The following is a 115,343-nucleotide window of genomic DNA, read 5'->3' as shown; positions in this document are numbered from 1 at the left end:
CACGGTAGCCATTCCAGATTTCCATTTCACGATCACGTTCGCGGCAGAACAGACTATAGGTATAGCCTTCTTCTTCCGTATCAAAAGTTTCAATGACTGCAACTGCTTCAGGCTCAGCAAATCCGGTCAGGTAAAAGAAACTGCTGTCCGCACGATATTTATAATCTGCATCACGGTTACGCAGGGCAACCGGGCTGGTGGCAATAATCGCGATACTACGTAATCCCATTTCCCCTGCGAGGATGTCACGACGTTCCTGAAAATCGGCTTGAGTCAGTTTCTTCATTACACCTTACTTCTTATCAATTGCTACTGTTATTTAAAATTTGATTCTGAAAACGGGTCAGATCAATTTACTATCATCTTCATGAGAAGACTCAGCAAAAAATATGCCGGTTTCAGAACCGTTTTTAATTTGTGTTTAAAACCGCTTGAACTTAACTCGGACGTTTCGGCGAGAAAATTTCAACTACAGATTGCGCTTCAGTTGCAGAAGCTGGAGCTGGTGCTTTTTGCGTGAATTTCTGCAATAAAGGTGTTTCCTCAACCTCTACTTTCTTACGACCGACGGACAGGCTTACTGGAATCAGACGAACAAACTCATACAACTCCTGATAACTTTCTTCACCCTCGGCATCGTCATCAGAGTCTTCAAATTCAACTGCTGCAACATCTTGTAAATGTTCAATCAGTTCCATTTCATCATTGCGGATATGACCTGAAGCCAGACCAAAACCAAGCACTACGCCTGCACACCAGTCAGCCAGAGCCTGAACGCGTTCTGCCAAGCTATGCTCATCATCTGGTAGTAATGGCAGATAATCCAGCTCATCTTCAGACAGCGCATGAAAGATGTCTTCTGCCTCACCTGTTAACAATTCTAATGCTTCAGGATTCAGTTCAGGGACATCTAGCGTTTCTAAAATCTGTACCCATTCATCACTTGAAGGTGCCTGAGTGACACAGACAATTCCAGTAAGCAAACCATGCAGTTCGCTTGGGCTAGAAATTTCTTCAATTGAAGAAAAATTGCGGTACCATTCTGACCAACCTGAAATATCGTCTTGCATTCGTTTATCCAATCTCTATACTGCTTTATATATTACCTTTGTTTGCAACACTGTGCGACCTCGATATGTTAGAAGAATTACAGCGTCTACAAGTGCATATTGGCGTTTTAAAAACGCGACTTGCACAACTTGAAAGTGAGAATACCAGTTTACGTGAGAAGCAAGAGGCTTCAAGCGTGCAACATGAAACTCAAATTGAACAAAAAAATAGCTTTATTGCGCAAAAACAACAAGAAATCCAGAACCTCAATCAGCAACTGACAGAATCACGTAATCAGTTTCAGCATTTAAACCAAGATGCTACAGCACTGGCAGATCGTTATAGCCGTCTGGAAAAAAGTTGCACTGATCTAAAGAACCGTTTTCAGGAAATTCTGGCTGAACGCAATGAATTGCGTGTGCTGAAAGAAAAGTTATTGCTGGAACAGCGTCATGCTCAACAAGAAATTCAGCGCCTGAATCAGGAATCTGAACGTCTTACCCAAAAAAATGAAAATGCCAAAGCTAAAGTTGAAGCCATTATTCAACGTCTGGCGATTTTGGGAACAGCCCAAGACCAAAATGCACAGGAAATTCAGCAATTGGCCCATCCTACTGAAGTGACTGAGGAAGCTTCATCATGAGTGAACAAATCGCAATCGACTTAAAGGTATTGGGTCATAGTTTCCGTCTGGCCTCGACTGCGGATCAGCAGGATGAACTACAACGTGCAGCGCAATTACTCAATGAAAAATACGATGAATTTCGCCGTAAAGCCCCTCGTATGGAACCAAGTAAACTGATCATTATGGTGGCACTGGAACTGATGCAGGAAGTATTGACGATGAATAAATCCCTGCAACAATATGCGCACTGCGAACGTTTGTTACAAACTATTTTAGAAGAAGTTGAAGAACTAACTGAATAATCGAGTTTTTTGTTTAAACTTCGGTCGTTCGACTAAACTGTTTACAGTTCACGAACAGCATAGAGTTGCCACATCGGCATTATCGTTTATACTTAGTCTAACTCTGAGATGTTCGCCAGCGGGTCAGATTCCCCTGAGCCGATATTTAAATCTTAGGATTGAGTTCTGCATATTTAGAGTGTATGCCCATCCGGTATGGGAAACCCAGCAAGTATGCGTCTCGTCCACCTTGAACTTTAGGGTTCAAGGGTAATGACATGCAGCGGCATCTTCGGAGTGCTTCTATTTTTCTAAAAATATTTCATTATTTATCTTGTTTTATAAATCTCAAATTTATTACATTTTCCTGGTTTAGCGTCCTGTATCCGTATCTTTTTTCGTCTTTTAAAAAGTTACCTGGATCTAAGTACAGATCGATTAATTCATCATAAATGTTTCATTATTTTTAAAATTCAATCAAAAATTCATACAGATGCCTATAATACTCGCTATGTTGCTACCCTCTATTTAAGTTATGGCATTTTATTAATCTAATGCCCTAAAATCTTGAAGACCATATTTATGACGACGATGAATCTTTCCGAACTTCGCAAACAGCTACGTAAACAGCGCCGTCAACTCTCTCGATTTACCCAAAAACAGACTCAACAACGTATCCTGAATATGATTCGGACTTTGCCAGAATTTCATGCAAGCAAGTCTGTGGGGGTTTATCTGGATGCTTTCGGTGAGGTTCGCACTCAGGCGCTAATTGAATACTGCTTTAAGCATCATAAACGGGTTTATCTCCCAAATATTTGCAATATGAACCAGCGGCTCACGTGGGTAGAAATCAGTCAAAATCATTATCATTCCCAGCGTTTTGCTCATCATCGGTTGGGAATGCGTGAACCCATGGCTACACGGGGGCTGCATGTCTCAAAACTGGATCTTTTGGTTATGCCACTATTAGCTTGTGATCAATATGGTACCCGGATTGGTATGGGAGGTGGCTATTATGATCGTACGCTGGCAACAGCAGCGCGCCGTCCTTTTCGCCTTGGACTGGCGCATGACTTTCAGCGTGTGTCACAACCTTTAGTCCGAGAAGTTTGGGACCAGCCTCTAGATGCCCTGCTTACGCCTACACTTTTACAACGTTTTAAGCGTTAAATGATGTATTTCCAAATACACAAGTACTTTAAAATCAAATAATTAGTAATTTTTTATACAATTTAGTCGCTATAGCCCTTGTAATTTTTAAATTACCCATCACTATTAAAAACATGGCAACACCGTTGTCACTCATTAGGAGTGCCCATGTCTGAAATTATTATGAATCAAGAAACCTTAGAGCCTCAGGTTCCAAGTGTATTACCACTTTTGGCGCTACGTGATGTGGTGGTGTATCCACACATGCAAATTGCGCTATTTGTCGGTCGTGAAAAATCGATCAATGCAGTTGATGTGGCTCGTAACAGTGACAATCTAGTATTTGTAGTTGCGCAAAAAGATTCGCTTACAGAAGAAATTGATCACGACAACCTCTATCAATACGGTACTGTCGCGAAGATTGTGCAAGTTGTGAATCACGAAAATGATGAAAACTGTATTAAAGTCCTGATTGAAGGACTGTATCGTGCCAAGCTCAAAACCATCATTGATGAAAATGAGTATTTGACTGCTGAGCATGAACTTAGCCCAATGACTGTATCAGTCGATGAAACCACTCAAGCTACGCGCTTACAGGAGCTGCGTGCCCTGTTCGCTCAGTATGCTGAAGCAAAACTTCGTAATGCTCGTGAGCTGATTGCAGCGGCGAATAAAATCGAAGACTTACTGCAGCTGTTATTCTTCGTAGCGACCCGTGTTCCTCTGAATATCGAAGTGAAACAGAAATTCCTCGAATACGACGAGTTCGATGCACATTTAACTGAGTTGATGACATATTTATTGCAACAGTCTGAAGAACAGCAGATTGAACAGACTTTGCATGACTCGGTTAAACGTCAAATGGAAAAAAACCAGCGCGAATACTTCCTGAATGAAAAAATGAAAGTCATTCAGCGCGAGCTTTCCGATATGAATGGCGGTGCAGAAGATGACGTTGCGGAAATCGAAAAACGTCTGGCTGAAGCTGATCTGCCTGAGCATGTGCGTAAGAAAGCGGAATCTGAGTTCCGTAAACTCAAAGCAATGCAACCAGCCTCTAGCGAAGCTGCGGTAGTTCGTAACTATCTGGAAGTGATTCTAGATACGCCATGGAACAAAGCCAGCAAAGTTAGCATTAACCTGAACAAAGCTCAGGAAATCCTGGATGCCGATCACTATGGTCTGGACGATGTCAAAGACCGTATTGTGGAATATCTGGCGGTTCAGTCTCGCGTGAAAAAATTACGCGGTCCAATCCTGTGTCTAGTCGGTCCTCCAGGTGTAGGTAAAACTTCCTTGGGTGAATCGATTGCCAAAGCGACTGGCCGTGAGTTTGTCCGTATGGCCCTCGGTGGTGTACGTGACGAAGCAGAAATTCGTGGTCACCGTCGTACCTACATTGGTGCGATGCCAGGTAAGATCGTGCAGTCATTGACCAAAGTTGGCGTGAAAAACCCGCTGTTCCTGCTCGATGAGATCGACAAGATGGCTCAAGACTACCGTGGTGATCCAGCTTCTGCGATGCTTGAAGTACTTGATCCATCACAGAACAACAAGTTCAACGATCACTATCTTGATCTTGACCTTGACCTGTCAGAAGTGATGTTCATCTGTACTGCCAATAGCATGAATATTCCAGAGGCCCTGCTGGACCGTATGGAAGTGATCCGTCTGCCTGGTTATACCGAAGAAGAGAAAGTTAACATTGCTGACCGTTACCTTGTTCCTAAAGCAATTAAGAACAATGGTTTACGTGCTAAAGAGTTGACTGTGCATGAAGAAGCGATTCGTGACATCGTGCGTCGTTATACGCGTGAAGCTGGTGTTCGTAACCTTGAACGTGAAGTGTCTAAAATTGCACGTAAGGTAGTGAAAGAAGCGGTTAGCAAGAAAGCTAAAAATCTTCAGGTTGAAGTGAATGCAGGTAATCTTCCAGATTACTTGGGTCCACATAAATTTGACTACGGTATGGCGGAAGAAGAAGCTCAAATCGGCCGCGTAAACGGCTTGGCTTGGACTTCAGTGGGTGGCGAGTTACTGACTATTGAAGTTGCAGCAGTACCCGGTAAAGGTAAATTCATTACCACCGGTTCACTTGGTGATGTAATGAAAGAATCAATTACCGCTGCCATGACTGTCGTTCGTACCCGTGCGGCTGAATTAGGTATCGAAGCTTCCCGCTTTGAAGAAACTGATGTGCACGTGCATTTACCAGAAGGTGCGACTCCGAAAGATGGCCCATCTGCAGGTTTGGCACTGACGACTGCTCTAGTGTCTGCATTCACCGGTATTGCGATTCGTCCAGATATTGCGATGACAGGTGAAACCAGCTTGAGTGGCCGTGCAATGCGTATCGGTGGTTTGAAAGAGAAGCTGCTTGCTGCGCACCGTGGTGGCATTAAACTGGTGTTCATTCCACAGGAAAACGTTCGCGACCTTGCGGAAATTCCTGAGAATGTAAAAGAAGGCTTAGAAATCAAAGCTGTTAAATCGATTGATGAGATTTTACCTTTGGCTTTGATCGATATGCCGAAATCACTGGTCAAACCACCAATTGTGAAAGCGAGCGAAGAAGCTAAAGCTGCACGTCATTAAGACCTAAAGGCTTTGAAAAACACCCTGCTCTGGCAGGGTGTTTTTGTATCCAAACGAAGATAATTTTAAAGACGAATCACCATATCGACCAAACCATTCACGACCTGAGCCATCTTGGTCAGATCCAGTTTATCTAAGGTATCCTGCTCGGTATTGTAGTAAGGATTACGATAATACGCTGTATCTGTAATCAGCATAGTTGAATAGTTAAACTTGGCATAATTCAAATAGCCAGAAAAATTCATGTCCTGAGCAAATGCCGGACTAATAAAACGCTGACAGTCTAGCCGCTTGAAACGTTGCATGGACGTGCAGTAATCTCCTGTCAAACTGGCTGATGCCAAATGTCCAATCGCAGCAATGAAGTTCCCATGCCGTGGATAGATCCATTTCAAACCTGTCGGATAGGTCTGCACTAGATTTTCATCATAATAGCCAATAGAATCCAGAATAATGACACCTTTCACTTTTTGCTTCTGGATCTTTAGTACTTTGGCATGTAAATAACTTCCCATATGTTCAGTCTTGAAATATGGTGGCTCCTCCAGTGTATAGAAAGCAAACTCGATATTATGTTTGAGTTTTGACTTTTGTAAGGCCAGTAATCGAGCTGTTTCCAGTACCCCTGCTACACCAGAAGCATTGTTATCAGCTCCATACAAGTCACTAAAGACATCATAATGGGCGCCAATAACCAGTTTGGTTTTGGCTTTGGAATTCAGCTGACATACCACATTTCTATAGCTTAGGTTATTTACAATATAGTTTTGGAACTGACATGGAATGCCAAGCAGACGCATTTGTTCTTTGAGCCATGCGGATACTCGATTCAATTCACTTGTATTTTTAAAATTCCGGTATTCGTCCACACTGATAATCTGTTTGATAAACAGTTTCAGATGTTCTGGCTGAGCCTGTTTGGAGGAAAAATTTGCAGGCGCAGCAAAGCTCATGCCTGAACTGGTTAAACCAAGAATAATTAGTAGAAAAGTACAAGATCTTTTAATAATGAAACTGGTCCGCATTTCTTATTATCCATTCCTTTATTATCAAGCGGATACTTGAATCATGGATATTAAAGCAACATTAAATTCATGATTTCAATTTCAATTTGTTTCCCTAGCTCAACTTCGTGTTGTTTGATCGTTATAATGAAGTATCTAATTATTGATCCAGTTCTATGAAAATCCGTATCTTAACCATCGGCCAGAAAATGCCGGCTTGGGTGTTGACAGGCTTTGAAGACTATTTCAAACGTATCCAGCCTTTTGTACAGACTCAGGTGGTTGAATTGCCCATGGCGAAACGGGGCAAAAACGATTCTGAAGCCGATATTCTGAAATACCGGAATATTGAAGGTGACAGTATTTTAAATGCCTTAAAACAGAATGAAGTCCTGATTGCACTAGAAGTCGGTGGACGTGAGTTTAGTACGGAAAAACTGGCTGAAACTATGAAAGGCTGGATGCTGGAAGGTCATGATATTGCCTTGGCGATTGGCGGGCCAGATGGCCATTCTGAAGCAGTCCGAAAAGCAGCAGCCTGGCATTGGTCTCTGTCTAAACTTACCTTGCCACATCCGCTAGTCCGTGTAATGCTGATTGAACAACTGTATCGTGCCATGAGCATTAACCATAATCATCCTTATCACCGTGCAGGCTGATCTGTTGATGCGTTCTGATTATGCAACGTTTTGTTGAACAATCACCCCTGCCTTTGCTTTCCTTTTTATTGCATGATTAAAACATTGAATTAATGTGGTTTGACTTATGAACTTACAGACTTTGCCCGGCTTATTTATTTCTCATGGTTCTCCCATGCTCGCGCTCAATCCTGAGCAGGTTGGCCCGGCATTGCACCGTTTAAGCCTGAATCTGCCACGTCCAACTGCCATTATTGTTATGTCGGCACATTGGGAAAGTGAAGCTCTGGAAGTCAATACAGGTATTCGTCCTGAAACTTGGCATGACTTCCGTGGCTTTCCACATGAATTGTATGAGTTACGCTACCCAGCTCCCGGCAATCCAGAGCTGGCTGAGCAAGTCTTGGGCTTATTGGCCAATGCCGGTCTCTCTGCACATGCCAACAGCACCCGTCCGCGTGATCATGGCGTCTGGATGCCGCTCTTACATATGTATCCAGAAGCAGATATCCCAGTAGTTGAAATTTCTTTGCCGATGTCGATGAGTGCAGAAGAGATTTACAAGATTGGCCAGACTTTGTCGCCACTTCGTGAGCAGCAGGTTTTCCTGATCGGGTCAGGGAGCATTACCCATAATTTGCGTGAATTGTCCTGGCAGGGAAATAGCGATGAAGTTCCAGAATGGGCATCTACCTTCCGAAACTATGTGGCCAATAAATTAACCCATAGTGATTTTGATGCCGTTCTGGACTGGCAGTCTATTCCTCAGCTAAAACGTAATCACCCAACACTGGAACACTTTGCTCCACTGTTCTTTGCTATGGGTACCGGCAACCGTTTCAGCATCGTACACAGCAGTTTTACGATGGGCGCTTTGGGGATGGATATCTACCGTTTTGACTAACCGATAGCTCCGCTTATTTAAAATCTGACTTTTTAATTTGGATACATTTTGTTAGCAAAAGCTACGATTTGTATCCATATTTTTTGTTAATCTCTTGATTATAATCATGTTGAAACTTTAGTACATAGAATATAAACCAATGAAATTCAGTATTTTTGCGCTTGCCCTATTCCCTTTGGCTTTAACTGCATGTCAATCTTCTCATCTTCCTGTCACTTCAGGAGATCCGGCTATTTCTACTCTATCTACTACATTAAAAACGCCTACACAAATTTTGCCCGCTTATACCTGGGAACTTGATCGTGGGCTGCAACGCCCGATTGTTCTGAGCTTTGATCAGCAAGGCAGACTGAGTGTCGCTTCTGGCTGTAATGGCCTTGGCACGAGCTGGAATGTTAAAGATAATACCCTGAGTACGGGTGACATGATGGGCACCATGATGGCATGTGATGCACCATTAATGGAACAGGAACGTTTTATCAGCCAGCTTCTGCAAAAGCGTGATATTCCGTTTAGTCTGGATCTAAGTGATGCCAATCAGCCGAAACTGAGTATTACTGCAGCTGATAGTCAAAAATATGTCTTTACCGGAAAAATGACACCGGAAACCAAATACCAAGGTCAGGCAGAAACCATTTTGCTAGAAGTTTCACCGCAGACTAAAGCCTGTACGGGTGTAGCTCAACAAACCTGCTTGCAAGTAAAAGAAATCAAATATGATGAAAAAGGCTTAAAGACTCAGGTCGATAAAGACTGGACTTTATTCTATGATCAAATTGAAGGTTTTCAGCATACACCGAATGAGCTTCAGATTATTCGGGTCAAACGTTATGAAATTAAAAATCCGGCAGCTGACCAGTCTAAATATGCCTATGTATTCGACATGACCGTACAGCGTGAAGCAGTCAAAGGCACTCTATAACGATAAAATCGCAATATAAAAAAACCGAGGCATTCACCTCGGTTTTTTTTCAAGCTTAAACTCAGTCAGACTTAGAATACGCCTTGAGAAAGCATTGCATCAGCAACTTTTACGAAGCCAGCGATGTTTGCGCCATCTACATAGTTCACGGTACCGTCTTCTTTCGTACCGAATTTTACGCAGTTGCGGTGAATTTCTTTCATGATTGCGTGTAAGCGCTCGTCAACTTCTTCGAAAGTCCAGCCTAAACGCAATGCGTTTTGAGACATTTCCAGACCCGAAGTTGCTACACCACCGGCGTTAGATGCTTTACCTGGCGCATAAAGAATTTTCGCTTCAACGAATTTCTCAACCGCTTCAAGTGTAGAAGGCATGTTCGCACCTTCAGCAACACAGATTACGCCGTTTGCAAGAAGCGCTGCTGCATCATTCGCATCAAGTTCGTTTTGAGTCGCACATGGAAGCGCGATATCACATTTGATACCCCAAGGACGTTGACCTTCAAGGTATTCAAAACCGTGTTTAGATGCAAATTCAGAGATACGGCCACGTTTAACGTTTTTCAGTTCCATCACTTCAGCAAGAAGCTCTTCAGTGAAACCGTCTTTAACGTGAACAGTACCCGCAGAATCAGATAGAGAAACAACTTTAGCACCTAGGAACATTGCTTTTTCAGCAGCGTACTGCGCAACGTTACCAGAACCAGAGATTGTTACCACTTTATCTTTAAAGCTTTCGCCACGAGTTTTCAGCATTTCTTCAGCGAAATACACTGTACCGTAACCCGTTGCTTCTGGACGAGCCAGAGAACCACCGAAAGTCAGGCCTTTACCAGTGAATACACATGAAGTGTCATTGCTGAGTTTTTTCATCATACCAGCCATGTAGCCAACTTCGCGGCCACCCACACCGATATCACCCGCTGGGATATCTGTATTAGAACCAAGATGACGATAAAGCTCGATGATTAACGCTTGGCAGAAACGCATGATTTCGCCTTCTGATTTGCCTTTAGGGTCAAAATCAGAACCGCCTTTACCACCGCCCATAGGCAATGTAGTCAGGGCATTTTTGAAAGTTTGCTCGAAACCGAGGAATTTCAAAATAGAAAGGTTCACTGACGGGTGGAAACGCATACCACCTTTGAATGGACCAATCGCTGAGTTGTACTGTACGCGGAACGCACGGTTAACCTGTGTTTGACCTTGATCATCTACCCAAGCAACACGGAACTGGATCGCACGCTCAGGTTCAACTAGACGTTCTAGTAAACCATGTGCTGCGTATTGTGGATTCTTTTCAATGAATGGCCACAAACTGGTCATCACTTCTTCTACAGCTTGAAGAAATTCGGGTTGATGTGCATCACGTGATTTTACGTAATCTAGGAACTCATTAAGTGTGTTGTATTTCAACGCTTAATCCTCAGCAGAAAATGGATCAAAATTGGTCAAATTTACAATCAATGTTAAATTTTGGCGCAAAATATTAAATATCTTTTGTAACTAATCTACAATACTTTTTTGAAAAATAGTTTAAATTTAATTTGATAACAATTATTTATATTGATTATGAATATTTTTTCTGTGTGCTTAAATACCAACTGAATCAATGCTTAATTGTTAGTTTATGCCTGATAATAATGCACAAAGTGACCCTTAATCGTGCATAACTTAGTTCCTTAAAAACATGTTAAAATCATTAAATTGACATATTTTGTTTCATTCACTCTAAGGCTCAGCCCGAGCAGCCTAGGTTATTCATGAATTCGCAGATCTCTCTAGTCCAGTCTATTGATGCTTTATTGCCTCAAACCCAGTGCGGTTTATGTGGTCATCGTGATGGCTGCTTGCCCTATGCTCAGTCCATTGTTAAGGGCGAAGATGCCAATAAATGTGTACCGGGTGGACAGCCCGTCGCTGATGCTCTGGCAGCATTGTTAAATCGTTATAAACTGCCCGCTGAAGAAAGCGTCTGGCCAATTCAGGCGGATGGTCGTCCTCAGCGCATGAAAGCCATCATCCGTGAAGATGAATGCATTGGCTGTACCAAATGCATCAGTGCTTGCCCGGTCGATGCGATCATTGGCTCAGGCAAATTGATGCATACTGTGCTTACTGACTTGTGTACCGGCTGTGAACTCTGCATTCCGCCCTGCCCGGTAGACTGTATTGATCTGGTCGAAGATCTTCAGCCTTTGCCAACTGAAGCTCAGCGTATTGCTGAACAGGATGATTTGCGTAAACGTTACTATGCGCATATTCAACGTGAAGAAAAACGCCGAATTGACCGTAAAGGTCCAGTGGTTCGTGCAGAAATTAATACAGCCCTATTTGCCCAGTTCTCTGCTCAGGTCGATCAGGTTCCTGTCATTGAAATCGTGAAAAAACCAGCAGATGAAGTGGTTACACTTGATGCCAAAACCACGATTGAGCTTGCTAAATTACGCACACAAATCAAAAAGTTAGAAAAACAGCTTTCTGTTCGTGAGGATGCACGCAAACGCCTGCAACTTGAAGAACTGACGCAGCAATTACAGGCTTTACAGGGATAAGACATGATAACAGTAACAGCTAAGCCTGTAAAAAACATGACTAAAAAACAGATTCAGACTTTCTTTGAGCGCCTGCGTGAGCAGCGTCCGAATCCAAAAACTGAATTGAATTATTCAAGTCCATTTGAATTACTGGTTGCAGTGACCCTGTCTGCCCAGGCTACGGATGTGAGCGTGAATAAAGCCACCGATAAACTGTTTCCGGTCGCCAATACACCGGAAGCAATTTATGCACTTGGTGTAGATGGCCTCAAGGAATATATTAAAACGATTGGCCTGTATAACTCCAAAGCTGTGAACGTCATTAAAGCCTGTGAAATGTTAATCAAGAAGCATAACAGCGTGGTACCGGACAATCGTGCAGATCTAGAAGCTTTACCGGGTGTAGGGCGCAAAACAGCGAATGTTGTGCTGAATACTGCCTTTGGCCAGCCAACCATGGCTGTAGATACGCATATCTTTCGTGTTGGTAACCGTACCGGTTTGGCAGTGGGTAAAAACGTGCTTGAGGTCGAGCATCGTCTGGTCAAAGTGATTCCAAAAGAATTTATTATTGATTCACATCACTGGTTGATTTTACATGGTCGCTATTGCTGCATCGCACGTAAACCGAAGTGTCACGAGTGTGTGGTCGCTGATGTCTGTAACTGGCCCGACCGTTTTGAATTTGGTGCAGGTCACGCAATTCCGGTGAAAAATATTGAAGCTGAACTTTAGGTTCAGCTTTTTTAATTTAAGTACTCGAAATTTTTTTATTTTTTATTTTGCTCAGCCTGTTCTTGCTTGCGCTTTTGCTCAAGCTCGGCCTGTAATTTAGGATGCAGCTGACGCTCAGGTACCTTACCCGCATTTTCAGCACGTTCTTCCTGACGTACTTTTTTCAGCATCTTGAAGCTGACATAGAACAGCGCAAACAGTACTGCCAGAAATACAATCATCAATCCCAATACAGCAAATTTCACAGCAGATCCTTTTGAACAACGCAATAAAAAGAGCCCTAATATGACTTAGGGCTCTTTGAAAGTCAAAATGATCGGAAACTGATTATTTTGCTTGATCCAGAATCGCAAAAAGATCTTTTTGAACTTCTTCGATTGGACGTAGACCATTTAACTTGTCATAAGTCGGTGCATTTTCGCCTGAAGCTGCACGGCCTTGATAGAAGCCAACCAGCTGTTCAGTTTCAGTGTGGTATGAACCTAAACGGCGACGAATAGTTTCTTCCTGGTCATCTGGACGTTGTACCAGATCTTCACCAGTTTCATCATCTTTACCTTCCACTTTTGGCGGGTTGTAAACGATGTGATAAACGCGACCAGACGCCGGGTGTTGACGACGACCAGATAGACGTTGAACGATTTCTTCATCCGGCACATCAATTTCAATTACATGATCAATTGCAATGCCTTCTTTTTCCAGCGCTTCAGCTTGAGGAATCGTACGTGGGAAACCATCAAAGATGCAGCCATTTGCACAGTCAGGTTGTGCAATACGCTCTTTGACCAGACCAATGATCAATTCATCAGAAACCAAACCGCCATTGTCCATGACGCTTTTAGCTTGTAAACCTAATTCAGTTCCTTCACGAATTGCAGCACGGAGCATATCACCGGTTGAAATTTGTGGGATATTGTAGCGCTTACAGATCAACTGAGCTTGTGTACCTTTACCTGCTCCAGGTGGTCCGAGTAAGATAATGCGCATATATAAACATCCTCATTTTTTAACTATGTATAAGATACCCAGCTTCACACGACCAAAACGTGTGCTGCTCTTTGGCATCTAATTATAAGAAAGCCACAAACAAATGGATTAAACCCGCAACAAAACCGGTAACTCCCCCCAGGACAATCAAGATCCATTCATCTTCCTGAAAGGCAGGACGTAATAGATTCTGAAACTCGTTAGGCGTCAAATCACGTATGCGGTCTCTAAACATTTGGTAGATCTTCTGTGCACGGCTCGCATTAAACGCAGGGTCGCTTACAGGCACCATCGTAATTTCAATCGAGCGATCGATCAAGTCTGTCTTGAGTTTTGCATACTCTTTTGGCCCTAAAGACAGCTGTAAAGAGGTCCGAACCAGCGGTGTTTCCATAATTTCGTTAATATGACGTTTGACAATACGGCGGGTTTTATCTTTTTTACCACCATACATCATTTCTGTCATGATCGATTTTAGCGTAATCAGATCTTCTGTGACCACACTTGCAAATACGTCAGAGACTTCCTCCTGACGTTTCATAAATGCGCCTTGTATGTTAAAGGTGCCAATTCTTGGAATCACCGGTTTGATCCAAGGGAATCTATGATCAGCCGTACGCTTAACGAATTGCGGGTATTTAATATAATGCGGTTCTACCGGATTAAACACCATCCAGATCGCAATCCAGTTGGTCAGAAAGCCCCAGATAGCCGCCCAGAACGGTACGGTCCAGTGCCATGGCACCACAAACCAGACCACCATCTGAAACAGGCCAAAGAACATCCCGATCAGGGCACTGATATGCCAGATAAAGTTGATTTCTTTCTGCCCCACTTTCAGGAACATGCGCACCATTAAACGGCGATCGCCTTCCATTTGACTGACCACCATGTCGCGCATATCGACCAGTGACTCGACGTTCATGGTCAGTTCAGTCACTAATTCTTTTAATACCTGTGGCAGCTGTTTATGGGCTTGGGCATAAATACGGCGCTTGATTGAATAAGGCAAGTTTTCCCATAGCACCGCATTACGGTCCATCATGACTTCATCAATCAGATGTTCGAGTTCAAAACCGACCTGTTCCCCGATAATACGTGCCATATCATCCGGATCCATTGCCTGCAAGAACTCCTGGATGGAGCCCAATTTAGATAAGGTATTATCCGTGATAATTCCTGAGATTCTTCCAGCTTTACGCGGCACAATACCTTGCCAGCCAACAGGAACAGGCCCGACATGAAAACCCCAAAAATTAATTGGATAAAACACCATTTTTAGCGCCATCCACACGTGAGCCCATGTTACGAATGCGGTCACTGGGATAATGCTGAGCACTGCCCAAAAATCTGGGCGATTCAAGAAGGCTTGCCACAATTCATTGACGTACTCAAGCATGCATAAATTCCATATTTAATTTTTTGTTCACAGAATACAGGTATTAATAAAGTTGAATATTTTGTCTATAAACCGATACTTAAAGTATAGGAGAATTGTAGTCTGGGTTCAGTTTCGGCTACAACGCGACCATTACTGTCCTGTAATTTCTCCCCCGCCCCAATACCGATACTAAAACTGCTGATCCGTTCTGAACTAAGCAAAACATACGCCAGATCAATGCCCCCACCTAAACGGCTTTCGTATTTGCCATCAACCTGTTTGCTATCGATATGACCGGCATAAGCCCCTATATAATAACCATTTTTGTCCTTGCCGGTGAGGTGTACAGGATAACGAAAGCCAACTTGTGCTCCAACTGTACGATCATCGTTGAGAAAAGCACCACCTTTCACATAAGCAATCCCATAAGGATTCACCCATTCAGTGTTTAGATGGATAAGTTTCTGGGTAAAACCGACCCCAACATTAAATACTTTAGGCTCACGATCCTCAGTTCTGTTTGTCGTATTATTCACTTGATCATGTGCATATCCCCCATTTGCAAAGAATGCAAATGCCAACAAAGGGTAAACTTTGTTCATTCCTTCACCATCTTCCTTAATTATAGTTTTTGGTAGAGTCCTATTTTTATTTAATTTTGACTTTATCAGAATTATTAAAACTCTTGTATACAGCACTTTACAATTTTTATGTCTGCAAAGTCAAAGTTTAAACACAGGAATTGCTACAGCCAGTTTTTCATTATCAAATCCCGTACAGTTGCGCTAGAATACTCCACTTTGATTCCTTTCCCTCTGGTCTTAAGTCGATCGCGTATGAAGCAGCACTTTCCTTTAAAAAATGCACAACAAGAAAAGCGCATCTATAACAGTCGGGTCTGGATCTCTGTCGGTATTGTGGTTTTCTTTATGCTGCTGCTGGTCAGCCGCTATGCCTATTTGCAAATTTTTAATTTTGAAACCTTCTCTACGGCTTCTGACCAGAACCGTATTCGTCTGCAGCCCTTAGCGCCCGCACGTGGCTATATTTATGATCGTAACGGTATTTTACTTGCCGATAATTATCCTGTTTTCACAGCTACCTTAAGCCGCGCCGATGTGCAAGATATTGATGATACGCTGAAACGTCTTACACCGATTCTGGAATTGACTGAAGAAGATATTGAACGTTTTCAGGCACGAGTCAAGACGGCGCGTAAAACTGAGCGGGTATCGATCAAGCTGAATCTGAATGAAAATGATATTGCCCGTTTTAGTGAAGTAAAATATCTATTTCCGGGCGTCAATATTGAAACCCAGATGACTCGTTACTATCCGCATGGTGAACTCTTTGCGCATGTGATTGGTTATGTCGGCCGCATTAATGACAAAGAACTTAAAGAAATTGATAAGGATCTCTATGCCGGGTCTAACCTGATCGGGAAAATTGGGGTAGAAAAATACTATGAAGATCTCTTACATGGTGTGCCAGGGAATGAGTCAGTCGAAGCTGATGCTTTCGGTAATGTCCTGCGTCATTTAGGCCGTAAAGAGCCGGTACGCGGTAATGATCTGTATTTGTCACTAGATTATGGTCTACAAACCATTGCCACAGAGCAACTGGCCGGTCGTCGCGGTGCTATTGTCGCGATTGACCCACGTACAGGTGAAATTCTGGCGCTGGTTTCCAGTCCAAGTTTTAACCCTAATTTATTTGTCACCGGGATTAGTAGCAAAGACTATTCAGGCCTTCGTGACAGTTTGGATCAGCCACTTTATAACCGTGCGGTTCAAGGGGCTTATCCTCCAGGTTCAACGATCAAACCGATGTTTGGTATGGGCGGTCTGCATTATGGATTGGTCGACTGGAGTACAGCGATTTCTGACCCGGGCTACTTTACCTTGCCGGGCGATAGTCACCGCTTCCGTGACCATAAGAAAACTGGTCATGGTGCTGTGAACCTGCATAAGGCGCAAGTGGTGTCCTGCGACACCTATTTCTATGTCATGTCCTACCGCATGGGCATTGAAAAAATGAATAGCTGGATGCGCCAGTTCGGCTTTGGCGAAAAAACCGGTGTAGATTTACCAAGTGAAAGCTCAGGTCTTTACCCAAGTCCTGAATGGAAAATGCGTACCCGTAAATCCAAATGGTCACGTGGTGAAACCATTTCGGTGAGTATTGGCCAAGGCGCATTTACCGCAACACCTTTACAGCTTGCTATGGCAACTGCTATTACAGCGAATCAAGGCTCACATGTTACGCCTCACGTACTGCGTGAAAGTAAGGGTGCCAAACCTTTTACAGTACATAATGCCCCTAATGGTAAAATCGACTTTGACGGTCAACCAGACGACTGGATTAAAATGCGTGATGCCATGATTGATGTGGTTCAGTCAGGTACAGGTCGCGGAATCCGCACACCAATGTATCAAATTGCAGGTAAAACTGGTACGGCACAGGTGAAAAGTATTGCCCAGGGTAAACGCTATAATGAAGCCCTGCTGACTGAACGCCAGCTGGATCATGGTCTGTTTGTTGGTTTTGCTCCTGCTGAAACCCCTGAAATTGCAGTAGTCGTTGTCTGGGAAAATGGTCGACATGGGGGTTCTGCTGCTCAACTGGCTAAACCGTTATTTGACTACTGGTTACTGTCTCGCGATAAAAATCCGATTCATCCTGCAGGCCATCAAATTAGTGGCGGTCTCATGACAGCAGGTATTAAACCGGGTGAATTGCCAAGTGGACCGAATATGTTAAGTGCAGATCCGAATGCGAGCCCAACCCAAGAAGGCAGTCAGGCGACCCATGCACAGTCAAACAATCCGCAACCTGCAACTTCTCGCTCTGCTCCTGCAGCCAATGACGATCAGGAATAATTCATGAAAAATCAACTTAGAATTATTGGTGGTGACTGGAAACGCCGTCAATTGGCTTTTGCCAGTATTGAAGGATTACGTCCTACACCTGACCGTGTGCGTGAAACTTTGTTTAACTGGCTGATGTGGGATGTCCAGAATGCCTGTGTCTTGGATCTGTGTACCGGTTCAGGCGCTTTATCCTTTGAAGCATTATCACGTGGTGCAGCTTCAGTGGTGATGATTGAGCCGGATCGTACTCAGGCACAATTCCTCACCCAAAATCTGGAATTACTCAAAGTCACCAAAGCACGTGCGCAACTTAAAATTGCGACAGCACAACAAGCCTTAACCAGCCTGAAACAGCAATTTGATCTGGTCTTTCTAGACCCACCTTATAGTCTGGATTTATGGGAAACTCTGGCTACTCAGACTGATCCACTGATTAAAGAAGATGGTTTTATCTATGTAGAAGCCGATCGTGAACTGAGTACATTGAAGCTGCCAAGTTCATGGCATTTAATCAAAAATACCAAAGCCGGCACAGTACGCGCAGGGCTGTATCAGAAAAAAGCGGCTTAAGACTTACTTATATTAAATACTTAAATAAAAAAGGATTACTTCCTTTAAGGAATCCTTTTTTATAAATAGAAGATAATGGTTAACGATTACGACGCCAGTCCCGATCTCCTCTATCACGTTTCCAGTCACGATGATCTTTATGTTTTTTCCAGTCCTTATCACCACGATCCCGATCATAATGTCCATTACGATCATGATGACCGCGATAACCTTCATCCCAAGGATCAACCACACAGCCTGTTAGCGCTACTGCCAATACGGATGACAGTAATATCATTTTTTTCATGTTCATCACCTCTATACCGCCCTCAATTAGTATCAAGTGATTTCATGAAGAGTACGCGGAGCCATTGTTGCACTCTTGTATGATTTTGTTCATTTTCCATACTTAATTAAAGGATTTGTCTCGGATTTAATAAAAATCATTTATGCATATTTACACTTAGATTCGCATAAATACAGCTAAGGATCTGCTTGGTTTTTCTGACCATATTTTGAATACTACAAACTTTTCCAATACCCTGATTTTTATGACGACCTGGCTACTCTTTATTCTTGGTGCAATTATCGCGGGATTTGTACAGGAACTTACCGGCTTTGCTTTTGCATTAATTGCCATATCATTCTGGGTATGGGGATTGAGTCCTCAACTTGCTGCGCCTTTAGTGGTTTTTGCCTCGGTGTGGAGTCACCTCATTTCATTATCTAATGAGCCTAAACTTCCTCACCTGCACCGAGCCTTATATCTACCTTATTTAATTGCAGGTCTGATCGGTGTCCCACTCGGTACCTGGTTACTGAATATCGTTGAAGCGGGCACTTTTCGTATTTTTCTTGGTATATTTCTCGTGATCTGGTGTCCACTAATGCTGCTGAATCCACAGATTAAATTGATTCAACATTCAGGCAAAACTGCGGATGCAGGGATTGGTTTGGTTGGTGGCATTTTAGGAGGTTTAGGGGGATTCTGTGGTTCTGTACCATCTGCCTGGTTAATGCTGAAACAGCTGCCGAAAGAACAGCAGCGCTACATATTGCGTCATTTTAATTTTGCCATACAGGTGTTTACCTTAGCCGCCTATTTACTGCAAGGCAGCTTAAATCAGACTCACCTTCCCTATATGGCGGTACTCATTCTAGCTGTAAGTATTCCCGCTATTTTAGGCGCACGTCTGTTTCATCGAATATCAGAATTACGTTTTAAACAGATTGTCTTAGGCTTACTCTTCAGCTCGGGCTGCTTTCTCCTGATTAAGGAAGGCATTGACTCATTTGCGCGATAGAGCAGCTCTAAAACCTTACATCACTTTGCTTTCAGCCCTATTGCTGTTATGTTAGCCCGAATGATTCTCAGGCGGATATAAGCAATGCAAATTCGTGATCAAATTGCCCTTGTCACTGGTGGTGCACGTGGATTGGGTCTAGCCATTACCCAGCTCCTGATACAGGAAGGTGCACGTGTGGTAGTAAATTACCATAGCAGCAAAACCCAAGCTGAAGCTTTACAAAATCAGTATCCTGATCAGGTCTTTGCCTATCAGGCAGATGTAACACAAGCTGACCAAGTAAAAGCTTTATTTGCTGCCAGCAAGGCCCATTTCGGAGAAGCCGTCCATTCCGTTATTAATAATGCGCTGGTGCAGTTTGAGTTTAATGGTGATGAGCGACCTAAAGTTGAAGATCTGACCTGGGAAAGTATGTCCCGTCAGTTTAGTGGAGCAGTTCAGGCCTGTTTAAATACAACACAAGCTGCATTAGAAGATATGAAACAGGCACATTTTGGTCGTATCGTGAATATTGGGACTAACCTGGTTCAAAACCCTGTCGTTCCTTATCATGATTATACGACTGCGAAAGCGGCGCTATTGGCCTTTACCCGAACTACTGCGCAAGATCTTGGTCAGTATGGGATTAACGTGAACATGCTTTCAGGCGGATTACTGCAAACCACTGATGCAAGTAAAGCAACACCTGACTTTGTCTTTGACCTGATTGCTCAGTCCACTCCTCTGCGCCGCGTGATTACACCTGAGGAATTTGCGTCTGCTATTCTGATGTTCCTGTCACCTTATTCACGTGCAGTGACAGGTCAAAACCTGATTGTCGATGGCGGACTGGTTAAAGGTTAAAGATTGCCAAGGAAGAATGAGATTCTAAATTTTATTCTTCTATTTTTTGACCAGTTGTTGAATAAAACTACTTTTGCATAGCGCATTTGCTTCTACAATAGTGCGCTCCCCATCAAAGTTCATCTTTTTCTATGAAACTCCTAACGGCATTGCTCAGTAGCATATTACTGGCAGGTTGTATGTCCAATGATCTTAAAAAGTCAGAACAGCTTCTGCAAAACTTCAATTGTGCCAAGATTGATACAGCGCAAATGCCACACAGTAGTATGACGGATTATTATCAACACATGCTGTACAGCAGCAAAACCAAGGTCGAGTCTTATATTGAGCAATATCATCAAGGTAAAGAGCCTTTTGACCTGCCTTTATATGAAGTGGTAGAACAGCAATACAATCTTTATAAAGATGCCTGCCAGAATCTGGGGGGAATTTTATCTGAAGAGAATCAAAATTAAATTCAGTATTTATATATCGTACAGAAAAGCAGAGTCCATCCCTCTGCTTTTATTTTTCCTGAAATTAAAAATAGCGTTGATCAATACTGAATTTTTCAGGAAATTTGGGTTCAACATTGGCATAGAACGCCATGATCTCAGCCATATCCTGTTCATAATTTCCTGTTGGATAAATGATTTTACCTACGCCCGCTTCTTTTTTTGCATAATCCATATAAGCCAGCGCAATTGGCACACCCGCATTGATCGCCACATGATAAAAACCGGTTTTCCATTGTTCCTGACGGGCACGTGTGCCTTCCGGTGTAACCAACATGACTAGTTTAGAATGTTCTTTAAATAAATCCGTCATGGCCTGAACCATGCTTGGACGTGGCTCACCCGGTTGTTTGGGACGACGGTCAATACCAATTCCACCCATTGCACGTACAAAAGGCCCAAATGGAAATTTCATATAGCTGTCTTTAATGGTCAGGCGCACATTCACTTTTAATGCCTTTAAGGCCAAACGTGCATATAGTGCATCCCAGTTACTGGTATGTGGCGCTGCAATCATCACACATTGATCAAGGTCTTCGGGCCATTGGTCATCGGTTTTCCAGCCCATTAAATTTAAAGTTTTCTCAGCTAAATTTTCAAACACAGCTACATCACAATCATTGTCAAAATTTCGCCACAGTCTAACAATGCAGCAGAATATAGATAGTGCATACTGATCAATAAATCACCAATTAATATATATTTGTATTTTTAAATTTTAGGAAGAGTTTTCAATTTATTGTTATTTGAATCTTCCTTTTTTCACTTCCTATAGCAAGCTCATTCTTTTAAGCAAATAGTGAGTTCAATTTATTTTACTGATTTATATATTTTTCCATCCTAATTTTAGAATATGTTGATTTTAGCTTTCTTTCTATACTTCGCTGACATAATAAATTTTAGGAAGATTTTCATGAAAAAGACTTTAATTTGTCTTGCCTTAGCGGGGTTACTTACAGCATGTGGCGGTTCAGATAATGATCGTACAGAGGGTTCATCACCTGTTCCACCTACAGCTCCGGTCGGGACCGAAACTGGTGTACTGACAGATGGAATTATCTCAGGGGTAACATATATCACCAGTAGTGGTGCTGAAGGGGTTACTAATGAAAAAGGTGAATTTAAATTTAATGACGGAGAAAAGGTTAAATTCCTGATTGGTGACGTACAACTAGGTCAAGAAATTGAAGCTAAAGAACGTGTTAGGCCTTCAGATTTAGCACAAACTGAAATTGCACGTACCAATCTGATGGTGTTTTTACAGTCTTTAGATACAGACAGTAATCATGACAATGGGATTAGCATCAGTACTGAAGCTGCTAATGCCCTTCTTAATCAAAGTTTAGATTTTTCTAAGGCCCCTACAGCATTTGCTACAGATGTGGTATCAACAGGCGTAGTTACCACAGAAAAATTGATTACACCTGAAAAAGCTGCGGGAAACTTCCAGTCAACTTTCTATAAAGATATTGCCGGTACTTGGGAAATTGGCCGTAATGCAAACAGCGCTGTACTGATCCATATTTTAGAAGATGGCCGTTATGCCTTAGGTCAAGCAGAAGCTGCTGACGGTGATGGGACACCTGGCATTGAAACTGGAGAGTTAAACTGGAACGCAACTACCAGCGTGATTTCACCGCGCATTATTCAAGACAGTAATGGTGAATGGGGACTCTCAGATCCTGCAAAAGGCAAACCTTACACCTTAAACTATGATGGAACGACCTTAATTCTGACAGAACCGGGGATCAATACCGAATACCGGTTAAGCCGCGTCAAACAGTCTGCTAATGGTCTGGTAGGTGCTTGGAGATTTAGTGACACCCATTTATTTGCCTTCTTTGACACAAACTATTATTTCTTCCTGGACACTGAAGGCGGAGATGATTGTGGCTGGCCTGGAATTGAATATGGCAAATTTACTCTTTCAGGTAATACACTCACAACCACTGAAGTTTTATTCGATACCAATGAATGTGGCGGATTACAAGACAGTTCCGATGGCAGCAAGACCATTGCAAACATCAATGTATCGGCTGAAACTCTGATCTTGCATCCACAAGGTGAAGGTCCTGTAACATTACAGCGCGTTAGATAATGAGCACAGTCTACCTAAAGAATTATCTTTAGGTAGGTTTAATTAATATGTTCAAAATGAATCGTACATCCCATCAATAAGTGCATCAGTTCAATTTGTGAAGTGCAGTCAGTTTTTTCATAAATATTCTTAAAATAAGTGCGTACTGAACTTAAAGTGATCCCACATTTCGCCGCAATTTCTTCTAATTTATAGCCATTGATTAAAAGCTCACACAAATCAAATTCACGTTTTGACAGTTGATATGCTTGCTGTAAATAAGCTCTGGATAATGAATAATGCCGATTTTTGTCTGTCATAAATACGGCAATCTGATGCTGAGCTTCAGAAAATTGCTGCATCTTTTTTAATCTTTTAAAAGACACAACAGTGAGCATCAATTGCTGCATTTTAGAATCCTGCAGAGCCAAGACCCCGCCTATTTCACTCGGCATACTGGTCTCTTCCAGCAAAGCACTGGATAGCAATCTTTCCAGACGTTCCTGATCACCTACCGGTGTTTTCAGACGGTTATGTATATCCATTTCCAAACACGTTGAAGCTTCAATCATGCTTTGTGCCAGTGGATTTGAATAAGATAACTTGAGATCCTGATCCAGCAAAATAATACCGATTTTTAAACAGTCCAATACAGTATATAAGCTGATATTGTCTTGTTGTACCAAACTGATTTGCCGATGAATCTGTAAAGAGCGACGCAAATGTATGCCGATCCGTTTGAGAAAATTCAGTTCAGCTGCTTCAAAACCTTGAGTGTGTGGAGCACGATGTAGTCCCATGACTGCCCAGCGATAGTTTCCTCTGTCCAGCAATACTCCCGCCATATACCCTATCCCTGTAGGCTTAAGGCATTTTTCATAAAAAATATACTGTTCTGTTCCAGGTTGATCCGCATAATGACGGCAGTCCTGATTAAGTGCCTCCCCCATATCAATTTCATTCCATAGAGGCATGTGCAGCTTCATATCAATGACCCGAATCCGTTCCTCCTGATAAGCAGCCAGACTTTCTTCCGGGATATTGTAAGTATAAACAAAGTCATAGGCTGGATTGAATTGATCAAGGCTGGTAAAAATTGCACTATGACTCTGGGTATATTGCACAATATCCTGAATGACCTCCAGCCATAAAGCAGGCAATAAAGCAGCATCATAAATTTTCGCGATGATATTATTTTCCTGTTCTGCTTTCATGACCGCTCTTTTTAATAATTATTTCTATCAAATCATAACCTTAAGGTTTATAAAATAAAACTAAAGAAAACCAATCGCTTATTTTGTATTTTAATTATCTTAGTTTCTCATCTACATATATTTAATCCGTTTCACTTAACGAATCAATTTTTAACAAGATCCCTCTGTATATTGATAGCTCATACTTCTAATGTAAATCCTAGAACAGAAGAACAAGAGGATGATCTTCAATGAAAAAAATACTATGGCCTGCTTTACTGGTAGTAACGGTTACTAGTTTAAGTGCATGTTCTAAACAGAATGACCGCGATATGGCCAGTGCAGATACTCAATCTAATACCACAAATGCTCCTGTTACTACAGAGACTACAAATAGTCAAAGCAATATGAGTACTGAGATGACCAGTAAAGCTACTGTTAACTCAAACTGGGCAGGTGAATATGAAGGTGTTTTCCCATGTGCTGACTGCGAAGGGATTAAAGTTGAACTAGATCTTAATCCTGACAAAACTTATGAATTGAGTGAGGAATATTTAGGTAAAACTGGAAATAATGAAACTGAGACCAAAGGTAGCTTCACTTTCGATTCTCAACAACCTTCTATTATCGTCCTAGATGGAAAAGCTGAAAACAGGAAGTTTTATGTAGGTGATAATTTCGTTGAAGCTCGTGATATAGAAACAGGTAAGGAAATACAGAGTAATCTGAATTATAAATTAGTTAAAAAATCACCTTAATCATTTTCTAACTTAATAAAAAATCCCCGCAAATGCGGGGATTTTTTACATCATATGATCGAACGATGAATTACATCATACCGCCCATACCACCCATGCCGCCCATATCAGGCATAGCTGGTTTTTCTTCTGGAATTTCAGTAATCATACATTCTGTTGTTAACATCAAGCCAGCAACAGAAGCTGCATGCTCAAGTGCTGAACGAGTTACTTTCGCAGGATCCAGGATACCCATTTCCAGCATGTCACCGTATTCGCCTGTCGCAGCGTTATAGCCATAGTTACCTTCACCGTTCTTCACAGCATTGATCACTACAGATGGCTCATCACCAGCATTTGCTACGATTTGACGAAGAGGAGCTTCGATTGCACGACGAAGGATATTAATACCAACGTTTTGGTCATCGTTTGCACCAGTTAAACCATCAAGTGCAGATGCAGCACGTACCAGTGCAACACCACCACCTGCAACAACACCTTCTTCAACTGCAGCACGAGTTGCGTGAAGTGCGTCGTCTACACGGTCTTTCTTCTCTTTCATTTCAACTTCAGTTGCAGCACCAATTTTGATAACTGCTACACCACCTGCCAATTTAGCAACACGTTCTTGAAGTTTTTCTTTGTCGTATTCAGAAGTAGATTCTTCGATTTGTGCACGAATTTGCTGAACACGCTCAGAAATCTGATTTGCATCACCAGCACCATCAACAATCACTGTATTTTCTTTAGATACAGTTACTTTATGCGCAGTACCTAAGTGTTCAAGTGAAGTTTGATCTAACTGCATACCGATTTCTTCAGAAATCACAGTACCGCCTGTCAGGATCGCGATATCTTGAAGCATTGCTTTACGACGGTCACCGAAGCCAGGAGCTTTAACAGCACATACTTTGATAATGCCGCGCATGTTGTTTACAACAAGAGTTGCTAGTGCTTCGCCTTCAACATCTTCAGCGATGATAAGAAGAGGCTTACCAGTTTTCGCAACAGCTTCCAAAACAGTGATCAATTCACGGATATTGCTAATTTTCTTGTCAACCAACAGGATGTATGGGCTTTCAAGTTCAGCAGTTAAAGTGTCTTGTTTGTTTGCGAAGTATGGAGAGATATAACCGCGGTCAAACTGCATACCTTCTACAACATCAAGCGAATCTTCAAAGCCTGAACCTTCTTCAACAGTGATTACGCCTTCTTTGCCCACTTTTTCCATTGCTTGTGCAATCAGAGAACCAACAGTGGTGTCAGAGTTTGCAGAGATCGAACCAACTTGCTCAATCGCTTTAGAGTCAGAAGCTGGTTTTGCAGTTTGTTTAATATTTTCAACAACAGTTTTCACTGCAAGGTCGATACCGCGTTTCAGATCCATTGGGTTCATACCCGCTGTTACTGACTTGATCCCTTCGTTCAGGATTGCTTGAGCCAATACAGTCGCAGTCGTTGTACCGTCACCTGCGATATCATTGGTTTTTGAAGAAACTTCACGAACCAGTTGCGCACCCATATTTTCGAATTTGTCTTTTAGGGTGATTTCTTTCGCAACAGATACACCATCTTTAGTGATGTGCGGTGCACCGAAAGAACGGTCGATTACAACGTTACGGCCTTTAGGACCTAAAGTCACTTTCACCGCATCTGCAAGGATGTTCACACCAGCAATCATTTTTGAACGAGCTGAATCACCAAATTTTACGTCTTTAGCTGACATATTTGACTCCGAATATTGTTGTATCTTTACAAAATCTGAATTGGAATGAGTAAAACGATCTGGCGCAGATTAAGCTTCTAATACTGCTAGGATGTCAGACTCTTTCATGATTAAAAGTTCTTCGCCGTTTACTTTTACAGTTGTACCTGCATAAGTACCGAACAATACTTTGTCGCCAACTTTTACGTCTAACGCGCGTACGCCATTGTCAGTGATTTGACCATTACCAACTGCAATGATTTCACCTTGTGCAGGTTTTTCAGCAGCAGAACCTGGAAGTAAGATGCCCCCAGCTGTTTTTGTTTCTTCTTCAACACGACGAATAACAACGCGGTCATGTAATGGACGAATGTTGCTCATAAATAACTCCATCAGACTAAGTCTTTTTTAGATCACCGATGACGACTTATTTATTCCATTGGTCATCATCAAAATTTTTTGATGTGCTTTTTATGGAGATGGAATAAAATGCTTCAAGGGCAAAAATGAAAAAAAATTGGTTTTTTTTTAATTTTTTGATGGATTGCGTATTTTTTGTCTATTTATTTATGGGATCAGGCTGTGGAAAAAAGGTTTTTAACTGTTCATCAAAACAATATTGCGTGATTTTTCCTGTTTCATCAATTGCATTAAAGCTATTCGGCTGATTCCTATGGAGTCGATGCGACGCAGAAGTCCCCGCATGTACATCATAAACTGGATGATCTCCTCCCAATTCGAATATATGGTTCAAATCATAGACTGCGGTATGATGCAAATGCCCATGCAATACAGCAAACAGACCATGTTGCGACCAAGACTCCAATGCAATTTTGGCCATCAGGGGAATATCCTTAAAACCTCTCCTATTCTGAAATGGCACATAAAAAGGTTGATGACTGACAATAATCTTAATTTTGGAAGCAGGTGCCTGCTGTAGTTTTAGGTCAATCCTTTGAATCTGTTCGAGTGATAAATGCCCTTTGGTATGATATCGACGTCTAATCGAATTTACCCCAATCAGATAAAAATGTTCGGTTTCTAAAACAGGCTCGAGTTCACCAAAAAATAATTGATAACGGGTAAATGGAGTAAATAGCCGATTCCATAAATGATAAAGCGGAATGTCATGATTCCCTGGTATCACAAGATAAGGCGTATTCAACTGATCCAGAAACCGTTTACAGGCAAAAAATTGTCCCAAACGTGCTCGCTGGGTGAGATCGCCGCTGACTACCACCGCTTCCAATTGATGATCCCGACAAAATTGCCGGATGGCTTCCAAACATTCAGGCCTTTCTGTACCAAAATGTAGATCAGAGAGATGCAGAATCATGCGGCACCATTACACTTAAACTATTTTTTAAAACTGAAATATTTAACGGTGGTGTCATTTCTACCGTCTCCCCATCTATGGCAACCATTAATTTCTTACGTTTAGACTCAATTCGCACCTGATCTGCGGAAAAGCTATAGACATCGGAGGCTTCATCAATTTTGCCCCGAATTAACTGATATACCAGCTTGAATAACGTCAGCTTGTCACTTTTGGAGACCACAACCCCAGCCACCTTCCCTTGCTCAGCAGCTTGGGCAATCCGCATTTTCATGTCTGCCAGTTGAAGTGGATTATTGCCAAAGAAAATCAGTGGAGTTTTGACCGGATATTTTTTCTGATCTACCCAGATTTCCAGTTTTAATTCTTTACGGTCACGAATCAAAACATCGAGTGCTGAGGTATAGGCATGTAAAGGGAGACGGCCAAATATGCGATTATAGTCTTCACGTTTTTTAATAAATAAGGGATATAAGCCCAGACTAGCATTGTTCAGGTAGATTTCCTGATTAATACGCGCTACATGGATACATTTGGTTTGACCCGTTGCAATGACTTGTGCGGCTTCAACCAAATCTAAGGGAATATCCAGCAATCTTGCCGCATAGTTAAAAGTACCTAAAGGCAATATTCCGACTGGAATATCAGTTTCAAGCAGGTGTTTGGCGACTGAATTGAGCGTTCCATCTCCTCCTGCTGCCACGACCACACCATGATCTGGCGATTGTTGATGCCGTTGCAATACTTCAGCAATCACTGTTTTGAACTGTTCTGGATCATTGATTTCAAAGGCTTTAGTCTCAAAATCATGCGCTGCAAAAATATCTAGTAATTGCTCATATTTTTCTTGCTGGTCAAATAGACGGAAACCAGAACTATGATTATAAATAATAGATAAGGGTTTAGATTGATTAGACATTTTTTACACAGATTGATGCACACCTATTGGCATTTTGTCCAATTCATAAACAATTAACAGTTGCTTTATGTAAAATTCGAATGGCGACCATTTATTTAATCAATAACAAATACAATTGAACAATTTTAATTAAATATTTGATTCAAATATAAATAATTAAAGTAAATACCACACATAAAGATAATAAATACATATTTAAGGTTTTGATTTTATTTATATCTTATTGTTTTATATAAATTTAAACAGAAAATAGCATAATATTCCAAATAAAATCCAGCACTTCTTTAGTCTTATTTTTTTGATGATTTTATGCTTTAATACAGCCACTTTTTTTCATATTTCATCTGGCCAGTATTTTATTGACCAGATTGTACTTTGTACAAAATTTTGTACACATTTGAGATAGGCCTCACCATGACCCAAGTGAACGCACCAGAATTCGTTCGTCACCCTAAGCTTATTGCATGGGTGGAAGAAATTGCTAAATTAACAAAACCAGCAAAAATTGAATGGTGTGACGGTAGCGCAGAAGAATATCAACGTTATATCGACTTGATGATCGCTAACGGCACAATGCAAGCGCTTAACCAAGAGAAACATCCTGGTTCTTATCTTGCAAATTCTGATCCTTCTGACGTTGCTCGTGTTGAAGACCGTACTTTTATCTGTTCTGCAAATAAAGAAGATGCTGGCGCCACCAACAACTGGGAAGATCCAGCAGTTATGCGCGAAAAATTGAATGGTCTGTTTGACGGTTCAATGAAAGGTCGTACCCTATATGTGGTTCCATTCTCTATGGGTCCTTTGGGTTCACACATTGCGCACATCGGTATCGAATTAACTGACTCTCCTTATGTGGCAGTCAGCATGTCTAAAATGGCTCGTATGGGTAAAGCTGTTTATGACGTTCTAGGTACAGATGGTGAATTTGTTCCTTGCGTACACACTGTGGGTGCACCACTTGAAGAAGGTCAAAAAGATGTTGCTTGGCCTTGCAACAAAGAAAAATACATCGTGCACTACCCAGAAACTCGTGAAATCTGGTCATTTGGTTCTGGTTACGGCGGTAACGCATTGTTAGGTAAAAAATGCCTGGCTTTACGTATTGCATCTTATATGGGTCGTCAACAAGGCTGGTTAGCTGAACATATGCTAATCCTTGGCGTGACTAACCCTAAAGGCGAAAAACACTACATCGCAGCTGCATTCCCATCTGCTTGTGGTAAAACAAACTTCGCGATGCTGATTCCACCAGCAGGTTATGAAGGCTGGAAAATTGAAACTGTAGGTGACGATATTGCCTGGATCAAACCAGGTGAAGATGGTCGTTTATATGCAATCAACCCTGAAGCTGGTTTCTTCGGTGTAGCTCCTGGTACAAATACCAAAACGAATCCGAACTGTATGGCAACTCTTCATAAAGACGTAATCTATACAAACGTTGCTGTGGCTGACAACGGTGAAGTTTGGTGGGAAGGTCTGACTAAAGAAGCACCTGCGAATCTGACTAACTGGAAAGGTCAACCACACACTGGCGAAGAAAAAGCGGCTCATCCGAACGCTCGTTTCACAGTTTCTGCTGGTCAATGCCCTTCTATCGATGCGGATTGGGAAAATCCAGCAGGTGTTCCAATTTCTGCGTTCATCTTCGGTGGTCGCCGTGCAGACACAGTGCCTCTAATTTCAGAAGCATTTGACTGGGTTGATGGTGTTTATAAAGCTGCCACCATGGGTTCTGAAACAACTGCTGCTGCTGTTGGTCAACAAGGTATCGTTCGTCGCGACCCATTTGCGATGCTTCCATTTGCTGGCTACAACATGGCTGACTACTTCACTCACTGGTTAGAAATGGGTGAGAAAGTTGGCGAGAAAGCTGCTGCTGCTGGTAACAAGCTTCCTGGTATCTACAACGTGAACTGGTTCCGTCGTGATACTGAAGGCAACTTCGTATGGCCTGGTTTCGGTCAAAACATGCGTGTTCTTGAGTGGATCATCGATCGCTGTGAAGGTCGTGCTGATGCTGTTGAAACTCCAATCGGCCGTGTACCTACTTATGAACAGCTAAACTGGACTGGTTCTGATTTCACTAAAGAACAATTTGACCTTGTAACTTCTCAAGACAAAGATCAATGGATCAAAGAACTTGAAAGCCACACTGAATTGTTCAACAAATTGGGTGATCGTCTGCCAGAAGCGTTGAAAAAACGCCAAGCTGAACTTCTTAAAGCGGTCAAATCTGCTTAATTGCTGATTTAATTTTAAAAAGGTCGCGTAAGCGGCCTTTTTTTATTATTTTAAGGCAAGGTTAAAGCCAATCTTTTAATCTGTTTTACATCTAAATAAAAACCACATTCACTGTTTATTAATCTCCTCAAAGAACATCATTTAACCAGTTAATCCAATATAAAAATCAAGTAATTACTCTAAAAAAATAGTAAATCTATGTTTTATAAAAATATTTAAAAATTCCATTATTTATTAAGACTAAAGTCCTATAAAAACAGAAAACTTGGAGGCGTATAAGTATATGAAATCTCCTCACTTTCTCTCTCACTAAAACATAACTTTTTAGATTTTATAGCAATGAAAATTTAAAAAAGATGTGTTTTACAGCATTCCTTTGGAGCAATGTTGTGAATCAGCCACTTCCTGAAGCTGCTACACCGCAGCTTGACCGTAAAACACGGGTTAAATCTATTCTCGGTGGTTCTGCAGGTAATCTAGTCGAATGGTACGACTGGTATGTTTATGCAGCTTTTACCTTATATTTCGCTTCACAGTTCTTCCCTGATGGTGACAATACTGTCAAGCTCCTTCAGGCTGCTGCTGTATTCGCACTTGGTTTCTTGATGCGTCCGATTGGCGCATGGATTATGGGGATTTACGCTGACCGCAAGGGTCGTAAAGCCGGTTTAACACTTTCTGTATCTTTGATGTGTGTCGGTTCCCTGATTATCGCCTGTGCACCTACCTATGATTCAGTGGGTATGCTGGCCCCTGCGCTGTTGTTATTTGCACGATTGTTACAAGGTCTGAGTGTAGGTGGTGAATACGGTTCAAGTGCCACCTACTTAACTGAAATGGCAGGTAAAAATCATCGTGGTTTCTATTCAAGCTTCCAGTATGTGACCCTGATCTCAGGTCAACTATTGGCACTGTGTGTACTGATTTTCCTACAACGCGCTTTGACTGAAGCACAACTCACTGAATGGGGCTGGCGTATTCCCTTCCTGATTGGTGCATTCTTAGCGATTGTAGTGTTCTGGATCCGTCGCGGTCTGGTAGAAACACAATCTTCAAAACAGGCTGTTGAACAGGCGAAAAAAGGTGGTCCTAAATCCGGTGCCTTAGCTTTATTCACTAAATACCCTAAACAGGCGTTTACCGTAATCATGCTGACTGCAGGTGGTACTTTAGCTTTCAATACTTTCACTACTTATCTGCAAAAGTACCTAGTCAATACTTCTGGTTTTGAAAAGACTACAGCGACTGAAATCACAACCCTCGCCATCTTCGTATTCATGTTATTGCAACCAGTTGTGGGTGCGCTCTCTGACAAAATTGGCCGCAAGCCAATCATGATTGCCTTTGGCGTATTAGGTGTTCTCTTTACCATTCCTATCTTTAATGGCTTAGGCACAACTACCAACCCAACTACAGCATTCATGTTATGTATGAGTGGTATGGTGATTGTGACTGGTTACACAGCGATTAATGCCGTAGTAAAAGCTGAGCTATTCCCTGCCCACATCCGTGCCTTAGGCGTAGCTTTGCCTTATGCGATTGCCAACACCCTATTTGGGGGTACAGCAGAACTGGTGGCTTTAAGCTTTAAAAATGCCGGCCATGAAAACTACTTCTTCTATTACATTACTTTTATGATTGGCCTGTCACTGCTGACTTATGTCTTTATGAAAGACACTAAAAAGCACAGCATGATTACTGATGACTAAGTAGCTGTATTGCTCTAGGAGCTTTCCGGATGGAAACATTCGGAAAGCTTTTTTATTGGAATTTTATGTTTAGTGCCATTCCGCTATTTCGTTGCTATGGCATACTTGTCTGATAAAAATACGGGAAATCATCATGATGAAAAAAACAGTTTTTTTACTCGGCTTAACTATCGGCACTTTAGGCCTGACAGCATGTCAGACGGCACCTCAACAATTTAACGGTCAGACCGGATATGAAATCCTGGAACGTTCAGAAAATACTGCGACCTTAAGCTATACATTAGCAGGACGACCAAGTCAGGATGAAAACAGATTACAGGCTGCTTGCAGACAAGTTCTTGGAAGCTCTAAAAGCTATAATATCCAGATTATCAATAGTCAGGAAATAGTTAACCCAACACCTGAACAGGTTCAGTATGGCCGTCAACTTGGGGATAGCCGCACCCAGATCAGCTTGAGTAATACACCTGATTTATATAACAGTGAAAATCCAGGTGCCCGAGAGGCATTAGATGCCCGCCCTACCACTGTACGTGTGATTCGTTATACCTGCTCATAAAAACAGAGCATAAAAAAAGGGCTTGATGCCCTTTTTTATTTTTTAACTCTTGTGTTTTATTTGGTTCGATAGAAGCTAACATTGCGGAATTCGGGTGATTCATCTAAATCTGGCCAGGTGGTTGCACTGCGTTCATCCAGTTTGAGATATTGTGGATGATTAAAGTTTTTAACCCGGCTGTCTGCAACCCAGACCTCGGGTGCAAATTTCAGGAATTCATCCAGAAAGAATCGGTTACACTGATCATAAAGCACGTCAGCCGCTAGCAGTATATCCACCTGTTCTGTTTTATAGAGATCATCCAGATATTCCAGCTCAACATCATTTAGCTCAGCATTGGCACGACAGGCATTCAGACTGACCTGATCGATATCGCAACAGATCACCTGCTTGGCTCCTGCCATTTTCGCAGCAATCGCAACTACACCGGAACCCGCACCAAAATCCAGCACTACCTTGTCTTTGACATGATGCGGTTCAGCCAGCAGCCATTGTGCCATGGCCAGTCCAGATGCCCAGCAGAAGATCCAGTATGGCGTATCATTCCAGATCCGGCGAATCACTTCATCGTCAAGTTTGTCTGTCGGAAAAACTGGTGGAATCAGCCAGAGTGAAATCGGTGTTTCCGGCAGTTGTTGTGCCGTTAGTTCACAATTGGGAATGACTTGATGTAAGGCTTGAAGTAAATGCTCAGGGGCTTTAGGAAATTGGAAGGTACAGCTCATGAAGAAAGCCTTGATGCGAAAATATGTTTATTGGAATTTATACATTAATCGGATACATGACCACGTCATTCGCAGCTGTTCGAGGCAGACTAAAATCTAATTCGTCCTGTTTTTGCGACACATCAACCACGCAAAAGAAATATGACGAGTTCTGCGAATGACAAATGGTTTTGGTTACTTTTGCCGAAACAAAAGTAACAAATGAACTTCTTACATCTTAATAGTCACAACGATACGACTCCGCCGTAACTAATTAAATTTCAATTAACCCAAAGCCTTCTCAGCAGCTTCTACAGTTTGACGAATTAAAGTTGTAATCGTCATAGGACCTACACCACCCGGAACTGGGGTATAAGCAGAAGCGATTTCTTCGATACCGACTAATTGAATATCGCCTACACCGCCGCCATCACGTGGGTGGAAGCCAGCATCAACAACAACGGCACCCGGTTTAATCCAGTCTTTCTGGATCAGTTCAGCTTTACCCACTGCACCTACAATGATGTCAGCCTGTTTTACAAATTCAGGCAGATTTTGAGTACGTGAATGACAAATGGTCACAGTAGCATTCGCTTCAAGTAACATTGCTGCCATCGGTTTACCTAAAATCGCAGAACGACCAACCACTACCGCATGTTTACCTGCGATTTCAATATTGTTTTCTTTCAGGATGGTCATGATACCTGCAGGCGTTGCAGAACCGTAAGCTGCTTCACCCATCGCCATACGACCATAACCCAGGCAAGTCACACCATCTACATCTTTTTCAAGCGCGATTGCATCGAAACAAGCACGTTCATCAATTTGTGCAGGTACTGGATGTTGTAAAAGAATGCCGTGAACATCCGGATTTGCATTCAATTTTTCAATTTCAGCAAGCAACTCTTCAGTAGTTGTTTCTTTTGGAAGCTCAACTTTTAATGAATCCATACCAACACGGCGGCAAGCATTACCTTTCATACGCACATAAGTTGCAGATGCGCCATCATCACCCACCAAAATAGTCGCAAGAATTGGAGTACGACCTGATTTTGCTTTTAGCGCTTCTACGCGAGTTAACAAGTCAGCTTCAATTTGCTTCGCCAATGCACGACCGTCTAGAACTAATGCCACGGCACTTCTCCCAAGTGTTGATATGAATCAATTTTGCACATTCTACATGATAATTCTGAATATTTTCCGCCATATGCTGTTTTTATGCGCATACAAATGAATATCCTATTGTTTTTTTTTCAGAGCTTGATAATATACGCATCAACAAGACGCGGCGGGGTGGCAGAGTGGTCATGCAGCGGACTGCAACTCCGTGGACGCCGGTTCGATTCCGACCTCCGCCTCCAATCTTGTTAAAGCCCGAGTGGTGAAATCGGTAGACACAGGGGATTTAAAATCCCCCGCCCACAAAGCGTGCCAGTTCGAGTCTGGCCTCGGGCACCATTCTTCTACTACTGAAGATGGTGTAAATAAAAAACCCAGCGAAAGCTGGTTTTTTTATGCCTGAAATTTGCTAAATCTAATTCTCAATAGAATTTTATTAGCATTCGCCAACCTGCTCTACTTTCAAAATATTATCTAGCAGAGCGTAAATAACCTTCCAGATCCTGTTCCAGTTTTTCCTGAAAATGAATCGGCTCAATGATCTTTACATGCGGTAGCCAGTAACGTACCAGTGGCAGCAACTGCATTTCATGACGAATCTGACAACTAATCAATAATTCTCCACACTCTGATTCCTGTTCGATCTGCTGTTCCGGAAATAAACGGCGCTCTTTAAAAAATACCGTGACTTCAGGTTGCACCTTCATCAAAACCTGCTGTTTCTGCTGGCCAAACCAGATGCTATCTTCATCTGCCAGCATTTTCAGAACTTCAGGATCATGCTCAAAGCTTTCATTTTCAAGAACCAGTTTGACTTCCTGCAACTGACTTAAACGATAGGTTTTGAGCTCAGCTTCAGTGACACCGGCCAGATACCAGATGCCATGATGATGAATCAACCGGTATGGCTGGATGATTCGTGCTTGATCGGAATATTGCAGCTCAATCTGCTGCCGTTTATAAATCGCCCCTGCAAGCAACTTGAAATGCTCGGCAAACTGTTTGGCATCTTCAAAATAATAGCCTTTTGCCGAAAATACCTGATTTGCCCGCTCATCCAACAATTCACGAATAAAAGACATATCCAGTGCCGGATACAGCTCACTGATTCCGGACAACTGTGCAAAATTCTGGATATCCTGTAACTTGAAACGCCCTAAATATGAAGGCTCAAGATAATAGCGTTTCGTATTTTCATCCTGTATGAGCGGCAAATACGCATTCAGACGAACAAAATCACGCTCAATGGTACGAGTGCTGACCTGAAATTCTCGTGCCAGCTCCTGTACACTCAACTGATGCCCTATATTAAGTTTGGTTAAAATATTTGCCAAACGGTCTGCGAGGCGCTCATGCGTTGACGCATTGTCCTTCATAAATACCCTCTTCATGCCGCTTGTGCAGCACAATGAATCATCTGCTTAGAATTTTTAAATTATGGGAAAATTATACAGCCAAATAAAAAGGAGATTAGAGTTATTCACTTCAACTTAAGGCTAATAGGCAAGGGGTATTTAAGATTTTTTACGACGTTTGTAGTGTGGTTTCGGTGCTGAGTGGCTCAGCCGTTCCATATAGCGTTCCAGATGCAACATGGCTTGATACAGCTTGTGTAAGTCGGAACGAAGTAACTGATTACGGATAATCGCTTTATGCAAACGCTTCAATGCACGAAAGCCATGTTCATGCGTATAAGGGGTCGACACTATCTTCATAATATACTTCCTTTTAATACGTGACATTTCATCTAATACCAAACAATTTAGTCAGATTATATTTAAGCGCTAATTTACTCCTCGGTTTTGACAGGTTGTGTCGAACAATCGACACTTTTTACCGTTTTTTAAAATTTATATCCCTATTTCAAGCAATTAATTTAAATTAGTTATCGTTTTTTATGCAAAATAAAAGCCAACAAAAGTTGGCTTTTAGTATTTCTATCACAAGAATAATTAGATGATTTCCACCACAATCTTACCAATATGTTCACCCGTATCCATCGTTGCATGCGCATCCTGAATCTGGTCAAACTTGAAGGTTTTATAAATCATCGGTAAACATTCGCCTTTTGCCCAGAGTGGTGTCACATGCTCTTTCAGGCCTTGGGCAATTTCAGCTTTCTCAGCCGTATTGCGTGCACGCATGGTAGAACCAGTAATGGTCAAACGTTTCATCATGATTTGACCCAATTTTACATCCTTAGCTTTAGCGCCGCCCAGGAATGCAATATACACCAGACGACCATCACGACGCAGCAGATTCAGATTTTTCTCTAGGTACGGCGCACCCACCATATCCAGAATCACATCTACACCGGCATTATCCGTAGCTTCATTGATGACCTGCTCAAAGTCTTGGGTCTTGTAATTGATTCCTGTGGTCAGATGTGAAATCGCCTGAATTTTTTCATCACTGCCTGCTGTCGCGAAGGTTTTGATGCCTAGAGATTTGCACAGCATTAAGGCCGTGGTTCCGATTCCGCTAGTTCCGCCATGAATCAGTACAGTCTCTCCTGCCTTAGCCTTACCCATCTGGAACACATTTGCCCAAACAGTGAAAAAGGTTTCCGGAATCGCCGCAGCCTGTACAAAACTCACACCTTCAGGAATGTTTAAAGTCTGGCTTTCAGGCACGACGCTATATTCTGCATAACCACCGCCATTGGTCAGACCGCAGACTTTGTCACCTACTTTAAACTGGCTTACTTTACTCCCGACTGCAACCACTTCACCGGCAACTTCCAGACCCGGTACCGGAGTCACTCCCTTAGGCATTGGATACAAGCCCTGACGCTGCAAGATATCCGGACGGTTAATCCCGAAAGCATGTACCTTGACTAGCACTTCGTCTGCTTTAGGTTCAGGGATGGCAACGGTTTCATAAGCGAGTTTCTCTACATCACCCGGTTCTGTAATGATGACTTGTTGCATGCTGTGTTGCGTCATGGATTCTTTCCCTAATCTTTACGTTTCGTATTTTTCGAACTTATTTGAACATAGAAATGCTATGGATTGAAGCAGCATGGACTTATGTATAATCAGCTGCCTATTTAGTAAATTGATATAAGACCACTGATGACAATAATTACAAAAGCGAAAACCGAGGATATCGACGCTATTCTTGAAATCTGGTTCCAGGCTTCTTTAAAGGCGCATGATTTTATTCCTACTAGTTATTGGGAAAATCAGCTGCTTCCAATGCGAGATGTATATTTAACCCTTAGCAGAAAACTATGTCCTTAAAGAAAATCATACGGTGCTTGGCTTTGTTTCGTTATTAAAATCGGAAAATGTCTTAGCTGCGCTTTTCATTGATCCAGAGCAACAAGGTGCTGGCTATGGCCGCTGTTTAGTTAATTTCTTAAAACAGCAATGTAATCAGCTGCATTTAAATGTCTATGCTGCAAATACATCAGCAGTTCATTTTTACCAAAAGCAGGGTTTTAAGATGATCAATCAAGGAATCGATGAGAATACCGGTCAGGCTGAACTCACTATGAGCTGGTTTAAATCTTAATTTTGAAATGATGAGAGCAAATTCATGTCAGCAGTCATCACCTACAATGAAGATAATCACAGTGACTTCGAATGGTTTGAAGGCCTTGCTGTGATCCGGTTCTATGCTGACTGGTGCAAGCCCTGTGTACAGAATTTTCCAGTTTTTGAGAAACTGGCAGTGCATTATGCTGGGCAAAAGCCAGAAATTAAGTTCGGTAAGATCAATGTTGATCAATCACCGATTCTGACCTTACGCTATAACGTCTATGGCCTGCCTTCTACTCTTATCTTTAAAAATGGACAGATTATTTACCGTATTGCTGGTGTGAAAAGCCTAACTGAAATGAAATCTATTTTATTTCAAGTTCTAAATGAATCATCCGATTCCGACTGATTCAAGCGGCTCAATCTTTTATTTAGCAGATTGATCTGGCATCTGCACAAACTGTATCAGGAATTTACGTACCAGCGGCAAGACAAGTAGAATCAGTGGAAATGCCACCAGCCATGACAGTCCCCAAGCATGTAACCATAGCGAGATAAACGCATTGCTCCAGCCTTTATTCAGCAGCATGTTAAAACAGGAAATCGCGCCACTCATAATGCCGGAAAGAATCAAGGGCATTAACCAGTTCAGATGTTTTGGGTGAAATTTTGGGAGATTTTTTTCATAAATGACCTTTAGAATACTTACTTACTTTCCTTCACTTTGCACTTTAACTGTCTGTTTCAGGGATTTCATAAACTGGGCAAATTGCGGCATGAATTCCTTGAAGAGTGGCAAATCTTTATTTTCCAGCATGACTTCACTAAACAGTTTTAAACCAACAGTAAATGCCTTGGTGCTTTCCGAATCGAGCAACTGACTGGCTTGAAGTTTTTCCAGTATTTTAAAGATGTCATCGTGATTACCCATCTGAAACTGTAGCTCCTCAGTATAGGTTGATGGATTACCTTGAGCATCAGCCAGATGTTTAACAGTCACTTCATATTGATGTTGTTTCATGTCCTGCTCCTACAGTTGACGGATATTAATTGCAGCCTGTTCAATCTGGGCAGCAATATCACTGAGCTGCTCTGGACGAAGTTCATTTTGCAGTTTGAATCGTAATGAAGCTTTCAGGTTTTCCATTGAATTATGGATATCGATATAGCGTTCATCTTCTTGAATACGGCGACGGGTTTCAAAACGGCTAAGCACTTTTTCTAGGGTTTCCCGACTATATTCAAGATGCTCACGGCCTTTGTCTGTAATGTGATACTGCTTACGCTCATCAGCACTCATAACTACTTGGGTATATTGCTGTTCTTCAAGATAGTTAATCGTCGGGCAGATCGTGCCTGTACTCGGTTTATAGTCCCCCCCAACCAAAGCAGCAACATCTTTGATAATGTCATAGCTGTACTTAGGCGCTTGAGCAATAAAATGCAGCACGAGCAGTTTCATTTCACCTGCTTCAAAGAGGCGTTTACGAGGTTTTGCGGGACTTTCTCGTTCTTCTGTTAAGACAAAATGAGGTGTTTTAGACATAACAAAGATATATCTTAAATTTAATTAAGATATATCTTATCATAGATAATATTGAATTTATTTCAAGTAAAGCAATAAAAGTTAAATTTAAGAAGAAAAGTAGGCACGAAATACTTGTGAAAAACATCCTTCCTTATAAAGCCATTTTCTCAGTTGAGATTACAACACTTTAACTAGGAACCTTTTGTATAGTTACTGTCTTATCTAAATGTATAAAAATAGATGATTTATAATCTTAGTGCCTCAACTTAAATTTTAACTTTTATATTCTCGCACCATCCGATCACTAACATCTTCCGGATAGCAAAGTGGCGCATAACCTCCAGCACGATTATAAGCACTCCGTTTACCGCAACGACTGCCATTACGTGCAGTATTATAAGGACATGGACAATTGCCCGGATAGCTCTCAATAGATTCCTTAATAATCTTCTGTTTAATTGCTTCCGCACTTTGGCTGCCCTGCTTGGCTTCTACTCCAAAAGCTACACATAGTCCAATTAGTAATAATAATTTTTTCATACATTCCCCCATCTGAGAGCATTGTATAAAGCAGCGAATAAATTGAAAGATCACATTTTTATTATTCGAATGATTTTCAAACAATCAAAATTCAGACAATAAAAAACCCGCCTTACAGCGGGTTTTTCTTAAATCAGTCCAGCCTTATAGACGAACCAATTCCACAATTTTCTCAGCCAGTTCTTCAACTGCATCGGCTGTGTAAGTCACATCTGTACCTTCTGTAAGGTCAGTAATCACTACTACACCAGTTTCACGAACAAGCGCAACCTGTTCAGCAGTCAGACCTGCTTTCGCAATTGCAACCACACCTTGTTGAATCAACAGGCTTTCAAGTGCTTGAGCATTTTCTAGCGCTTTAGCAGTGACAGTGACTGCAGCAGGTTTTTGACCTAAACGTGCAGCACGTGCTTCAGCAGTAACAGGCTCGTTATGTGCAGTCCATTCCACTGCAGCTTCAACCATACCCGCACCAACCGTCACGTTGCTTAGACGGTCGATGAAGATGAATGAACCTGTGTAACGGCTGTCTTGATAACGGTCAAATACCACTGGCGCATCAAATTCGATAGTGACATCAGCAATCGCATTCAGATCAAGCTGCTCTACTTGTAGTTTTTCCAATGTGTTGACATTGGTACGGTAGTTAATTTTCGCAACTTTCGCAGGGATAGTTTGAGTACCAAACTTCACATTATAAAGTTTGCCAACGACAAGCGGCTGATCGTTCATCCACACTACAGACGCGCGAGCAGAACGTGAAATCAGTGGTTGTTCACCCGCTTTTACCAACACGTTACCACGTGAAATATCAATCTCATCGTTCAGTGTTAAAGTAACAGCTTGACCAGCTACAGCATGATCCAGATTACCATCAAAAGTGACGATTTCTTTTACTGTCGATTTCTTGCCAGATGGCAGCGCAACAATTTCATCACCAACTTTCACTTCACCCAGTGCGATGGTACCGCAGAAACCACGGAAGTCGAGGTTAGGACGGTTTACATACTGAACTGGGAAACGGAATTCATCTTTGCTGGTATTACGCGTAATTTCTACAGTTTCCAACGTCTCCATTAAGGTTTGACCTTGGTACCACGGCGTATTTGGTGATTTGTTTACCACGTTATCACCGTTCAACGCAGAAATCGGTGTGAAAATAATATTTTCAGGTTTACGATCGCCCAACTGATCCACGAACTTGTTGTACTCAGCCTGAATTTCATTGAAGCGTGCTTCAGAGAATTCAACTAGGTCCATCTTGTTCACTGCAACCACGATATTACGAATACCTAACAGGCTCGCAATGAATGAGTGACGACGTGTTTGAGTCTGAACACCGTAACGCGCATCGATTAGGATGATGGCAAGATCCGCAGTCGACGCACCTGTCGCCATATTACGGGTATATTGCTCGTGTCCCGGGGTGTCGGCAATGATGAACTTACGTTTTTCAGTAGAGAAATAACGGTAAGCCACATCGATTGTAATACCCTGCTCACGTTCAGCTTGCAGACCATCTACAAGAAGTGCAAGGTCAGGTGCATCGCCAGTCGTACCGACTTTTTTAGAGTCACGGGTAACCGCTTGCAGCTGATCTTCATAAATCAGTTTTGAATCATAAAGCAGACGACCGATCAGGGTTGATTTACCATCATCCACGTTACCGCAGGTCAGGAAACGCAATAAGTCTTTATTTTCGTGCTGTTTCAAATAAGCCAAAATGTCTTGGCTAATAAGTTCTGATTGGTGAGACATCGCTCATAGCTCCACAAATACGTTGAAATCGGTTTCTTTTAATCCCTCTAAATCTCCCTTTGTTAAGGGAGACTTTTTCTCCCCTCTTTGGAAAAGAGGGGCCGGGGGAGATTTCTCTTAGAAGTAACCTTCCTGCTTTTTCTTTTCCATCGAACCTGCTTCATCATGGTCGATCATACGGCCTTGACGTTCAGATGTGGTCGCTAAAAGCATTTCCTGGATAATTTCCGGTAAAGTTGTTGCAGTTGATTCAACTGCACCAGTCAGAGGGTAACAACCTAAAGTACGGAAACGAACCGATTTCATTTGTGGCACTTCGCCTGGATTCAGGCGCATACGCTCATCATCAACCATAATCAGCGTACCATTACGCTCAACGACTGGACGTTCAGCAGCTAAGTACAATGGAACAAGTTTGATATTTTCAAGATAGATATATTGCCAGATGTCCAGCTCAGTCCAGTTAGACAATGGGAATACGCGAATACTTTCGCCTTTGTTCACTTTACCATTGTAAAGGTTCCAAAGTTCTGGGCGCTGGTTTTTCGGATCCCAACGGTGTTTAGAGTCACGGAATGAATAAACACGTTCTTTGGCACGTGATTTTTCTTCGTCACGACGTGCACCACCGAAAGCAGCATCAAACTGATATTTATCCAAAGCCTGTTTCAAGCCTTGGGTTTTCATAATGTCAGTATATTTAGAGCTACCATAGTCAAATGGGTTTACGCCCGCATCACGACCTTCTTTGTTCTGATGCACGATCAGATCAAAGCCATGTTCTTTGGCCATGTTGTCACGGAACTTGATCATGTCTTTGAATTTCCAGCCGGTATCTACATGAAGTAGCGGGAATGGAAGTTTTGCAGGATAAAACGCTTTCAGTGCTAAATGCAGCATGACTGCTGAATCTTTACCGATTGAATAAAGCATAACCGGATTTTCAAACTCGGCAGCAACTTCGCGAATGATGTGAATACTCTCAGCTTCAAGCTGTTTAAGATGAGTAAGTCTTTCCTCATTTAATGACATGGACAACCTGCGTATTACACGTGTACTTATTACACTTTATAAAATTTATATTCATTATAGTGATTAACTTCTCATAACGATTGCTTGTTTTATGATATTCATATATTAAAACGTCATATAAAAATTCACTAATATCAACTATCAGTTTTTATGAATCTGATAGCTTAGCTAAATAAAGACAATTGATTGTTTAGTCAAAGCACTCTGGAAGATTACTTTTAGTAATGAAATGATATATTAATCATCTAAACGGACAGTTCACATCGTGGTGAAAAAAAATTAGAGTAGGATTAGTTCTTCCAATTTATAAACTATGTATGCCTTATAACGAATTTGATTTAGATACTTTAAAATCCCGTCTGGAACAGGCAAAACTTGCCGGTTTTATTTACAAGCACCAGCAACATATTTTGGTTCTTCAGGAACCCTATACTGAAGATGGCAGTCCATTAAATATTTATATCCAGCATGAACTGACAACGGATCAGATTGGCGTGCAGTTTGGCCTGCGTAAGCTGAATGGTCAATGGGAATACCTGCTCGGTATAACTTATAGCAACCAGCAGGCAGGTTACGAAATAGGTGCCGGCAATCTGAGAGGCGATCAAAAGGCTTTTAACCTGCTTTATGCTTTCTATAACTATCCTAAAGCATTCTTCTTGGTGACCTTACCTTTGTCTGCAAATACTCAGGTATTGGAACAGGCTCTCGACGAACAACTATTTAATCAGCCTGAACTTAAATTTCTGGAGACTGCAGTAAAAACCAATCCAATGGGCGAACAGGTGCAATGGATGAAGAGCTATATCCTGCAACAAGCCCTAGAAATGAAAGTTCGTATCCAGACCGCCATCCTTTAGTTTTTTTATACATCTATATAGGGATAGAAAAGCAGGCGTACATCAATTGCTTTTCTACTCTTTAGATAAAACCTCAGATTCGCCTACCTATAAAATAGTCGACATTTGTTAGCATCAAAGAAAAGCCCATCACATATTTTTAATTTTTAGATTTTATCAAGCTATCGCAATAGGGAATTTTGTTGTTTTTTTGCTTACAATTTTATTAATAACTGTTATCTTTAACAGGGTCATAAAATTTTTATAAAACCATAATTAGAGACAGAAACTCATGTGGGAACTGTTCACTCATCCTTCCAACATTGTATTTAGTATTAGTTTAAGTCTGATGCTGATGTTTGCTGCCTTGGAATGTGTCTTGCTGATGCTGGGAGGCGGCTCCCAAAATATGTTCGAACAATTCCTGCCTGAAGAACCGCTTCACTCGGAAGTAGGTGTTGATCAGCATGCTGGCCTGCTCAATAAAGTATTCGACTGGCTTTATCTGGGTCGCCTGCCTCTCTTTATCTGGCTCATTATTTTCCTGACCAGTTATGGTCTGAGCGGATTATTAATCCAAGGCCTGTTCGAACGATTTACCAGCCAGCTTTTAAATGCATGGATTATTTCCCCTGCCTGTTTATTTTTATGCATGCCGATTGTACGTGGGCTGTCCGTGCTTGCTGCCAAAATTCTGCCTCAGGATGAAACCATCGCGATCTATAGCGATGAACTGATCGGACGAACCGCTACCATTATTCTGGGAGATGCCAAAGCTAACTCCCCTGCGCAGGCCAAAGTTCAGGATCAGCATGGTAAGACCCATTATGTGCTGGTCGAACCTGAACTCAATGAAATATTTAATCAAGGTCAGACAGTTGTTCTGACTCAAAAAACTAAAAATGGCTTTCAGGCTATTGAACTTTAATTAAACCAATTTCCTATAAAAATCAAGCTTGCCCAAAGAGACTTTAGAACAATGCTAAATTTTGATTTATATAATGTTTTGATTATTGCGGGGATTATATTCGTTGGCCTAGTCACCTTCGGATTAATCATTGCACGTTTATACCGTCGTTCCAGTAAAGAGATTTCCTTTGTACGTACCGGTTGGGGTGGTGAAAAAGTGATTTTAGGCGGTGGAGCTTTGGTACTTCCGGTGCTACATGAAATCATTCCAGTGAATATGAATACCCTACGTCTGGAAGTCCGCCGTGCCGATGATCAGGCGCTGATTACCCGTGATCGCATGCGTGTCGATGTAATGGCTGAATTTTACGTACGCGTTAAGCCAACTGCCGATTCGATTGCAACTGCAGCACAAACTCTTGGTCAAAAAACCATGTCGCCAAATGAATTGAAAAATCTTGTGGAAGGCAAATTTGTCGACTCTTTACGTGCGGTAGCTGCTGAAATGGCCATGGAAGAACTACATGAAAAACGGGTCGACTTCGTACAAAAAGTACAGCAAGTGGTATCTGAAGATCTGCACAAAAATGGTCTGGAGCTTGAAACTGTTTCTTTAACTGGCTTAGATCAAACTGGCTTTAAATACTTTAATCCGCAAAATGCTTTCGATGCTGAAGGTTTGACCAAACTCACTGAAACGATTGAAGATCGTCGCCGTAAGCGTAATCATATTGAACAGGATACAGATCTGGCCATTAAAGCCAAAAATCTGGAAGCCGAGCAAGCACGTCTACAAATTATCCGTGAAGAAGAATATGCCAAACTGCAACAGGAACGTGAAATTTCGATTCGCCGCGCTGAACAGTTAGCTGAAATTGCAGCTCAGGAAGCTGCAAAAAAACGTGAAGCGGAAGAAGCTCGTATTGCTGCTGAACGTGAAGTAGAACTGAAACGCATTCTGGCAGCTCGTGATGTTGAAAATGAAAACATTCAGAAAGCACAGCTCATTCAAAAAGCCCAAGTTGAACAGAAGAAAACGATTGAACTGGCTGAACAGGATCGTGCGATTGCGATTGCAGAAAAATCTCGTGCTGAATCTGAAGCCAAAGCTTTAGCTGATCAGGCACGTGCTCAAGCGGTTAAAGCGGAAGAAGAAGTCGTCACTGTCCGTCAGATCCAGCAAGCAGAACGTCAAAAAGCGGTTGAACTGGTGGCAGCCAAAGAACAGGCTGAGAAAGATGCGATTGCCATTACCGTTGCAGCTGAAGCTGGCAAGCAGGCAGCAGCTGATGATGCAGAAGCGGTTCGTATAGCCGCTGAAGCCGAAGCTGAAAAAGTTCGCCTGAAAGCCAAAGGTGAAGCGGATGCCAAAGTCTTACTTGCTCAAGCGATGGAGAAACAGTATCAGGTCGATGCTGAAGGTACCCGTGCAGTGAATGAAGCAAATAATGTACTGTCATCTGAACAGGTGGAAATGCAAATCCGCCTAGCCATGCTGAAATACCTGCCTGAAATCATTCGTGAAAGTGTTAAGCCTATGGAAAACATTGATGACATCAAGATTTTGCAAGTCAATGGTTTACATGGCACACATGCGGGTTCTTGTCAGGCAGATGCCCATCATGAAGGCAGCAATGTTGCCCTCTCCGATCAGGTGGTGAATAGTGCTTTGCGTTATCGTAGCCAGGCACCTTTGATTGATAGTCTGATGAATGAATTAGGCATTCAGGGCGGTGACATCAATGGGCTGACCCAAAGCCTGAAAGCTAAAGCTGGTGTAGATAGCTAAATACTCAATTTTCGAATTATCATTTAGTTAGACTTTAATTTTCTTTTACAGCAATTATAAAAAAGCCCTCAAGAGTGAGGGCTTTTTATCAGCTTAATAAATTAAGCTAAACCTTTTTCTTTCAAGACCTGAAGCATGGTTGAACCCAGCTCAGCAGGACTACGTGTATACGCCATTCCCGCGCGTTCAAAGGCTGCAAACTTCTCTTCAGCAGTTCCTTTACCGCCGGAAATGATGGCACCTGCGTGACCCATACGCTTACCTTTCGGCGCTGTGACACCGGCGATATAACCTACCACTGGCTTGGTCACATGTGACTGAATATACTCAGCTGCTTCTTCCTCAGCAGTACCGCCAATTTCACCAATCATGATAATGGCTTCAGTTTGTGGATCTTCCTGGAACAGTTTCAAGCAATCAATCTGGTTCATGCCTGGAATCGGATCACCACCGATCCCGATACATGTAGACTGTCCAAGACCTAATTTAGTGGTTTGTGCAACCGCTTCATAAGTTAAAGTACCTGAACGTGAGATAATGCCGATCTTACCTGGCTGGTGAATATGACCCGGCATAATCCCGATCTTACACTCGCCTGGCGTAATGATACCCGGACAGTTTGGACCAATCAGACGCGTGCCATTACCATTGGTTTCCAAATAACGTTTGGCTTTCAGCATATCCAGTGTTGGTACACCTTCAGTAATCACAACGATCAGCTCAATACCTGAGTCAACAGCTTCTACAATAGAATCAAGTACAAAAGGTGCAGGCACATAAATTACAGAAGCATCAGCTTGAGTTTCTTGCACCGCTTCACGCATAGTATTAAATACTGGCAGATCCAGATGTGATTGACCACCTTTACCCGGTGTTACTCCACCAACAACTTTAGTGCCGTAGGCAATAGCCTGTTCAGAGTGGAATGTACCGTTCTTGCCTGTAAAGCCTTGGACTAAAACTTTGGTGTCTTTATTAATTAATACGCTCATTGTGATACTCCTTAAGCTTTTACTGCAGCAACAATTTTTTCTGCAGCATCGGCCAGGCCATTTGCAGAAATCAATTTCAAACCAGATTCATCCAGTAACTTGGCACCAAGCTCTGCATTGTTCCCTTCAAGACGAACAACGACAGGCACAGTGACATTTACCTCCTGAACCGCTGCAATAATTGCTTCAGCAATCATGTCACAACGTACAATTCCACCAAAAATATTAATCAAGACACCTTGTACAGAAGAATCTGCCAAGATAATTTTAAATGCTTCAATTACACGCTCTTTGGTTGCACCACCACCCACATCCAGGAAGTTAGCTGGCTGACCACCATAAAGCTTGATAATGTCCATGGTTGCCATCGCAAGACCGGCACCATTGACCATACAACCGATATTGCCTTCTAACGCTACATAGTTCAAATCAAATTCAGACGCTTTCAGCTCACGCTCATTTTCTTGTGATTTATCACGTAAAACTGCGACTTCAGGCAGGCGATACAGTGCATTCGAATCAATGCCGACTTTGGCATCGACACAAAGAATATCACCATTTTCACGTACAGAGAGCGGGTTAATTTCAAATAAAGCAAAATCATTTTCGACAAAAGCTTGGTAAGCAGCTGTCATGACTTTGACAAATTGGTTGATCTGGTTATCTTTTAACTTAAGTGCAAACGCCACTTCACGCGCCTGAAATGGCAATAACCCTACTAAAGGATCAACTTCCACTTTAATGATTTTTTCAGGATTTTCTTCTGCAACTTTTTCAATTTCGACACCACCTTCAGTAGATGCCATAAAAGTAATACGACGGCTAGAACGGTCAACCACCGCACCTAAATAAAGTTCACGTTCAACCGGATAAACATCTTCAGACACCAAAATACTATTGACTGGCTGACCATTTGCATCGGTTTGATAGGTCACTAAACGTGAACCAATAATCTGATTGGCATATTCAGCTGCTTCTTCAGCCGACTTTACCACTTTTACCCCACCCGCTTTGCCACGACCACCTGCGTGAACCTGCGCTTTTAATACTGCAAACTTCCCACCAAGCTGCTCAAAAGCATGTACTGTTTCTTCAGCATTGGTAGCAAGAATACCTTCTTGTACAGGCATCCCATATTTTTTTAATAACGCTTTTGCTTGATACTCATGTAAATTCATTGATTAACCTTTTACTACTTATTTGACTTTGTTATTACACGTATTCCCAATATTTCTTGGTTCACATCAATCAATATTGGTATTTTTGGATCTTAAATTTTACTTATCTTTATTTTTAGATGATTATTCATTCAAAAACAACCATCAAATGTAAAAAGAGCAGCCGGAGCCGCTCTTTGAAGAATTACTTACGCTTACGTTGGATCGCGTGAATCGCACGACCATCGACTGCAAGAGCAGCTTCATGTACGACTTCAGAGAATGTTGGGTGACCAAACGTCATCAACTGTAGATCTTCAACTGAAGATACAAACTCAAGTGCAATCATACCTTGGTGAACGATATCAGACGCAGCAGGTCCAATCACGTGCATACCTAGTAGACGGTCAGTTTTTGCATCAGCAACAAACTTCACGAAACCTGCACCTTCACCAGCCGCCAAAGCACGACCATTTACAGCAAAACCGAATTGACCAGTTTTCACTTCATGACCTTTTTCTTTGGCTTGCTCTTCTGTTAAACCTACCCAAGCCGCTTCCGGATGAGTGTAGATGACAGAAATGATAGTGTCATAGTTCACTTGAGCAGCATGACCGTGGATACGTTCAACAGCCATTACGCCTTCTTCCATTGCTTTATGTGCAAGCATTGGACCACGTACTAAGTCACCGATTGCGTATACGCCTTCAACAGAAGTTGCACACCAGTCGTTTACTTCAACCAGACCACGCTCAGTCAGTTTGATACCTGAATCTTCAGCCAATAGGCCTTCAGCATAAGCACGACGACCCACACAAACGATCAGCTTATCGAAAGTCTGTTCTTTGTCTTCGCCGCCTTGGCTGTATTTAACAGTCACTTCACGACCATTAACTTCAGTACCAGAAACTTTCGCACCGATACGGATATCAAGACCTTGTTTGGTCAGTAATTTTTGGTAGTCTTTTGCTAATGCTTTGTCAGCCATTGGCAAGAATGCGTCCATTGCTTCAAATACAACAACTTCCGCACCGAGACGACGCCATACTGAACCAAGTTCAAGACCGATTACACCAGCACCGATCACACCAAGACGTTTAGGCACTTCTGGGAATTCAAGCGCACCAGTTGAGTCCACGATCAGGTCTTGATCTACAGGAGCAACAGGAATATTTACTGGTACAGAACCAGATGCAAGAATGACATATTTAGGCTCTAAAACCTGAGTTTCGCCTTCATGCGGTACGAACTCAACTTTTTTACCAGCAAGTAATTTACCAGTACCCTGTAACCATTCGATGCCATTACCTTTAAGTAACTGTGCAACGCCACCAGTCAATTGCTCAACGACTTTGTCTTTACGCGCTAGCATTTTAGACAAATCGAAAGCAACTTCACCCGTTGTAATACCGTGGTCATCTAAATGCTTAACAGTATCTTCATAACGGTGAGAAGAATCTAGAAGTGCTTTAGAAGGAATACAACCGACGTTTAAGCAAGTACCGCCTAAAGAAGGTTTACCTTTATGAATACGTTTTTCGATACATGCAACTTTAAAACCAAGCTGTGCAGCACGAATTGCAGCTTCGTAGCCACCTGGGCCACCACCAATTACAACTAAATCGAATTGTTGAGACATTATTCTCTCCAAAAATGGGCCTAGAGGATCACCCTAAGCCCATGGATTTATTCTTTAAAATTAAAGATCAAGGATCAGACGAGCTGGTTCTTCTAACAATTCTTTGATTGTTACAAGGAAACCTACAGCTTCTTTACCATCAATGAGACGGTGGTCATAAGAAAGCGCTAGGTACATCATTGGCAAGATTTCAACCTGACCATTCACTGCCATAGGACGTTCCTGGATTTTATGCATACCCAAGATCGCAGTTTGTGGAGTGTTCAAGATTGGAGTTGAAAGTAATGAACCGAAAGTACCACCGTTGGTAATTGTGAAAGTACCACCAGTCATGTCTTCAATCGCAAGTTTACCTTCACGCGCTTTCCCAGCGTATGCACGGATGCCGTTTTCAACTTCAGCATAGTTCATGCGGTCTGTATCACGAAGAACAGGAACCACTAGACCACGGTCAGAAGAAACCGCTACACCAATGTCATAGTAACCATGGTAAACAATGTCGTCGCCATCGATCGATGCATTCACTGCTGGATAGCGTTTCAGTGCTTCAGTCGCAGCTTTAACGAAGAATGACATGAAGCCTAGACGCGCACCATGACGTTTTTCAAACGCTTCTTTGTACTGGTTACGCATTTCCATGATTGGTTTCATGTTAACTTCGTTGAACGTAGTCAACATTGCTGTTTCTTGAGTTGCAGCAAGCAGACGTTCAGCAACACGTTTACGCAGACGAGTCATTGGAACGCGTTTTTCAATACGTTCACCAACCGCAACGCTTAACGGTGCAGCAGCAGGCACTGCAGGTTTAGACTGATGGTTCGCAACATCTTCTTTAGTGATGCGACCGCCACGACCTGTACCAGATACGTCAGCAGCATTGATACCAGATTCAGTCAATGCTTTACGTACTGCTGGAGCCTGGTCTTGAACCTGTTGACGCTCAACGATCGGTGCATTACCCGCTTCAGTTTTTGCAGCAGCTTGCTCTACTGATGCTTCAGTTTCAGATTGAACTGCTTGAGTTTGAGTTGCGCCAGATACAGCACCTTCTTCAAACTGTGCAATCACTTCAGCAGAAAGCACTGTATCGCCTTCATTTTTAACGATTGATGCAATTGTACCGTCTGCAGGAGCAACAACTTCTAAAACAACTTTATCAGTTTCAATATCACAGATCACTTCATCACGTGATACTGCTTCACCTGGTTGTTTGTGCCAAGTTGCGATCGTACCATCCGCAACTGACTCTGGAAATACCGGTGCTTTAATTTCGGTTGCCATTATTTAGAATCTCCTGGATTATTCAGCATCGATCGCTAGAGCGTCGTTAACGAGCTGAGCTTGTTGTTTTGCATGCAAGTATGGTGAACCACACGCCGGTGCAGCTGAAGCTTCACGGCCTGCGTAACTAATACGGATTTGTTTGCCCGCTTTCATCACATCGTCATATAAACGAGGCGCGATGAACAACCAAGCACCTTGGTTTTTCGGTTCTTCTTGTGCCCAAACCAGTTCTTTAACGTTTGGATACTGAGCAAGAACTTCTGCAAGACGTGCTTCTGGGTACGGATACAATTGTTCAATACGTACAATTGCAGTGTTGTTCAATTCTTTTTCACGACGTTTTTCAACCAGATCGTAGTAAACCTTACCACCACACAATACCAGACGGGTTACGTCTGCTTTGTTGATGTTATCTACTTCGTCGATCACAGTCTGGAATGTACCGTTAGCCAGTTCTTCCAGATTAGACACCGCTAATTTATGACGAAGCAATGATTTAGGTGACATGATGATCATTGGCTTACGGATCGGGCGGATTGCCTGACGACGTAACGCGTGGAAGATCTGTGCAGGTGTAGTTGGAGTCATCACTTGCATGTTATCTTCAGCACATAGTTGCAAGAAACGTTCCAGACGTGCAGATGAGTGCTCAGGGCCTTGGCCTTCGAAACCGTGTGGCAGAAGCATAGTCAGACCACATACACGTTCCCATTTGGTTTCACCAGATGAGATGAACTGGTCAATCACCACCTGCGCACAGTTTGCAAAGTCACCGAACTGAGCTTCCCAGATGATCAGGCTCTTAGGAAGAGTCGTCGCATAACCATATTCAAATGCCAGTACTGCCATTTCAGACAATAAAGAGTCATAGATCGCAACGCGCGGTTGGTTCTCTTTGATGTGGCAAAGTGGAATATAAGTTGAGCCATCTACCTGGTTATGCAGTTTTGCATGACGGTGTGAGAATGTACCACGACCCACGTCTTCACCAGTTAAACGAACCAGATAACCATCATCTAGCAGTGATGCATAGGCTAGAGTTTCAGCAGCACCCCAGTTCAGCGGCATTTCACCAGTTTGCATTTTCAGACGGTCGTCAATCACTTTAGATACCTGACGCTGCATCACGAAGCCTTCTGGAAGCTCACGCATTTTGCGACCAAGCTCTTTAAGACGTTCTAGATCACATGTAGTATCCCACTCGTCTGTGTATTCATGGCCCAGGTACGGTGTCCAGTCTACGAACATTTTCTTGTTCGGCTCTAGAACCAGTGCATTGGCTACATGTTTACCGGCTTCAAGATCAGAACGGTATTGTTCAACCATTTGATCTGCAGTTGCGCGATCAAGTACACCTTCTTGAACCAGTTTGTCGGCATAAAGCGTACGAGTGGTCGCTTTTTTGTTGATCACTTGGTACATCATTGGCTGAGTTGCAGCTGGTTCGTCCGCTTCGTTATGACCACGACGACGGTAACAGAACATATCGATCACGACGTCTTTACGGAAAGTATGACGGAAGTCATGTGCAAGCTGAGCTACAAATAATACAGCTTCCGGATCATCACCATTCACATGGAAGATCGGTGCCTGGATCATTTTCGCGATGTCAGTACAATATTCTGTAGAACGTGCATCACGTGGATCAGATGTGGTAAAACCAACTTGGTTGTTCACTACGATATGAACTGTACCACCTACTGTGTAACCACGAGTCTGTGACATTTGGAAGGTTTCTTGGTTTACGCCCTGACCTGCAAATGCAGCATCACCGTGAACAATCACTGGTAACACGTCATCGCCGCCAATGTCTTTACGACGGACTTGACGTGCACGTACAGAACCTTCAACTACAGGTCCAACGATTTCAAGGTGAGATGGGTTAAACGCCAATGCCAAGTGAACTTCACCACCTGGAGTCATCACGTTAGAAGAGAAACCTTGGTGATACTTAACGTCACCAGAACCTTTCTTGTGTAGTGATTTGCCTTCGAACTCACCGAACAGGTCAGCCGGGTTTTTACCCATGATGTTAACCAAAAGGTTCAGACGACCACGATGTGGCATACCGATTACGACTTCTTTACAGCCTACAGAACCGGCACGCTGGATCAATTCATTCACCATAGGAATGAAAGACTCACCACCTTCAACACCAAAACGTTTTGCACCCACGAATTTATTACCGAGGTATTTTTCCAGACCTTCAGCCGCAGTTAAACGTTCAAGAACATGTTTTTTCTGATCAGCACTCAGGCCATATTGACCACGTGCGCTTTCAAGACGTTGCTGGATCCAGCGTTTTTCTTTGGTATCCACGATATGCATGTATTCAGCACCGATAGAGCTACAGTAAGTCGCTTCCATCGCTTGAACCATTTCGCCCAAAGTCGCTGCTTCCTTACCAATCGCAAGGTTACCGGTATTGAATATAGTGTCCAGATCAGACTGAGTTAAACCGTGCGCAGAAAGATCAAGATCTGGCACAACTTCGCGTTTAGCCAGACCTAATGGATCCAGTTTTGCTTTTTGGTGGCCACGGTTACGGTACGCAGCAATCAGCTGTAAAACGCCAATTTGACGACGTTCATGCTCTGAACTTACTGTCGATTGGATAACAGGCTGAATACGGCTTGAATTGCGACCTAAAAGTAGGAATTGCTCACGTACATTGCTGTGTGGTTGATCACCTTTTGGGAATTTATCGAAGTACGCTCTCCAGTCAGCACCCACTGAGTCTGGAGCAGTGAGGTACTGCTCATAAAGTTCTTCAATATACGCTGCACTATCAGCGGAAAGTTCAGTGTCAAGACGCAGAGCGTCAGCAACTTCTTGCATTTGTGGACCCATTTCCTATTGCAAAAACATTTTCAGGATGCTTTTTAAGCAAAACCCAGGATTAGTAATGTCAAATTGATAATTCAACATTAGTCCCCCATAAGGCATAAGCCATGAGGCGTTATCACCACACCAAGAAAATTCTTGATATGTTTAATGAACAATAACGCCCCTCAGCGGCATCATCACTCATTAAATACCCGATCGTGACCGAGCAATTTTTTGCAAATCGACTTAGAAAAAACAAAGATTTAAACTATATTTTTTCTAAAGCGACTTTGACTTACATTTATATACCAGTCTCTACTTTTTCCGTGTTTAAAAAATGTACACCGGCCCACACATTTTTTAAATATAGTCTTGTGCTAAATGCTATCACGATCTCGACTAATCAATTGATTTTTTTGACGAGAAACGCATGTTTTTTAGTCAAATACTTCCGTCAGAAATTACTCTAACATAGGGAGCTTTAAATGAAAAACACATTCAGCGTAGACTAAAGTCCTACATCTTTTTGATAAACAAAAAGAGAGTAAATCTTCCAATCCACTCCCTTTACAACTTTGCGTTATATAATAACATTATTGAAAACCTTTTTCAGTCCAGAATTACATCTAAAAATCATAAATACCTTAAACAACATCATAATAGTGCATAAATCCGACCAAAATGTTCTGCAATGATTCATCACCCGATTTGATCATATAAGATACAGCACCAATAACAGCAGTTTTCACTACCACTGTTCATTTATGGAGCTCTATAAAGCAAAAAGCACACCAAGTGGTGTGCTTTTTGAAAAACTGTTGATTGCAGTCTAAATTAGCCAGCCATATCTAGAAGCATGTTACGGATGTGACCGATTGCTTTAGTAGGGTTCAAGCCTTTAGGACATACAGATACACAGTTCATGATACCTTTACAACGGAACAGAGAGAACGGATCGTCAAGACGAGCCAGACGCTCTTGAGTACCTGTATCACGCGAATCAATGATGAAGCGGTATGCATTCAACAATGCTGAAGGACCCAAGAACTTGTCTGGGTTCCACCAGAATGATGGACATGAAGTTGAACAACATGCACAAAGAATACATTCATACAGACCATCAAGATGTTCACGTTCTTCAGGAGACTGCAGACGCTCTTTAGGAGGTGCAGGCTGGTTGTTGATCAAGAACGGATGAATCTTGTTGTACTGATCGTAGAACTGGTTCATGTCAACTACAAGGTCTTTAACTACTGGAAGACCTGGTAGTGGACGGATTGTGATTGTTTCTGGTAAATCATTCAGGTTCCACAGACATGCAAGACCGTTTTTACCATTGATGTTTACACCATCAGAACCACAAATACCTTCACGACATGAGCGACGGAACGTTAAAGATTCGTCTTGTACTTTTAAGGCCAGAAGTGCATCAAGCAACATACGGTGCTTGTCAGTCAATTCCAGTTTAAAAGTTTGCATGTACGGTGCTGCATCCTTATCAGGATCGTAGCGGTAGATATTAAATGTACGAGTACCTCTACTCATCTTACTTCTCCGAATTAGAATGTACGTGGTTTAGGTGGAATCGCATCAACCGACAATGGACGGTAACGCACTGGCTTATACTCAAGACGGTTGTCCGCAGAGAACCATAATGTGTGCTTCATCCACTCATCATCACGACGACCGTATGGGTATGCAGGATGGTCAGGAGACTCTTCAAAGTCTACTACCGTATGCGCACCACGGCATTCTTTACGCGCTGCAGCTGAAATTAGAGTCGCTTTAGCAACTTCATACAAGTTTTCAACTTCAAGTGCTTCAATACGTGCTGTGTTAAATACTTTAGATTTGTCTTTCAAGTGAATGTTGCGCACGCGCGGTTCAATTGCAAGAATCTGTTTCACACCTTCTTCAAGAAGTGCAGATGTACGGAATACACCAGCGTGGTCTTGAACGATATCACGAATCGCATCAGCAACTTCTTGAGCATTTTCACCTGTAGTTGATTCGTCAAGTTTACGAATACGTGAAACAGTTTGCTCAAGTACAGTTGTAGGAAGCGGTTCATATTCATCACCGTGGTGTTTAGTCACATAATCGATGATGTGCTGACCGGCAGCCTTACCAAATACAACCAAGTCAAGCAGTGAGTTTGTACCTAGACGGTTTGCACCGTGTACAGATACACATGAACATTCACCGATCGCATAGAAGCCTTTCACTGGTTTCGTGAAGTTGCGACCTTCTTGGTTAGTAGAATAGGTATCAGTATTCTTGTCGTAGTTCGTTACTAGAGGTTCAGATTCTGGAGACTCAGGAACAACTACCTGACCATGAATATTCGTAGGAATACCACCCATTTGGTAATGGATTGTTGGTACTACAGGAATTGGCTCTTTAGTAATGTCGACGTTCGCGAATTTCTTGCCAATCTCGAATACAGATGGCAGACGTTTCATGATGGTGTCAGCACCCAAATGAGTCATATCAAGAAGGATATAATCGCCTTTAGGACCACAACCACGACCTTCTTTGATTTCCTGGTCCATAGAACGTGATACGAAGTCACGAGGAGCCAAGTCTTTCAGAGTCGGTGCATAACGTTCCATGAACGGTTCGCCGTCTTTGTTACGAAGGATTGCACCTTCACCACGACAACCTTCAGTCAACAGTACGCCTGCGCCCGCAACACCTGTAGGGTGGAATTGCCAGAATTCCATATCTTGTAATGGAATGCCTGCACGAGCTGCCATACCAAGACCGTCACCAGTGTTGATATAAGCATTAGTAGATGCACGGTAAACACGACCAGCACCACCTGTAGCGAACAATGTAGCTTTCGCCTGGAATACGGCAATTTTACCAGTTTCCTGGTCAATTGCTGTTACACCTAGTACATCACCTGCTTCGTTACGGATCAGGTCAAGCGCGATCCATTCAACGAAGAACTGAGTACCCATTTTAACATTGCTTTGATAAAGCGTATGAAGAAGCGCGTGACCTGTACGGTCGGCTGCAGCACATGCACGTGGAACTGCTTTTTCACCGTAGTTTGCAGAGTGACCACCAAACGGACGTTGGTAAATCGTACCGTCTGCGTTACGGTCAAATGGCATACCTAAATGTTCTAATTCGTATACCACTTGCGGTGCTTCGCGAGTCATGAACTCGATCGCGTCCTGGTCACCTAACCAGTCAGAACCTTTAACTGTGTCGTAGAAGTGGTAATGCCAGTTATCTTCTTGCATGTTACCAAGAGATGCACCGATACCACCCTGCGCTGCTACAGTGTGAGAACGTGTTGGGAATACTTTAGTCAGTACCGCAACTTTCAAACCTGCTTGAGCAAGTTGGTAAGAAGCGCGCATACCAGAACCACCACCACCAACGATAACTGCATCGAAAGTTTCGTGTGGAATATTTGTGTAATCTTCTTTAGGGGTTATAGCGCCCATGATTGTTTCCTATCAATTCGCCCAAAAAATCTGGATTGCCCAGATCGCATATGCAAATACAGCAATAATCACTGCTGAAGTCAGTACAAGGCGTAAACCTGATGCTGATGGACCCATTTGACGAGTAGTCACATAGTCAGTGAATACCTGCCACATACCGATCCATGCATGCGCAACAAGAGATAAGACTGCCAACAAAGACATAATCTTCATTGGAACTGTCATCATAAAGCCGTACCATTGCTCGTAGTTGAAGCCACCATTCAGTAGGATCCAACCAAACACCACAACGGTATAAACAGCTAGAACTACAGCACTAATGCGTTGGACAAACCAATCACGAGAACCTGAACCTGTTAAACCAGTAGCACTTTTCATTAGAGTACGATCCATACAAATGCTGCAACAATACCGATTGCAGACAAGATTAATGAAATAGTAGCTGCAGTACGACCGCTTTGCAGTTCTTCTGCAACGCCGATATCTGCAAGTAAGTGCTTAATACCAGTGAACAAATGATAAATTAAGCCGGCTACAAATACCCATACGATAAAGCGAACAAAGAAACCGTTAAAGATTTCCTGCACTTCAGCAAAACCTTCTGCTGAAGACAATGATTTATCCAACAGCCACAAAAGGACCGGTACGAGTAAAAATACGATGACACCTGAAAGACGGTGTAGAATTGATGCAATAGCCACGGGTGATTTTAAGTTTACTTCTAAAACTTGACCCATGGACAAATTGACAGGTCTGTTGCTTTTCACAGCGGGCATCCTGTAGTTAAAAACTCCATCCGGAGTTTGTTGGAATTAATTCGAAGGAAAGCTGGCATTATCAGGCAAATACATGCCTAAACATAAAACGACACTGAATTATAAAACGTGAACTATTAAAATACAAACAACTGTATTTGGCTTTTTAAATAAAAAACCTTTAAATAAGAATCATTAACAACAACTTTAAGTTCTCCCCTACTTGCTTTATCTTCATATTTTCATTCTAGATATTTGTTTTTTAATAATTAACCTGATTAATTTAGCCTGTTATGTAGCCAAGCTTCGACTAAGTAGATTTAGACTAAAGATGAACGGTAAAAATGTAATTCTGCCCCTAAGTCCTTTAATCCCAAGTAAAATCATAAGGATATATTTCACAAATAAATAATGACTATTTATATAGAGGTATCTCAATTTGGAATTTTTGTACCAAAACCTACTTATCTCTTTGTAGATCATAGTTTTTTTGATGTTTTTAGACATTTTGGATTCAAAAAAACACTTATTTATTTTTGTTTAAGTTGCATTAAACAAAGTGAAGCAAATTTGCGAGCTATTTTTTAGCCGACTAAAGACAGCTAAAAAGAAAATTTATTGCTTTTATTTATAATTCAAGTTTGAAGTAAAAACTTAAGGAAATCGATGTAAGTTACGAGATTTATATAATTTTAAGTTGCAGCCTTAAAATATTTTCTCAATTTCTGCTTTATTTTTTGCTAGGAAAAAACGCTTACAAATACGGCAGAGACTATATTTTTTTCTGCACCTTCTGTTCAATTTGACTTATTATAGAGGTTTGGTACTGTGATTTTATTAAACTTTTTATACCAAGATAAATGACTAAACCACTGTGAGAATGTCATTTTTCATCCATAAGTATAATTGACAAAATTTCAGTAGCCACTAATCTTATAGCAAATTTTTGATCCGTCCGTTTTGTGCATTAAAAGATTGATAGGCAACTCGGATATACATTCACCAGGACAGGAGATCTATTGAATGTCTGAAGCAACTGGCAAGAAAGCCGTTTTACAGCTTGATGGCAAAGAAATTGAATTACCAATTTACAGCGGCACATTGGGCCCAGATGTAATCGACGTTAAGGATGTGTTGGCTGCAGGTCACTTTACTTTTGATCCTGGTTTTATGGCAACAGCTGCATGCGAGTCTAAAATCACTTTCATCGATGGTAATAAAGGTGTTCTTTTACACCGTGGCTACCCAATTGACCAGTTAGCAACTAAAGCTGATTACCTAGAAACTTGCTACTTACTTCTTAATGGCGAGCTTCCAACAGCTGAGCAAAAAGAAGAATTCGACGCTAAAGTTCGTAACCACACTATGGTTCACGATCAAGTAAGCCGCTTCTATAACGGTTTCCGCCGTGATGCTCACCCTATGGCAATCATGGTTGGTGTTGTTGGTGCGTTGTCTGCGTTCTATCATAACAATCTGGACATCGAAGATGTTAACCATCGTGAAATCACTGCGATTCGTTTAATCGCTAAGATTCCTACTTTGGCGGCTTGGAGCTACAAATATACTGTTGGTCAACCATTCGTTTACCCACGTAACGATTTGACTTACGCTGAAAACTTCCTGTACATGATGTTTGCTACTCCAGCAGACCGTGACTACAAAGTAGATCCAATTCTTGCGAAAGCAATGGACCGTATCTTCACACTTCACGCTGACCACGAACAAAATGCTTCTACGTCTACAGTACGTTTAGCTGGTTCTACTGGCGCTAACCCATATGCATGTATCGCTGCTGGTATCTCTGCACTTTGGGGTCCTGCTCACGGTGGTGCGAACGAAGCTGTTCTTAAGATGCTTGATGAAATCGGCACTGTAGAAAACGTTGCTGGCTTCATGGAAAAAGTGAAAACTAAAGAAGTTAAACTCATGGGCTTCGGTCACCGTGTGTACAAAAACTTCGATCCACGTGCGAAAGTAATGAAAGAAACTTGTGACGAAGTTCTTGGTGCTCTTGGCATCAACGATCCACAGCTTGCTCTTGCTATGGAACTTGAACGCATCGCACTTTCTGACGAATACTTCATCAAACGTAACCTTTACCCTAACGTAGACTTCTACTCAGGTATCATCCTTAAAGCGATTGGTATCCCAACAGAAATGTTTACTGTGATCTTCGCGCTTGCTCGTACAGTTGGTTGGATCAGCCACTGGTTAGAAATGCACAGCGGTCCTTACAAGATCGGTCGTCCTCGTCAGCTTTACACTGGCGAAGTTCAACGCGACATCAACCGTTAATTCGGTTAGCGTTGAAAGACGTAAGAAACCACCCTTCTGGGTGGTTTTTTTATGACTGACAAAAACCAACACAACCAAGATGTGAAAAACTTAAAATAGTAAACCTGAAGAATTTTCAATTTCTGCAAATTTCTAGAAATTACTCTTATATCGTTAAGGATTGAGTTTTAATGCTGTTTTACCTGCTTCCCTTCATCCTGAGAATGATTCGTTTTGATCAGTTTAAAAGCCGGAGTCTGACTTCAGGAGAAATCAAGCTTTGCCAGCAAGTCTTTGCTGACCTGATTGACTATTCAGCAGTCCGTGTCATGAATCACCCTTTCCTGCCTTGGCAATCCAAGCATGTGATTATGGCACCAAGTGGTTATATTCATGTGCGTAACCTGAATTATCGGGACGATTATTCTAAAGAAAGCCGTTCTTATCAGGCGCTTTTCATTCATGAAATGGCGCATATTTATCAATATCAGCAGAATATTAATGTGTTGTTTAAGGGTGCTTTTTTGCAAGCCGCTTATTTTTTAAGTATGGGAAAATATAATCCTTACAAATATCAATTTAATCCCAACAAATCCTTTTTAGACTATAACATTGAACAACAGGGAGATATTGCACGCGATATTTTTCTAAAAAAAATCCCTAATATTATTTTAAAAAATCAGTTAAGCAGATGATATTGAATATTTTTCACTCAAGTATTCTGTTGATTTCTATTTTTGGAAAATAAACTCATTTAAATCCAATTGAGTATTTTTTTGCATTTACCAGAATAAAAAAGCACCATAATAAATCATTTCTGATCATAACTTTGTATATCTGTTTCAATTCTCCTGAAACAGCTCTAGCATCTGCCTCAAATTTCGATAAAATAAGCCAAGTATGATATTTGTAGCTCGCAAATCAAGATTTAATGATCATGCGGTCATGACTTTTTTAATTTTGGCCATTTGGCATTTTGTTCGTATCAAACTGCACTCAGCTGGATAATTAGAATTTTAAAAATCAGTGATTTAGTGTATTCACCTATAGGAATAGGACTTAATTGGAATGAAAAGTTTTAAAATTGCGATTGCTCAATTCTCTCCACATGTGGGCAATTTAGATGCAAATACGCAGACAATGATAGATTTGGCAAATCAGGCCAAAAAAGATAATGCTGATCTTATTATTTTCCCTGAACTTTCAACTTTAGGTTATCCGGCTGAAGATTTATTAATTCGTCCAAGTCTGGCTAAACGTACAAAACTGGCGTTTGAGAAACTGACTGAAGTAAAAGATATCGTCATGGTCTTCGGGTTTGTCAATCAGGCTGAAGATGGTGAACGCTATAACTCAGCAGCCGTCATGAAAGATGGTGAAGTTTTAGGGGTTTATAATAAGCAAACTCTGCCAAACTATGGTGTATTTGATGAGAAACGCTATTTTGGTGAAGGACATCAGCATCTGGTCTTCGAATATCTGGGACACAAGTTTGGTGTTCTGATCTGTGAAGATGTCTGGTCATTATCTACCGTTCAACAGCTGGCTCAATTAAATATTGATACTGCGCTGGTTCTAAATGCTTCTCCATACGAAGTAGGCAAACCGCAACACCGTATCGATACCATGGCTGCACTGGTCAAACAGTTGAATATCAATTTGGTGTACTGTAACCAGGTAGGTGGCCAAGATGACCTCATTTTTGACGGCACCAGCTTTGTACTTAATAAATCAGGCGAAGTGGCTCTACAAGCGCCTAGCTTTGAAAAAGGCTTGTATATCGCTGAATATGATGCAGAAAAATTAGAGTTCAGCAAAGGCACGATTACTCCAGCCCTAGAAACCATGGCTGAGATTTATCAAAGTCTGGTGACGGCAACTCGTGACTATGTACAGCGTTCAGGTTTCCCAGGCGTGATTCTGGGTCTGTCTGGTGGTATTGACTCTGCCCTGACTCTTGCCATCGCAGCAGATGCGATTGGCCCTGACAAAGTCCAAGCAGTGATGATGCCTTATACCTATACTGCTCAGATCAGTGTAGAAGATGCCACTGAACAGGCGAAAACGATGGGTGTAACTTTCGGTATTGCTGAGATTAACCCGATTGTAAGTGGCTTCTTGCAAACCCTGTATCCATTCTTTGGCAATGCCCCTGTAGATGCTACTGAGGAAAACCTGCAAGCGCGCGCACGCGGTACTTTATTAATGGCGCTTTCTAACAAGTTCGGCAATCTGGTTCTGGCAACCGGTAATAAATCCGAACTTGCCGTTGGTTACTGCACACTATATGGCGATATGGTCGGCGGCTTCGCGGTATTAAAAGATGTTTATAAAACCATTGTGTTTGAACTGGCAAAATACCGTAACAGCATCGCAGAAACTCCAGTAATTCCTGAGCGTGTCATTACTCGTCCACCATCAGCAGAACTTCGTCCAGATCAGGTCGACCAGGATTCATTACCGGCTTATGAAGTGCTTGATGCGATTCTTTATGCTTATATTGAAGAAGATCTGAGCCAAGATGACATCATTGCCAAAGGCTTTGAAGCTGAAGTCGTGAAAAAAGTGATTCGTCTAGTTGATATTAACGAATACAAACGTCGTCAAGGGGCAATTGGTCCACGTATCAGCTCGCGGTCTTATGGTCGTGAACGTCGCTATCCAGTCGTTAATGGTTGGAAAGCAGGTATCTAAGTTTTAACAAAACTAGATTAGCCATAATGCCCAAGTAAATGCTTGGGCATTTTTTTATCTTTAAGCAATAAATAGGGTTAAGAAATTAAAAGAAGATTCAAAAATTTAAACAGAAAGAAATTTAGAAGAACTTTCTCTTAATTTTTTATTAATATTTTTATGGTACAAAAAAAGAGACCAAGCTGAGAGCTTGGTCTTTAAAAATGGTGGCTATGACGGGACTTGAACCTGTGACCCCCGCATTATGAGTGCGGTGCTCTAACCAACTGAGCTACATAGCCGTAAACTGTGTGCGCATTATCGTAATTTCAGGTTGTATCGTCAAGCATTTTAAACCACAAATGTTCAGTCTTTATGCAAATTAATCATAAACCCTTAAACTTTGTACAAATCATGCTTTAATTCGAAACCTATTAGCAAATACTATGAAAATTAGTATCTTTTTTTAAAGCCAAATCTGAATCGAAGTCGTATCAAATAATATTTAATTTTAAGAATAACTTGCTGAAGAAACAAAATAAAAAGTGAATCTACTACCTTTTCCTATCGCTATAATGCTTTTCCAAATATGGCCAATAGTATCTCTGGATTAAAGCAAAACTGAAGATGACGAAATTCAAAATATACCTAAGCCTGCTCCTATTGAGTTTTACAAGTTTAGCCACTGCAACTGTTATTTATCCAAGCAGCAGATTTTTAGGATGTGAAGATGTAAAGGATCTGGCTCAAGAAGTCATGCTCTTTAGACTCAAAGGTGCACCTCAGAAATGGATGATTCAGCAAATAAAGCAGCACTACGGTACAGAGAATGATCTCCATGCTCTGATTGGTATAAAACTTACTGAAAAAGCGTTTAAATATGAAATACTATAAGATCAGTTTGAACGCTCAACCTTAATTAAAAATTTTGCAATTGATCACTATAATGAATGTGAGAAATCCATTTCAGATCATGATCAATCTAAACAAGAAAATAACGGTATTACCCCACCCTCGGAAAGGGAAATTTTAGAACACTAAAATTATGCTGATAGAAGCTTACTATTAGAAATAGCAGGCTATCTTTATGCAGTTTGATAGATTTTTTATTATTAAAATCTCAATTTTAAACCTGTCCCTACAGTTTTATATAACAGGGATTTTTTGAATCTAAAATTACAGGTAATAATACATTATTAAAATTAGATGGCTTTCTTAACCTAGTTCATTAATATTCTAAAATCATATTATTTTAATCTTAAAATATAATTATAAATCAAAAACTTATAAAATATACCAACCATTAAAAATTATTGCTTTGTTAAACATAATACTGAGGTATTTACTTGGTTTTATTTTTATAAAATACGCGCTATGATCAAAGTATAAACAACAATTCGTACACGATTTTAACGCGTCATATTTTTATAAAACTTATTTCCGATAAGGAGAATTCTAATGTCATTTGAACATATTTTAGTACCCGTTGACGGTTCAGAAACTTCCTACGCTGCAGTCGATAAAGCCGTCGAAATTGCCAAAGCATTTAATAGTAAAGTGACAGTGGTTCAGGTGCTGGCACTTGATCCCTATATCGCTGCTGAATACATTACAGCAGCTCAAACCAATGATCTGGTTGAACGTGCCCGTACCGCGATTTTAAAAACACTTGACGAAGCAAAAGCAAAATTTGCTGCGGCAGGTATTGAGGCAGAGACTCAGTTACTTGAAGGTCAGGTGATTTATAGCGAAATTGTCAAGGCAGCTGAATCCTTGAATACTGATCTGATTGTAATTGGTTCACATGGCCGTACTGGATTTAAGAAACTGTTCCTGGGAAGTGTTGCGCAAAGCATCTTGGGACAGGCCAATGTTCCTGTAATGGTCATCCGTAAGTAATAAAAAATCCCCACTTCAATCAAGTGGGGATTTCTCTTTCAAACAAATCCATCCCATTGAAACTGCTTTAAGCTGCCCCAATTTCCAGCACATAAAATCCCTTCTGCGCCTAATTTTTGCTGTTGAATATTATGTCCATATTCATCCAGTTTATTGAGACTGATCTTACCTTGAGCATTCAGGACACGATGCCAAGGCAAATCGGTTTCTGTATCAAGCTGACTTAAAACCCTACCTACCAGACGTGCATGTTTAGGCAAGCCAGCCAGCTTAGCGATCTGCCCATAAGTCGCTACTTTCGCATAAGGAATTTGGCTAACCACACTCAGAATCATTTGTGCCATTTCCTGGCTTGCACTTGATGTCATAGGCTTTCAATCTTGATAGAAAATTCTAATAATTAGAAATTCTCCGGATTCTCTAAACGCTTCACTTCCTGTACTTTGTCAGGATGATGCACTGTTGCTACTCCATCTGCATCTTTCTTATCAATCAGCATTTCTGGCTGGAAGATGGTGATGGTTTCATTTCCATTTGCATCCTCCCCTACAATATACTGAAAACCGCGACGGTTCATTTTGTGGCACATCCGCTGATACCAGCCTTTAAAACCTTGGGTTTCTTCATTCGGGTTGTAATAAAAGGCATTCATTACGGCTGGCAAACCTAGGCCACAAACCACCCCTGAAAGAAGCACCACAATAAAGGTATATCCAATCAGAATACTGCTATATGCTTCCAGTTGTGGAATATTGGCCACTGCCAGAATCAGGGCTAAGGAAATCCCGCCACGTACACCGCCCCAAGACAGAATGGTTAAACTGCCGTTATAACTCTTCTTGCTCATTCTAGGGAATAATGCAAAAGACAGATGGTTGGCCAGGAATCGCGCCAAATGCAGAATTATGAAAGCAACAATTCCGCCTAGAACCAGACTGGTGCTTAGATCAATAATGAACAATTCCAGGCCGATCAAGGTGAACAGGAAGGAATTGATAATCCCCTCTACCGTATGCCAGAAATGGTTTACATCACCGATATCTGCATCAGCCAGAATTTCTTTCCATTTATTACCGACAATCAAGCCGCCTATTACACAGGCAATTGGTGCAGAAGCATGCGCCAGTAAAGCAACCAGATATGAACCACAAGCCAACAGTGCAGTAGTTAATATCAGTGATTCCATTTCATGCTTACCGCGCAGAATACGTAAAATCGCCAAACCAAACCCAATTCCGATCAAGACTGCCACGACAATTTCATAAAGCAATGTTTGCAGGACGGCGAGTAAGGTAAAGTTTTCACCTTGCAGTACATTTAATAAGGTCATAAATAATGCAATACACATGGCATCATTAAACAGCGACTCACCTTCCAGCTTCACGATCAAATGATGGGGTGCGCGTACCGAACTGAGGACACCTTTAATCCCAATTGGATCCGTTGCTCCGAGCGCAGCACCTAGCAATAGTAGAACCAATATATCGACATGGTTACCAATCAGAAACTGATAACCGTACAGCGCAATACCAAAGAAAACTGCACAGAAAACCAATGCCAGACTGGCCAGAATACCAATCGGCCGCCAGTGATTGCGTAAATCTGAAACCTTAAACTTCAATGCGGATGAAGTCAGAATAAAACAAATCACACCATTAATCAGGAAGTCATAAAAATCGACATGGCGAACTGCTTTCTCAATATTATCAATATTGATGCTAAAAAATGGATTACCCTGTAACAGGCTGGCACACCATTGCAGGATAAATACAAAAATAGCGGAAACAATCGGCACACCAATCGCTTGAGGAAAACTTAGAACACGTTTGTTGAACATGGTAGTGGCAATTGACAGAGCAAAGACCACCGTCAACAGTTGTAAAAAAAAGAAACTTCCCATTAGGTTTCCTAAGATTTGGCAATTTGCAGCCGTGAGCTGAAAGATTTACTTGAAATATAAGTTTAAAAAAACAGTATATTTTAGCGGATCAAGTTTAGTCCCATTTTTTTTCGAATTAAGTTAAGTTTCTTTTCAATATTCACAACTGATGATTTAACATACAGTCTTAAAGTACTTTATTGCTCATCTCTCATCTCTCTTCTTTCTATTTAGAAATTTTCTCCTATGCATCAAACTGTCAAAACCATATTCCGTCTATGTCTCGCTGCTGTCATTTTTCTGGTCACACTTTCCTTGATGTTCACCTGTGTTGCCAAAGTTCAGGAAATCCTGAAAGCAGATCAATATTATCAGCAAGCTGTGAGCATTCCTTTAAAAAGCAATACCAAAGCGCAATATGTACTGGTGTCTAATAAACAACGTCCAGACAATGCGATGTTTATCCTGATTGCGGGAAATGGTTATGTAGCAAAAATCAGCTGTGAGCATTATGCAGCCCTATGTACTGATGACTATAACCAGTCACATACCCGGCAGATTCAGAATATTAATTTAGTAAAAGTGAGAAATTATTTTTATATTGAAAATATTCAGTTCCAAGATAGTCGAACTGGTCAGATCACTAAACTTAGCTATTCCAAAAATGAATTGAAGCAATTTTATAATAATGACATCAGCAATTTAAAATATATTCTCTTTGCGATTTCGCTATTTGCCTTGGCTGCCTTATTTGTCAGTATCAAGATTTTGAAAAACTTCCGTCGTTTTCTGGAAAAATAACTATTCAATCATTAGGGGAGCATTTGCTCCCCTTTTTTGATCTTTAATTTTAGATATTTTGATTAAAAGTATCGCAAGCAGACATCTGACCTGATTTCAGGCCGGTATTAAACCATTTTACCCGCTGTGCACTGGTACCATGCGTAAAGCTGTCCGGTACGACATGGCCTTGTGCCTTTTTCTGCAGATAGTCATCACCGATCTTGTGTGCCGCATCCATTGCTTCCTGCACATCACCCTGCTCCAGGAACTGCGTACGCTCATGGTTATGATAAGCCCATACCCCAGCCAGACAATCGGCCTGTAGTTCTTGTCGTACAGAAAGCTGATTGCCCTGTGCTTGAGTAGCTTGTTGACGTGCCTGCTGTACCTGTGAAGAAATACCTAAAATGGTCTGGATATGATGACCTACCTCATGCGCTACCACATAGGCTTGAGCAAAATCACCTGCCTGATCATTGCGAGATAACTCGGTTGAGTTCTGTTCCCCGCTGATTCCCATTTGAGTACGCATATCTTTAAAGAATGCTGTATCAATATAAACTTTCTGGTCTGCCGGACAATAGAAAGGTCCCATGGCCGATTGCGCTGTACCACAACCAGAATTTACCACACCACTAAATAAAACCAGTTTGGGTGCAGTATATTGCTGGTTCAGCTGCTGCTGAAATATTTGAGACCAGGTATCTTCTGTATCGGCAAGCACAGTTCCTACAAAATCGATCGCTTCTTGCTGCTCTGGCGTTGGATTTTCCAGACCCCGTGTTTCTGCACTAGAAACACCTTGCGTGACCTGCTTGGTGGTTTGATAGGCTTGCTGTGGATCAACGCCAAAAAACTTCCAGGCCACGAAAGCAATAATCAACCCGAAAATACTGATTCCACCGGCTTTGGCACCACCGCCACGACGGTCTTCTACATTGCTACTAACACGACGTCCTTTCCAGCGCATAGTGAGATTCCTTATAGTTTAAAGTCAGCTTATTTTAACGGGCCTAATTTATACCTGCTTTGGTTTCGATCTGATTTTTTGAATAAAGCCAATCAAGATAAATACGATTAACCCTGCCACAAAACCAATCACCAAATTAATTAATGTAGGCGTAACAGCCCCTACGATACTTCCTAGGCTAGGAATATGCTCTACATACTCAACTGAGTCTTCAGTGAAATGATGAAACCATGGAATGGTATGTGCAATAATCCCGCCACCGACCAAGAACATCGCAATCGTACCTACAATCGTCAGGGTTTTCATCAATTTAGGGGCAAAAGCCAGTAATCCACGGCCTATACTTTGCTTGAAGCTAGATACTTGTTTAGTCAGGTACAAACCTAAATCATCAATTTTAACAATCATGGCAACGAAGCCGTACACCCCGACTGTCATTAATATGGCGATCCCTGCCAGTACGATGACCTTGGTGGTAAAAGCTGCGGCTGCCACGGTGCCCAAAGAAATCACTACAATTTCCGCAGACAAAATAAAGTCAGTTCGGATCGCACCCTTAATTTTCTCTTTTTCAAGTGTGGCCAAATCGGTTTCGATCGTAGTGAATTCAGCCTCAGCATCTTCTTCAGTCTTGGCTTTTTTATGCTTTAAGCTATGCAGAACTTTTTCTACGCCTTCATAACAGAGAAACAAACCGCCAATCATCAGTAAAGGATTAATTAACCAGGGCGCAACCACACTAATAAGTAAAGCCAAAGGAACAAGAATCAGTTTATTAATAAAAGAACCTTTCGCTACTCCCCACACTACAGGAAGTTCACGTTCTGCCCGTACACCACTGACTTGCTGGGCATTTAATGCCAAGTCATCTCCTAAGACACCTGCTGTCTTTTTTGCAGCCATCTTGCTCATCACTGCAACATCGTCTAAAACAGTCGCAATATCATCCAATAATATTAATAAGCTGCTCGCCATTCTTGTTATCCTTATCATCTTTAGACATATTTTAATGAAAATATTTAAAAAATATTGTATTCACTTGTTTAATTAATAAGATTTTTTTACTACGACTTTTTTTCTGGCTGACATTCAAAAACAGAATGCCGTACAATGTGGCCATTCGTTAAAATATAGATGTAGTACAGACTACTTTTGGAATAGATAATGAGTAATCAAGATAATCGTCCAGTAATTTTGACTGGCGACCGTCCTACCGGACAGCTTCACCTTGGCCATTTTGTCGGTTCATTACGCTCTCGCGTAGGTTTACAAGATTCTCACCATCAACATTTGTTACTCGCTGATGCTCAAGCCCTGACAGATAATGCAGATAACTTTGAAAAAGTACGTCGCAATATTATTGAAGTGGCGACAGATTATCTGGCTGTCGGCATTGATCCAACCAAAACTACAATCTGTGTTCAGTCTTGCCTGCCAGCCTTAAACGAATTGACTATGCTCTATCTGAACTTTGTGACAGTTTCACGTCTAGAGCGCAACCCGACCATTAAATCTGAAATTCAGATGCGTGGTTTCGAGCGTGATATTCCGGCAGGTTTCTTATGCTATCCAGTGGCTCAAGCAGCAGATATCACAGCCTTTAAAGCCACTGTAGTTCCGGTGGGCGAAGACCAGATTCCAATGATCGAACAGACCAATGAGATTGTACGTCGCCTTAACCGTCAGATTGGCCGTGAATTACTGCCTGAATGTAAGGCGCTGCTTTCTAATGTGGGACGCTTACCAGGTTTTGACGGCAAAGCGAAAATGTCTAAATCATTAGGTAATACCATTGTTCTAGATGCTTCTGATAAAGATATCAAAAAAGCTGTCAATGCGATGTATACCGATCCGAATCACCTGCGTATTGAAGATCCAGGCCAGGTTGAAGGCAATGTGGTATTTACTTACCTGGATGCTTTCGACACCAATAAAGAAGAACTGGAAGAATTGAAAGCACATTATCGCCGTGGTGGTTTAGGTGATGGTACAGTAAAAAAACGTCTGGAAGGTATTCTAAAAGAGCTGATCGGTCCGATTCGTGAACGTCGTATGGAACTGGCTAAAGACCCGGATTACATCATGGATATTTTGAAAACGGGCACAGATAAATGCCGTGATATTACACAGACCACTTTAGATGAAGTAAAAACAGGCTTAGGTGTTTTCCATTTCTAAAATAGACAATATTTAAAAAAAAGCCCTTCATATGAAGGGCTTTTTTTATTTAAGTCCAAAATGCGCAAAAATAAGGCAAGTTTCCACACAGATTCTTCATAGTTTTAACCTTACTTAACATCTATTAACATGAATACTGATGAGTCACATGAGAATGAGTCCTAATATACTTACATACAGTAAGCAATCAAATTTAACTCTCTCCACAGTTAATCTTGATTTAGTTTTGAAAGAAACTTCCTTTTTCTACGCAATGACAACCCCAATCATTGCGTTTTTTTTGTCTGTAATTTTTGAAAATATAAAAAAATCCTGCCAGATGAGCAGGATTTTGTTGTTGGCTCTTGAATATTAATATTTGAACAAGCCTTTTTCTAATGGAATTTCAATTCCAATAGAAGCACCGCCATCTTGACCATTTACATCTGAGTCACTTATCCAGGCATTAATTTTAAGTGGCATTTCTGGACGAATATAATGCGACCAGGTGACATCTAATGCTTTAATTTCATCATCAAAAGCAAAAGCAGCATTATTTTCAGGTCTACGGTCAGACTGATTGACTTCAGCAAACAATACCCGGCCTGATAAGCGGTTCATCGGATCAACACGGATATCACCACCTACTGAAACCATCTGCGCATCACCACCTAAAGCATGTGCCAGCGGATAACCATGCTGATAAAAGCCATCAGTATAATTGGTATGGTTATAAGAAATACCGCGCACCTTGCCGTTAGTCCGTGTATCTGCCCATTCTGTATAAAGTTGATATGGCATATTTCTTACAGTTGCAGAATAGTCTATCCCAGCCAGATACATTTTCTTCGCAGGGAGACCACCTGCTTCATCTTCACCAACATATTGCCCATAGAAGCCCATAGGCACCTGTGTCAAAGGAAACAGATTCAGACGTGCATCAAAACCAGCGATCTGGTTCGATGGGTCAGGTTCATCCGTACCACCATTATCTTTATTCCCGACAAAAGCATCCCATAATGAACTTAAGCTTTCAGGACGTCCTTCCCCACCCCACTGAATCGCACGAGAAGCACCTAGCTCCAAGTAAGATAAAGGTTGGGCAGTTACACGAAGCCCAATAAGTTTGGCATCTGGAACAGCAGTATAATCATCCAATTGGCCCGCAAAAGCCTGATATTGCCACGGCCCAATCCAGGACAGCCATTTAGTTTCAAAAGCGGTTTGTTCTGCACGTTGTGCCATAAATCCATATACTGGGCGGCTAGCATCGCCACGAATCAAGCTGCCATCATGTCCCGGACCCCAATAGGTCGGAATTTGGCCAGCAATCAGCCATTGATTCCAGAGTTTCCCTGCAAGATAAGATCCTTCCAGATTCACATCCTGATCATTCTCAATTTGTCGATCTTTTTCGGCATTAACTCGGAGCTTGGCATCCCAGTTTTCGCCACCTGCATTAAACTCTAAAGCTGCCTGAAATTGTGCCTTTTGCTGATCGCCAAAGGCTTGAGGAATATCTTTTGGATCACTTTCTGCAAATAAGCCTACTTTGAGCTGCTGATTGTCTGCTGTTAATTTTGCCAGAACTGAATCAATAACACGTTGTTGTACTTTGTTACTCACTTGTGCATTGGATAGAGCACGTTGAATTTCATCACCACTGAGCGGCCAGGTCGAGGTACTGATCTGGATCACCCCTTGCTGGTTTAACCAGTTCAAGTCAGTACGAAGATTTGCATCATTCAGAACCAACCCTTGAGCAAAAACAGGAAGCGAAAGTGTCGTAAGAAGTGCACTTAATAATGGTTTTTTTAGAAACATGGGATCAATATTCTCAAGTTTATTTTTGCCTAACCATAGATATTTCAAAAACAGTATTCAATGGCGAAACTGTATCAGTATAATATGAAACCCTAGATTTAATTAACTTTTAAAATAATAAATCGCTTCAAGAAATGAGATAAAAATACAAAAATGAAATCACAAATGTAAAAAATAGAATGAAATAATGCTGGGTTATAATTTTATTTAAAATAAATACTGAACACATAAAAAAAGGCAGTTCTAAAAACTGCCTTTTTTCGAAGAAGTCATTAGTGTTTATGACGCATATGCGGGAATAAGATTACATCACGGATACTTGGAGCATTCGCAAAGATCATCACCAGACGGTCAATACCGATTCCTTCACCTGCTGTAGGAGGCAGACCATATTCCAAGGCTTCAATGAAGTCAGCATCATAGTGCATTGCTTCATCATCACCCGCATCTTTCTCAGCGACCTGCGCCTGGAAGCGTTCAGCCTGATCAATTGGGTCATTTAATTCCGAGAAACCATTTGCCAGTTCACGACCACCGATAAAGAATTCAAAACGATCGGTAATATGCGGGTTTTGATCATTACGGCGTGCTAATGGTGAAGTTTCTGCTGGATATTCAGTCACGAATGTAGGCTGACGTAGTTGAGTTTCTACCGTTTCTTCAAATACGGTTGTTTGCAGTTTACCCAGACCAAAACCTGGTTTTACCTGTTCTTTCAGTTCGTCCTGAATAAATTTTGCCAGAAACTCACGGTCATTGACATTTTCTGGAGTGAACTGTGGATTGTGCTCAAGAATGGCATCAAACATTGAAATTTTCTTGAATGGCCCTTTGAAGCTAAAGACTTCATCACCATAAGGCACATCAGTGGTACCTAGAATATCAATTGCCAGTTTTTCCAGCATTTGTTCAGTCAATTCCATCAGGTCTTTGTAATCTGCATAAGCCTGATAGAATTCAATCATAGTGAATTCAGGGTTATGACGAGTAGAAACACCTTCGTTACGGAAGTTACGGTTAATTTCGAATACGCGCTCGAAACCACCCACAACCAGACGTTTCAAATAAAGCTCAGGTGCAATACGCAGGAACAATGGCATATCCAGCGCATTATGATGCGTTTCAAATGGACGCGCAGATGCTCCACCTGGAATCACGTGCATCATCGGGGTTTCAACTTCCATAAAACGTTTGTCATTCAGAAAACTACGAATACCGGCAACAACTTTGGCACGAACTTCAAAAGTTTTACGGGTTTCTTCATTCACGATCAGATCAAGATAACGTTTACGATACTTCACTTCAGTATCAGTCAAACCGTGGAACTTGTCTGGAAGTGGACGTAATGATTTTGTCAGTAATTCAAAATGTTCGATATGAACATACAGGTCACCTTTACCAGAACGACCGATATAACCTTCAACTGCAATGATATCGCCAAGATCCAGGCCTTTGATCGTTGCAAGTACTTCTGGCTCAAGCTCTTTGCGTGGAACATAAAGCTGAATACGACCGGTCATATCCTGAATCACGATGAATGAACCGCGGTTCAACATCACACGACCTGCTACTTTTACATGAACGTGTTCGCCAGCTTCAATTTCTTCTTTAGATTTATCAGCAAACTGGTCTTGTAAGTCTTGCGCATAATGTTCACGTTTAAATGTGTTTGGCCATGGGCTAACACCAGTTTCTTTTGCGTGGTCTTGAATCTGCTTTAACTTGGCATGACGCTGTGCAATTAAATCGTTTTCGGAAATGATTTGTTCAGAAGTCGATTGAGCGTTATTTTGCGTCATCTCTGCCTCGGATAAGATTAGTTAAAAAATAGAAGTTGCATAGAATAGCAGAAATCTGCATCAAATCGTAGCGTAAAGACTTCCCACACGCGGCTTTTCTTGAGAAAAATTTCTGGATATATGAAATTCTTAAAGGCAAATGATTTGCATTATTTTCAGTTTCGAATTTTATGATTGGTTTTTTAAAAATATTGCCAAACTTTTATTAGATGAAAGTCCAAGATCCCAACCTTCTGCACAAATTATGCCTTTATATCCAGTATCAGCTTAGACCAATAGCTAACTGCTTCCTCAAAATAGACGTTTTACAATAATGACCATATTAGAAGGTGGTGTTTTAACACCCTGACCACGACTTTGCCATGTCCGATAAAAATGAGTAAAAATATGTCTAAAATATTGTTTTTTCATGGCTTGGATTCGTCAAAACAGTCCACGAAATTTCATGCAATTGATTCAATGCATAAATATTGTATAGATGTGGATTATCGCAATCTGAGCTACCAGTCGGTAGCCGATTTCTACCACGAAATGGTTGAAACCATTAAACCGGATATTCTGGTCGGACACAGTCTGGGCGGTTATTGGGCGCTAAAAATGTCACAAGCTCATCAGATCCCTTGTGTGATCGCGAATCCTAGCTTGCTACCGAATTTCCGCGATGATTATCCTGCGATTTGTGACAGTGATTTGCAGCATGATATTCCGCAAATGGCCTATCTGGAATTAGGTGATGAAATTCTGGATATGCATGCAACACAGGCACAGCTTGAAGACTATATGCAAATTCATGCCATTGAAGGTGGTCATCATCGTCTGGAATATCCCGAACAGATTAACGACCTGATTCAGGAAATTGAATATCATTTTATCCGGCAATAAAAAAGCCCCAATAGTTGGGGCTTTTTTTGATCATCTAGACTTAAGCAACTGCAGCGTCAGGCTGAGATTTATCGTCAAGTACTGACCAGATGTCCAGGCCTAATTCACCGTGTAAATCTGGCAGATCAAGGAAGATGCTCGCACCTAGAACCTGATGCTGACATTTTTCAGCCAACTCATGTACTGCTTTCAATGTACCTCCAGTTGCCAGAACATCATCCACAATAATCACTTTTTGTCCCTGAACTTCTGCAGACATTTCCAGACGGTCCAGACCATATTCAAGGCTATAACCTACACCTACCACTGGAGGCGGCAATTTACCTGCTTTACGAACCAGCAATAAGCCTTTGCCCGTAAGCTGCGCCAACAGGCTTGCCAGCACAAAACCACGTGCTTCCACTGCCACAAAGCTGTCTACTTCAGCTAGCTTTTCTTCAGGAATGCTGGCAATCAAAGCATCAGTTAATGGCCCCAGATTATTCATGAATAATGGAGTCAAATCGAAGAAACAAATGCCTGGTTTTGGAAAATTCTGGACAGTACGAATGTGAGACCACAGAGTAGTAGACAAATTGCTCATGGGAGATCTTTAAACAAGGAAAGGAATAGGTGAATTTTAAACTAAATTAACAATGTGTAACAACAACGATTGTGCAATATTAAAGCACAAAATAATAATAAGTTATTGATTTAAATTTATAAATTTATTTTAAAAAATATTTAATAAAGACTTTGCTAAGTCTAAGTTATCTGATTTTAATCATATTTTCTGCCCGACTTTGGTCTACAACTTAAAATCTAAGCCAGAAGCGTGTTTTATAAAACTAAAAATACAACTCTTTGCCTAACCTTAAATATATTTCTAGTAATGAAATACCTAGGGACTGACCTTTCTGCTGTTAATTTCACTGATTAAACTTTTATTCGCTTTACTTTATGAATAGAACTGCGTAAAAATTTAGCCAAATATGTTTACTATTAAAAGTCATATTCTTTAGGGTCTTGCCATTTGTGGATTTTAAGCTGACAGCTACAGTTGGTCAGTTTTGGAGAGTTATATGAAAAAATATCAATGCATCGTTTGTGGATGGATTTATGACGAGGCAGAAGGTTGGCCTCAGGACGGAATCGTTCCTGGAACCAAATGGGAAGATATTCCTGATGACTGGACTTGTCCAGATTGTGGTGTTTCTAAAGTCGATTTTGAAATGATTGAAATCTAATCATGTTCTTTTAAAGACCATATTGAATGGTCTTTTTTATGTCCTTTATACCTAAAAAAAACTAATTTAAAAAAGCATGGAGAATCGTATGCATCCTATCGTCATCATTGGTTCGGGCATGGCGGGTTATGCTGTTGCTCGTGAGTTTCGCAAACTCAACCCAGACCATGAACTTGTCATGATTTGTGCTGATGATGCGACTAATTATGCAAAACCTACGCTTTCTAATGCTTTAGCAGGAAACAAACCACCAGAACATATCCCTTTGGGTGATGCAGAAAAAATGTCAGCGCAGCTGAAAATGCGCATCGAAAAAAACACTTGGGTCAAAGTGATTCATCCTGAACAACATCAGCTCACTTTAGAAAAAGACGGTCAGGAAAGCACACAGGATTATTCTAAATTGGTGCTGGCTGTGGGTGCCAATCCAGTACGCCTGGCCATTGCTGGTGATGCGAGCGACGATATTCATATGGTGAATAACCTGACTGACTATAAAGCTTTCCGTCATAATCTGGCAGCCCGTGAAGATAAACGTGTGGTGATTCTAGGCGCAGGCCTGATCGGCTGTGAATTTGCCAATGACTTGCAACATACTAATCATCAGGTCACCGTGATTGATCTGGCACCCCAGCCTTTAGGTCGCTTATTACCAGCTCATGTCGCAGATGCTTTCCAGCAAAATCTTGAAGAGACGGGCATTCATTTTGTACTGGGGACAACAGTCGAAAAAGTCTCTAAAGTTGAAAATGGTGATTATCTGGTCACACTTGCCAATGGCCAGTCGGTAGTTGCTGATGTGGTGCTGTCTGCTGTGGGCTTACAGCCGAATATTTCTGTCGCAAAAGAAGCCGATATTCACACCAGTCGCGGGATTCTGACCAATACAAAACTAGAAACCAATCAACCGGACATTTATGCAGTAGGCGACTGTGCGGAAGTAAACGGAATGCTTTTACCATATGTCATGCCAATCATGCAGCAGGCCCGTGCTCTGTCTAAAACATTGAATGGCGAACATACTGCAGTTCATTATCCAGCGATGCCAGTTGCGGTCAAAACACCAGCTGCGCCATTGACTGTCCTTCCTGCTCCGGTTGATGTCGAAGTAACTTGGGAAAATGAAGAGTTTGATGACGGTATGCTGGCCAAAGCCTTTGATGCCAGCGGTGCTTTACGTGGTTTTGTCCTGCTTGGTGCCACTGCTGCCAAACAACGCCTGGCATTGACCAAGCAGGTTCCTGACTTGATTCCAGCTACAGTTTAGATGTTTAATACAAAGGACATTTTTTAAGCGAAATGTCCTTTAATCAGGAAATATATCATGCATAGTGCCCTGCAGTTCAATCATTCTCCGTATACCGCTTTCATGCGTGAAACCAAGGTCGATCTTGGCAGTGGCATCGAATTGCACGTAGAAGTCGGAGGAAATCCTGAACACCCGACTATTCTGCTAATTATGGGGCTTGGGGCACAGATGCTGTACTGGCCGGACTTCTTCTGTAAATCTCTCATTGATCAGGGCTATCATCTGGTGCGTTTTGACAACCGGGATATTGGTTTATCTTCCAAGATTCACCATAAAGGACCTCGCTTAAACACCTTAAAAATGATGAGCCGTTTTGTACTGGGTTTAGGCAATCAGGGCGCGCCTTATACACTGTATGATATGGCAGATGATGTACATCTTCTGATTGAAAAAATGGGACTGGGTCAGGTCTATGTGCTCGGTGCCTCTATGGGCGGCATGATTGCCCAGATTCTGGCCGCACGTTATCCTGATAAAGTTAAAAAAATGGGCTTACTGTTTACCAGTAATAACCAGCCACTGTTACCCCCGCCTTTTCCAAAGCAACTCTTTAGTTTAATTGACAAACCCGCTTCCACAGATGAAGATGGCATTGTTGATCATAGCTTGAAACTGTTTAACATTATTGGCTCGCCGGGTTATGTGAATCATCTTGAAGCGATTCAGACCGCCCGTAAGCTATATAAGCGAAGTTACCATCCAGCGGGTGTACTTCAACAGTTTTTAGCAATATTATGTACAGGTTCATTGCTGCAACTGGACAAGCAAATCCAACAAGAGACCCTGGTAGTTCATGGTGCTCGTGACAGATTGCTGCCTCCTAGTCATGGTAAGGCTGTTGCAAAAGCAATTTCAGGGGCTAAATTTGAATTAATTGATGGAATGGGGCATGATATCCCTCCGCATTTTATTCCATATCTTAGCGAATTATTTGCTGATCATTTTAAATCATAAACATTAGGACACTATGGCTGCATTACCATCCTTAAGACAGCTGTCATACCTCGTAACACTGTCTGAGACGCTGCATTTTACAGAAGCTGCTCGCCGCTCATTTGTTACCCAGTCAACTTTGTCTGGCGGTATTATGGAGCTGGAGCGTTTACTCGGTGGCGTTCTTGTTGAACGCGATCGCCAGAATGTACGTTTAACGCCGCTTGGTGAACAAGTGGTTGCACGTGCCCGTGTTCTACTGGCTGATGCTCAGGACTTAATGCGTTTAAGTCGTGAAATGAGTGAACCATTAACCGGTGATCTGCATCTTGGCGTTATTCCAACCATTGCCCCTTTCATCCTGTCGCAATTTCTGGATGAAGTGCATCAGCAGCTACCGAAAATCCAGCTACATTTACATGAAGCTCAAAGTGAGAAAATTGTAGAGAAACTGGAGCATGGTAATCTGGATATGGTAGTGCTAGCGCTGCCTTTCGATACCCGTAGCCTGAAAGTTGCTGAAATTGCCAAAGAGAATCTGTATCTGGTACATCACAAATCTGACCAGAATGCGGCTCAAGCCAAATCTCTGGAAGATCTGGATCTGTCTCGCCTGATGCTGCTTGAAGAAGGTCACTGTTTGCGTGATCATGCATTAAGTGCCTGTCCGATTGGTGAGCGCAAAAATGATCATCGCCTGAAAGCAAGTTCATTACCGACGTTGATCGAAATGGTGTCTGCTGATCTTGGTTTTACCCTGTTGCCAGAAATTGCACTGCATACCAATATGATCAAAGCCAATCCGGATCTGCGTATTAATCCAATCAATGCTGCACCAAGCCGTACTCTGGCGCTGGTCACTCGTAAGAGCACACCGCTACAAAGCGAATTCGATGTGTTATTACAAATTTTGCAAAAAATCACTGCCCACGATGCAGCTTAATTAAGTCCTAATAAAAAAGGAGCACTTAGATTGCTCCTTTTTTCTTGCCTGCGTCTTCTGATACAGTAAATTTTTATACATTTAGTCAATTAAAATGATCCAAAAACTAATCTTTAAACTTTAACTATTTATAATATATAAAAATTAAATCCATATTTCTTGGGATTGGCAGTTAGAATAATTTAAGCCAAAATACATCTGTATATTAATTACTCTCAGGATAAGATTTCTTTGGCCTCATTTTTGCCCGCACCCGTATTATTGGTGCAACCTTATCCACCACCGCTCTCTTCCAATCTTGATCTTGCATTGCTACAGCTCGGTTATCAACCGGATATGCTGTCCTATACCGATCATCTGTCTGCTCAATCCCATATTGAACAGTATCTTCCCAATCTAGTGCTATATGAGATTCATGAGAAAGCCCAACTCAATCATCTGTATACGGTTCAAACCCGGATCCAGATTCCTCATCTGATTGCAGTTTTAGCTGATGATTCACCTGAAATGATTAATTTATTCTTGTCATCTAGCGTGGATCGATATCTGATTGCATCGCATCCTGTTTCAAAAATAGTAGCAAGCCTGAAAATCATCCTACGAGGTGGTTCCGATTTACATCCGGAATTAGCCCGTTATTTAGTGAGTCAGGAAACAAAAATACATTTTTTAAATCAGACTGAAGTACAGATTTTAAAGTATTTCAGCCAAGACCTGACTTTGGCCGAAATTCAAAACAGATTAAGTCTGCACGATTACCAGATTTATGCTGCTATTCGTAAAATCTATCAAAAACTCGCGAATCCATTTATCCATTCTCAAAATTAACAAAATATAAAAAAGGCTGAATCATCAGCCTTTTTTAGTTTGCATAGAGTTATTTAAAGGTTTCCAGCAAGGTACGCTGTGCATTATGCGGTTGTTCACCTTCTGCAACTTGGGCACGCACCCAGGTTCCATCTCCTTGTAACAACCAGGCCTGCTGATTGTCTTTCAGGTAATTTAATAAACCTTGCTGGTAAATGCGTTTCTTCAATGTTTCATCTTCAATCGGGAAACAGGCTTCTACGCGATTAAACAGGTTGCGATCCATCCAATCTGCGCTTGAGCAATAAATGCGGGAATTGCCATTATTGCTAAAATAAAACACGCGTGTATGTTCAAGGAAACGGCCGACGATTGAACGTACCCGGATATTCTCTGAAAGTCCCGGCAAGCCTGGACGCAGACAACAGATCGAGCGGATAATTAGGTCAATCTGTACGCCCGCTTGTGAAGCCTCATAAAGTTTGTTGATCAGTTGCAGTTCAGTTAAAGCATTGACCTTCACGATGATCTGAGCTTTCTTGCCCGCTTTGGCATTGGCAATTTCATTATCAATATAGTTGATGAGCTGGGCATGCAAGGTAAATGGAGCATGGAGCAGCTTTTTCAGCTTGGCCATTTTCCCCATTCCGGTCAATTCCTGGAAGATACGATGCACATCTTCACACAGATCCTTGTCTGTGGTTAACAAGCCATAATCGGTATAAATCCGTGCATTGCCCGCATGATAATTTCCGGTTCCTAAATGCACATAACGCACCAGCTTGTTATTTTCTCGGCGTACCACCAGAATCATTTTAGCATGGGTTTTATAGCCAACAATGCCATAGACCACGACAGCCCCCGCCTCTTGCAGTACGTTGGCAACTGCAATATTGGATTCTTCATCAAAACGTGCACGTAGCTCGATGACTGCAGTCACTTCCTTACCGTTACGGGCCGCTTCTGCTAGCACCTGCACGATCTCGGAATCTGGACCACTGCGGTACAGTGTCTGCTTGATTGCCAGCACCTGAGGATCTCGTGCCGCTTCACGTAACAGCGTAATCACTGGAGCAAAAGATTCAAATGGATGATGTAGCAAAATATCCTGCTTCTGCATGGCACTGAAAACATTTTCAGATTTCTTCAGTACTTTAGGCAGAATTGGCGTATGTGAATCATAATGTAGATGTGGACGTTTGAAGTTGGACAGTAACCGCGCCAGATTAACCGGTCCTGCCACTTTATAGAGCTGTTCTTCATCCAGATCAAATTCTTCCAGCAAATATTCATAAATATGCTGCGGACAATTTTCAGTCACCTCCAGACGGACTGCACGACCAAAACGGCGCGAACTTAGCTCGCCTTTTAAGGCTTTGGCCAGGTCTTCAACATCTTCATTTAAGGCCAGATCGGCATTTCGGGTAACACGGAATTGGTAACATCCCGTCGCGGTCATGCCCGGGAACAGGTCAGACACATGTTCATGAATGATGGCGGATAACATCACATGATGTTCTTTACCATCAGTCAGTTCATCCGGTAAACGCACCACACGCGGCAATGAACGTGGCGCAGGAACAACCGCAAGATCAATCTGACGCCCAAAGGCATCTTTCCCTTCTAGCGTCACAATAAAGTTTAAAGATTTGTTGACCAATCGTGGGAATGGATGTGCCGGATCAAGGCTAATGGGCGTTAAAACTGGCGCAACCTGCTCCTGAAAATATTTTTTCACCCAGGTCGATTGTGCCGGTGTTAGCTCTCCACGGCGCAGAAAACAGATATCTTCCTCACGCAGTTTCGGCAAAATCTCTTCATTTAAAATACGGTACTGACGTTCAATGGCGGCATGCGCAGTTTCGGCAATCTGTTCTAATACTTGTTTTGGCGTCAAACCATCCGGACTGCGACTTTCATTGCCCAAATCCAGTTGTTCCATGACGCCAGCCACACGAATTTCAAAAAACTCATCCAGATTACGTGAAAAAATCAAAAGAAAGTTCATGCGTTCCAGCAAAGGATGCAGAGGATCGACCGCCTGTTCCAGCACTCGCAAATGGAAATCCAGAATAGACAGTTCACGATTAATGTAACGATCATTATAAGTATATTCGGTTGGTGCCGAAGTCGTACTGGCTGCCGTATTCATATCAAACCTACGCTATTTTCAAGTCTTACTTATTGCTTTTAGTATGCTTCAAATTAATGACATTTTCATAAAAAAAGCCCAAATATTTGGGCTTTATCTTGATATTTTTATTTAAGGGATTTCAGCATAGCGCATATAACGCTGAATCATACGTTTACGTGCTTTTAGGGCTGATGCATTACGATGATCTTCAAAATATTTTGGATTGGTGAGAATCGCTGCCAGGAAGATGGCCTGATCACGCGTCAGGCTCTCTGCAGTCTTACCGAAATAATGTTTGGCTGCAGCTTCTGCCCCGTAGATATTGTCTCCAAACTCAATCGAGTTAAGATACACTTCCAGAATACGCTCTTTAGACCACATGCGTTCCATCATCCAGGTCGCAACAGCTTCCTGACCTTTACGCAGGAATGAACGCTTGTTGACGAGGAACAGATTTTTAGCCAGCTGCTGGGAAATGGTTGACCCACCGGCTACGACACGGCCTTCATTCTTGTTACGGCTGAGCGCAGTCTGAATACCATCCCAGTCAAAGCCATGATGGTGCATGAATTTTCCATCTTCTGCTGTCACTACCGCCCGTTTCAGATTGGTACTGATTTCATCATAAGGGCGCCACTGATGTTGAATGGGCTTGGAGGGCTCAGTCCAATAATCAATCCGCATCATCATGGTGGTATTCACCGGATTGGTTCGCCACCAGGCTAAACTTGCAAAAATCCACAGTTGAACAAGTAGAATCACACTGACAATCACGAGAAAGGTGCGGGTCAGAAAGGCTTTCATGTCAGCGCGTTACTCCTGAAAATTCAATTTTTCGTGTTAAGCTTATTCGAAATATACAATCACAGCAAAAAAATAGCATGCCTGAAAATTCTCCCCCAACAACACATCGCAAACTTGAAATGCAGCTCTGGTGGATGACCGCACTCTTGATCTGCATCAATGTCGGCCTGTTTGGCTGGCAGGTTCTGAATGGTATGGATATCACACAGCCCAGTTCTCCAGATGCCATTCGCTGGGGAGCAGATTATGCACCTTTAACGTATTTAGCGGAACCCATACGCCTGTTTAGTAGCATGTTTTTTCATTTTGGCTTAATTCACCTGATGTTAAATATGTGGGCACTGTATATTTTTGGTAGTGTCGCTGAACAAATTTTTGGCCGGGTCTATTTTACAGGTCTTTATATTTGTGCCGGCCTGATGGGCAGTTTACTCAGTGGTTATATGAGCATCCAGGACAGCTATGCCTTAATCGAAGGCGGTGTAGCCAATCCTGGCTTATTGCCGGGTGTTAGTGCGGGTGCTTCGGGTGCAGTCATGGGTCTCGGTGCCTCACTGACTGTTCTGTCTTTACTGCCGATGTTGCCCCGTCAGCCTTTTATTCTGGATAAAAAGACACTGGTAATGATCATGGGCCTTAACTTGGTGATGGGCTTTATGATTAGCGGAATTAACAATGCCGCACATATTGGCGGCATGATCATGGGGGCCGGACTAACAGCGCTCTGGTATCTCGGTCAGAAAATGCAGCGTGGCCGTTTGGTCAGTCTGGTTGCCTTACTGCTCGGCGTCGCTGCCTGTGTCGTGCTGTATCAATATAATCTGGCCCTGCTTGAACCGATCCGCCCACTCTGGCAGGAAATTTTACAAATGCTACAACAGCAGTTGGCGGATCAGCCCGCAAGATAAATCTTATTGATTCATCTCACGCAGGCTTTGCAAGGGCGGAATCTCGGAAAGATAACTCAGACGATAACGCCCGATCAGGGTACACAAAACTGTCATAAACACAGGTAGGATAATCCAGATTTCCCAATGGGGCTGAATGATCAGATCCATCTTATAGCTGGCAATGGCGCTGATCACTTCTGCAAACAGACATGAAACAATACCTGCGAATAGTCCGATAAAACCGATTTCCAGACTCATCATGGTTTTCAGCTTCTGTTTGGAACTACCAAAAGACCGGAGCAAAGCCACTTCACGTTTACGTTCATCCATGAGCAGGTTTAGACAGGCCATCAGTACTAGAAAACCGGATACGCTGACCAGCACAGCCAGAATGGTAATGATCTGCACCAGTACATTCACAATGCGTTTGATTTCTTCCAGAATCAGGCTGACATCAATAAATACCGTATTGGAAAACCGCTGAACCAGATTCACCAGTTTATCTTTATCTGTTTCCGGTACGTAGAAGCTGCCCAAATAACTGCCAGCATTAGCATCCATGGTATTTGGTGCAAAGATAAAGAAGAAGTTTGGACTAAAACTTTCCCACTCTACTGTTCTGAGGTTCACTACCTTGGCCTCAAGTATGCCTTCAGGCAAGCTAAAACTGAGCTTATCCCCCAGTTTGATGCCCAGCTCTTGTGCAGTATTGGCTTCGACCGAAACTTCACCCGGCTGTTTCAATCCTGCCTCCCCCTGCACAATGACATTATCCTGAGGATAGCGGTCCGATTGAGTCAGATTCAGTTCACGTCTTAAGGTATTACTCTGCTTGACCAGTTCAGCAGCAAAAGGATGATCATTTTTCGCCACCAGACGCCCGCGAATATTGGGATACAAGGGTGTAATTTTCCAGCCATTCTGTTCTAACTGAGCTTTTAAGTCAGGCATGTCAAAAGGCGGCAGACCATAGACAAACTGGTTGGGTGTCCCTTCCGGCAACTGTTGCTGCCAGCGATCAAGCAGGTCGGTACGTAGCACAGCCAGCACACTGATCAAGCTGAGTCCAAGGGCTAAAGCAGTAATTTGTAAAGCGGTCTGATACGGTGTCCGCACATACGCAGACAGGTTGAATTTCAGATTACGCAGCAGTTTTAAGATACTCCAGACCGTGAAATACAGTACGGCACAGAGCAGGATAATCGCCCCGATCACCCAAGCTGTCAGCACAATATTTTCCGTTAAAATCACACTGAAAATAATCAGACTTAAGGTTCCGGTCAGTAACATCCACAACATCGAATGGACAGATTTTTCCTGCTGACGAATGACCCGAATCGGAGGGGTATTCAAGAGCTGAAACAGACTTGGCATGACAAAGCCCAATAACACCACAGCACTGGTCAGCATGGCAATTGGCAATGGTCCCAGCAGCATCGCCGTAGCAGAAAACTCAAGCTGCAAGTTTGGAATCAGCTGTAGCATAAGTTGCAATAAGCCACAACCCAATGCTACACCTATTACGCTACCAATCAACATGGCGATTAAAAGCACTAAACCTAGCAAAGCCAGATAAGCGGCCAGAATCTGATTTTTGGTCGCGCCAATACAGCGCATCAGGGCAATATGATCCTGATTCTGCTGCACATAACGCTGCGCAGTTAAAGCAATGGCAATCCCGCATAACAAAATGGTAAGAATATTGGCCAGTTGCAGAAAAGTATCCAGATTGGCAATCGGCTTCATTAAACGGGTATTGCCTTCGCTGGCATTACGTAAGCGTAGGCTGCCCTGCTGTTCCAGTTCTTGCCCCTCAACCCCAGCATCTGCTTCATCTGAAGTTCCATTTTCAGATTTTATCTTCTGCTTGAACCAGGCTTCATATTGCCGGGTATCGGCTGGATTACCCGCCATTAATAAACGGTAATCAATCCGGCTACCGACCTGAATCGCATTGGTGCGCGCCACTTCTGACTGAGCAATAATTACAGTCGGCGAAAAGCCAGAAAAGCCGAGCTCCTGATTCGAATCCCGCTCGATTTTTGCAGTAACCTTAAATTTGGCATCGGCAATATTCAGTTCATCACCCAGTTTGACCTTGAGTAGATCCATGGCCCGTGAACTCAGCCAGATTTCCCCCGCTTGGATTTTGTCTGCTGCAGGTTGAACCTGTAGCTCTCCTCGTAAAGGAAAAGTCTGATCAATAGCCTTAACATTGACCATGACAAACTGATCATTGGTATAAGCCATCGTACTGAAAAATGTGACTTCAGACTGCTGTAAATCGAGCTGCCTGGCCTGATCACGCCATTCCTGAGCTAGCGGCTCATTATCAGAAAGTACCAAATCTCCCGCCAGCATTTCAGCTGCCTGTAAAGCAACGGCGTTCTGAATCTGTTCATTACTGAACTTTAGTGCCGTTGTGGCACTAATCGCTAAGGTCAGCGCGATGATTAGCAGATAAATTCCTGTCGTATTAAAACTTTGTCTGAGTAAAGGACGAAACAGATGCTGCATATCAGCCTCCACTCGCATGTTCAATCAGCTGACCATTGACCAGTTCAAAATGACGCTGGCATTGTCGGGCCAGATCAGGATCATGAGTAACCAGAACCAGCGTGGTGCCTAATTCACGATTTAACTGAAAGAGCAGCTGTTCGATTTCTTGAGCAGTTTCCCCGTCCAGATTACCTGTCGGTTCATCAGCAAAAATGATTTTGGGCTCACTGACCAGTGCGCGGGCAATGGCCACCCGTTGCTGTTCTCCACCCGAGAGCACTTTCGGTGTTTGCTGAGCTTGACGGTCTAATCCGACTTTTTGTAGCAATGCTAGCGCCTTCTGCTCAGCTTCACCATATTTAAAATATGGCTGTAAACGTAAAGGCAGCATGACATTTTCAAGTGCCGTAAGATGAGGCAAAAGTTGGAAAGACTGAAACACAAAGCCAATATTTTTTAGCCGGACTAAAGCGCGCTGTTCTTCATTCAAGTCTGATACCAGCTCCCCACAGACCGTTAACTGCCCGGCACTGGCCTGATCCAAAGTGGCCAAAATGCCCAGTAAAGTCGACTTTCCTGAACCGGAACGTCCGGTAATGGCGACCTGTTCTCCAGTCAAAATTTCCAGCGAAAGATCTTCAAAAATAGTCAGTTGTTTTTGTGAAAGTTGTATCTTTTGTGTCAATTTCTGGGCAGAAATAATCGCTTGTGGCATGATGGTCGAATCGTTGCTGCTTTGAATCATACGTGTCCTATATGAAAGATCTAAATCAGAAAAATCGTGTATTGCCTTGCCTGGTATTCTTTGGACTGTGCCTGATTCCTTTTAGTCTGTCGGCAAAGACCATTATGATTGTGGGTGACAGTATAAGTGCTGGTTATGGCATGCAACCACAGCAAGGTTGGGTACATTTATTACAAAAACGTTTGGACCAACACTATCCGAAACAGCATAAAGTGGTCAATGCAAGTGTGAGCGGTGAAACCACCAGTGGTGCCCTGGCTAGATTACCAAAACTATTGCAGACTCACCGTCCAGATGTTGTGGTGATTGAGCTTGGCGGGAATGATGGCCTGCGTGGGCAGCCACCCCAAATGATTCAAAAAAATTTAGCAGCTCTGGTACAGCAGAGCCAGAAAGCCAAGGCGAATGTCATTGTTTTTGGAATGAAAATGCCACCAAATTATGGTCAGGCATATAGCAAGGCTTTTGAAAATAACTATAAGGTGGTCAGTCAGCAGTATAAGGTCAAATTACTACCCTTCTTTATGCAAGGTGTCGCTGGCAATAAAGGCCTAATGCAACAGGATCAGATTCATCCCAATGCCAAAGCCCAAACTATTTTATTAAATAATGCTTATCCTTATATTAAAGGCGCCCTCTAAGGCGCCTTTAACTGGATCAAATCTTAAAATTTTCTTAGAAGTCAAAGAAAGTTACTTCACCGGTTTCAAGTGAATATTCTGCACCAACCACCTGTAACTTACCTTTAGCAATCAGGCTTTCCAGAACTGCAGAACCATGACGTAATTGATTTACTGAAGCAAATACATTGGAACGGACTGCATGTTTAGACAGTTTATTCAGGTCATCTTTCAGTTCAGTCTGCATTAGAATTTCAACTGATGGACGTACACGGTTCACGATTGACATCAGATTTGCAGATGGCGGCGTTGCTGGATTAGTTAATGCTTCAATTGTTGAATGAATAGCGCCACAATGCGTATGACCCAAAACAATCACAATCGGACAGCCAAAACTTTCTGCTGCGAATTCGACACTGCCGACTTGAGACGGTGCAACAATATTACCTGCTACCCGAATGACAAACAGATCACCTAACCCTTGGTCAAAAACCATTTCTGCGGGTACACGTGAATCTGAACATCCTAAAACAATAGCAAATGGTTCCTGACTTTCTGCCATTTCAGCACGTTGCTGATGCGATAATAATTTTAAATGCTGCGTTTCACCATTGACAAAGCGCTGGTTACCCTTTTTAAGACGATCTATAGCTTCCTGAGCTGTGAGCATTCTTTTTTACCATCGATGTTTTTAGTGGGAATATCTTACTGCTAGATTTTTTGAATGTCACTTGCAAAAAAAATTAGCTGTGAAATTTTTAGCTCTTTGATGATTTCTTGTTCTGGGAATTTTTCTGTGAAGTTCGTCACGTTTTTTGGGCAGTTTTTCTGCTTCAGCTAATAATTAACAGATGTACAATATTAAGGAATGCTTTAAAATAAGTGAAAGATTACGATTTGATTCATCTATAAATTGCAAATCGATAACACGGAAGTATTTTGAGCGTTTTTGCTCAGTTTTTTCAGGGGACAGTGCTAATGAAGAAAATAATAAAATTGCGCTCAAAAATTATCTATTCCACTTTAGTCGCTCTGGGTCTTAGTATATCCAGCCTGAGCCATAGCCAATATCTGTTTACGCCGCCGAAAGCCAAGTCTGCCGAAGTTTTACAGCTTTATCTGAGCCAGCAACGCATTCAGGCGGGTCTACAATCCAAAACCTTGAAAGTCGGTGATGTGACCTGGAGTTATAGCGAAGGCGGTGCAAAAAACAAACCCTCGATTATCCTGATTCATGGTCTGGCAGGCACACGCGACAACTGGAACCGCGTCGCCCAGTTTTTGACGCCCTATTATCATGTCATCATTCCAGATTTGCCGAGCAATGGCGATACCCGGGTTCCAGCAGATTTTGATTTGTCTGTACCCAATGTCACTTCGCAATTACGTACCTTTGTCGAAACCCTGAAGATTGAAAAAAATCTGCATGTCGCTGGTCATTCTCTAGGCGGCTCAATTGCGACAGTCTATGCGTCACAATACCCTTTCGATACCCAAAGCCTGTTTCTAGTGAATAGTGCCGGCATCTATAAAATGGGAAATACGCCTTATACCAAAGACCCGCATGCACTCAAAGACCTGATTGTCAGTAAACCTGGTGATCTGGAAGATGTCTCCAAACAGCTAATGCAGAATCCGCCAGCGATGCCTTACCAGTTAAGACATGCGCAGGAAAAACTGTTGATTGCCCGTTCCGAACAAACTAGCAAATCGATTGATCAGGTGGTAATGCTTAACCGGTTGTATACGCCTGATACCTTTGCCCGTCTGACCCGTACAGTGGAAGCGCCTACCTTGATTCTATGGGGAAAACAGGACCGGATTATTAATGTCGAAGTGGTGAAAGAGTTATATTCTTTATTAAAACGTGCTGAAACTCCGGTGATTTTAAATAATGTTGGTCATATGCCGATTCTGGAAGCAGAAAAACAGGTCGCCCAACATTATTTGCCTTTCCTGGCCAAGACACAGACCCTAAAAAATCCACTAGCTGATAAACTCATTCCTTTTAATTAAGTTTCAGAGAAGTTATGCAGAAACATCCGATGATTGAGCAGTTGATTGATGCTCAACTTGATTTTCTTGATCAGGTATTTTCTCAATCTGAAACCATTCAAAGCGAGTTTCACGAGTTTTATCTCTGGTTGCGCAAGCAGACGCTTAAAGATCTGTGGAGCTGTGAACTGGTCAATCAGCTACTACAAAAGCAGATTCTGGATACTGCTGCCAGTTCTTTTCTGATTGAGCAGATTGCCGAACATATCCGGTTCGCACTGGTTCATCCAGCCAATGATACGACCAAAATTGCAGATGTCATTCCGGTACTGACCATTGATAAAATTGCACAATATGTGGCCAGCAAAAGTGGTCATCGTCAGCGCCTGATCAAAGCGGTGGTGAATAATCCTGCTTTTTCAGCCATGATTACGCAACTGATCCAGCATTCGATTCAGGATTATCTGGATAATTCTGTGATTGCCAAGAGTGTTCCGGGCGTTTCCCGCTTCATGAAAATGGGAAAATCTGTTCTGGAAAATGTTACGGATTCCAGTCTGGACAATACAGTTGCCCGTTATTTGCAAAAAAATATTTTAAAACTTAGCCAAATGAGTGAGCATGTGCTGAACCAGCACTTTGATGATGACAAGCTATACCATTTTCAGGCCAATCTTTGGCATAAGATCAAAGACATGCCGCTGTCCGTGCTCAAGAACTATATTGAAACCCAGGATCTGAATCAGACGGTGAGTTTGGGGCACGAAATCTGGGATCATATGCGCCAGACGGAATATATACAGCAGCAACTGCATGACGGGATTTATACCTGGTATGTACGCAATCAGGAACATACATTTGATCAGTTATTACGAGATCTGAATATTGATGAATCGTTGATTCAATATGAGCTGAATGAATTGCTAACACCGATAATTCAGCAGATGATTCATCAGGGCTATTTGCGTGAACGTGCCCGTGCCTATCTAGAAAAATTCTATGATGCTGAAAATACCTTAAAAATTTTAAAGATTGAAGACTAAAAAAAGCCGCTCGAGAGCGGCTTTTTCATATCTATGAATTAGAATTTGATATTCATACCCACGGTGTATCTACGACCATCAAGTACAATGTCATAATCGCCATTGGTAATTTCTTTATTGGCAATGTTATAAATACCAGCAGTCAAACTTAAGTTATCTGTCGCTTTAAAGACTGCACCGGCATCAAAAGTACCATATCCCGGTGTCCCATTATCCATAGAAGTACGGCTTAAATAATCACTGGTTTTGCCACGGTAATTATAGTCCAGCCAGGTCGTCCAGGTATCTGAAACATCATAATTCAGACCGACATTCAGCATATGTTTTGGCATTTTATTCAAAGGCTGGCCTTTAAATTCGCCACTTTTTTGCTCAGTTTTTGTATAAGTATAACTTGTACTCGCGTGAAGATTATCCAGTACATCATAGTCTAATGTAAATTCAGCACCTTTCATTTCTGCATCGGAAACGTTTTTCATTTGGCTAACAAATCGATATGGCTTGCCATTTGCCGAACATTTCCATTCTTCTACAGGAGAACTATTTGTTGTTCCTGGCGTGTCACATAAACGATCTTCAACAATTTTATCTTTAAAATCAGATTTAAAGACCATTAAACTGCTTGTTAAGCCAAGTTCAGGAGCCGAATAGTTAAATCCGAATTCATAGCTCGTGCTTTTTTCTGGAGACAAATCAGGGTTACCAATGATGACAGCACTGCCTTTTCCTGTTCTGCTACCAAAACCTTCTGAAATTTGGCTAATCGTTGGTTGCTTATAGCCTGTACTTACACCACCTTTCAAAGTTATAGCATCTGTTAAATGATAAACACCATAGACACGCGGTGTAATTTCACCACCAAAGTATTCATCTTTATTGTAGCGGGCGCCCACAGTTAAAGCGAAATCATCGGTAATGCTCCACTCATTTTCTGCATATAAAGCAAATAACCAACGGTCGAGTGAAGTGACCCCAGTAATATCGGCTAGACCATTTGTGGTATCAGTGATTTTTTCTTTTTGATATTGACCACCCACTGTTAATGCATGGTTACCCAAAAAGAATGAGCTTTGTGTATTAAAGACTTTTAATTCTTCATTTTTTTCGTCAGCAACGGCACCACTATAAACTTTTTTAGTTGTTTCATCTTGATAGTATGAATCAAGGGTAAAATTATCGTAACGTGCTTTATGCGTTAAGGTATATAGATTTTTCTCATTTTCATTGATAGAGGCTTGAGTGGCAGCATCCACACTTTTACCCAGTGTTGTGGTGTACTGCTGCCCTGTAAAATCATATCTCAAACCAATATCGTTATGTTCATCGACATTCCAAACCAGTTCAGTACCGAGCTTTCTAACTTTCTTCTCAGACTCACTTGAACCAGATTTTTGCCCTTCTCCACCGACAAAGTCACTTTCGTCATTCCCCTGGAAGTTACCATCTATACTTAAAGATAATTTATCTTGAATTAATGGGCCTGTGACATACATGCTGACGCCATAACTATCATTTGCATAATCATTATCAGACTTCGTATATTCAGGAGAAATACTTCCATGCCAATTACTAGCAGACGCTTTTTTAGTAATAATGTTAATTACCCCCCCATAGCATCTGAACCATAAAGTGATGACATTGGACCACGTACGACTTCGATCCGTTCAATCATGTCAATTGGTGGTAAATATGCACCAATTTTCCCACCATCTGTACCATTACCATTCACTGCTCTACCGGCACTAATTGGTCTGCCATCAACAAGGTATTTCGTGTAGGTTGCACCCATACCTCGGATTGTAATCTCTCTATTATTGCCACCGCCTTGTACAGAAACACCTGGCATATTTTTTACAGCATCAATTACATCTGTATATGATTTTTTTTGTAATTCTTCCGCGGTAATGACTGAAATAGAAGCAGGTGCATCTGCAATATTTTGTTCAAAACCGCCCGCTGTGGTTACCACAATGGTCTGCAATTTAGTAGCTTCAGTCTGTAATGCTGCTTTTTGTTCTTCAGTTACCTGGTCTTGTGCTTGTACTGAAACAGCTAATGCTGAAAGCACTGCAAAGGCCAAAGTCGATTTCATAAACGGCTTACTCATATTCGAAGGTGCCCCAAAAGTTGATTTATGAAGAAATATTGCTGGAATTGTGACGCATTGTAACAAAAGTAATTACAAATACAATCACTATTGATAATTATTATCACTATCAAATACAAATAAAAAAATACCCCGATCATTCGAGGTATTTCTTACAAGCTAAATTTTATTAGAAACTTATTTGAAATAAGCACCTTCAGCTTGGGTATGGTCAGTCTGGTCAACGACACGTGCCAACTCAGGAATGTGCTGTTTCAAGGTTGTTTCAACGCCTTGTTTTAAAGTCACATCAATTGCTGAACAGCCTTGGCAACCACCACCAAATTTAAGAACCGCAGTTAAGCCATGCTCAGGATCTTCAACCACTTCAACCAGTGCACAGTTACCACCATGACCTGCAAGACCTGGGTTAATTTCTGACTGAAGCACATAAGTAATACGTTCTTCTACAGAGGCATCAGGACCCACACGTGGCACTTTAGAATTTGGTGCACGGAAAGTCAGCTGACCACCAAAACGGTCTTTATTGTAGTCAATAACTGCATCTAGCAAGTATGGAATTGACGGAGAGTCTATATAGGCCGGAAAATCTGGATATTCCTGCTTATAGTCTGTAGGTACAACCTCATCAGGTGCACTATAAGCCATGCAACATTCAGCGCGCGGTGTACCCGGATTTTCTACAAACACACGTACGCCAATACCTGGTGTATTCTGTTTGTCCAATAGATCCTTTAAATACTCTTGTGCTGTCGGTGTAATCAAAAGATTTGGAATTTCTTCTGCAACCGGAGTGTTGCTGTTCTCAGTCGACATAACAATAATTTCCTCAAGCTGAAGCTGCTATTTTAACTGAAGATGCGGGGTAATTATAAAAATTCAACCAAAATTGTCGGATTTATTATAAAAGTCGCACTTTAGATTTGTTTTAATGGCATGATCATTGTCAAATAGATAGAACCAGAATTACTTATATGCTTGATTTACCTTTTAATCATACCGTCACTATTATTCTGATCACCTGTATTGTTTCTTTTATTGCTTTTTCAAAAGAAAAGGTAATGAATCGTCTGATTTTCTGGCCGCCTGCCATGCAACGTGGTCAATATGACCGTTTCATTACCCATGGTTTTATCCATGCAGATGGTACGCATTTACTGTTCAATATGATCACGCTGTTCTTTTTCGGCAGCATTATTGAAAGTTTTTATCGCCAGTATTTATATGATCTGGGCTTTATTCTGTTTTATCTTGGTGGTCTGGTTGCAGCGATTTTGCCAAGTTATCTGAAACATAAAAATGATGCGCGCTGGGCCAGCTTGGGTGCTTCTGGTGCAGTATCCGCGGTTCTGTTCGCTTATATTCTGTTTGAACCATGGAAGCTGATTTTCGTGTTCTTTATTCCAGTCCCTGCGATTATTTTTGCTGTTTTATATGTGGCCTATAGTATCTGGTCGGGCAAGCGCGGCAACAGCAATATCAATCACAGTGCCCATCTATGGGGTGCGGCTTATGGTGTGGTGATGACGATTATTCTGGAACCACGACTTATTCCGCATTTCCTGAATAAACTGACTCAAATCCCCTTCTAAAGTTTTGAATGATTAAGGGATAGCCATTATCCCTTTTTTAATTATTCACATATGAAAATGATTTTCATTTCTATAAATTATGCTAATCTTGTCGCGAATTTAGAGGAATAAACATGAAATTTAAGACTTTAGCACTTGCCACAATATTAGGACTGACAACTTCTTTTACAGTTTCTGCACAGGTCACTTTCGACTATAAAGACCAAAATATTCAACTTAAAAAAGCTCCGAAAAAGATCGCAGTATATGACCTATCTGCACTGGATACCTTGAATGCACTAGGGCTTGAAGCTCAGCTGGTGCCTGCAGCAAGCTTTGCAGGCAATTTAAGCAAATACCAGCAGGGCAAATTCACCAAAGCTGGTTCACTGTTCGAACCGGATCTCAATGTACTAAAAACTGCTAAACCTGACCTGATTATTGTCGGTGGCCGTTCGGCTTCTAAAGCAGAGGCTGTTAAAGGTATTGCTCCGACTTTAGATCTTTCACCAGATACTAGCCAATATATTGCCGATCTGACGGAACGTGCCCATGTCTTGGCACGTGCATTTGGTAAAGAGAAAATTGCTACTGAAAAGCTTAGTAAAATCGCAACGCTGCAGCAACAACTGAAAAAGCAGACTGAAGGCAAAACTGCACTGATGCTGTTTGCAGTCGGTGAAAATTTTATGCCACATGCAGAAAATGACCGTTTTGGCTTTGTTTATGAATTAGCAGGTTTTAAACCGGTATTGGACTCCTCTGAACAGTCAAATGCACCCCGTCCAGAAGTAGGCTCTCCGGAAGCATTGAAAGCAGCGGAGAAAAATGTTCAGCGTATTACAACAGCCGTTGAGAAGAATCCGGATTACATCATTGTCCTGGATCGTGGTGCAGTGAATACCCAGAAATACACCGCTCAGGATAATATTCAGAAACACCCTGCCCTAAAAAATGCCAAAGCCTTGGCAGAGAAAAAAGTGATCTATGTGAATGCTGATGCTTGGTACATCACTGGTGCGGGTTTGGAAAATACCGCTTTCATGTTGGAAGAACTGATCAAAGGCACAGCGAATTAATTTTTAATCCATTACTAAAAAGGAAGTTTCGAGCTTCCTTTTTCCTTGAAACATCTCGTAATAAATTAACGCTCAAGACTGGAATTTAATGCCAACCCAGGAAGCAACTTAGCAGCGATAATGTATACATCTGTATATTAATTGCTGTAAGTCGCGAGATATTTTGCATGTCCACTTCCCTAGACGGTCTTCAATTTCCCATTTCTGCTTCACAACAAAAACCAAGCACATCGAAAATCGGCCGTAACATTATTTCTGAAGCCTTAGGCGCAGTCGATCCTGTACATGCTACTGCAGCACAACAGGAAAAGAACTGGCGTAAGCAATATCCACTACACTTTAAACATCTGGTTGAAGGTGGATTACGCTCTGCGGGTGCAGCATTGAGTATTGCCAAGCAAGGTCTGGAAACCGCACATGCTAGCTTTGAGTTTTATCGTGATGGCCAGAAGCATCTACTAAAAGATGTGATGTCTCTGCCTGCTCAGAACCTGAATACTTTCCAGCTGAAAGGCCAGTCTGAAAAAGCCCCAGAATGGTATGTGCCTTACCATGGCAAAAAGCTGCAAGGACAAGCATTACTGGATCAGATCCAGTCTTGGGAAGAGCGTGGCATTGTCGAACCTAGTCATGCCAATGCGCTACGTGAATGTATTGCCCATCCGGAATGGTTTGACCTATCCGATCGTACCACTGTTCTATTTGGTGCCGCTTCTGAAGCAGGTCCACTGACCTGGTTGTCGAAATGGAAAGCCAATATCGTCGCGATCGATCTACCGAATACCCGGGTGTGGGGCAAGATTTTAGATACGGTTAGTCAAGGCAACGCCACTTTATATGCACCATCAGTTGAAGCGCTGCCAACTGATACTTCACTGGAAGTTTTAAAAGAAAAGCTAGGGGCTAACCTGCTCACCCAGATTCCTGAAATTGCCCAATGGCTGATTCAGTTCAAACAGGATCTGGATCTCGCGGCAATTGCTTATCTGGACGGTGAAAAGCACGTCCGTGTTTCTATGGCAATGGATGCCATTATGAAATATGTCAGTGAGCAGAAAGCCAACACCAGCCTGATGTATATGTGCACCCCGACGGATGTATATGCAGTTCCAGAAGAAGTGGTTCAGGCTTCACAAAGCAAATACCAGCAGTTGTCGAAACTGGAAAGTACTTTAACCAAAGGCATTTCACTGATTTCACGCAAGCATTTTTTCCAGAAAAATAAGCAGGATCTGTTTAAGGTTGGCGACAAGTCCTATGGTGTTTGCGACTGTCTGGTCGTTGAGCAAGGTCCAAACTATGCACTGGCTAAACGCATCCAGCAATGGCGTGCAACATTGGCTCGTGCCAGCGGGCAGCAAGTGAGCATCAATATCGCTCCTTCAACAACGACTTATTCAGTGACCAAGAATCCACTGCTGAAAGCTGCGTTTAATGGTGCCAGCCTGTTTGATGTAGAAGCGTTTGCACCTGAAACCACTAATGCGATTATGGCAGCCCTGTGGATTCATGACTTACGCAACTCTGAGTCTGTTGCAAATCCTGATGTACAACTCAATCACCCACTTGAATTGATGATGTCAGGCGCAAATCATGGCGGTTTATGGCGTGTGGCTTATCTGGCACGTACTGCTCTACCATTTGCCGCGCTTTATGGTTTTGCAACGGATAAACTGCCGAAGGGATTGTTGGGTAAGTTGAAGAAGTAATTTTTTCTGAAATAAAGATGAAATTACTTTTATTGGTCAGACGACATGGATGTCGCCGTTAGGCTGTCTTGCGTATCTTTCACAAGCAGTGCTTGTAAAGATACTCAGGAAATATCATCAGCCTAACAAAAGATTTTTGTTACCTTACGAAGTGCACTTCTCATCTTTCAAAAGTAAGACTAAGAAATACTTATTTTTTACATTTAGTTGAAATTAGCTATTAATCTCTCTATTGAAAGTACTTTTACCCTTCTGATTACCCTCACCCCCTTGCGCAGCAATGCTACTCATCCCATAGGGAGAGGGAGCATCATCCCTTATATTTCTAAAAGCCATGAGATAATAAAAAGTCTCTTATTTTCAGAAAGAAAATCGCTATTTCTTAAGGCTAAAACTTTTCTAGCACCCATAAAAAAACGCTGCCTAAGCAGCGTTTTTTACATCGAATTTCTTAGAACACTTTCAATAGAATCCAGTACAAACCACCTGATAAACAGATCGTTGCTGGCAAGGTGAATACCCAAGCAGACAGAATCGATTTCACCATTTTGAAGTTCAAGCCAGACTTATTCGCCACCATGGTACCTGCAACCGCAGAGTTCAGAACGTGAGTGGTAGAAACCGGCATACCAAAGCCATCAGCAGCCGCAATTGTAGACATGGCAACCAACTCAGCAGACATCCCCTGACCATAAGTCATGTGCTCTTTACCGATCCGTTCACCCACAGTCACGACAATTCGTTTCCAGCCGACCATCGTTCCCAGACCAAGTGCCAAGGCTGTTGCGACTTTTACCCAGGTCGGAATGTATTGCAGGAATGAATCCAGATTGTCACGGTATTCGTCGACGGTTTTTTCCTTAGCCTCGCTCATTGCCGGTAAAGCTTCTGCTTTGTCCAAACGTTTAAATGCTGTGGTGCTCAGGTACATATCATTACGGAATTCTGAAACTTGCGCTTCTGGAACATCTTTAATATTGCTGTAACTACCGACTTTATCACCCAAGTGATCCGTCAGGCTTGCCAGTGCAGGAACAACCTCAGCATTCAATTCTTTAGTTTGAATGTATGTGGTAATGATGGCACGAGCCTTCTCATCCGGAATATCTTCATGCTGCGGATAAATCGCATCAGCCGTTTGCGCAGACAACTGGCCAAAAGACTGGATATGAGCTGCATCCAGATTTTTGTTCAGTGAATATGCCAAAGGTACACAGCCGATCAGGATCAGCATGATCAGACCCATACCTTTTTGACCATCGTTTGAACCATGCGCGAAGCTCACACCAGTACAGGTAAAGATCAGAATCGCACGAATCAGCGGTGGTGGTGGCTTATTGCCTTCAGGTGGCTTGAACAGTTCAAGCTGCTTTCTGAAGATCTTTTTCACCAGCAGAAATAGCACTCCAGCAAAAGCAAAACCGATCAAAGGTGAGAACAGCAATGCTTTACCAACTTTCAGCACCTGCTCCATATCCACACCAGAAGCACCACTACCTGAATTTAGCAGGTAGTTCATGATGCCTACACCCAGAATCGAACCGATCAGGGTATGTGAACTGGAAGCAGGAATGCCAAGAAACCAGGTGCCCAGATTCCAAAGAATCGCAGCGATCAGCATGGCAAAGACCATGGCAAAACCGGCACCTGTGCCGACATTCATGATCAGTTCGACAGGCAATAATGCAATGATTCCGTATGCAACAGCACCACTGGCCACCATTACCCCAAGGAAATTACAGAAACCTGCCCACATGACTGCAACCGGTGCTGACAATGCATTGGTATAAATCACGGTCGCAACCGCATTGGCCGTGTCGTGGAAACCGTTGACGAATTCAAAGCCCAGCGCAATGAATAACGCCGTGCCTAAAAGAATCATTGAATACAGACCGATCGGTGGGACATGAGCTAAATCTGAAGTCAATTGGAAGCCGATATAGATTAGCGTGGAGATAATTAGAGTCAGAAACACCGGCATAAAAAATTTCGGTGTTGGCACATGAACATTGGCCGGCTTATCAGAAGGCGACTGTTGTGCTGAACCTAAGGGAGTTTGATTAGAATTCATGCAAGCAGGAATAGAGGATTCAAGAATCCCCATATTGTTCAGTTAAATTGTGACAATTATATGACAAAGTGCTGTCATATAAACCAGTTTTTTAGACTTTCTCGTTGCCGTTTATCCTGTAAACACATGCTCTAAATTTTAAAAATATACAAATATAATCAATTATTTATTAAAAATAAAACGCTTGAATCGCCCAGCTTTATTCATGTTTTGCAATATATCTGATCATTCCTACCCGGCTGTCATATTTCCGAGCCTGTCATATTTGATTAAAGATTAGCTTTGTTATATGACACTCTGATGAAAGCTGCTTACATTTTATTTTCCAGTCGCACGCTTTTATCAAGAACTTTAATATCCAGATTTCCATCTGTTTTCAACTTTCTATACCGGCTTGAGTTTCTTTATCAAATTTTCATATCAAGCATATCCAGCATTCTGTATAAGCGTTACAGAAAACTGCGCACTAATCTGTTAAGATTATTGCCGTTTTTGATGCTTACTGAGAAAGTTTGAATGTCCACACTTGCCACCCTAAAAGAACTTCTTGCCAAGAGAATTTTAATTATCGATGGTGCGATGGGTACCATGATCCAACGCCATAAATTGGAAGAAGCCGATTATCGTGGTGAGCGTTTTGCTGATTGGGCATACGACCTTAAAGGCAATAACGACTTACTTGTGCTGACTCAGCCACAGATTATTCAAGGCATTCATGAAGCTTATCTTGAAGCTGGTGCCGATATTATTGAAACCAATACTTTTAATGGTACCCGTGTTTCAATGTCTGACTATCACATGGAAGATCTGGTTCCTGAAATCAACCGTGAAGCGGCGCGTCTGGCTAAAGAAGCTTGTGCAAAATACTCAACCCCGGAAAAACCACGTTTTGTGGCAGGTGTGATTGGGCCGACATCACGAACCACTTCTATTTCTCCAAATGTAAATGACCCTGCCTTCCGTAATATCACTTTTGACGAATTGAAAGTGAATTACATCGAATCAACCAAGGCCTTGATTGAGGGTGGTGTCGATATCATCCTGATCGAAACTGTGTTCGATACTTTAAATGCCAAAGCTGCGATCTTTGCAGTGCAGGAAGTGTTTAAAGAACTTGGCACTGAATTGCCAATCATGATTTCCGGTACGATTACCGATGCGTCTGGTCGTACCCTGACTGGTCAAACTGCAGAAGCGTTCTGGAACTCGATGCGTCATGCAGAACCAATTTCGATTGGTTTTAACTGTGCTCTAGGTGCAGATGCCATGCGTCCACACGTAAAAACTGTATCTGACGTTGCTGATACCTTTGTTTCTGCGCATCCAAATGCCGGCTTGCCAAATGCGTTCGGTGGTTATGATGAAACTCCAGAAGAAACTGCAGCTTTCATTAAAGAATTTGCGGAAAGTGGTCTGATCAACATCACTGGTGGTTGTTGTGGTACGACACCAGATCACATCCGTGCGATTGCTCAAGCCGTTGAAGGTATTGCGCCGCGTAAAGTGCCAGAAATTGAGCCTGCATGCCGTTTAAGTGGTTTGGAACCATTTAACATCACTAAAGATTCATTGTTCGTTAACGTCGGTGAACGTACCAACGTCACTGGTTCGAAAAAATTCCTGCGTCTGATCAAAGAAGAGAACTTTGCCGAAGCTTTAGATGTTGCGCGTCAACAGGTTGAAGCCGGTGCACAGATCATCGACATCAACATGGATGAAGGCATGCTCGATTCAGAAGGTGCGATGGTGCACTTCCTGAATCTGGTCGCATCTGAACCTGATATCTCTCGTGTGCCAATCATGATTGACTCATCTAAATGGGAAATCATTGAAGCTGGTCTGAAATGCGTCCAAGGTAAAGCGGTTGTTAACTCGATTTCCCTGAAAGAAGGTTATGACGAGTTTGTAGAACGTGCCCGCCTCTGCCGTCAGTACGGTGCTGCGGTGATCGTGATGGCATTTGATGAAAGTGGTCAGGCTGATACTGCGGAACGCAAAAAAGAAATCTGTAAGCGTTCTTATGACGTGCTGGTGAATGAGGTTGGCTTCCCGTCTGAAGATATCATCTTTGACCCGAACGTGTTTGCGGTAGCAACCGGTATCGAAGAACATAACAACTATGCAGTTGATTTCATCGAAGCGACTGGCTGGATCAAACAGAACCTGCCAAATGCGATGATCTCTGGTGGTATCTCAAACGTATCCTTCTCCTTCCGTGGGAATGAGCCGGTACGTGAAGCGATCCATGCGGTATTCCTGTACTACGGTATCCAGCAAGGCTTAACCATGGGTATCGTGAATGCTGGTCAGCTGGCGATTTATGATGACATCGACAAAGATCTGAAAGATGCGGTTGAAGATGTGATCCTGAACCGTAACCAGGGTGAAAGCGGAAATGAAGCAACTGAAAAATTACTTGAAATTGCCGAGAAATACCGTGGTCAAGGTGGCGCGCAAAAGTCTGAAGAAAACCTTGAATGGCGTAATGAACCGGTTGAAAAGCGTCTTGAATATGCGCTAGTCAAAGGCATCACCACTTATATCGACCAAGATACTGAAGAAGCTCGTCTGAAAGCCGTTCGTCCCCTCGATGTGATCGAAGGTCCATTGATGGCCGGTATGAACGTGGTCGGCGACCTGTTCGGTGCCGGTAAAATGTTCCTGCCACAGGTGGTGAAATCTGCACGTGTGATGAAACAAGCCGTAGCTTGGTTGAACCCGTACATCGAAGCGGAAAAAACCCAAGGCGAAGCCAAAGGTAAAATCCTGATGGCGACCGTAAAAGGCGACGTACATGACATCGGTAAGAATATCGTTGGCGTGGTACTGGGCTGTAACGGTTATGACGTGGTCGATCTTGGTGTCATGGTGCCATGTGAAAAAATTCTACAAACTGCGATTGATGAAAAAGTTGACATCATTGGTTTGTCTGGCCTGATCACCCCTTCACTAGACGAGATGGTGTTTGTTGCCAAAGAAATGCAGCGTAAAGGCTTTAACATTCCATTGATGATTGGTGGCGCGACGACTTCTAAAGCACATACTGCTGTGAAAATTGCCCCTCAATACCAGAATGATGGCGTGTACTACACAGCTGATGCATCTCGTGCTGTAGGTGTGGCAACTCAACTGCTATCTGCGGAAATGAAGCCAAAACTGGCAGCAGACTATGCAGCGGATTATGAAAAAATCCGTACCCGTCTTGCCAACAAACAGCCAAAAGCTGCGAAGCTGTCTTATGCTGAATCGGTTGAAAATGGTTTTAAAATTGACTTCGACAAGAATGCACCATTTAAACCAAACTTCATTGGTTCACAGACGTTCATCAATTATCCTTTAGAAACTTTGGTGGAATACTTTGACTGGACACCGTTCTTCATTTCTTGGAGTCTTGCGGGCAAATTCCCGAAAATCCTTGAAGATGAAGTCGTTGGTGAAGCAGCACGTGACCTGTATGCACAAGCGCAAGCGATGTTGAAAGACATTATCGACAATAAACGTTTCGATGCGCGTGCAACGTTCAGCATCTACCCTGCAAATCGTACCGGTTCAGATACGGTTGCTGTGACTGATGAAGCTGGCAATGTAACGCATACCTTCGAGCACTTACGTCAGCAGTCTGACAAAGTCACTGGTAAAGCGAATTACTCTTTGGCTGACTTTATTGCACCGAAAGATGTAGCTCAGGATTACCTTGGCGGCTTTACCGTTTCGATCTTCGGTGCGGAAGAGCTGTCTCAGGAATATAAAGCCAAAGGTGATGACTATAATGCGATTATGGTTCAAGCCTTAGGTGACCGTTTTGCCGAAGCTTTTGCTGAGCATCTGCACCAGCGGATCCGTAAAGAGTTCTGGGGCTATCAGGCTGACGAAACTCTGGACAATGATGAATTGATCAAAGAGAAGTATGTCGGCATCCGTCCTGCACCGGGCTATCCTGCTTGTCCTGAACATTCTGAAAAAGCACCATTGTTCGACTGGTTAGGTACGACTGAGAAGATGGGGACTTACCTGACTTCTAGCTTTGCAATGTGGCCACCTTCATCAGTGAGCGGTTTCTATTATGCAAACCCTGAAACGGAATACTTTAACGTGGGCAAAATTTCTGGCGATCAGTTAGAAGATTATGCGAAGCGTAAAGGTTGGACGTTAGATGAAGCAAAACGCTGGTTAGCGCCGAATCTGGATGATTCAGTGGTTTAAGAATTCTCTGATTTAGAGAAGAAAAAATCCCCTCAAGTGAGGGGATTTTTTGTTTTAAATCTCCCCTAACCCCTCTTTTTCAAAGAGGGGGATTTCACGGATCGAATTGGTTACGTGACAGCTCATCCCTTTTTTAAAGGGAGGTTGGGAGGGATTAAATTGCTATAAATAGAACTAATATTTAAAATGCTTAAATCCATGAAAAATTTAAGATTGACAAATGGCAATAATAAAAAGTTTAGATCTTGGAAGCTTAGAGAGCATCTGTAAAACTTTAGGTGAAACTAATAACGGGCTTTCAGGAACAGAAATTACCAAGTATCTGGCTGAATGTAATATCAAAGATCTTCAATTAAATTCAACAAAATGGAAACGCTTATATGATGCTCTATACTCAAAACAAACTGAAGATCGCTGTTCCAATAATGTCTTAGCTTTTATTAAGTATGTTATGCGTCCTTCACGACATATCCATAAAAAGAATGGTTTGAAAATATACGAACTGAATTGAATTATGTATTGTCATTTGAAGGTTTTGAACTCACTGAAAGTGGCGAACTCAAGCAAGCAGACAAAGTTCAAACTTTTGATGAAGCTGAAGCACGAGCACAAAATTTAAGAAAAACTTTATTAGATAGAAAAATACATCCTGATGTCTTAGCCTTCTGTAGAGCAGAACTACTTGTAGATAATTATTTTCATGCGGTTTTTGAAGCCACTAAAAGTATTGCTGAGAAAATTAGAATCAAAACAAAACTAACAAGTGATGGTTCTGAATTAGTAGATCAAGCTTTTGCATATAAAAATAAAGTTCCTTATTTAGCCTTAAATAGTTTAACTACACCAAGTCATCAGAGTGAACAAAACGGTTTTATGCATTTACTTAAAGGGATATTTGGAACATTTAGAAATACTACAGCTCATGCCCCTAAAATCACATGGAATATAGATGAACAAGATGCTTTAGATATTTTATCAACTGTGTCCTTAATTCATAGAAAATTAGACAAAGTAGTTGAAGCTAAAAAAATGTATGAAGGTCAAATGTAATCCTTCCTAACCTCCCTTTGAAAAAGGGAGGAACTACGTGATTCCATAACCGCTATCAAATTCGTTTGAAGCCCCCCTTTATAAAAGGGGGATTTAGGGGGATTCTTTAGGAAGCTCATTCAAACAATATTTATAAATTACATTTGCTACATCATCAATCAGCCCTATCACCTGCCCATTATCAAACTTCAAAACCTTTAACTCAAGCTGAGCCAAAGCTTCATCACGAATTTGATCGGCTTCTAAACCCTCATCCGTAAAGTGCTGACTACCATCACATTCAATGACCAGGTTGGCAGCGGGACAGTAAAAATCCACAATGTAATTTAAAATTGGCTTCTGCCTATAAAACTGCAAACCTAAAATTTGCTTATTCCGAAGTCGTGACCATAATAATTTTTCAGCATCGGTCAGGTTGTTGCGTAAATCACGCGAGGCTTGCTTTAAGTTTTTATTGTAGGGTTTCATTTTTATTCTCTTTTATTTTTAATCTCCCCTCGCCCCTCTTTTTCAAAGAGGGGGACTCCACAGAAACAAATAAATTACGTGACAGCCCCTCCCTTTGAAAAAGGGAGGTTGGGAGGGATTTAATTTATCAAATATGCGCCCCTTTTCTAACCCATCAATCCCAAACTATTCATTTTTACACTTTTAAGTCTGCAAAATTCATCACTTTCATGAATAATAGACCAATAAATTTATCTCCCAAATCAATGACTCTTGGTGTTCCAATGAAGAAACTCATGAACGGTGCTGAAAACATCGTTGTCGAAATGTGCAAAGGCTTTGTCCTGGCACATCCAGAACTGGCATTTAATGAATCTTATAAAATCATTTCTCGAAAAGAAAAACACCAAAATGTCGCGCTGATCAGTGGTGGGGGTAGCGGTCATGAACCTGCTCATGCCGGTTTTGTCGGTCAAGGCATGCTGGACGCTGCCGTATGTGGTGACGTGTTCGCCTCACCTTCACAAATTCAGGTTTATAAAGCCTTGCAGCAAGTCGCTACTGACAAAGGCGTCCTGATGATTATCAAAAACTATTCTGGCGATATGATGAATTTCCAGAATGGCGCAGCCTTAGCAACTGAAGACGGCATCAAGGTTGATTACGTAAAAGTCGCAGATGACATCGCAGTAAAAGACAGCCTATATACAGTTGGTCGTCGCGGTGTTGCTGGTACAATCTTCGTGCATAAGATTGCCGGTGCTGCTGCCTCTAAAGGTTATGAGCTGGCACGTGTTAAAGAACTGGCACAAAAAGCGGCAGACAATGTAATGAGCCTTGGTTTTGCCTTTACCTCTTGTACCGTTCCAGCCAAAGGCACACCAACTTTCATTTTAGCTGAAGATGAAATGGAATATGGCGTCGGTATCCACGGTGAACCGGGGATCCGTCGTGAAAAGATTCTGCCTTCTAAAGAACTGGCGCAACGTATTATCGATGACCTGTTTCTGGACCGTCCTGATTTGACTGAAGTTGCAGTTCTAGTAAATGGCTTTGGTACAACACCACTGCAAGAATTGTATGTGTTCAATAATGATGTATGTGAACATCTGGCAAGTAAAGGCATCAAAATTTACCGTACCTTTGTCGGCAACTACATGACCAGTATCGACATGGCCGGTGCATCAGTTTCCCTACTAGCTGTGGATGATGAACTAAAAACTTATCTGGATGCAGAAGCCAATACGCCTGCTTTTAAAATGGATGGTTCACCTGTACTGCCATTTGAGTTTGCAGCCAAAGGTCAAACGGCTACCCGTACAGTGAATACAGATGTTGAAACACATCCTGAACATGCTGTGATTGCCAATGAACAGTTCACTATCGAGAACATGCGCTATGTTGTGGATGTGATGAGTGCCTGCATCATTAAAAATGAAGTGCCTTTCTGTGAACTGGATACCCATGCCGGCGATGGCGACTTCGGTATGAGTGTTGCCAAAGGCTTTAAACAACTCAAACGCCAGTGGCATGAACTGGTTCAGGCTAAACAGATGGATGATTTCCTGCTGAACTGTTCCATGATCATTATGGAACATTGTGGCGGTGCTTCAGGTCCAATCTGGGGTTCTGCCTTCCGTTCAGCCAGTAAATCCATTAAAGGCAAAACCACATTGACTGTGGCAGATTTTGCTGACATGCTGCAAGCAGCAGTCAAAGGCATTCAGATTACAGGCGAACGTTCATTTGGTCGTGGAGCTGTGGTCGGTGACAAAACCCTGATTGATGCTCTGGTTCCATGTGCAGATTCATGGTCTACTAATACCGACAAGACCTTCAAAGAGAACTTTGTTCTAGGCGCTCAAGCAGCAGTTCAAGGTGCGGAATCCACCAAAGATATCGTCGCACGTATGGGTCGTGCAGGTACGGTCGGTGATCGAAGTCTGGGTTATCCGGATGCTGGTGCGCATGGTTTAGGTGTGATCTTTACTGATATTGCTGAGCATATTAAATAATTAAAAATCCCTCCTAACCTCCCTTTAGAAAAGAGAGGAACCACGCGAATTTAATATTGTTATTTGATCCATATGGAGTCCCCCTTTGTAAAAGGGGGATTTGGGGGGATTCCATTCCTTTATTTAAATCTCTCCAAAAACTTCTCCAACTCCTCCGTCACCACGACTCTTTTTCTACCCTTTAATTGATCTTTATCCAGCAAACCTTCTGAGTCTACAACTAGTACTTTGTGTCCATCCTGTTTTAAACGATCTACGCCTTCAAACAGCATTCGGGCACCGACATCATGCATTAGCGTAAGATTAGTTAAATCGAGAATAATGGTGCTTTTACCTTCTGGTTCATCCTGCAAGATCCGTAGCAGCATTTCAGACTCGGTAAACTGCAATACGCCACGCAGTTCATAAACTACGACGTTATTCTTTTTCCCCACTGTGTAACGACTTTGCAAAATGGTCTGTGCTGACGGCGTACCTTCCATGAGATGCAGTCCCATATCGTGAGAGAGATTTTCAAAGATTCTGACCCCACGCACACTATTACCATGCTCATCAATTTTCGGAGAAAATACCGCAATTCCCACTTGCCCTGGCAGCACTCCAATAATGCCACCTGCCACGCCACTCTTGGCTGGAATACCAACTGTAGTCAACCAGTCACCGGCAGCATCGTACATACCGCAGGTCAGCATGACACTGAGTAATTGCCGGACTAAAGCCCGATCCAGCATGCGCTTCCCTGTCTTGGGATGCACACCACCATTGGCCAATATACTGGTAATCACCGCCAGATCTTTGACGGTGACTTTAATGGCGCATTGCTTGATATAGCCATGCACGATTTCTTTAGGATCTTCATCCAGCACACCAACCGTACGTAGCATATAGCCAATCGACATATTCCGAAAAGCCGTTTTAATCTCGGAGTTATACACCTGCTCATCAAAGGACAATTCACGTCCAGCCAGTCCACTGAGAAAACGGCGTAACTGTTCAGCACGTGATACCGTTTTCTTGGCAGGAATCAGAGAATGTGTGGTAATCGCGCCAGAATTAATCATCGGATTTTTGGGAATATTGCGTTCTTTTTCCAACGAAATCTGATTGAAAGCCTCACCTGACGGTTCTACGCCGACTTTTTCAAGCACCTTTGCCAGTCCAATTTCTTTAATGGCTAGCGCATAAGCAAAAGGCTTGGAAAGCGACTGCATGGTAAATTCAACATCATCATCTCCAGCAGAATAGATGGTTCCATCTACGGTCGATAGCGCAAGTCCGAGCTTGTCAGGATTAACCGACGCGAGTTCAGGAATGTAATCTGCCAGTGCGCCTTTTTTATTGTCATGGCAAGCAGAAAGCACATGATTCAAATAATCCGGTACCGGCGTTTTCATGGCAAATGCTCCCATCTCAATCTTTTATATCATTTTTATTAAAACTGAATACTGAAGGCGGTTTTGCTACTTTTATGCAGTTTTATGTTGTGAAAATGGGAGATGGGCAAAAGAGATAGAAAAAATAGAAGACTTAACTAGACTAAATAAGGAATCTTAAAATAGATAAATCATAAAGATGAGCACATTATTTTCAGATTACAGGTCTATTTCTATCAAGCAATAAACCTGTAACCGATGACAACCAGCTTGATCTTTCAAGCAGATTATTTCACCTTAGTTTTGCGAATCATCTTATACAACACTTTTGGCGATAGACGTGAAACTAAAACACCTAGTTTTTCTTTAGAGCCACCCACCACGATATATTCTTCGCCACGTTTCAACGCTTCTACAGTCTGACGGGCAAAATCAGCTGGTTCCAGTCCATTTTCAATCGCTTCATCCTGCTTGGCCTGAGGTTTACCTTCCCCATTTAAGGCGTTAAAAGACACATTGGTTTTAATAAAGCCCGGGAAAATCACGGATACCTGAATACCCTGATCTGCCATTTCAGCGCGCAGGCTGTTCGCCCACATATGAATTGCACCTTTGGCTGCTGAATAAGACGCCCGATATTGAGTTCCAAGTAGACCGGCTACACTAGAAATAAAGGCAATCCGGCCAGATTTCTGTTTTAAAAACGTCGGTAAAACCGTTTTGGTCAAAAACACCTGAGAGAAATAATCGACTTCCATAATGGCGCGTTCAGTCTGCATAGTGGTTTCCTGAATCAGGGCACGCTGACTGAGTCCGGCATTATTGATCAGCCAGTCGATACGTCCCTTTTCACTCAGCACCTGTTCATAAGCCGTACGTACCTGACTTTCATCAGTAATATCAGCTACGACTGAGATGTGTTGATCAGGTTTCACCAGTCCTGCACGGACTTTTTCCAGTTCTTCCAAACGTCGTGCAGTCAATATTATCTGTGCACCTTGTGCAGCACATTCTTCGGCCAGTGCCTTACCAATTCCTGAAGATGCTCCGGTAATCCAGACGACTTTTCCCTGTAAATTTTCTAGTTTTGCCATTAAATCCTGTTAGCCTCTTTATATGAATATGTGCCTGGCGGCATTTCATCTTCCAGAAATGCCAGCAACTGCTCAAAATAATAACTCATGGTATCCGCATCATAGAAGCTACCTAGTTTATCAAAACGTTTATAACCCAGTTGTGTGGTCAGGTGAATCACACCATTCAATGTTTTATCCACCACCACATTAAATTTGAGCATCTTTTTCGGTTCACGCACCAGATGCGTCACGCCCTGATCCACCACCTGAATAAAAGCTTTCAATGCCGGTGAGACATACTGATTATTGCCACCTTTTATTTGCTCTACACAGCCTAACAGTTCCGTGATCAGCATGCGTTCTACCGGATAACGAACAAAATATCCATCCTCATTTTCATGGGTCATCTTGTACAGATAGTTCACCATGGGAATCAACCGGTCATTACCAAAAAAAGAAACCGACCACGGCATATATTTGCGAGTCGTTTCTAAAATCTGTTGAATGACTTTTTCAGATTCCTGATCTGGGGAACTGGAGAGCTGCACCACACGACCAAAAATCTGGTCAATAATTTCACAGGCAATATCGGCCAGATTTTCACCGAGCAATTTGGCCAGACTTTCCTGTTCGCCAGCATTAAATCGGGAATGCAGGTCTTTAAAGCGTTGATGGGTATCGGGGTGAATCTTGAGAGAAATGCTATAGCTCATCTTGTTATCCTTTTTTTAATCGTCTGCGATGAGTCGCGTTTTATCAATCTATCATACGTTGAGTTCAGGCAGCTGCCAATTGGCAAAAGTTTGCTTTTGGTTAAGCTGCCGCATGCCTTGATTTTTTGCTACAATAGATGCAATTTTTTATCCACTTTTGATCTGTTTAGACTATGACTGATTCAGCGCAAAATATTGCTACGACCTACGATCCGACCGAGATCGAGAAAAAATGGTACCAAACCTGGGAAGAGCGCGGTTACTTCAAGCCGTCTCAAAAAGGTGAATCATTCTGTATCATGATTCCGCCGCCAAACGTCACTGGTAGCTTGCACATGGGTCATGGTTTTAACAATGCCATCATGGATGCCTTGACTCGTTATAATCGTATGTCAGGCAAAAATACCTTATGGCAGCCAGGTACTGACCATGCGGGTATTGCAACCCAGATGGTTGTTGAGCGTCAGTTAGGTGCTCAAGGCGTAAGCCGTCATGATCTGGGCCGTGAAAAGTTCATCGAAAAAGTTTGGGAATGGAAAGAACAGTCTGGCGGTAATATCACCCGTCAAATCCGTCGTTTAGGTTCTTCCGTCGACTGGTCACGTGAACGCTTCACCATGGATGAAGGTTTATCTAACGCCGTTAAAGAAGTGTTTGTGAAACTGCATGAAGAAGGCCTGATTTACCGCGGTAAACGTCTGGTGAACTGGGATCCTAAATTGCAAACTGCCCTGTCCGACCTTGAGGTAGAATCTGATAAAGAAGAACAAAGCTCATTGTGGCACTTCAAATATTTCTTTGAAGATAAATCGCTTCGCACTCAAGATGGCAAAGACCATATTGTCGTTGCCACCACTCGTCCAGAAACATTACTCGGTGATACTGCGGTTGCGGTCAACCCTGAAGATGAGCGTTATGCACATCTTGTCGGCAAAAATATTGTATTGCCAATTACTGGCCGTACAGTTGCCATCGTTGCTGACGAATATGTAGAAAAAGAATTCGGTACAGGCTGTGTGAAAATTACGCCTGCGCACGACTTCAATGACTATGAAGTGGGTAAACGCTGTGGTCTGGCACTGATCAACATCTTCAACAAAAATGCCGAAGTTCTGGCTGAGTTTGAATATATCGAAAAAGCCGGTGAGCAGATTTCTAAAACTATCCCTGCGCCTGCAGACTATATCGGTTTAGAACGTTTTGAAGCACGTAAAAAACTGGTTGAGCAAGCGGAAGCTGAAGGCTGGTTAGACCAAATTCAACCATATACGCTGAAACCACCTCGCGGTGACCGTTCAGGCGTGATCGTTGAGCCATTATTGACAGACCAATGGTATGTAAAAATTGCTCCACTGGCTGAACCTGCGATTGAAGCGGTTAAAGATGGCCGTATCAAGTTCGTTCCTGAGCAGTACAGCAATATGTACATGGCGTGGATGAACAACATTCAGGACTGGTGTATCTCGCGTCAATTGTGGTGGGGTCACCGTATTCCGGCCTGGTACGATGCTGAAGGCAATGTATTTGTCGGTCGTAACGAAGAAGAAGTTCGTGCGAAACACGGTATTGCACCTGAAGTTGAATTGAAACAGGACGAAGATGTACTGGATACCTGGTTCTCTTCTGGTTTGTGGACATTCTCAACTTTAGGTTGGACTGGCGACGAAGCGAAAGACAAAGACAACTATTTCTTGAATACTTTCCACCCGACTGATGTATTGGTCACTGGTTTTGACATCATCTTCTTCTGGGTTGCCCGGATGATCATGATGACCATGCACTTCATGAAGAATGAAGATGGCACACCACAAGTACCATTTAAAACTGTGTATGTACACGGTCTGGTACGTGATGGCGAAGGTCAGAAGATGTCTAAGTCTAAGGGTAACGTACTTGACCCATTAGACCTGATTGACGGTGTCGATCTTGAGACTCTGGTACAAAAACGTACTTATGGTTTGATGAATCCTAAACAAGCTGCGAAGATTGAGAAATTAACTCGTAAAGAATTCCCAGAAGGTATTCAGGCTTACGGTACGGATGCGGTTCGTTTCACTTTCTGTGCCCTTGCCAACACTGGCCGTGATATCAAATTCGACATGAAACGTGTGGAAGGTTACCGTAACTTCGCCAACAAAATCTGGAACGGTACCCGTTTCGTGATGATGAACGTCGAAGGTCAAACTGTTGGTCAAACTGCACGTCCTGATCTGTGGGAATTGCCTGAACAATGGATCGTAAGCCGTCTGCAAAAAGCAGAACAAGCGGTTCAGCAAGCATTCGCGACTTACCGTCTTGATCTTGCTGCTCAAGCGATCTACGAATTTATCTGGAATGAATACTGTGACTGGTATGTCGAGCTGACCAAACCGGTTCTGAATGATGAAAACGTATCTGAAGAGCGTAAAGCTGAAGTTCGTCGCGTATTATTAGCTGTGATGGAAGCGTCTTTACGTCTTGCTCACCCAATCATGCCGTATCTGACTGAAGAAATCTGGCAAACGCTTGCTCCTAAACTGGGGATCTCTGGCGAGACTATCATGCTGGCTCAATACCCTGTTGCAGATGAAGCGAAGATCAACGAACAGGCTGAAGCAGACATGCAATGGCTACAAGGTTTGATCGGTGCTGTACGTAACATCCGTGGTGAGATGGGCTTAGGTAATGCGCGTCTGTTACCAGTTCTTCTCCAGAACACCACTGAAGCTGAAAAAGCACAGATTACTCGTATCGAAGCCTTGTTCAAGGCATTGGCGAAAGTTGAAAGCATCACTTTCCTAGCTGATGGCGAACAACCACCGTTGTCTTCATCTTCAGTTGTTGGTCACGTATCTGTATATGTTCCAATGAAGGGCTTGATTGATCCTAAAGCAGAATTGGGCCGTCTGCAAAAAGACCTAGATAAGGTTCAAAAACAGCATGACCAGATTGCTAATAAACTTTCTAATGAAGGTTTCGTAGCAAAAGCACCTGCTGCTGTAGTTGAAGGTGAACGTGCGAAACTGGCTGAATTTGCTGACCAGTTAGCGAAGATTAAAGCGAATATGGAGCAGATTGCAGCGCTTTAATGTGTTGTTAGTTTGATCTAATTTGTGTATAAAGGGCTGATTATTCAGCCCTTTATTTTTAAATATGAAAAAAATTACAGAAACTGAACTAGATAATCAGAAAATTTCACTTTTTCCCAAAGATGATTTAACTTCCAACAAAAATTCCTTTACAATTATAATTGGATCTAATAATTCTGGTAAAAGTAGACTTTTAAATAAAATAATTATGCTAGCTAGTAAAGAAGATTATAACTTTTCTAGAATAATTGGATTTTCTTCCGCACACTTCAATAAGCTCCCAACACCTTGGAAAATTAATAAAAATTATATTAAATTTTCTACAAATCCAGCAGATTTTGTTTTTGGACAAGATAAACATCATAAAGATTTAGCTAGATACAAAAATATAATAGAAAATTATATTAAATATAATGAGGTAGATTTCTTAATAAAAAATAACATTAGCTCTTTACATTTATTCCAGTTATTTGAAATTTTCATATCTTCCAATAAGAATCAATTACATAAATCACAAGATTGGAAAATTATTTCTAAATTCCTAAACCTACCAAACTCTATTGAATTCAAAATAACAAAGTCCACTCATTAGATCTCTTGCGAAAGT

At 42.1% G+C, this 115,343-nt stretch carries 105 protein-coding genes, 3 tRNA genes and 1 other RNA gene (1 of these 109 running past the window's edge); 53 read left to right on the top strand and 56 right to left on the bottom strand.

The features are described from left to right. Window positions 1–286, bottom strand: partial view of a Xaa-Pro aminopeptidase gene (gene pepP / locus B3143_RS06780; RefSeq protein ID WP_208462437.1) — the 5' portion only. The gene continues 1,049 nt to the left of window position 1, outside the view; only the first 286 of its 1,335 coding nucleotides appear in the window; its start codon is at window positions 284–286; its stop codon lies beyond the left edge, outside the window. Between the two features lie 151 nt (window positions 287–437). Further along, window positions 438–1,070: a UPF0149 family protein gene (locus B3143_RS06775; RefSeq protein WP_034170482.1), complete on the bottom strand. Its 633-nt coding sequence runs from the start codon at window positions 1,068–1,070 to the stop codon at window positions 438–440. A gap of 65 nt (window positions 1,071–1,135) precedes the next feature. Here B3143_RS06775 and B3143_RS06770 point away from each other — a divergent pair, with 65 nt between their 5' ends. The 5 genes from B3143_RS06770 (at window position 1,136) to lon (ending at window position 5,703) form a co-directional block, all read left to right on the top strand. Continuing rightward, a complete protein-coding gene (locus B3143_RS06770; protein ID WP_004782884.1) occupies window positions 1,136–1,693 on the top strand; it encodes a hypothetical protein in 558 nt (185 codons plus the stop codon). Next, on the top strand, window positions 1,690–1,977 hold the full coding sequence (locus B3143_RS06765; RefSeq protein ID WP_005234746.1) for a cell division protein ZapA: 288 nt from the start codon (window positions 1,690–1,692) through the stop codon (window positions 1,975–1,977). The genes B3143_RS06770 and B3143_RS06765 overlap by 4 nt, the downstream gene beginning before the upstream one ends. Before the next feature lie 97 nt (window positions 1,978–2,074). After that, window positions 2,075–2,259: non-coding RNA, 6S RNA (gene ssrS, locus B3143_RS06760), on the top strand. Window positions 2,260–2,547: 288 nt separating this feature from the next. Next, entirely contained in the window at window positions 2,548–3,129 is a 582-nt protein-coding gene (locus B3143_RS06755) for a 5-formyltetrahydrofolate cyclo-ligase (RefSeq protein WP_034170526.1), read from the top strand. Window positions 3,130–3,276: 147 nt separating this feature from the next. After that, window positions 3,277–5,703, top strand: coding sequence for an endopeptidase La (gene lon / locus B3143_RS06750; RefSeq protein ID WP_034170483.1), 2,427 nt, complete (start codon window positions 3,277–3,279; stop codon window positions 5,701–5,703). A 65-nt stretch (window positions 5,704–5,768) separates the two neighbouring features. Here the strand turns inward: lon and B3143_RS06745 are convergent, their stop codons facing one another. Continuing rightward, on the bottom strand, window positions 5,769–6,728 hold the full coding sequence (locus tag B3143_RS06745) for a M28 family peptidase (protein ID WP_208462436.1): 960 nt from the start codon (window positions 6,726–6,728) through the stop codon (window positions 5,769–5,771). 155 nt (window positions 6,729–6,883) lie between these two features. On the opposite strand from B3143_RS06745, the gene rlmH reads away from it, so the two are divergent. The 3 genes from rlmH to B3143_RS06730 all read left to right on the top strand — a co-directional run bounded on the left by rlmH (window position 6,884) and on the right by B3143_RS06730 (window position 9,171). Then, window positions 6,884–7,366 (top strand): 23S rRNA (pseudouridine(1915)-N(3))-methyltransferase RlmH, encoded by a 483-nt coding sequence (gene rlmH / locus B3143_RS06740; protein ID WP_004782895.1) that lies wholly within the window; start codon window positions 6,884–6,886, stop codon window positions 7,364–7,366. Between the two features lie 106 nt (window positions 7,367–7,472). Continuing rightward, entirely contained in the window at window positions 7,473–8,249 is a 777-nt protein-coding gene (locus tag B3143_RS06735; protein WP_034170485.1) for a dioxygenase, read from the top strand. Window positions 8,250–8,388: 139 nt separating this feature from the next. Then, window positions 8,389–9,171, top strand: coding sequence for an META and DUF4377 domain-containing protein (locus tag B3143_RS06730; protein WP_208462435.1), 783 nt, complete (start codon window positions 8,389–8,391; stop codon window positions 9,169–9,171). Window positions 9,172–9,242: 71 nt separating this feature from the next. On the opposite strand, the gene gdhA is transcribed toward B3143_RS06730, so the two are convergent. Continuing rightward, on the bottom strand, window positions 9,243–10,586 hold the full coding sequence (gdhA, locus tag B3143_RS06725) for an NADP-specific glutamate dehydrogenase (RefSeq protein ID WP_175967170.1): 1,344 nt from the start codon (window positions 10,584–10,586) through the stop codon (window positions 9,243–9,245). A 347-nt stretch (window positions 10,587–10,933) separates the two neighbouring features. Here gdhA and B3143_RS06720 point away from each other — a divergent pair, with 347 nt between their 5' ends. Beyond that, window positions 10,934–11,725: an RnfABCDGE type electron transport complex subunit B gene (locus tag B3143_RS06720; protein ID WP_208462434.1), complete on the top strand. Its 792-nt coding sequence runs from the start codon at window positions 10,934–10,936 to the stop codon at window positions 11,723–11,725. Between the two features lie 3 nt (window positions 11,726–11,728). Continuing rightward, window positions 11,729–12,442, top strand: a complete 714-nt coding sequence (nth, locus tag B3143_RS06715; RefSeq protein WP_208462433.1) for an endonuclease III — start codon at window positions 11,729–11,731, stop codon at window positions 12,440–12,442. A gap of 35 nt (window positions 12,443–12,477) precedes the next feature. Here nth and B3143_RS06710 read toward each other — a convergent pair whose 3' ends face one another. From B3143_RS06710 to B3143_RS06695, 4 genes are all read right to left on the bottom strand, one after another. After that, window positions 12,478–12,687 carry a hypothetical protein gene (locus B3143_RS06710; RefSeq protein ID WP_034170490.1) on the bottom strand — a complete coding sequence of 70 codons (210 nt, stop codon included), beginning with the start codon at window positions 12,685–12,687 and terminating at the stop codon, window positions 12,478–12,480. Window positions 12,688–12,769: 82 nt separating this feature from the next. Next, the gene (adk, locus tag B3143_RS06705; RefSeq protein WP_004782907.1) at window positions 12,770–13,429 is read right to left on the bottom strand and encodes an adenylate kinase; all 660 of its coding nucleotides are present in this window, start codon (window positions 13,427–13,429) and stop codon (window positions 12,770–12,772) included. Between the two features lie 82 nt (window positions 13,430–13,511). Then, window positions 13,512–14,828, bottom strand: coding sequence for a hypothetical protein (locus B3143_RS06700; RefSeq protein ID WP_208462432.1), 1,317 nt, complete (start codon window positions 14,826–14,828; stop codon window positions 13,512–13,514). A 65-nt stretch (window positions 14,829–14,893) separates the two neighbouring features. Beyond that, window positions 14,894–15,412 (bottom strand): hypothetical protein, encoded by a 519-nt coding sequence (locus tag B3143_RS06695; protein WP_208462431.1) that lies wholly within the window; start codon window positions 15,410–15,412, stop codon window positions 14,894–14,896. Window positions 15,413–15,646: 234 nt separating this feature from the next. Here B3143_RS06695 and mrdA point away from each other — a divergent pair, with 234 nt between their 5' ends. Then, the gene (gene mrdA, locus B3143_RS06690) at window positions 15,647–17,689 is read left to right on the top strand and encodes a penicillin-binding protein 2 (RefSeq protein WP_175967164.1); all 2,043 of its coding nucleotides are present in this window, start codon (window positions 15,647–15,649) and stop codon (window positions 17,687–17,689) included. Window positions 17,690–17,692: 3 nt separating this feature from the next. Next, window positions 17,693–18,250 (top strand): 16S rRNA (guanine(966)-N(2))-methyltransferase RsmD, encoded by a 558-nt coding sequence (gene rsmD, locus B3143_RS06685; RefSeq protein ID WP_104426417.1) that lies wholly within the window; start codon window positions 17,693–17,695, stop codon window positions 18,248–18,250. Window positions 18,251–18,329: 79 nt separating this feature from the next. Here rsmD and B3143_RS06680 read toward each other — a convergent pair whose 3' ends face one another. Beyond that, window positions 18,330–18,536: a hypothetical protein gene (locus B3143_RS06680; RefSeq protein WP_004782913.1), complete on the bottom strand. Its 207-nt coding sequence runs from the start codon at window positions 18,534–18,536 to the stop codon at window positions 18,330–18,332. A 244-nt stretch (window positions 18,537–18,780) separates the two neighbouring features. Between B3143_RS06680 and B3143_RS06675 the strand changes: the two genes are divergently transcribed. The 3 genes from B3143_RS06675 (at window position 18,781) to B3143_RS06665 (ending at window position 20,834) form a co-directional block, all read left to right on the top strand. Further along, the gene (locus tag B3143_RS06675) at window positions 18,781–19,533 is read left to right on the top strand and encodes a sulfite exporter TauE/SafE family protein (RefSeq protein ID WP_208462438.1); all 753 of its coding nucleotides are present in this window, start codon (window positions 18,781–18,783) and stop codon (window positions 19,531–19,533) included. Window positions 19,534–19,617: 84 nt separating this feature from the next. After that, on the top strand, window positions 19,618–20,379 hold the full coding sequence (locus B3143_RS06670; protein ID WP_208462430.1) for a 3-oxoacyl-ACP reductase: 762 nt from the start codon (window positions 19,618–19,620) through the stop codon (window positions 20,377–20,379). Window positions 20,380–20,510: 131 nt separating this feature from the next. Then, window positions 20,511–20,834, top strand: a complete 324-nt coding sequence (locus B3143_RS06665) for a hypothetical protein (RefSeq protein ID WP_208462429.1) — start codon at window positions 20,511–20,513, stop codon at window positions 20,832–20,834. Between the two features lie 64 nt (window positions 20,835–20,898). On the opposite strand, the gene B3143_RS06660 is transcribed toward B3143_RS06665, so the two are convergent. Then, entirely contained in the window at window positions 20,899–21,477 is a 579-nt protein-coding gene (locus B3143_RS06660; RefSeq protein WP_208462428.1) for a 1-acyl-sn-glycerol-3-phosphate acyltransferase, read from the bottom strand. Window positions 21,478–21,786: 309 nt separating this feature from the next. Between B3143_RS06660 and B3143_RS06655 the strand changes: the two genes are divergently transcribed. Next, complete coding sequence (locus B3143_RS06655; RefSeq protein ID WP_208462427.1) at window positions 21,787–22,971, top strand: hypothetical protein; 1,185 nt, start codon at window positions 21,787–21,789, stop codon at window positions 22,969–22,971. A gap of 38 nt (window positions 22,972–23,009) precedes the next feature. Here B3143_RS06655 and B3143_RS06650 read toward each other — a convergent pair whose 3' ends face one another. Continuing rightward, window positions 23,010–24,164, bottom strand: coding sequence for a helix-turn-helix transcriptional regulator (locus B3143_RS06650; protein WP_214001448.1), 1,155 nt, complete (start codon window positions 24,162–24,164; stop codon window positions 23,010–23,012). Window positions 24,165–24,394: 230 nt separating this feature from the next. On the opposite strand from B3143_RS06650, the gene B3143_RS06645 reads away from it, so the two are divergent. Continuing rightward, window positions 24,395–24,901 carry a copper resistance protein NlpE gene (locus B3143_RS06645; RefSeq protein ID WP_104426422.1) on the top strand — a complete coding sequence of 169 codons (507 nt, stop codon included), beginning with the start codon at window positions 24,395–24,397 and terminating at the stop codon, window positions 24,899–24,901. A gap of 70 nt (window positions 24,902–24,971) precedes the next feature. Here the strand turns inward: B3143_RS06645 and groL are convergent, their stop codons facing one another. The 4 genes from groL to B3143_RS06625 form a co-directional block, all read right to left on the bottom strand. Continuing rightward, window positions 24,972–26,606, bottom strand: coding sequence for a chaperonin GroEL (gene groL / locus B3143_RS06640; protein WP_208462425.1), 1,635 nt, complete (start codon window positions 26,604–26,606; stop codon window positions 24,972–24,974). 69 nt (window positions 26,607–26,675) lie between these two features. After that, window positions 26,676–26,966, bottom strand: a complete 291-nt coding sequence (locus B3143_RS06635) for a co-chaperone GroES (RefSeq protein WP_004646315.1) — start codon at window positions 26,964–26,966, stop codon at window positions 26,676–26,678. A 178-nt stretch (window positions 26,967–27,144) separates the two neighbouring features. Next, entirely contained in the window at window positions 27,145–27,921 is a 777-nt protein-coding gene (locus B3143_RS06630) for a metallophosphoesterase family protein (protein ID WP_208462424.1), read from the bottom strand. Next, complete coding sequence (locus B3143_RS06625; protein ID WP_208462423.1) at window positions 27,902–28,840, bottom strand: diacylglycerol/lipid kinase family protein; 939 nt, start codon at window positions 28,838–28,840, stop codon at window positions 27,902–27,904. Before B3143_RS06625 ends, B3143_RS06630 begins: the two co-directional genes overlap by 20 nt. A 414-nt stretch (window positions 28,841–29,254) precedes the next feature. On the opposite strand from B3143_RS06625, the gene B3143_RS06620 reads away from it, so the two are divergent. The 3 genes from B3143_RS06620 (at window position 29,255) to B3143_RS06610 (ending at window position 33,352) form a co-directional block, all read left to right on the top strand. Then, window positions 29,255–31,084: a phosphoenolpyruvate carboxykinase (GTP) gene (locus B3143_RS06620; RefSeq protein WP_208462422.1), complete on the top strand. Its 1,830-nt coding sequence runs from the start codon at window positions 29,255–29,257 to the stop codon at window positions 31,082–31,084. A gap of 356 nt (window positions 31,085–31,440) precedes the next feature. Continuing rightward, complete coding sequence (locus tag B3143_RS06615; RefSeq protein ID WP_375725714.1) at window positions 31,441–32,793, top strand: MFS transporter; 1,353 nt, start codon at window positions 31,441–31,443, stop codon at window positions 32,791–32,793. A 133-nt stretch (window positions 32,794–32,926) separates the two neighbouring features. After that, window positions 32,927–33,352 carry a hypothetical protein gene (locus B3143_RS06610; protein ID WP_208462421.1) on the top strand — a complete coding sequence of 142 codons (426 nt, stop codon included), beginning with the start codon at window positions 32,927–32,929 and terminating at the stop codon, window positions 33,350–33,352. Window positions 33,353–33,408: 56 nt separating this feature from the next. Here B3143_RS06610 and B3143_RS06605 read toward each other — a convergent pair whose 3' ends face one another. Together B3143_RS06605 and folD are read right to left on the bottom strand one after the other, a co-directional pair. Beyond that, on the bottom strand, window positions 33,409–34,077 hold the full coding sequence (locus B3143_RS06605; protein WP_208462420.1) for a class I SAM-dependent methyltransferase: 669 nt from the start codon (window positions 34,075–34,077) through the stop codon (window positions 33,409–33,411). 264 nt (window positions 34,078–34,341) lie between these two features. Continuing rightward, window positions 34,342–35,190 (bottom strand): bifunctional methylenetetrahydrofolate dehydrogenase/methenyltetrahydrofolate cyclohydrolase FolD, encoded by an 849-nt coding sequence (gene folD, locus B3143_RS06600; protein WP_208462419.1) that lies wholly within the window; start codon window positions 35,188–35,190, stop codon window positions 34,342–34,344. A 153-nt stretch (window positions 35,191–35,343) separates the two neighbouring features. Here folD and B3143_RS06595 point away from each other — a divergent pair. Further along, window positions 35,344–35,417 (top strand) — tRNA-Cys (locus tag B3143_RS06595). Between the two features lie 11 nt (window positions 35,418–35,428). Continuing rightward, window positions 35,429–35,514: transfer RNA gene (locus B3143_RS06590), tRNA-Leu, on the top strand. Window positions 35,515–35,645: 131 nt separating this feature from the next. Here the strand turns inward: B3143_RS06590 and B3143_RS06585 are convergent. The 3 genes from B3143_RS06585 to B3143_RS06575 all read right to left on the bottom strand — a co-directional run bounded on the left by B3143_RS06585 (window position 35,646) and on the right by B3143_RS06575 (window position 38,120). Next, a complete protein-coding gene (locus B3143_RS06585) occupies window positions 35,646–36,551 on the bottom strand; it encodes a helix-turn-helix transcriptional regulator (protein ID WP_208462418.1) in 906 nt (301 codons plus the stop codon). Between the two features lie 138 nt (window positions 36,552–36,689). Next, the gene (locus B3143_RS06580; RefSeq protein WP_004782944.1) at window positions 36,690–36,890 is read right to left on the bottom strand and encodes a hypothetical protein; all 201 of its coding nucleotides are present in this window, start codon (window positions 36,888–36,890) and stop codon (window positions 36,690–36,692) included. 237 nt (window positions 36,891–37,127) lie between these two features. Continuing rightward, window positions 37,128–38,120 (bottom strand): NAD(P)H-quinone oxidoreductase, encoded by a 993-nt coding sequence (locus tag B3143_RS06575; protein WP_104426430.1) that lies wholly within the window; start codon window positions 38,118–38,120, stop codon window positions 37,128–37,130. A 310-nt stretch (window positions 38,121–38,430) separates the two neighbouring features. On the opposite strand from B3143_RS06575, the gene B3143_RS06570 reads away from it, so the two are divergent. Continuing rightward, window positions 38,431–38,691 carry a GNAT family N-acetyltransferase gene (locus B3143_RS06570; RefSeq protein ID WP_228301719.1) on the top strand — a complete coding sequence of 87 codons (261 nt, stop codon included), beginning with the start codon at window positions 38,431–38,433 and terminating at the stop codon, window positions 38,689–38,691. Window positions 38,692–38,715: 24 nt separating this feature from the next. After that, window positions 38,716–39,066 carry a thioredoxin family protein gene (locus tag B3143_RS06565; protein ID WP_208462417.1) on the top strand — a complete coding sequence of 117 codons (351 nt, stop codon included), beginning with the start codon at window positions 38,716–38,718 and terminating at the stop codon, window positions 39,064–39,066. 18 nt (window positions 39,067–39,084) lie between these two features. Here the strand turns inward: B3143_RS06565 and B3143_RS06560 are convergent, their stop codons facing one another. The 6 genes from B3143_RS06560 to cysD form a co-directional block, all read right to left on the bottom strand. After that, a complete protein-coding gene (locus B3143_RS06560) occupies window positions 39,085–39,297 on the bottom strand; it encodes a DUF2798 domain-containing protein (RefSeq protein WP_208462416.1) in 213 nt (70 codons plus the stop codon). A gap of 69 nt (window positions 39,298–39,366) precedes the next feature. Continuing rightward, the gene (locus B3143_RS06555) at window positions 39,367–39,678 is read right to left on the bottom strand and encodes a DUF3861 domain-containing protein (RefSeq protein WP_208462415.1); all 312 of its coding nucleotides are present in this window, start codon (window positions 39,676–39,678) and stop codon (window positions 39,367–39,369) included. Between the two features lie 9 nt (window positions 39,679–39,687). Beyond that, complete coding sequence (locus B3143_RS06550) at window positions 39,688–40,203, bottom strand: PadR family transcriptional regulator (RefSeq protein ID WP_208462414.1); 516 nt, start codon at window positions 40,201–40,203, stop codon at window positions 39,688–39,690. Window positions 40,204–40,458: 255 nt separating this feature from the next. Beyond that, window positions 40,459–40,725 (bottom strand): hypothetical protein, encoded by a 267-nt coding sequence (locus B3143_RS06545; RefSeq protein WP_208462620.1) that lies wholly within the window; start codon window positions 40,723–40,725, stop codon window positions 40,459–40,461. Window positions 40,726–40,869: 144 nt separating this feature from the next. After that, window positions 40,870–42,483: a sulfate adenylyltransferase subunit CysN gene (cysN, locus tag B3143_RS06540; protein ID WP_104426435.1), complete on the bottom strand. Its 1,614-nt coding sequence runs from the start codon at window positions 42,481–42,483 to the stop codon at window positions 40,870–40,872. Window positions 42,484–42,600: 117 nt separating this feature from the next. Then, window positions 42,601–43,515 carry a sulfate adenylyltransferase subunit CysD gene (cysD, locus tag B3143_RS06535; protein WP_034170514.1) on the bottom strand — a complete coding sequence of 305 codons (915 nt, stop codon included), beginning with the start codon at window positions 43,513–43,515 and terminating at the stop codon, window positions 42,601–42,603. A gap of 317 nt (window positions 43,516–43,832) precedes the next feature. Between cysD and B3143_RS06530 the strand changes: the two genes are divergently transcribed. The 3 genes from B3143_RS06530 (at window position 43,833) to B3143_RS06520 (ending at window position 47,052) form a co-directional block, all read left to right on the top strand. Further along, window positions 43,833–44,375 carry a hypothetical protein gene (locus B3143_RS06530; protein WP_208462619.1) on the top strand — a complete coding sequence of 181 codons (543 nt, stop codon included), beginning with the start codon at window positions 43,833–43,835 and terminating at the stop codon, window positions 44,373–44,375. A 271-nt stretch (window positions 44,376–44,646) separates the two neighbouring features. Beyond that, window positions 44,647–45,282 (top strand): YqiJ family protein, encoded by a 636-nt coding sequence (locus B3143_RS06525; RefSeq protein ID WP_208462618.1) that lies wholly within the window; start codon window positions 44,647–44,649, stop codon window positions 45,280–45,282. A 51-nt stretch (window positions 45,283–45,333) separates the two neighbouring features. Next, the gene (locus B3143_RS06520) at window positions 45,334–47,052 is read left to right on the top strand and encodes a flotillin family protein (RefSeq protein ID WP_208462617.1); all 1,719 of its coding nucleotides are present in this window, start codon (window positions 45,334–45,336) and stop codon (window positions 47,050–47,052) included. 101 nt (window positions 47,053–47,153) lie between these two features. Here B3143_RS06520 and sucD read toward each other — a convergent pair whose 3' ends face one another. The 9 genes from sucD to sdhC all read right to left on the bottom strand — a co-directional run bounded on the left by sucD (window position 47,154) and on the right by sdhC (window position 59,184). Next, window positions 47,154–48,044, bottom strand: coding sequence for a succinate--CoA ligase subunit alpha (gene sucD / locus B3143_RS06515; protein ID WP_005234623.1), 891 nt, complete (start codon window positions 48,042–48,044; stop codon window positions 47,154–47,156). Window positions 48,045–48,055: 11 nt separating this feature from the next. Beyond that, window positions 48,056–49,222, bottom strand: coding sequence for an ADP-forming succinate--CoA ligase subunit beta (gene sucC / locus B3143_RS06510; protein WP_104426439.1), 1,167 nt, complete (start codon window positions 49,220–49,222; stop codon window positions 48,056–48,058). Between the two features lie 184 nt (window positions 49,223–49,406). Then, window positions 49,407–50,840, bottom strand: coding sequence for a dihydrolipoyl dehydrogenase (gene lpdA, locus B3143_RS06505; RefSeq protein WP_004782973.1), 1,434 nt, complete (start codon window positions 50,838–50,840; stop codon window positions 49,407–49,409). A 60-nt stretch (window positions 50,841–50,900) separates the two neighbouring features. Continuing rightward, window positions 50,901–52,121 (bottom strand): 2-oxoglutarate dehydrogenase complex dihydrolipoyllysine-residue succinyltransferase, encoded by a 1,221-nt coding sequence (gene odhB / locus B3143_RS06500; RefSeq protein ID WP_208462616.1) that lies wholly within the window; start codon window positions 52,119–52,121, stop codon window positions 50,901–50,903. 18 nt (window positions 52,122–52,139) lie between these two features. After that, window positions 52,140–54,962 (bottom strand): 2-oxoglutarate dehydrogenase E1 component, encoded by a 2,823-nt coding sequence (locus B3143_RS06495; protein WP_005234618.1) that lies wholly within the window; start codon window positions 54,960–54,962, stop codon window positions 52,140–52,142. Between the two features lie 822 nt (window positions 54,963–55,784). Continuing rightward, window positions 55,785–56,495, bottom strand: a complete 711-nt coding sequence (locus tag B3143_RS06490; RefSeq protein WP_034170519.1) for a succinate dehydrogenase iron-sulfur subunit — start codon at window positions 56,493–56,495, stop codon at window positions 55,785–55,787. Between the two features lie 14 nt (window positions 56,496–56,509). Then, on the bottom strand, window positions 56,510–58,408 hold the full coding sequence (locus B3143_RS06485) for an FAD-binding protein (RefSeq protein WP_034170520.1): 1,899 nt from the start codon (window positions 58,406–58,408) through the stop codon (window positions 56,510–56,512). A 12-nt stretch (window positions 58,409–58,420) separates the two neighbouring features. Continuing rightward, entirely contained in the window at window positions 58,421–58,786 is a 366-nt protein-coding gene (sdhD, locus tag B3143_RS06480; RefSeq protein WP_004782980.1) for a succinate dehydrogenase, hydrophobic membrane anchor protein, read from the bottom strand. Further along, on the bottom strand, window positions 58,786–59,184 hold the full coding sequence (sdhC, locus tag B3143_RS06475; RefSeq protein ID WP_034705238.1) for a succinate dehydrogenase, cytochrome b556 subunit: 399 nt from the start codon (window positions 59,182–59,184) through the stop codon (window positions 58,786–58,788). The genes sdhD and sdhC overlap by 1 nt, the downstream gene beginning before the upstream one ends. A gap of 1,002 nt (window positions 59,185–60,186) precedes the next feature. On the opposite strand from sdhC, the gene gltA reads away from it, so the two are divergent. The 3 genes from gltA (at window position 60,187) to B3143_RS06460 (ending at window position 64,134) form a co-directional block, all read left to right on the top strand. Continuing rightward, on the top strand, window positions 60,187–61,461 hold the full coding sequence (gltA, locus tag B3143_RS06470; protein ID WP_004782984.1) for a citrate synthase: 1,275 nt from the start codon (window positions 60,187–60,189) through the stop codon (window positions 61,459–61,461). 170 nt (window positions 61,462–61,631) lie between these two features. Then, complete coding sequence (locus B3143_RS06465; RefSeq protein ID WP_034170521.1) at window positions 61,632–62,135, top strand: hypothetical protein; 504 nt, start codon at window positions 61,632–61,634, stop codon at window positions 62,133–62,135. A gap of 373 nt (window positions 62,136–62,508) precedes the next feature. Next, window positions 62,509–64,134 carry an NAD+ synthase gene (locus B3143_RS06460; protein WP_034170522.1) on the top strand — a complete coding sequence of 542 codons (1,626 nt, stop codon included), beginning with the start codon at window positions 62,509–62,511 and terminating at the stop codon, window positions 64,132–64,134. A 204-nt stretch (window positions 64,135–64,338) separates the two neighbouring features. On the opposite strand, the gene B3143_RS06455 is transcribed toward B3143_RS06460, so the two are convergent. Continuing rightward, a tRNA-Met gene (locus tag B3143_RS06455) sits at window positions 64,339–64,415 on the bottom strand. 325 nt (window positions 64,416–64,740) lie between these two features. Between B3143_RS06455 and B3143_RS06450 the strand changes: the two genes are divergently transcribed. Together B3143_RS06450 and B3143_RS06445 are read left to right on the top strand one after the other, a co-directional pair. Continuing rightward, window positions 64,741–65,007: a hypothetical protein gene (locus B3143_RS06450; protein WP_228301720.1), complete on the top strand. Its 267-nt coding sequence runs from the start codon at window positions 64,741–64,743 to the stop codon at window positions 65,005–65,007. Window positions 65,008–65,571: 564 nt separating this feature from the next. Further along, complete coding sequence (locus B3143_RS06445; protein WP_005234607.1) at window positions 65,572–66,012, top strand: universal stress protein; 441 nt, start codon at window positions 65,572–65,574, stop codon at window positions 66,010–66,012. A gap of 38 nt (window positions 66,013–66,050) precedes the next feature. On the opposite strand, the gene B3143_RS06440 is transcribed toward B3143_RS06445, so the two are convergent. Then, entirely contained in the window at window positions 66,051–66,347 is a 297-nt protein-coding gene (locus tag B3143_RS06440; RefSeq protein WP_208462455.1) for an MGMT family protein, read from the bottom strand. 65 nt (window positions 66,348–66,412) lie between these two features. Continuing rightward, window positions 66,413–67,912 (bottom strand): cation:proton antiporter, encoded by a 1,500-nt coding sequence (locus tag B3143_RS06435; protein ID WP_208462439.1) that lies wholly within the window; start codon window positions 67,910–67,912, stop codon window positions 66,413–66,415. A 225-nt stretch (window positions 67,913–68,137) separates the two neighbouring features. On the opposite strand from B3143_RS06435, the gene B3143_RS06430 reads away from it, so the two are divergent. Next, the gene (locus B3143_RS06430) at window positions 68,138–68,692 is read left to right on the top strand and encodes a hypothetical protein (RefSeq protein WP_286739911.1); all 555 of its coding nucleotides are present in this window, start codon (window positions 68,138–68,140) and stop codon (window positions 68,690–68,692) included. A 49-nt stretch (window positions 68,693–68,741) separates the two neighbouring features. Here B3143_RS06430 and B3143_RS06425 read toward each other — a convergent pair whose 3' ends face one another. Together B3143_RS06425 and B3143_RS06420 are read right to left on the bottom strand one after the other, a co-directional pair. Then, the gene (locus B3143_RS06425) at window positions 68,742–69,644 is read right to left on the bottom strand and encodes a KPN_02809 family neutral zinc metallopeptidase (RefSeq protein WP_286739909.1); all 903 of its coding nucleotides are present in this window, start codon (window positions 69,642–69,644) and stop codon (window positions 68,742–68,744) included. A gap of 48 nt (window positions 69,645–69,692) precedes the next feature. After that, window positions 69,693–70,619: a DUF808 domain-containing protein gene (locus B3143_RS06420; protein WP_286739907.1), complete on the bottom strand. Its 927-nt coding sequence runs from the start codon at window positions 70,617–70,619 to the stop codon at window positions 69,693–69,695. Between the two features lie 189 nt (window positions 70,620–70,808). Between B3143_RS06420 and trpS the strand changes: the two genes are divergently transcribed. Continuing rightward, window positions 70,809–71,822 (top strand): tryptophan--tRNA ligase, encoded by a 1,014-nt coding sequence (gene trpS / locus B3143_RS06415; protein ID WP_104426456.1) that lies wholly within the window; start codon window positions 70,809–70,811, stop codon window positions 71,820–71,822. A gap of 351 nt (window positions 71,823–72,173) precedes the next feature. On the opposite strand, the gene B3143_RS06410 is transcribed toward trpS, so the two are convergent. After that, on the bottom strand, window positions 72,174–73,625 hold the full coding sequence (locus B3143_RS06410) for a capsule assembly Wzi family protein (protein ID WP_286739906.1): 1,452 nt from the start codon (window positions 73,623–73,625) through the stop codon (window positions 72,174–72,176). Window positions 73,626–73,897: 272 nt separating this feature from the next. Further along, on the bottom strand, window positions 73,898–75,424 hold the full coding sequence (lysS, locus tag B3143_RS06405; RefSeq protein ID WP_286739904.1) for a lysine--tRNA ligase: 1,527 nt from the start codon (window positions 75,422–75,424) through the stop codon (window positions 73,898–73,900). A 387-nt stretch (window positions 75,425–75,811) separates the two neighbouring features. Here lysS and B3143_RS06400 point away from each other — a divergent pair, with 387 nt between their 5' ends. Beyond that, window positions 75,812–76,306: a YqiA/YcfP family alpha/beta fold hydrolase gene (locus B3143_RS06400; protein ID WP_286739902.1), complete on the top strand. Its 495-nt coding sequence runs from the start codon at window positions 75,812–75,814 to the stop codon at window positions 76,304–76,306. 40 nt (window positions 76,307–76,346) lie between these two features. Here B3143_RS06400 and B3143_RS06395 read toward each other — a convergent pair whose 3' ends face one another. Beyond that, window positions 76,347–76,889: an adenine phosphoribosyltransferase gene (locus B3143_RS06395; RefSeq protein ID WP_286739899.1), complete on the bottom strand. Its 543-nt coding sequence runs from the start codon at window positions 76,887–76,889 to the stop codon at window positions 76,347–76,349. Between the two features lie 478 nt (window positions 76,890–77,367). On the opposite strand from B3143_RS06395, the gene rubA reads away from it, so the two are divergent. The 5 genes from rubA to B3143_RS06370 all read left to right on the top strand — a co-directional run bounded on the left by rubA (window position 77,368) and on the right by B3143_RS06370 (window position 81,545). Further along, on the top strand, window positions 77,368–77,532 hold the full coding sequence (rubA, locus tag B3143_RS06390; RefSeq protein ID WP_004783011.1) for a rubredoxin RubA: 165 nt from the start codon (window positions 77,368–77,370) through the stop codon (window positions 77,530–77,532). 88 nt (window positions 77,533–77,620) lie between these two features. Then, window positions 77,621–78,799, top strand: coding sequence for a rubredoxin reductase RubB (gene rubB / locus B3143_RS06385; protein WP_286739896.1), 1,179 nt, complete (start codon window positions 77,621–77,623; stop codon window positions 78,797–78,799). Between the two features lie 57 nt (window positions 78,800–78,856). Then, window positions 78,857–79,795, top strand: coding sequence for an esterase EstB (estB, locus tag B3143_RS06380; protein WP_005234589.1), 939 nt, complete (start codon window positions 78,857–78,859; stop codon window positions 79,793–79,795). 13 nt (window positions 79,796–79,808) lie between these two features. Beyond that, entirely contained in the window at window positions 79,809–80,717 is a 909-nt protein-coding gene (gene oxyR / locus B3143_RS06375; RefSeq protein WP_005234587.1) for a LysR family transcriptional regulator OxyR, read from the top strand. Between the two features lie 231 nt (window positions 80,718–80,948). Then, window positions 80,949–81,545: a DNA-binding response regulator gene (locus tag B3143_RS06370; RefSeq protein WP_286739892.1), complete on the top strand. Its 597-nt coding sequence runs from the start codon at window positions 80,949–80,951 to the stop codon at window positions 81,543–81,545. 49 nt (window positions 81,546–81,594) lie between these two features. On the opposite strand, the gene ppk1 is transcribed toward B3143_RS06370, so the two are convergent. Together ppk1 and mtgA are read right to left on the bottom strand one after the other, a co-directional pair. After that, window positions 81,595–83,676: a polyphosphate kinase 1 gene (ppk1, locus tag B3143_RS06365; RefSeq protein WP_286739889.1), complete on the bottom strand. Its 2,082-nt coding sequence runs from the start codon at window positions 83,674–83,676 to the stop codon at window positions 81,595–81,597. Between the two features lie 111 nt (window positions 83,677–83,787). Then, on the bottom strand, window positions 83,788–84,462 hold the full coding sequence (gene mtgA / locus B3143_RS06360) for a monofunctional biosynthetic peptidoglycan transglycosylase (RefSeq protein WP_175967054.1): 675 nt from the start codon (window positions 84,460–84,462) through the stop codon (window positions 83,788–83,790). Between the two features lie 77 nt (window positions 84,463–84,539). On the opposite strand from mtgA, the gene B3143_RS06355 reads away from it, so the two are divergent. Beyond that, on the top strand, window positions 84,540–85,370 hold the full coding sequence (locus B3143_RS06355) for a rhomboid family intramembrane serine protease (protein ID WP_286739887.1): 831 nt from the start codon (window positions 84,540–84,542) through the stop codon (window positions 85,368–85,370). Between the two features lie 3 nt (window positions 85,371–85,373). On the opposite strand, the gene B3143_RS06350 is transcribed toward B3143_RS06355, so the two are convergent. Together B3143_RS06350 and B3143_RS06345 are read right to left on the bottom strand one after the other, a co-directional pair. Continuing rightward, entirely contained in the window at window positions 85,374–87,869 is a 2,496-nt protein-coding gene (locus B3143_RS06350) for an ABC transporter permease (protein ID WP_286739884.1), read from the bottom strand. A 1-nt stretch (window position 87,870) separates the two neighbouring features. Then, a complete protein-coding gene (locus B3143_RS06345; RefSeq protein WP_175967048.1) occupies window positions 87,871–88,596 on the bottom strand; it encodes an ABC transporter ATP-binding protein in 726 nt (241 codons plus the stop codon). Window positions 88,597–88,607: 11 nt separating this feature from the next. On the opposite strand from B3143_RS06345, the gene B3143_RS06340 reads away from it, so the two are divergent. Further along, on the top strand, window positions 88,608–89,237 hold the full coding sequence (locus tag B3143_RS06340) for an arylesterase (protein WP_175967046.1): 630 nt from the start codon (window positions 88,608–88,610) through the stop codon (window positions 89,235–89,237). A gap of 34 nt (window positions 89,238–89,271) precedes the next feature. On the opposite strand, the gene B3143_RS06335 is transcribed toward B3143_RS06340, so the two are convergent. Beyond that, window positions 89,272–89,886, bottom strand: a complete 615-nt coding sequence (locus B3143_RS06335) for a carbonic anhydrase (RefSeq protein ID WP_175967045.1) — start codon at window positions 89,884–89,886, stop codon at window positions 89,272–89,274. Window positions 89,887–90,194: 308 nt separating this feature from the next. On the opposite strand from B3143_RS06335, the gene B3143_RS06330 reads away from it, so the two are divergent. After that, on the top strand, window positions 90,195–91,232 hold the full coding sequence (locus tag B3143_RS06330; RefSeq protein ID WP_005234575.1) for an alpha/beta fold hydrolase: 1,038 nt from the start codon (window positions 90,195–90,197) through the stop codon (window positions 91,230–91,232). 14 nt (window positions 91,233–91,246) lie between these two features. After that, complete coding sequence (locus B3143_RS06325; RefSeq protein WP_286739879.1) at window positions 91,247–92,254, top strand: hypothetical protein; 1,008 nt, start codon at window positions 91,247–91,249, stop codon at window positions 92,252–92,254. A gap of 38 nt (window positions 92,255–92,292) precedes the next feature. Here the strand turns inward: B3143_RS06325 and B3143_RS06320 are convergent, their stop codons facing one another. The 3 genes from B3143_RS06320 to nfuA all read right to left on the bottom strand — a co-directional run bounded on the left by B3143_RS06320 (window position 92,293) and on the right by nfuA (window position 95,177). After that, a complete protein-coding gene (locus B3143_RS06320) occupies window positions 92,293–93,747 on the bottom strand; it encodes a TonB-dependent receptor domain-containing protein (protein WP_286739878.1) in 1,455 nt (484 codons plus the stop codon). Between the two features lie 107 nt (window positions 93,748–93,854). Further along, window positions 93,855–94,361, bottom strand: a complete 507-nt coding sequence (locus B3143_RS06315) for a TonB-dependent receptor plug domain-containing protein (protein WP_262477616.1) — start codon at window positions 94,359–94,361, stop codon at window positions 93,855–93,857. Between the two features lie 177 nt (window positions 94,362–94,538). After that, window positions 94,539–95,177, bottom strand: coding sequence for a Fe-S biogenesis protein NfuA (gene nfuA / locus B3143_RS06310; RefSeq protein WP_004783039.1), 639 nt, complete (start codon window positions 95,175–95,177; stop codon window positions 94,539–94,541). A 158-nt stretch (window positions 95,178–95,335) separates the two neighbouring features. On the opposite strand from nfuA, the gene B3143_RS06305 reads away from it, so the two are divergent. The 3 genes from B3143_RS06305 to B3143_RS06295 all read left to right on the top strand — a co-directional run bounded on the left by B3143_RS06305 (window position 95,336) and on the right by B3143_RS06295 (window position 98,720). Next, a complete protein-coding gene (locus B3143_RS06305) occupies window positions 95,336–95,953 on the top strand; it encodes a rhomboid family intramembrane serine protease (protein WP_262477615.1) in 618 nt (205 codons plus the stop codon). A 113-nt stretch (window positions 95,954–96,066) separates the two neighbouring features. Further along, entirely contained in the window at window positions 96,067–97,011 is a 945-nt protein-coding gene (locus tag B3143_RS06300) for an ABC transporter substrate-binding protein (RefSeq protein WP_262477614.1), read from the top strand. Between the two features lie 167 nt (window positions 97,012–97,178). Beyond that, a complete protein-coding gene (locus B3143_RS06295) occupies window positions 97,179–98,720 on the top strand; it encodes a hypothetical protein (RefSeq protein WP_262477613.1) in 1,542 nt (513 codons plus the stop codon). A gap of 451 nt (window positions 98,721–99,171) precedes the next feature. Here the strand turns inward: B3143_RS06295 and B3143_RS06290 are convergent, their stop codons facing one another. Beyond that, entirely contained in the window at window positions 99,172–100,791 is a 1,620-nt protein-coding gene (locus tag B3143_RS06290) for an inorganic phosphate transporter (RefSeq protein ID WP_286739876.1), read from the bottom strand. 516 nt (window positions 100,792–101,307) lie between these two features. Here B3143_RS06290 and metH point away from each other — a divergent pair. The 3 genes from metH to B3143_RS06275 all read left to right on the top strand — a co-directional run bounded on the left by metH (window position 101,308) and on the right by B3143_RS06275 (window position 106,044). Further along, a complete protein-coding gene (gene metH / locus B3143_RS06285) occupies window positions 101,308–104,994 on the top strand; it encodes a methionine synthase (RefSeq protein WP_286739874.1) in 3,687 nt (1,228 codons plus the stop codon). Between the two features lie 220 nt (window positions 104,995–105,214). Further along, window positions 105,215–105,505, top strand: a complete 291-nt coding sequence (locus B3143_RS06280; RefSeq protein WP_262735902.1) for a hypothetical protein — start codon at window positions 105,215–105,217, stop codon at window positions 105,503–105,505. A gap of 8 nt (window positions 105,506–105,513) precedes the next feature. Then, window positions 105,514–106,044 (top strand): TIGR02391 family protein, encoded by a 531-nt coding sequence (locus B3143_RS06275; protein ID WP_262735901.1) that lies wholly within the window; start codon window positions 105,514–105,516, stop codon window positions 106,042–106,044. Between the two features lie 93 nt (window positions 106,045–106,137). Here B3143_RS06275 and B3143_RS06270 read toward each other — a convergent pair whose 3' ends face one another. Beyond that, a complete protein-coding gene (locus B3143_RS06270; protein ID WP_262735900.1) occupies window positions 106,138–106,512 on the bottom strand; it encodes an endonuclease domain-containing protein in 375 nt (124 codons plus the stop codon). Between the two features lie 263 nt (window positions 106,513–106,775). On the opposite strand from B3143_RS06270, the gene dhaK reads away from it, so the two are divergent. Further along, window positions 106,776–108,506 carry a dihydroxyacetone kinase subunit DhaK gene (dhaK, locus tag B3143_RS06265; protein ID WP_262735899.1) on the top strand — a complete coding sequence of 577 codons (1,731 nt, stop codon included), beginning with the start codon at window positions 106,776–106,778 and terminating at the stop codon, window positions 108,504–108,506. Between the two features lie 119 nt (window positions 108,507–108,625). Here the strand turns inward: dhaK and B3143_RS06260 are convergent, their stop codons facing one another. The 3 genes from B3143_RS06260 to B3143_RS06250 all read right to left on the bottom strand — a co-directional run bounded on the left by B3143_RS06260 (window position 108,626) and on the right by B3143_RS06250 (window position 111,668). Next, window positions 108,626–109,900 (bottom strand): glutaminase, encoded by a 1,275-nt coding sequence (locus tag B3143_RS06260; protein WP_262735898.1) that lies wholly within the window; start codon window positions 109,898–109,900, stop codon window positions 108,626–108,628. A gap of 266 nt (window positions 109,901–110,166) precedes the next feature. After that, window positions 110,167–110,973 carry an SDR family oxidoreductase gene (locus tag B3143_RS06255; RefSeq protein WP_262735897.1) on the bottom strand — a complete coding sequence of 269 codons (807 nt, stop codon included), beginning with the start codon at window positions 110,971–110,973 and terminating at the stop codon, window positions 110,167–110,169. Then, window positions 110,973–111,668 carry a hypothetical protein gene (locus B3143_RS06250; protein ID WP_262735896.1) on the bottom strand — a complete coding sequence of 232 codons (696 nt, stop codon included), beginning with the start codon at window positions 111,666–111,668 and terminating at the stop codon, window positions 110,973–110,975. Before B3143_RS06250 ends, B3143_RS06255 begins: the two co-directional genes overlap by 1 nt. Before the next feature lie 173 nt (window positions 111,669–111,841). Between B3143_RS06250 and B3143_RS06245 the strand changes: the two genes are divergently transcribed. After that, entirely contained in the window at window positions 111,842–114,736 is a 2,895-nt protein-coding gene (locus B3143_RS06245) for a valine--tRNA ligase (RefSeq protein WP_286739867.1), read from the top strand. 64 nt (window positions 114,737–114,800) lie between these two features. Beyond that, the gene (locus B3143_RS06240) at window positions 114,801–115,328 is read left to right on the top strand and encodes a hypothetical protein (RefSeq protein ID WP_286739865.1); all 528 of its coding nucleotides are present in this window, start codon (window positions 114,801–114,803) and stop codon (window positions 115,326–115,328) included. The last annotated feature ends 15 nt before the right edge of the window (window positions 115,329–115,343 follow it).

This window comes from Acinetobacter sp. UBA1496, assembly GCF_002324975.1.
Taxonomy (GTDB): Bacteria; Pseudomonadota; Gammaproteobacteria; order Pseudomonadales; family Moraxellaceae; genus Acinetobacter; species Acinetobacter variabilis.
The sequence above is the reverse complement of the archived record's forward strand: the minus strand, read 5'-3'. Positions and strand labels throughout refer to the sequence as shown.

Coding starts and splice junctions, on each gene's coding strand:
- B3143_RS06775 (WP_034170482.1), bottom strand. CDS start 1,070: ATGCAAGACGATATTTCAGGTTGGTCAGAATGGTACCGCAATTTTTCT.
- B3143_RS06770 (WP_004782884.1), top strand. CDS start 1,136: ATGTTAGAAGAATTACAGCGTCTACAAGTGCATATTGGCGTTTTAAAA.
- B3143_RS06765 (WP_005234746.1), top strand. CDS start 1,690: ATGAGTGAACAAATCGCAATCGACTTAAAGGTATTGGGTCATAGTTTC.
- B3143_RS06755 (WP_034170526.1), top strand. CDS start 2,548: ATGAATCTTTCCGAACTTCGCAAACAGCTACGTAAACAGCGCCGTCAA.
- lon (WP_034170483.1), top strand. CDS start 3,277: ATGTCTGAAATTATTATGAATCAAGAAACCTTAGAGCCTCAGGTTCCA.
- B3143_RS06745 (WP_208462436.1), bottom strand. CDS start 6,728: ATGCGGACCAGTTTCATTATTAAAAGATCTTGTACTTTTCTACTAATT.
- rlmH (WP_004782895.1), top strand. CDS start 6,884: ATGAAAATCCGTATCTTAACCATCGGCCAGAAAATGCCGGCTTGGGTG.
- B3143_RS06735 (WP_034170485.1), top strand. CDS start 7,473: ATGAACTTACAGACTTTGCCCGGCTTATTTATTTCTCATGGTTCTCCC.
- B3143_RS06730 (WP_208462435.1), top strand. CDS start 8,389: ATGAAATTCAGTATTTTTGCGCTTGCCCTATTCCCTTTGGCTTTAACT.
- B3143_RS06720 (WP_208462434.1), top strand. CDS start 10,934: ATGAATTCGCAGATCTCTCTAGTCCAGTCTATTGATGCTTTATTGCCT.
- nth (WP_208462433.1), top strand. CDS start 11,729: ATGATAACAGTAACAGCTAAGCCTGTAAAAAACATGACTAAAAAACAG.
- adk (WP_004782907.1), bottom strand. CDS start 13,429: ATGCGCATTATCTTACTCGGACCACCTGGAGCAGGTAAAGGTACACAA.
- B3143_RS06700 (WP_208462432.1), bottom strand. CDS start 14,828: ATGCTTGAGTACGTCAATGAATTGTGGCAAGCCTTCTTGAATCGCCCA.
- B3143_RS06695 (WP_208462431.1), bottom strand. CDS start 15,412: ATGAACAAAGTTTACCCTTTGTTGGCATTTGCATTCTTTGCAAATGGG.
- mrdA (WP_175967164.1), top strand. CDS start 15,647: ATGAAGCAGCACTTTCCTTTAAAAAATGCACAACAAGAAAAGCGCATC.
- rsmD (WP_104426417.1), top strand. CDS start 17,693: ATGAAAAATCAACTTAGAATTATTGGTGGTGACTGGAAACGCCGTCAA.
- B3143_RS06680 (WP_004782913.1), bottom strand. CDS start 18,536: ATGAAAAAAATGATATTACTGTCATCCGTATTGGCAGTAGCGCTAACA.
- B3143_RS06675 (WP_208462438.1), top strand. CDS start 18,781: ATGACGACCTGGCTACTCTTTATTCTTGGTGCAATTATCGCGGGATTT.
- B3143_RS06670 (WP_208462430.1), top strand. CDS start 19,618: ATGCAAATTCGTGATCAAATTGCCCTTGTCACTGGTGGTGCACGTGGA.
- B3143_RS06665 (WP_208462429.1), top strand. CDS start 20,511: ATGAAACTCCTAACGGCATTGCTCAGTAGCATATTACTGGCAGGTTGT.
- B3143_RS06655 (WP_208462427.1), top strand. CDS start 21,787: ATGAAAAAGACTTTAATTTGTCTTGCCTTAGCGGGGTTACTTACAGCA.
- B3143_RS06650 (WP_214001448.1), bottom strand. CDS start 24,164: ATGAAAGCAGAACAGGAAAATAATATCATCGCGAAAATTTATGATGCT.
- B3143_RS06645 (WP_104426422.1), top strand. CDS start 24,395: ATGAAAAAAATACTATGGCCTGCTTTACTGGTAGTAACGGTTACTAGT.
- groL (WP_208462425.1), bottom strand. CDS start 26,606: ATGTCAGCTAAAGACGTAAAATTTGGTGATTCAGCTCGTTCAAAAATG.
- B3143_RS06635 (WP_004646315.1), bottom strand. CDS start 26,966: ATGAGCAACATTCGTCCATTACATGACCGCGTTGTTATTCGTCGTGTT.
- B3143_RS06630 (WP_208462424.1), bottom strand. CDS start 27,921: ATGATTCTGCATCTCTCTGATCTACATTTTGGTACAGAAAGGCCTGAA.
- B3143_RS06625 (WP_208462423.1), bottom strand. CDS start 28,840: ATGTCTAATCAATCTAAACCCTTATCTATTATTTATAATCATAGTTCT.
- B3143_RS06620 (WP_208462422.1), top strand. CDS start 29,255: ATGACCCAAGTGAACGCACCAGAATTCGTTCGTCACCCTAAGCTTATT.
- B3143_RS06615 (WP_375725714.1), top strand. CDS start 31,441: ATGTGTTTTACAGCATTCCTTTGGAGCAATGTTGTGAATCAGCCACTT.
- B3143_RS06610 (WP_208462421.1), top strand. CDS start 32,927: ATGATGAAAAAAACAGTTTTTTTACTCGGCTTAACTATCGGCACTTTA.
- B3143_RS06605 (WP_208462420.1), bottom strand. CDS start 34,077: ATGAGCTGTACCTTCCAATTTCCTAAAGCCCCTGAGCATTTACTTCAA.
- B3143_RS06585 (WP_208462418.1), bottom strand. CDS start 36,551: ATGAAGGACAATGCGTCAACGCATGAGCGCCTCGCAGACCGTTTGGCA.
- B3143_RS06580 (WP_004782944.1), bottom strand. CDS start 36,890: ATGAAGATAGTGTCGACCCCTTATACGCATGAACATGGCTTTCGTGCA.
- B3143_RS06575 (WP_104426430.1), bottom strand. CDS start 38,120: ATGACGCAACACAGCATGCAACAAGTCATCATTACAGAACCGGGTGAT.
- B3143_RS06565 (WP_208462417.1), top strand. CDS start 38,716: ATGTCAGCAGTCATCACCTACAATGAAGATAATCACAGTGACTTCGAA.
- B3143_RS06560 (WP_208462416.1), bottom strand. CDS start 39,297: ATGCCCTTGATTCTTTCCGGCATTATGAGTGGCGCGATTTCCTGTTTT.
- B3143_RS06555 (WP_208462415.1), bottom strand. CDS start 39,678: ATGAAACAACATCAATATGAAGTGACTGTTAAACATCTGGCTGATGCT.
- B3143_RS06550 (WP_208462414.1), bottom strand. CDS start 40,203: ATGTCTAAAACACCTCATTTTGTCTTAACAGAAGAACGAGAAAGTCCC.
- B3143_RS06545 (WP_208462620.1), bottom strand. CDS start 40,725: ATGAAAAAATTATTATTACTAATTGGACTATGTGTAGCTTTTGGAGTA.
- cysN (WP_104426435.1), bottom strand. CDS start 42,483: ATGTCTCACCAATCAGAACTTATTAGCCAAGACATTTTGGCTTATTTG.
- cysD (WP_034170514.1), bottom strand. CDS start 43,515: ATGTCATTAAATGAGGAAAGACTTACTCATCTTAAACAGCTTGAAGCT.
- B3143_RS06530 (WP_208462619.1), top strand. CDS start 43,833: ATGCCTTATAACGAATTTGATTTAGATACTTTAAAATCCCGTCTGGAA.
- B3143_RS06525 (WP_208462618.1), top strand. CDS start 44,647: ATGTGGGAACTGTTCACTCATCCTTCCAACATTGTATTTAGTATTAGT.
- B3143_RS06520 (WP_208462617.1), top strand. CDS start 45,334: ATGCTAAATTTTGATTTATATAATGTTTTGATTATTGCGGGGATTATA.
- sucD (WP_005234623.1), bottom strand. CDS start 48,044: ATGAGCGTATTAATTAATAAAGACACCAAAGTTTTAGTCCAAGGCTTT.
- sucC (WP_104426439.1), bottom strand. CDS start 49,222: ATGAATTTACATGAGTATCAAGCAAAAGCGTTATTAAAAAAATATGGG.
- lpdA (WP_004782973.1), bottom strand. CDS start 50,840: ATGTCTCAACAATTCGATTTAGTTGTAATTGGTGGTGGCCCAGGTGGC.
- odhB (WP_208462616.1), bottom strand. CDS start 52,121: ATGGCAACCGAAATTAAAGCACCGGTATTTCCAGAGTCAGTTGCGGAT.
- B3143_RS06495 (WP_005234618.1), bottom strand. CDS start 54,962: ATGCAAGAAGTTGCTGACGCTCTGCGTCTTGACACTGAACTTTCCGCT.
- B3143_RS06490 (WP_034170519.1), bottom strand. CDS start 56,495: ATGAGTAGAGGTACTCGTACATTTAATATCTACCGCTACGATCCTGAT.
- B3143_RS06485 (WP_034170520.1), bottom strand. CDS start 58,408: ATGGGCGCTATAACCCCTAAAGAAGATTACACAAATATTCCACACGAA.
- sdhD (WP_004782980.1), bottom strand. CDS start 58,786: ATGAAAAGTGCTACTGGTTTAACAGGTTCAGGTTCTCGTGATTGGTTT.
- sdhC (WP_034705238.1), bottom strand. CDS start 59,184: ATGCCCGCTGTGAAAAGCAACAGACCTGTCAATTTGTCCATGGGTCAA.
- gltA (WP_004782984.1), top strand. CDS start 60,187: ATGTCTGAAGCAACTGGCAAGAAAGCCGTTTTACAGCTTGATGGCAAA.
- B3143_RS06465 (WP_034170521.1), top strand. CDS start 61,632: ATGCTGTTTTACCTGCTTCCCTTCATCCTGAGAATGATTCGTTTTGAT.
- B3143_RS06460 (WP_034170522.1), top strand. CDS start 62,509: ATGAAAAGTTTTAAAATTGCGATTGCTCAATTCTCTCCACATGTGGGC.
- B3143_RS06450 (WP_228301720.1), top strand. CDS start 64,741: ATGACGAAATTCAAAATATACCTAAGCCTGCTCCTATTGAGTTTTACA.
- B3143_RS06445 (WP_005234607.1), top strand. CDS start 65,572: ATGTCATTTGAACATATTTTAGTACCCGTTGACGGTTCAGAAACTTCC.
- B3143_RS06440 (WP_208462455.1), bottom strand. CDS start 66,347: ATGATTCTGAGTGTGGTTAGCCAAATTCCTTATGCGAAAGTAGCGACT.
- B3143_RS06435 (WP_208462439.1), bottom strand. CDS start 67,912: ATGGGAAGTTTCTTTTTTTTACAACTGTTGACGGTGGTCTTTGCTCTG.
- B3143_RS06430 (WP_286739911.1), top strand. CDS start 68,138: ATGCATCAAACTGTCAAAACCATATTCCGTCTATGTCTCGCTGCTGTC.
- B3143_RS06425 (WP_286739909.1), bottom strand. CDS start 69,644: ATGCGCTGGAAAGGACGTCGTGTTAGTAGCAATGTAGAAGACCGTCGT.
- B3143_RS06420 (WP_286739907.1), bottom strand. CDS start 70,619: ATGGCGAGCAGCTTATTAATATTATTGGATGATATTGCGACTGTTTTA.
- trpS (WP_104426456.1), top strand. CDS start 70,809: ATGAGTAATCAAGATAATCGTCCAGTAATTTTGACTGGCGACCGTCCT.
- B3143_RS06410 (WP_286739906.1), bottom strand. CDS start 73,625: ATGTTTCTAAAAAAACCATTATTAAGTGCACTTCTTACGACACTTTCG.
- lysS (WP_286739904.1), bottom strand. CDS start 75,424: ATGACGCAAAATAACGCTCAATCGACTTCTGAACAAATCATTTCCGAA.
- B3143_RS06400 (WP_286739902.1), top strand. CDS start 75,812: ATGTCTAAAATATTGTTTTTTCATGGCTTGGATTCGTCAAAACAGTCC.
- B3143_RS06395 (WP_286739899.1), bottom strand. CDS start 76,889: ATGAGCAATTTGTCTACTACTCTGTGGTCTCACATTCGTACTGTCCAG.
- rubA (WP_004783011.1), top strand. CDS start 77,368: ATGAAAAAATATCAATGCATCGTTTGTGGATGGATTTATGACGAGGCA.
- rubB (WP_286739896.1), top strand. CDS start 77,621: ATGCATCCTATCGTCATCATTGGTTCGGGCATGGCGGGTTATGCTGTT.
- estB (WP_005234589.1), top strand. CDS start 78,857: ATGCATAGTGCCCTGCAGTTCAATCATTCTCCGTATACCGCTTTCATG.
- oxyR (WP_005234587.1), top strand. CDS start 79,809: ATGGCTGCATTACCATCCTTAAGACAGCTGTCATACCTCGTAACACTG.
- ppk1 (WP_286739889.1), bottom strand. CDS start 83,676: ATGAATACGGCAGCCAGTACGACTTCGGCACCAACCGAATATACTTAT.
- mtgA (WP_175967054.1), bottom strand. CDS start 84,462: ATGAAAGCCTTTCTGACCCGCACCTTTCTCGTGATTGTCAGTGTGATT.
- B3143_RS06355 (WP_286739887.1), top strand. CDS start 84,540: ATGCCTGAAAATTCTCCCCCAACAACACATCGCAAACTTGAAATGCAG.
- B3143_RS06350 (WP_286739884.1), bottom strand. CDS start 87,869: ATGCAGCATCTGTTTCGTCCTTTACTCAGACAAAGTTTTAATACGACA.
- B3143_RS06345 (WP_175967048.1), bottom strand. CDS start 88,596: ATGATTCAAAGCAGCAACGATTCGACCATCATGCCACAAGCGATTATT.
- B3143_RS06340 (WP_175967046.1), top strand. CDS start 88,608: ATGAAAGATCTAAATCAGAAAAATCGTGTATTGCCTTGCCTGGTATTC.
- B3143_RS06335 (WP_175967045.1), bottom strand. CDS start 89,886: ATGCTCACAGCTCAGGAAGCTATAGATCGTCTTAAAAAGGGTAACCAG.
- B3143_RS06330 (WP_005234575.1), top strand. CDS start 90,195: ATGAAGAAAATAATAAAATTGCGCTCAAAAATTATCTATTCCACTTTA.
- B3143_RS06325 (WP_286739879.1), top strand. CDS start 91,247: ATGCAGAAACATCCGATGATTGAGCAGTTGATTGATGCTCAACTTGAT.
- B3143_RS06320 (WP_286739878.1), bottom strand. CDS start 93,747: ATGTATGTCACAGGCCCATTAATTCAAGATAAATTATCTTTAAGTATA.
- B3143_RS06315 (WP_262477616.1), bottom strand. CDS start 94,361: ATGAGTAAGCCGTTTATGAAATCGACTTTGGCCTTTGCAGTGCTTTCA.
- nfuA (WP_004783039.1), bottom strand. CDS start 95,177: ATGTCGACTGAGAACAGCAACACTCCGGTTGCAGAAGAAATTCCAAAT.
- B3143_RS06305 (WP_262477615.1), top strand. CDS start 95,336: ATGCTTGATTTACCTTTTAATCATACCGTCACTATTATTCTGATCACC.
- B3143_RS06300 (WP_262477614.1), top strand. CDS start 96,067: ATGAAATTTAAGACTTTAGCACTTGCCACAATATTAGGACTGACAACT.
- B3143_RS06295 (WP_262477613.1), top strand. CDS start 97,179: ATGTCCACTTCCCTAGACGGTCTTCAATTTCCCATTTCTGCTTCACAA.
- B3143_RS06290 (WP_286739876.1), bottom strand. CDS start 100,791: ATGAATTCTAATCAAACTCCCTTAGGTTCAGCACAACAGTCGCCTTCT.
- metH (WP_286739874.1), top strand. CDS start 101,308: ATGTCCACACTTGCCACCCTAAAAGAACTTCTTGCCAAGAGAATTTTA.
- B3143_RS06280 (WP_262735902.1), top strand. CDS start 105,215: ATGGCAATAATAAAAAGTTTAGATCTTGGAAGCTTAGAGAGCATCTGT.
- B3143_RS06270 (WP_262735900.1), bottom strand. CDS start 106,512: ATGAAACCCTACAATAAAAACTTAAAGCAAGCCTCGCGTGATTTACGC.
- dhaK (WP_262735899.1), top strand. CDS start 106,776: ATGAAGAAACTCATGAACGGTGCTGAAAACATCGTTGTCGAAATGTGC.
- B3143_RS06260 (WP_262735898.1), bottom strand. CDS start 109,900: ATGAAAACGCCGGTACCGGATTATTTGAATCATGTGCTTTCTGCTTGC.
- B3143_RS06255 (WP_262735897.1), bottom strand. CDS start 110,973: ATGGCAAAACTAGAAAATTTACAGGGAAAAGTCGTCTGGATTACCGGA.
- B3143_RS06250 (WP_262735896.1), bottom strand. CDS start 111,668: ATGAGCTATAGCATTTCTCTCAAGATTCACCCCGATACCCATCAACGC.
- B3143_RS06245 (WP_286739867.1), top strand. CDS start 111,842: ATGACTGATTCAGCGCAAAATATTGCTACGACCTACGATCCGACCGAG.
- B3143_RS06240 (WP_286739865.1), top strand. CDS start 114,801: ATGAAAAAAATTACAGAAACTGAACTAGATAATCAGAAAATTTCACTT.